The sequence below is a fragment of the Vibrio sp. T9 genome (genome assembly GCF_003123985.1).
Lineage (GTDB): Bacteria > Pseudomonadota > Gammaproteobacteria > Enterobacterales > Vibrionaceae > Vibrio > Vibrio diabolicus.
The window spans coordinates 1-100,108 of the sequence record NZ_NIGY01000013.1 but is presented as its reverse complement, the minus strand read 5'-3'; the positions used below and the strand labels follow the sequence as shown (position 1 = coordinate 100,108).

The 100,108-nt window shown below is 45.2% G+C and carries 86 protein-coding genes, 2 tRNA genes, 2 rRNA genes and 1 riboswitch; of the genes, 34 read left to right on the top strand and 56 right to left on the bottom strand.

The features are described from left to right. From CBX98_RS22125 to CBX98_RS22085, 8 genes are all read right to left on the bottom strand, one after another. Positions 1 to 93: ribosomal RNA gene (locus CBX98_RS22125) — 16S ribosomal RNA — on the bottom strand; the annotation flags it as partial. A gap of 486 nt (positions 94 to 579) precedes the next feature. Then, a complete protein-coding gene (locus tag CBX98_RS22115) occupies positions 580 to 1,833 on the bottom strand; it encodes an HD-GYP domain-containing protein (RefSeq protein ID WP_012841389.1) in 1,254 nt (417 codons plus the stop codon). Positions 1,834 to 1,961: 128 nt separating this feature from the next. After that, complete coding sequence (locus CBX98_RS22110) at positions 1,962 to 2,960, bottom strand: LacI family DNA-binding transcriptional regulator (RefSeq protein WP_109170280.1); 999 nt, start codon at positions 2,958 to 2,960, stop codon at positions 1,962 to 1,964. Positions 2,961 to 3,065: 105 nt separating this feature from the next. After that, entirely contained in the window at positions 3,066 to 3,821 is a 756-nt protein-coding gene (gene chbG, locus CBX98_RS22105; protein WP_006742368.1) for a chitin disaccharide deacetylase, read from the bottom strand. Between the two features lie 18 nt (positions 3,822 to 3,839). After that, positions 3,840 to 5,162 carry a 6-phospho-beta-glucosidase gene (locus CBX98_RS22100; protein ID WP_005397437.1) on the bottom strand — a complete coding sequence of 441 codons (1,323 nt, stop codon included), beginning with the start codon at positions 5,160 to 5,162 and terminating at the stop codon, positions 3,840 to 3,842. A gap of 10 nt (positions 5,163 to 5,172) precedes the next feature. Further along, positions 5,173 to 5,484 carry a PTS lactose/cellobiose transporter subunit IIA gene (locus CBX98_RS22095; protein ID WP_031780628.1) on the bottom strand — a complete coding sequence of 104 codons (312 nt, stop codon included), beginning with the start codon at positions 5,482 to 5,484 and terminating at the stop codon, positions 5,173 to 5,175. A gap of 51 nt (positions 5,485 to 5,535) precedes the next feature. Continuing rightward, positions 5,536 to 6,870 carry a PTS sugar transporter subunit IIC gene (locus CBX98_RS22090; protein ID WP_005397441.1) on the bottom strand — a complete coding sequence of 445 codons (1,335 nt, stop codon included), beginning with the start codon at positions 6,868 to 6,870 and terminating at the stop codon, positions 5,536 to 5,538. Positions 6,871 to 6,958: 88 nt separating this feature from the next. Then, positions 6,959 to 7,264 (bottom strand): PTS sugar transporter subunit IIB, encoded by a 306-nt coding sequence (locus CBX98_RS22085; RefSeq protein ID WP_025767645.1) that lies wholly within the window; start codon positions 7,262 to 7,264, stop codon positions 6,959 to 6,961. A 247-nt stretch (positions 7,265 to 7,511) separates the two neighbouring features. Between CBX98_RS22085 and CBX98_RS22080 the strand changes: the two genes are divergently transcribed. Then, a complete protein-coding gene (locus tag CBX98_RS22080; protein WP_109170279.1) occupies positions 7,512 to 8,795 on the top strand; it encodes a carbohydrate-binding protein in 1,284 nt (427 codons plus the stop codon). Between the two features lie 199 nt (positions 8,796 to 8,994). Here CBX98_RS22080 and CBX98_RS22075 read toward each other — a convergent pair. Both CBX98_RS22075 and CBX98_RS22070 read right to left on the bottom strand, forming a co-directional pair. Then, positions 8,995 to 9,079: transfer RNA gene (locus CBX98_RS22075), tRNA-Leu, on the bottom strand. A 190-nt stretch (positions 9,080 to 9,269) separates the two neighbouring features. After that, complete coding sequence (locus CBX98_RS22070; protein WP_109170278.1) at positions 9,270 to 9,935, bottom strand: SDR family NAD(P)-dependent oxidoreductase; 666 nt, start codon at positions 9,933 to 9,935, stop codon at positions 9,270 to 9,272. A gap of 227 nt (positions 9,936 to 10,162) precedes the next feature. On the opposite strand from CBX98_RS22070, the gene CBX98_RS22065 reads away from it, so the two are divergent. Both CBX98_RS22065 and CBX98_RS22060 read left to right on the top strand, forming a co-directional pair. Continuing rightward, complete coding sequence (locus CBX98_RS22065; RefSeq protein WP_109170277.1) at positions 10,163 to 11,431, top strand: DUF2254 domain-containing protein; 1,269 nt, start codon at positions 10,163 to 10,165, stop codon at positions 11,429 to 11,431. 184 nt (positions 11,432 to 11,615) lie between these two features. Beyond that, complete coding sequence (locus CBX98_RS22060; RefSeq protein WP_005397453.1) at positions 11,616 to 12,095, top strand: RDD family protein; 480 nt, start codon at positions 11,616 to 11,618, stop codon at positions 12,093 to 12,095. A gap of 87 nt (positions 12,096 to 12,182) precedes the next feature. On the opposite strand, the gene lptG is transcribed toward CBX98_RS22060, so the two are convergent. Further along, a complete protein-coding gene (lptG, locus tag CBX98_RS22055) occupies positions 12,183 to 13,253 on the bottom strand; it encodes an LPS export ABC transporter permease LptG (RefSeq protein WP_109170276.1) in 1,071 nt (356 codons plus the stop codon). Between the two features lie 3 nt (positions 13,254 to 13,256). Continuing rightward, entirely contained in the window at positions 13,257 to 14,357 is a 1,101-nt protein-coding gene (lptF, locus tag CBX98_RS22050) for an LPS export ABC transporter permease LptF (protein WP_006742363.1), read from the bottom strand. 200 nt (positions 14,358 to 14,557) lie between these two features. On the opposite strand from lptF, the gene pepA reads away from it, so the two are divergent. The 5 genes from pepA to CBX98_RS22025 all read left to right on the top strand — a co-directional run bounded on the left by pepA (position 14,558) and on the right by CBX98_RS22025 (position 21,214). After that, complete coding sequence (pepA, locus tag CBX98_RS22045) at positions 14,558 to 16,066, top strand: leucyl aminopeptidase (protein WP_005397459.1); 1,509 nt, start codon at positions 14,558 to 14,560, stop codon at positions 16,064 to 16,066. A 115-nt stretch (positions 16,067 to 16,181) separates the two neighbouring features. Next, complete coding sequence (locus CBX98_RS22040; RefSeq protein WP_046873623.1) at positions 16,182 to 16,631, top strand: DNA polymerase III subunit chi; 450 nt, start codon at positions 16,182 to 16,184, stop codon at positions 16,629 to 16,631. Between the two features lie 96 nt (positions 16,632 to 16,727). Next, positions 16,728 to 19,586: a valine--tRNA ligase gene (locus tag CBX98_RS22035; protein WP_109170275.1), complete on the top strand. Its 2,859-nt coding sequence runs from the start codon at positions 16,728 to 16,730 to the stop codon at positions 19,584 to 19,586. A 202-nt stretch (positions 19,587 to 19,788) separates the two neighbouring features. Continuing rightward, positions 19,789 to 20,193: a DUF2061 domain-containing protein gene (locus CBX98_RS22030; protein WP_005397464.1), complete on the top strand. Its 405-nt coding sequence runs from the start codon at positions 19,789 to 19,791 to the stop codon at positions 20,191 to 20,193. Between the two features lie 115 nt (positions 20,194 to 20,308). Next, positions 20,309 to 21,214 (top strand): bifunctional helix-turn-helix transcriptional regulator/GNAT family N-acetyltransferase, encoded by a 906-nt coding sequence (locus tag CBX98_RS22025; protein ID WP_104969824.1) that lies wholly within the window; start codon positions 20,309 to 20,311, stop codon positions 21,212 to 21,214. 19 nt (positions 21,215 to 21,233) lie between these two features. Here the strand turns inward: CBX98_RS22025 and CBX98_RS22020 are convergent, their stop codons facing one another. Further along, entirely contained in the window at positions 21,234 to 22,034 is an 801-nt protein-coding gene (locus CBX98_RS22020) for a hypothetical protein (RefSeq protein WP_006742360.1), read from the bottom strand. Positions 22,035 to 22,200: 166 nt separating this feature from the next. Beyond that, positions 22,201 to 22,614, bottom strand: a complete 414-nt coding sequence (gene rraB / locus CBX98_RS22015; protein WP_005381081.1) for a ribonuclease E inhibitor RraB — start codon at positions 22,612 to 22,614, stop codon at positions 22,201 to 22,203. A gap of 583 nt (positions 22,615 to 23,197) precedes the next feature. On the opposite strand from rraB, the gene arcA reads away from it, so the two are divergent. The 6 genes from arcA to CBX98_RS21985 all read left to right on the top strand — a co-directional run bounded on the left by arcA (position 23,198) and on the right by CBX98_RS21985 (position 27,788). Continuing rightward, positions 23,198 to 24,418: an arginine deiminase gene (gene arcA, locus CBX98_RS22010; RefSeq protein WP_006742359.1), complete on the top strand. Its 1,221-nt coding sequence runs from the start codon at positions 23,198 to 23,200 to the stop codon at positions 24,416 to 24,418. A 156-nt stretch (positions 24,419 to 24,574) separates the two neighbouring features. Beyond that, complete coding sequence (locus tag CBX98_RS22005) at positions 24,575 to 25,579, top strand: ornithine carbamoyltransferase (protein ID WP_012841385.1); 1,005 nt, start codon at positions 24,575 to 24,577, stop codon at positions 25,577 to 25,579. Positions 25,580 to 25,678: 99 nt separating this feature from the next. Beyond that, positions 25,679 to 25,774, top strand: a complete 96-nt coding sequence (locus CBX98_RS22000) for a hypothetical protein (protein WP_031780631.1) — start codon at positions 25,679 to 25,681, stop codon at positions 25,772 to 25,774. Positions 25,775 to 25,861: 87 nt separating this feature from the next. Further along, entirely contained in the window at positions 25,862 to 26,791 is a 930-nt protein-coding gene (pyrB, locus tag CBX98_RS21995; RefSeq protein WP_005397473.1) for an aspartate carbamoyltransferase, read from the top strand. A 15-nt stretch (positions 26,792 to 26,806) separates the two neighbouring features. Further along, a complete protein-coding gene (gene pyrI, locus CBX98_RS21990) occupies positions 26,807 to 27,268 on the top strand; it encodes an aspartate carbamoyltransferase regulatory subunit (RefSeq protein ID WP_005381086.1) in 462 nt (153 codons plus the stop codon). A gap of 130 nt (positions 27,269 to 27,398) precedes the next feature. Further along, the gene (locus CBX98_RS21985; protein ID WP_005381087.1) at positions 27,399 to 27,788 is read left to right on the top strand and encodes a RidA family protein; all 390 of its coding nucleotides are present in this window, start codon (positions 27,399 to 27,401) and stop codon (positions 27,786 to 27,788) included. Between the two features lie 85 nt (positions 27,789 to 27,873). On the opposite strand, the gene CBX98_RS21980 is transcribed toward CBX98_RS21985, so the two are convergent. The 8 genes from CBX98_RS21980 to mlaF form a co-directional block, all read right to left on the bottom strand. Beyond that, positions 27,874 to 28,599 carry a 1-acylglycerol-3-phosphate O-acyltransferase gene (locus CBX98_RS21980; RefSeq protein ID WP_005381088.1) on the bottom strand — a complete coding sequence of 242 codons (726 nt, stop codon included), beginning with the start codon at positions 28,597 to 28,599 and terminating at the stop codon, positions 27,874 to 27,876. Between the two features lie 146 nt (positions 28,600 to 28,745). Continuing rightward, positions 28,746 to 30,011 (bottom strand): UDP-N-acetylglucosamine 1-carboxyvinyltransferase, encoded by a 1,266-nt coding sequence (murA, locus tag CBX98_RS21975; protein WP_074191856.1) that lies wholly within the window; start codon positions 30,009 to 30,011, stop codon positions 28,746 to 28,748. A 9-nt stretch (positions 30,012 to 30,020) separates the two neighbouring features. Beyond that, on the bottom strand, positions 30,021 to 30,275 hold the full coding sequence (gene ibaG, locus CBX98_RS21970; protein WP_005396230.1) for a BolA family iron metabolism protein IbaG: 255 nt from the start codon (positions 30,273 to 30,275) through the stop codon (positions 30,021 to 30,023). A 3-nt stretch (positions 30,276 to 30,278) separates the two neighbouring features. Then, positions 30,279 to 30,599, bottom strand: coding sequence for a lipid asymmetry maintenance protein MlaB (locus CBX98_RS21965; RefSeq protein WP_005396231.1), 321 nt, complete (start codon positions 30,597 to 30,599; stop codon positions 30,279 to 30,281). Then, positions 30,599 to 31,237, bottom strand: a complete 639-nt coding sequence (gene mlaC / locus CBX98_RS21960; protein ID WP_046873609.1) for a phospholipid-binding protein MlaC — start codon at positions 31,235 to 31,237, stop codon at positions 30,599 to 30,601. The genes CBX98_RS21965 and mlaC overlap by 1 nt, the downstream gene beginning before the upstream one ends. A 2-nt stretch (positions 31,238 to 31,239) precedes the next feature. Beyond that, entirely contained in the window at positions 31,240 to 31,728 is a 489-nt protein-coding gene (gene mlaD, locus CBX98_RS21955) for an outer membrane lipid asymmetry maintenance protein MlaD (RefSeq protein WP_012841383.1), read from the bottom strand. A gap of 2 nt (positions 31,729 to 31,730) precedes the next feature. Then, positions 31,731 to 32,522: a lipid asymmetry maintenance ABC transporter permease subunit MlaE gene (gene mlaE / locus CBX98_RS21950; protein ID WP_005396234.1), complete on the bottom strand. Its 792-nt coding sequence runs from the start codon at positions 32,520 to 32,522 to the stop codon at positions 31,731 to 31,733. Further along, the gene (mlaF, locus tag CBX98_RS21945) at positions 32,512 to 33,315 is read right to left on the bottom strand and encodes a phospholipid ABC transporter ATP-binding protein MlaF (protein ID WP_005396235.1); all 804 of its coding nucleotides are present in this window, start codon (positions 33,313 to 33,315) and stop codon (positions 32,512 to 32,514) included. Before mlaF ends, mlaE begins: the two co-directional genes overlap by 11 nt. 374 nt (positions 33,316 to 33,689) lie before the next feature. Here mlaF and CBX98_RS21940 point away from each other — a divergent pair, with 374 nt between their 5' ends. The 11 genes from CBX98_RS21940 (at position 33,690) to mgtE (ending at position 42,452) form a co-directional block, all read left to right on the top strand. Further along, complete coding sequence (locus tag CBX98_RS21940) at positions 33,690 to 34,655, top strand: calcium/sodium antiporter (protein WP_005396236.1); 966 nt, start codon at positions 33,690 to 33,692, stop codon at positions 34,653 to 34,655. Positions 34,656 to 34,684: 29 nt separating this feature from the next. Further along, entirely contained in the window at positions 34,685 to 35,656 is a 972-nt protein-coding gene (gene kdsD, locus CBX98_RS21935; protein ID WP_005396237.1) for an arabinose-5-phosphate isomerase KdsD, read from the top strand. Between the two features lie 86 nt (positions 35,657 to 35,742). Beyond that, positions 35,743 to 36,306: an LPS export ABC transporter periplasmic protein LptC gene (gene lptC / locus CBX98_RS21930; RefSeq protein ID WP_005396238.1), complete on the top strand. Its 564-nt coding sequence runs from the start codon at positions 35,743 to 35,745 to the stop codon at positions 36,304 to 36,306. Then, positions 36,287 to 36,781: a lipopolysaccharide transport periplasmic protein LptA gene (gene lptA / locus CBX98_RS21925; RefSeq protein WP_005396239.1), complete on the top strand. Its 495-nt coding sequence runs from the start codon at positions 36,287 to 36,289 to the stop codon at positions 36,779 to 36,781. The genes lptC and lptA overlap by 20 nt, the downstream gene beginning before the upstream one ends. 1 nt (position 36,782) lies before the next feature. Next, a complete protein-coding gene (lptB, locus tag CBX98_RS21920; RefSeq protein WP_005396240.1) occupies positions 36,783 to 37,508 on the top strand; it encodes an LPS export ABC transporter ATP-binding protein in 726 nt (241 codons plus the stop codon). A 50-nt stretch (positions 37,509 to 37,558) separates the two neighbouring features. Next, a complete protein-coding gene (locus CBX98_RS21915) occupies positions 37,559 to 39,028 on the top strand; it encodes an RNA polymerase factor sigma-54 (RefSeq protein ID WP_005396241.1) in 1,470 nt (489 codons plus the stop codon). 24 nt (positions 39,029 to 39,052) lie between these two features. Next, a complete protein-coding gene (gene hpf, locus CBX98_RS21910; protein WP_005381114.1) occupies positions 39,053 to 39,340 on the top strand; it encodes a ribosome hibernation promoting factor in 288 nt (95 codons plus the stop codon). Between the two features lie 2 nt (positions 39,341 to 39,342). Continuing rightward, on the top strand, positions 39,343 to 39,789 hold the full coding sequence (gene ptsN, locus CBX98_RS21905; RefSeq protein ID WP_005381116.1) for a PTS IIA-like nitrogen regulatory protein PtsN: 447 nt from the start codon (positions 39,343 to 39,345) through the stop codon (positions 39,787 to 39,789). 14 nt (positions 39,790 to 39,803) lie between these two features. Further along, the gene (gene rapZ, locus CBX98_RS21900) at positions 39,804 to 40,667 is read left to right on the top strand and encodes an RNase adapter RapZ (protein WP_109170274.1); all 864 of its coding nucleotides are present in this window, start codon (positions 39,804 to 39,806) and stop codon (positions 40,665 to 40,667) included. Positions 40,668 to 40,669: 2 nt separating this feature from the next. Further along, on the top strand, positions 40,670 to 40,945 hold the full coding sequence (locus CBX98_RS21895; protein ID WP_005396244.1) for an HPr family phosphocarrier protein: 276 nt from the start codon (positions 40,670 to 40,672) through the stop codon (positions 40,943 to 40,945). 148 nt (positions 40,946 to 41,093) lie between these two features. Then, the gene (gene mgtE, locus CBX98_RS21890; RefSeq protein WP_006742352.1) at positions 41,094 to 42,452 is read left to right on the top strand and encodes a magnesium transporter; all 1,359 of its coding nucleotides are present in this window, start codon (positions 41,094 to 41,096) and stop codon (positions 42,450 to 42,452) included. Positions 42,453 to 42,513: 61 nt separating this feature from the next. On the opposite strand, the gene pmbA is transcribed toward mgtE, so the two are convergent. Next, a complete protein-coding gene (gene pmbA / locus CBX98_RS21885) occupies positions 42,514 to 43,857 on the bottom strand; it encodes a metalloprotease PmbA (RefSeq protein ID WP_006742351.1) in 1,344 nt (447 codons plus the stop codon). A gap of 110 nt (positions 43,858 to 43,967) precedes the next feature. On the opposite strand from pmbA, the gene yjgA reads away from it, so the two are divergent. Then, a complete protein-coding gene (yjgA, locus tag CBX98_RS21880) occupies positions 43,968 to 44,495 on the top strand; it encodes a ribosome biogenesis factor YjgA (RefSeq protein WP_005396253.1) in 528 nt (175 codons plus the stop codon). A gap of 87 nt (positions 44,496 to 44,582) precedes the next feature. Here the strand turns inward: yjgA and CBX98_RS21875 are convergent, their stop codons facing one another. Then, positions 44,583 to 45,545: a D-2-hydroxyacid dehydrogenase gene (locus tag CBX98_RS21875; protein ID WP_109170273.1), complete on the bottom strand. Its 963-nt coding sequence runs from the start codon at positions 45,543 to 45,545 to the stop codon at positions 44,583 to 44,585. A gap of 93 nt (positions 45,546 to 45,638) precedes the next feature. After that, the gene (locus tag CBX98_RS21870) at positions 45,639 to 46,391 is read right to left on the bottom strand and encodes a pseudouridine synthase (protein ID WP_104969831.1); all 753 of its coding nucleotides are present in this window, start codon (positions 46,389 to 46,391) and stop codon (positions 45,639 to 45,641) included. Positions 46,392 to 46,733: 342 nt separating this feature from the next. Between CBX98_RS21870 and CBX98_RS21865 the strand changes: the two genes are divergently transcribed. Beyond that, entirely contained in the window at positions 46,734 to 47,999 is a 1,266-nt protein-coding gene (locus CBX98_RS21865; RefSeq protein ID WP_109170272.1) for a divalent metal cation transporter, read from the top strand. 109 nt (positions 48,000 to 48,108) lie between these two features. Here the strand turns inward: CBX98_RS21865 and rapA are convergent, their stop codons facing one another. Next, entirely contained in the window at positions 48,109 to 51,018 is a 2,910-nt protein-coding gene (gene rapA / locus CBX98_RS21860) for an RNA polymerase-associated protein RapA (RefSeq protein ID WP_109170271.1), read from the bottom strand. A gap of 560 nt (positions 51,019 to 51,578) precedes the next feature. Between rapA and CBX98_RS21855 the strand changes: the two genes are divergently transcribed. Then, complete coding sequence (locus CBX98_RS21855; protein ID WP_109170270.1) at positions 51,579 to 52,955, top strand: PhoH family protein; 1,377 nt, start codon at positions 51,579 to 51,581, stop codon at positions 52,953 to 52,955. A gap of 67 nt (positions 52,956 to 53,022) precedes the next feature. Here CBX98_RS21855 and tldD read toward each other — a convergent pair whose 3' ends face one another. From tldD to CBX98_RS21725, 26 genes are all read right to left on the bottom strand, one after another. Further along, positions 53,023 to 54,468: a metalloprotease TldD gene (gene tldD / locus CBX98_RS21850; RefSeq protein WP_047009150.1), complete on the bottom strand. Its 1,446-nt coding sequence runs from the start codon at positions 54,466 to 54,468 to the stop codon at positions 53,023 to 53,025. A gap of 11 nt (positions 54,469 to 54,479) precedes the next feature. Then, a complete protein-coding gene (locus CBX98_RS21845; protein WP_104969835.1) occupies positions 54,480 to 55,301 on the bottom strand; it encodes a carbon-nitrogen hydrolase family protein in 822 nt (273 codons plus the stop codon). A 33-nt stretch (positions 55,302 to 55,334) separates the two neighbouring features. Further along, the gene (locus CBX98_RS21840) at positions 55,335 to 59,216 is read right to left on the bottom strand and encodes a YhdP family protein (RefSeq protein WP_109170269.1); all 3,882 of its coding nucleotides are present in this window, start codon (positions 59,214 to 59,216) and stop codon (positions 55,335 to 55,337) included. Between the two features lie 12 nt (positions 59,217 to 59,228). Continuing rightward, positions 59,229 to 60,698 (bottom strand): ribonuclease G, encoded by a 1,470-nt coding sequence (rng, locus tag CBX98_RS21835; protein ID WP_005381138.1) that lies wholly within the window; start codon positions 60,696 to 60,698, stop codon positions 59,229 to 59,231. Positions 60,699 to 60,716: 18 nt separating this feature from the next. Beyond that, on the bottom strand, positions 60,717 to 61,286 hold the full coding sequence (locus CBX98_RS21830) for a Maf family protein (RefSeq protein WP_109170268.1): 570 nt from the start codon (positions 61,284 to 61,286) through the stop codon (positions 60,717 to 60,719). Positions 61,287 to 61,290: 4 nt separating this feature from the next. Next, a complete protein-coding gene (mreD, locus tag CBX98_RS21825; protein WP_109170267.1) occupies positions 61,291 to 61,779 on the bottom strand; it encodes a rod shape-determining protein MreD in 489 nt (162 codons plus the stop codon). Next, the gene (mreC, locus tag CBX98_RS21820) at positions 61,769 to 62,668 is read right to left on the bottom strand and encodes a rod shape-determining protein MreC (protein ID WP_053809360.1); all 900 of its coding nucleotides are present in this window, start codon (positions 62,666 to 62,668) and stop codon (positions 61,769 to 61,771) included. The genes mreD and mreC overlap by 11 nt, the downstream gene beginning before the upstream one ends. A 150-nt stretch (positions 62,669 to 62,818) precedes the next feature. Continuing rightward, positions 62,819 to 63,862 carry a rod shape-determining protein gene (locus CBX98_RS21815; RefSeq protein ID WP_005381144.1) on the bottom strand — a complete coding sequence of 348 codons (1,044 nt, stop codon included), beginning with the start codon at positions 63,860 to 63,862 and terminating at the stop codon, positions 62,819 to 62,821. Positions 63,863 to 64,013: 151 nt separating this feature from the next. Further along, a complete protein-coding gene (locus tag CBX98_RS21810) occupies positions 64,014 to 68,342 on the bottom strand; it encodes a DUF6701 domain-containing protein (protein WP_109170266.1) in 4,329 nt (1,442 codons plus the stop codon). A 6-nt stretch (positions 68,343 to 68,348) separates the two neighbouring features. After that, on the bottom strand, positions 68,349 to 68,783 hold the full coding sequence (locus CBX98_RS21805; RefSeq protein ID WP_053809344.1) for a hypothetical protein: 435 nt from the start codon (positions 68,781 to 68,783) through the stop codon (positions 68,349 to 68,351). Then, entirely contained in the window at positions 68,773 to 69,486 is a 714-nt protein-coding gene (locus CBX98_RS21800) for a prepilin-type N-terminal cleavage/methylation domain-containing protein (RefSeq protein WP_109170265.1), read from the bottom strand. The genes CBX98_RS21805 and CBX98_RS21800 overlap by 11 nt, the downstream gene beginning before the upstream one ends. Then, positions 69,486 to 70,052, bottom strand: coding sequence for a type II secretion system protein (locus CBX98_RS21795; protein ID WP_053809346.1), 567 nt, complete (start codon positions 70,050 to 70,052; stop codon positions 69,486 to 69,488). The genes CBX98_RS21800 and CBX98_RS21795 overlap by 1 nt, the downstream gene beginning before the upstream one ends. Further along, the gene (locus CBX98_RS21790) at positions 70,049 to 70,534 is read right to left on the bottom strand and encodes a type II secretion system protein (protein WP_109170264.1); all 486 of its coding nucleotides are present in this window, start codon (positions 70,532 to 70,534) and stop codon (positions 70,049 to 70,051) included. The genes CBX98_RS21795 and CBX98_RS21790 overlap by 4 nt, the downstream gene beginning before the upstream one ends. A gap of 115 nt (positions 70,535 to 70,649) precedes the next feature. Then, the gene (locus CBX98_RS21785; RefSeq protein WP_172606015.1) at positions 70,650 to 70,883 is read right to left on the bottom strand and encodes an MSHA biogenesis protein MshA; all 234 of its coding nucleotides are present in this window, start codon (positions 70,881 to 70,883) and stop codon (positions 70,650 to 70,652) included. 67 nt (positions 70,884 to 70,950) lie between these two features. Beyond that, on the bottom strand, positions 70,951 to 71,442 hold the full coding sequence (locus tag CBX98_RS21780) for a type II secretion system protein (RefSeq protein ID WP_109170263.1): 492 nt from the start codon (positions 71,440 to 71,442) through the stop codon (positions 70,951 to 70,953). Between the two features lie 291 nt (positions 71,443 to 71,733). Further along, complete coding sequence (locus CBX98_RS21775) at positions 71,734 to 72,195, bottom strand: MSHA biogenesis protein MshF (protein WP_109170262.1); 462 nt, start codon at positions 72,193 to 72,195, stop codon at positions 71,734 to 71,736. A gap of 3 nt (positions 72,196 to 72,198) precedes the next feature. Then, positions 72,199 to 73,422 (bottom strand): type II secretion system F family protein, encoded by a 1,224-nt coding sequence (locus tag CBX98_RS21770; protein WP_109170261.1) that lies wholly within the window; start codon positions 73,420 to 73,422, stop codon positions 72,199 to 72,201. Positions 73,423 to 73,430: 8 nt separating this feature from the next. Continuing rightward, entirely contained in the window at positions 73,431 to 75,155 is a 1,725-nt protein-coding gene (locus CBX98_RS21765; protein WP_109170260.1) for a GspE/PulE family protein, read from the bottom strand. Continuing rightward, a complete protein-coding gene (locus tag CBX98_RS21760) occupies positions 75,152 to 76,249 on the bottom strand; it encodes a tetratricopeptide repeat protein (RefSeq protein ID WP_172606014.1) in 1,098 nt (365 codons plus the stop codon). The genes CBX98_RS21765 and CBX98_RS21760 overlap by 4 nt, the downstream gene beginning before the upstream one ends. Further along, positions 76,246 to 77,091: an AAA family ATPase gene (locus tag CBX98_RS21755; RefSeq protein ID WP_046873590.1), complete on the bottom strand. Its 846-nt coding sequence runs from the start codon at positions 77,089 to 77,091 to the stop codon at positions 76,246 to 76,248. The genes CBX98_RS21760 and CBX98_RS21755 overlap by 4 nt, the downstream gene beginning before the upstream one ends. Positions 77,092 to 77,135: 44 nt before the next feature. After that, a complete protein-coding gene (mshL, locus tag CBX98_RS21750; protein ID WP_109170258.1) occupies positions 77,136 to 78,779 on the bottom strand; it encodes a pilus (MSHA type) biogenesis protein MshL in 1,644 nt (547 codons plus the stop codon). Positions 78,780 to 78,799: 20 nt separating this feature from the next. Then, positions 78,800 to 79,132 carry a hypothetical protein gene (locus tag CBX98_RS21745; protein ID WP_046873588.1) on the bottom strand — a complete coding sequence of 111 codons (333 nt, stop codon included), beginning with the start codon at positions 79,130 to 79,132 and terminating at the stop codon, positions 78,800 to 78,802. Further along, positions 79,125 to 79,775 (bottom strand): type II secretion system protein GspM, encoded by a 651-nt coding sequence (gene gspM / locus CBX98_RS21740; RefSeq protein WP_047009166.1) that lies wholly within the window; start codon positions 79,773 to 79,775, stop codon positions 79,125 to 79,127. Before gspM ends, CBX98_RS21745 begins: the two co-directional genes overlap by 8 nt. Further along, positions 79,772 to 81,217, bottom strand: coding sequence for an MSHA biogenesis protein MshI (locus CBX98_RS21735; protein ID WP_109170257.1), 1,446 nt, complete (start codon positions 81,215 to 81,217; stop codon positions 79,772 to 79,774). The genes gspM and CBX98_RS21735 overlap by 4 nt, the downstream gene beginning before the upstream one ends. A gap of 11 nt (positions 81,218 to 81,228) precedes the next feature. Next, a complete protein-coding gene (gene csrD, locus CBX98_RS21730) occupies positions 81,229 to 83,238 on the bottom strand; it encodes an RNase E specificity factor CsrD (RefSeq protein ID WP_109170256.1) in 2,010 nt (669 codons plus the stop codon). Positions 83,239 to 83,480: 242 nt separating this feature from the next. After that, positions 83,481 to 84,029: a single-stranded DNA-binding protein gene (locus tag CBX98_RS21725; protein WP_109170255.1), complete on the bottom strand. Its 549-nt coding sequence runs from the start codon at positions 84,027 to 84,029 to the stop codon at positions 83,481 to 83,483. A gap of 277 nt (positions 84,030 to 84,306) precedes the next feature. Between CBX98_RS21725 and CBX98_RS21720 the strand changes: the two genes are divergently transcribed. From CBX98_RS21720 to CBX98_RS21705, 4 genes are all read left to right on the top strand, one after another. After that, positions 84,307 to 84,951 (top strand): LuxR C-terminal-related transcriptional regulator, encoded by a 645-nt coding sequence (locus CBX98_RS21720; protein WP_109170254.1) that lies wholly within the window; start codon positions 84,307 to 84,309, stop codon positions 84,949 to 84,951. 158 nt (positions 84,952 to 85,109) lie between these two features. Further along, the gene (galU, locus tag CBX98_RS21715; protein ID WP_005397418.1) at positions 85,110 to 85,982 is read left to right on the top strand and encodes a UTP--glucose-1-phosphate uridylyltransferase GalU; all 873 of its coding nucleotides are present in this window, start codon (positions 85,110 to 85,112) and stop codon (positions 85,980 to 85,982) included. 149 nt (positions 85,983 to 86,131) lie between these two features. Then, on the top strand, positions 86,132 to 88,954 hold the full coding sequence (gene uvrA / locus CBX98_RS21710) for an excinuclease ABC subunit UvrA (protein ID WP_109170253.1): 2,823 nt from the start codon (positions 86,132 to 86,134) through the stop codon (positions 88,952 to 88,954). Between the two features lie 67 nt (positions 88,955 to 89,021). After that, the gene (locus CBX98_RS21705) at positions 89,022 to 90,803 is read left to right on the top strand and encodes a PglL family O-oligosaccharyltransferase (protein ID WP_046873582.1); all 1,782 of its coding nucleotides are present in this window, start codon (positions 89,022 to 89,024) and stop codon (positions 90,801 to 90,803) included. A 59-nt stretch (positions 90,804 to 90,862) separates the two neighbouring features. Here the strand turns inward: CBX98_RS21705 and CBX98_RS21700 are convergent, their stop codons facing one another. Continuing rightward, complete coding sequence (locus CBX98_RS21700) at positions 90,863 to 91,984, bottom strand: alanine--glyoxylate aminotransferase family protein (protein ID WP_047009173.1); 1,122 nt, start codon at positions 91,982 to 91,984, stop codon at positions 90,863 to 90,865. A 220-nt stretch (positions 91,985 to 92,204) separates the two neighbouring features. Beyond that, a riboswitch (Lysine riboswitch) is annotated at positions 92,205 to 92,383 on the top strand. A gap of 101 nt (positions 92,384 to 92,484) precedes the next feature. Here CBX98_RS21700 and lysC point away from each other — a divergent pair. Beyond that, positions 92,485 to 93,837 (top strand): lysine-sensitive aspartokinase 3, encoded by a 1,353-nt coding sequence (gene lysC, locus CBX98_RS21690; RefSeq protein WP_109170252.1) that lies wholly within the window; start codon positions 92,485 to 92,487, stop codon positions 93,835 to 93,837. 86 nt (positions 93,838 to 93,923) lie between these two features. Here the strand turns inward: lysC and metH are convergent, their stop codons facing one another. Continuing rightward, positions 93,924 to 97,604, bottom strand: a complete 3,681-nt coding sequence (metH, locus tag CBX98_RS21685; protein ID WP_109170251.1) for a methionine synthase — start codon at positions 97,602 to 97,604, stop codon at positions 93,924 to 93,926. A gap of 191 nt (positions 97,605 to 97,795) precedes the next feature. Between metH and CBX98_RS21680 the strand changes: the two genes are divergently transcribed. Beyond that, entirely contained in the window at positions 97,796 to 99,127 is a 1,332-nt protein-coding gene (locus CBX98_RS21680; RefSeq protein ID WP_047009176.1) for a sodium:proton antiporter, read from the top strand. Between the two features lie 737 nt (positions 99,128 to 99,864). Here CBX98_RS21680 and CBX98_RS21675 read toward each other — a convergent pair. Both CBX98_RS21675 and rrf read right to left on the bottom strand, forming a co-directional pair. Continuing rightward, positions 99,865 to 99,941: transfer RNA gene (locus CBX98_RS21675), tRNA-Asp, on the bottom strand. A 46-nt stretch (positions 99,942 to 99,987) separates the two neighbouring features. After that, positions 99,988 to 100,104 (bottom strand): 5S ribosomal RNA (gene rrf, locus CBX98_RS21670). Between the last annotated feature and the right edge of the window lie 4 nt (positions 100,105 to 100,108).

Here is a 100,108-nt window from a genome sequence, read left to right as displayed (position 1 = left end):
CCCGAAGGTTCAGATAACTCGTTTCCGCTCGACTTGCATGTGTTAGGCCTGCCGCCAGCGTTCAATCTGAGCCATGATCAAACTCTTCAATTTAAGATTTTGTTCGGCTCAATGAATACTGAACATTACATAAAGTAATGTTTGAATTGACTGTGCTGAATCCGAAGATTCAATGGTCACTTCGTTTCATTGAAACCTAATTTGATACCGAGGTATCGAATTGGATTATCATCAACGAGTGCCCACACAGATTGATAGGTCTATATTGTTAAAGAGCTTGCTTTGCGAGAAGTTTTCTCTCAAAGCGGAGGTGCATTCTAGCGATTTGGTTGTTAGTGTCAAACACTTTTTTCAACTAATTTTTCGTAGAAGCTTTTTACCTCTCCGACCCTGCTGAAGCCTTGTGGCGTCTGCCGTGTCGATGGATGCGCATTATAGGGAGAAGATTTTCTTTGGCAAGACTAAAAATACATTTTTTCTAAAAAAGCATGCCAAGTGGATACTTTCCATCCAACCTCAAAATTACCCCGAAATAACACTCAAGATTTCTACAGCTTACCCACAAAAATCTGTGGATAACTACTCATCACTATCGAAGAAGTAAGAAATGCGTGAACGCGGATTAAGATACTCTTTGATTTTCTCCGGCAATTTAGACGGATGAATCGCGTTAACTATCTTTATATCCTTTGATGCAAGATCAATGATTGGCGCCTGCGTCCTTGGCACTGATGGGTCGTAAACCAATACATTTGGGAATAATAGATGCGATGCATTCACTGAGATAACCAAGCCCACCATATTATTGGAAAGCTGAACCACAGTTCCTGGAGGAAACACGCCCATAAACTTAATCAGGATATTCAGGTTTTCTTCTTTATATAGGTGTTTACAGTTCTTATATAAATGAGAGAGTGCGGTATAAGGAATTTTTTGCTCTGAGACTATAGGTGTATGACACAAGTTATCAAATGCGTTAGCTACAGCAATAATTTGAGCAAACTCGTTGATCTCATCTCCTTTCAGACCTTTGGGATAGCCAGACCCATCTCTTAGTTCATGGTGCTGTGCAATCACAACTCTTGCAACTTCGGGAAAACCTTCTATTTGGCTCGCAAGGTCTACTCCATATTTGGTGTGCAACTTTAAGTAGTTAGTTTCTGGTTCCGTCAGCGGTGCTTGCTTTCTTAATATTGCGGTAGGAATTTTTATTTTCCCGATATCGTGGAATAGCGCTGAGAATGAAAGCTCTTTCAACTGCGCAGCTGAGTACCCCTTAGCACGGCCAATCATCATGGCGATAACAGCAACGTTCAACGAATGGAAATAAATATCTTCAAACTCATTTTTACCGTTCATCAGGTGTAGAGTGACATTATCATCACACATTAACTTCTCGACGATATCTTCAATAAGAAGCTTCGCTTCATCAACGGCAGCTGTTGGACGATTACGAATTTTCGTCATGACCGAGCGCATACGCGCAAGAGAGCGCTCAAACTCTTTTTCGCACTGGATAACGCGTCGACGATACGCACTTAACTTTTCTATGCGGTTTTGTTTTTCTTGCCAAAGTTTTTGAGTTTCATGATCTAGCGACGCTTCATTCGTTACTCTATCAGCTTGTATCTGGTCGACTGGAAGTGGTGCGGCATCACTTTGCTCTGGATTAAAGTAAACGAACTTTACACCGAGGTGACGGATCATCTCGACTTGTTCTTGATCTTTAATCTTAAAACTATTGAGTAGAAAAGGGTGATCGTTCCACTTTAGCGGAAGACGGATATGTAATCCGGGTTGAATACGATCGACCGTAAGTTTAATGGCTGCCACTTATTCACTACTGATTTACGTTGCCTAAGAGAGTTAGAATACTAGTAAATTTTGTGAATAAATTCATCAGTAAGTATCAAAACATCAGATGGTCATTTCTAATGACCCATTTAAAGAGCAAAAGCAAGCTACTTTAAGGTTCGATCTGCTTTGCGTATTTTAAGCTGAGCCTCGAACGTTGGCTTATCTATTATTTCTTGACCTTTGACTAATCCCATTAATGTTTGTACCGCTACACGGGCCATATCACTGATAGGAAAGTGCACTGCCGACACTGTAGGATAAAGGCTTTCACAAAGGTCGACACTGTCAAAGCTAGTTAAAGAGATTTGCTCCGGTACTGAAATATTGTGCTCGTGTAAGTACTGCATTGCACCGACCGTCATTTCCTCACTGCAAGAAAAGACTGCAGTAACTTCAGGGTGTCGTTGTAAAATTGCAGCCATTGCATCATAACCACTTTGCCGACCATAATTCCCTTCTTCACACCAGCTTTCGTCAATATCGATACCTGCGTCCTTCATCGCATCAACGAACCCAAGCTTTCTCAATAAACTATTATGACGTTGGGATGGACCGGTAATACAGGCGATTTTTCTATGACCACCAGCTAAAAGATGCTCGACGGCAATACGGCTTGCATGATGATGATTAAAAGTAACGCAACGCTCTTCTATTCCTTCAACATAGCGATCTAGAAGAACGAAAGGCGTAGGCTGTTTTGCTAATTCACGTAAATCATCATCTGACAAATAACGACTATGGAGGACATAGCCATCACAACGCAGATCATTAAAACGCTGAATGGCTTCCTTTTCACCTTCTGCAGAATGATGTCCTTGAGCGGTAATCAGAAACTTTTTATGAATATCCAGCTCAGTCTGAACCTGCTCCATCATCTCGCCAAAGAAGCCCCCCGTATAGTAAGTCACCAATAAGCCAACCATATTACTGGATGAGGTTGCGAGTGAACGAGCAATCGCACTCGGGCGATAATTCAGTTGCGCCATAGCTTGCTCTACTTTTTTTCGAGTTTCTTCGCGAAACTTCCCCTCCCCATTAATGATTCGAGAAACGGTAGAGCGATTTACACCGGCGAGTTCGGCGACATCTTTAATCCTTGCCATAATGCTATTGGGTCCAACTGCAATTGTTATTAAATATCCGTTTGTGTAGAACGGCTGCCAGCAATTCGTAAGGTGCTTATAGGGGGCGAAGCTGGCAGCCTTTAATCATACACCGACCATTTGATTGGTAGAAACAAGCTCAGAGTAATCCGTGACAGCTATACCATGTTGAGCTAACTGTTCTTTTAAAATGGGAGAGGTTAGAACTTGTAACTCTAGCTCTCGCTGAAGCGCATAACCACTCTTTAAAATCAGCGCTTGATCGGCCTCTGCCGGGTGGCACATCACCTCAACCAAATCATAGTTTGTCTTTAGACTCAATAAATGCGCCATCAAACCATCTAAACTTACTTTTTGATCGTAAAACTCGTCAGTAAAGACATACCTTGTTGTCATCGATTCTTGACACAAGCCAGTGCCCCGCAGTGGCACTCGGTATTCACTCGCTACCTCTTTAATAACGGGCAAAATTTGAGGGTGAGTATGCGCGTGATGATGGCTATCTAAGTGGCTTAGCTCTAACCCAAGCGATAAAAAATGTTCCACCTGAGCTTTTGCTTCGTCATAAATGACCTGAGTTTCGAAGTCCTGCTTACCCCACAGTTCGTCGTATTTGATAAAATGCGCTCGACCGTTGGTCAAATTAGGGTGCCCAGTTAGAGGCACTCCCGCTGTAAACCTAAGATGAACGCCAATTCTCAAGTCTGGATTATGGCGAGCCAACTCTAAAGCATGTTTCTCAGCATCCATACCGACCATCATGGTGGTTGAATGAACAACACCTTGCTGATGAGCTTTTACGATGCCGTTATTTACACCTCTCGTTAAACCAAAATCATCAGCATTAAAAATGACTTTCATTGGCGCCCTTCCTTAGTACTACAACGTCGTTAGTTTAAATTGAGGTAAATACGGAGCGTTCACCGCTAGGATATCATCCAGAATTGACTTGGCACGACCAATGTCTGGCACCAATGGGTTGTTGGTTAATGCCATGAGCGCTTTGTCATAATTACCTTCAACAGCAGCGTCTATTGTCAACTGTTCATATGCTTTGACTTGATAGAGTAATCCTTTGATATTGTTTGACAGCTCACCAACCGCAAGAGGTTTCGCGCCCCAACTACCAATAACCGCGCTACACTCAATCACAGCATCGTCGGGGAGGCCGTTAATCGCTCCGTTATTTAAGACGTTAACAACATGAATACTATTACGATTGTTATAAATTGAATCAACCAAGTTTAGTGATGCATCTGAATAATAAGCCCCACCCCGCTCTTCTAACTCTTTCGGCTTATGATCGAGATTAGGATCTTGATAGAGCTTGAATAGCGCATTTTCTGTTTCCATTACCTGCTCAGCACGAGTGCCCTTTTCACCCGCGCTTTGTTTCTCTTCAGCGAGCATAGCATCGGTTTGATAGAAATAACGATGGTAAGGACATGGTATCGCCCCCAGCGCTTTTAAAAATGCTGGATCCCACGGTTCTTCCCAGATGTTCTTCATGCTGAAGTTAGCACCATCACCGACTTTCTCTAATACCGTTTGAGTAATATCTTCTCCATTGAGCCATGCTTTGTGCACCCAAACGAGATGGTTTAATCCGGCAAACTCCAGTTGTAGCTCTTTTGGCTCGCACTCCATCATTTCTGCGATCATCATTTCCATCGAAACCGGCACATTACATAAACCAATACTCTTTACTTTGGTGTACTTACTGACGGCTTCAGAGACCAAACCCGCAGGGTTGGTGAAATTGAGCATCCATGCATTGGGTGCCAACTCTTCAATATCTTTACATATATCAAGAATAACCGGGATGGTTCGCAGTGCTTTAGCAAACCCACCAGGGCCTGTTGTTTCTTGGCCGATGACGTCGTATTTAATTGGAATTCGCTCGTCATTAGCACGAGCAGCAAGGCCACCCACACGGAACTGCGTCATCACAAAGTCCGCATCTTTTATCGCAGCACGACGATCAAAGTCTGCTTTTATCTCAATCTTTGCACCTGCTTTATCAACCATTCGCTGCGCTAGACCTTTGATAATCTCAAGCTTCTCAGCTCCTGACTCAATGTCCACAAAATGAATCTTCTTAACGGGTAAATATTCTAAGCGCTTAATAACCCCTTCAACCAGTTCAGGGGTATAACTACTACCACCGCCAATAATGGCAAGTTTGATCGCCTCTCTAGACATTTTTCTCCCCTTATTTGTTCGAGATTTTTTTGTTCAGTGCAACGATTTCTACAGCCATTTCTTGAGCCAAAATCGTGGTCATTAAGTGATCTTGAGCATGTACCATCACTAACGTCATCGGGACTTTCCCTTCCCCCTGATCTTCCTCAATCAACTGAGTCTGAATTAAGTGGGCTTTGTTAATGCACTCTCTTGCTTGAGAGAGCTTCTCCTCAGCCGCATCAAAATCTTGTTCTCTAGATAAACGCAACGCCTCATAGCTCAAACTTCTGGCTTCGCCAGCATTACAGATGATCTCCATCACAACCAATTCTTGTTCCATCATTTTCTCTCCGAAAATCGGGCCGCGGTAATTGCGGCCCATTAAGCACCGTTAAGCAGTAACACCTTCGCCTGAAGGTTGCGCCTCATCTTTAGTTTCTTTCGTCGTCGGTAGTTCTTGCTCCAACATTTGCTTCTCAAACATTTTGAAGAATGGGAAGTAGATAATTAGATCAAGAATCAATAAACCAATGACGAGCAATACTGGAGCAAAGGTCCAACCGCTACCCCACGAAGCACCTATCAGTGCTGGTGTTGTCCAAGGCGTTGTAGCGACCCCCATACCCACAAAGCCGACATGCACAGCAAAGTACGCTATAGTAGCGTTGATGACTGGAGCGAAGACGAACGGGATAAACAAGGTCGGGTTCATCACAACTGGGCTACCGAAGATCACAGGTTCATTGATTTGGAAGAAGCCAGGCACCGCACTCATTCGACCAATACTCTTAAGGTGAACAGAACGGCTAAATGACATCAGCATAACAAGAGCAAGTGTTGCACCAGAGCCACCGATAAAGATGTAAAAATCCCAGAAAGGCTGAGTAAATACGTTTGGAATCGGTTCACCTGCAACAAAGGCTTCGATGTTGGCACCAATGTTGGTCAAGAAAATTGGAGAAAGCAGCCCCACAACAATTGCAGCACCATGGATACCCGCAAACCAAAGTAGTTGGCAAAGCAATAGAGCGCCAATAATGGCAGGCAATGAGTTAGACGCACTAATTAAAGGCTTAAAGACTGCCATGACCGCATCTGGAATCAGCATGTCGTACTGGGTTTGCACGAAAAGGCTAAGTGGGTATAAGGTAATGAATATCGCTAAGACTGGTAACAGCACTTCAAATGATCGTGCAATCGCCGGTGGAACTTGCTCTGGCATGCGAATCGTAATGTTGTGCTTTTTCATAAAACGGTAGAGCTCTACCGAGAAGAATGCACACATCACTGCGGTGAAGATCCCGGTTCCTCCCATGTGTGACATAGACAACGCGCCATCTTTAGCAGGGGCCGCGATGAGTAAAAAAGACATCAGCGACAATACAGCACTCGTGATCCCATCCATCTTGTAAGCCTTAGCTAAGCTATAAGCAACGCCGAGCGAAACAAAAATGGTCATGATCCCCATCGACATGTTGTAGGGCATCATTATGGTATCAAAATGTGTGGTGGCGAAATCGAGCCAAATTCGACCAAAAGTAAAGGTCGTGTCTTCGGCAAATGGTGGGAATGCAAAAATCAAAATGAAACTACCGACAATAATAAACGGCATTGCAACTATAAAACCGTCTCTCATTGCTCGAACATGGGGCTGATTCCCCACTTTTGCTGCTATAGGGGCTATATGCTTTTCGACTGCGCCTATAATTGCGTCATAAAGCTTCATAGAATCCATCCTTATTTTAGTCAAAAGAATCCCGCATCAAATATTTATATTTGATGTACAGTTATCTTTTTTAATTTAAAACTATGGTTTAGTTAATTAATTCTAATGCTTGCTCTAGTACTTCTTCTCCCTTCATCATTCCATAATGCTGAGGAGAAATCGCATCAATGTTTTTACCATGCTCTTGCGCCGTTTTTCTTAGCTCTTCTAGCTGAAAACGTACTTGAGGCCCGAGAAGACAAACATCGTACTCTTTAATTGCATCTTCAAATGCATTCACTGACATCGCGTCAATTTTGCACTCAATTCCTTTATTTTCAGCAGCTTGCTCCATTTTTTTAACAAGCATACTGGTTGACATCCCTGCGCTACAGCATAAAAGGATCTTTTTCATAGCCTTACTCCCATTGTGTAAATTTCAACCTGCAAAAACTGTAGCAAAAATAACCAAGACAAAAAAGCGCAACCGGTTGCATTATTCGTGAACACAATCCCAATTTAGAAAATACGACCTGTTTTTTAGTAATTATTTAGGTCTAGGATAAAAGTCAGGAAATAAATTAAGACACCACATTAGGTTTCAAATTATCAATATATTACTACTGACAACGTCGTTATTAATTTCTAAAAAGGAATAGAGAATGAAATTTAATAAATTGGCTATTGCAACGCTTGTAAGTGCCGCACTATCACAATACTCATTTGCTCAAACCGACTCTAAAGGCACCATTTATCTAACGTTTGATGATGGACCAATCAATGCATCTATTGACGTTATTCAAGTACTTAACCAAGAAGATATCAAAGCGACGTTTTACTTTAATGCTTGGCACTTAGACGGAATTGGTGATGAGAATGAAGACCGTTCGCTAGAAGCCTTAAAGCTCGCATTAGACACTGGTCATATTGTCGCGAACCATAGTTACGATCATATGGTTCATAACTGCGTTGATGAGTTTGGACCTAATAGCGCAGCAGAATGTAATGCTACCGGCGACCACCAGCTTAACTCGTACCAAGATCCTGTTTACGATGCCTCAATGTTTACAGAAAACTTATCTGTTTTAGAAAAGTATCTGCCTAACATTACAAGCTACCCAAATTATAAGGCGACAGAGTTTGCAAGACTGCCCTACACCAACGGCTGGCGCGTGACTAAAGACTTCAAAGCCGATGGGTTGTGTGCAACGTCTGATGACTTTAAACCTTGGGAACCAGGCTACGTTTGTAATATCAACGACCCATCAAACAGTGTGAAAGCCTCAATTGCGGTACAAAACATTCTGGCTAATAAAGGCTATCAAACACATGGTTGGGATGTGGATTGGGCACCTGAAAACTGGGGGATAGCAATGCCAGCCAACAGTCTAACAGAGGCAGAACCTTTCCTAGGTTACGTAGATGCAGCATTGAACAACTGTGCTCCTACCACCATCAACCCTATCAATTCAAAAGCACAAGAGTTTCCATGTGGTACACCACTCCACGCAGACAAGGTCATTATTCTAACGCATGAGTTTTTGTTTGAAGACGGTAAGCGAGGAATGGGCGCAACCAAGAATTTACCTAAATTAGCGGAATTTATCCGACTAGCAAAACAAGCTGGCTATGTATTCGATACGATGGATAACTACACACCAAACTGGCAAGTTGGTCATAGCTACAACGCTGGCGACTACGTCCTACATTTAGGCACCGTTTACCAAGCAGTGACCAGCCATAACGCACAGCAGGACTGGGCACCTTCCCCAACCTCTAGCCTTTGGACCAATGCTGATCCGGCAACAAATTGGGAAGTGAATGTTTCATATAAAGAGGGAGATGTTGTGACGTACTCTGGCAAACGTTATATCGTCAACGTCCCACACGTCTCTCAAGCCGATTGGACACCTGACTCACAGAACACCTTGTTCACAGCTCTATAAGCTGTTCCCTACTATTATCATGTAGTAGCTTGCGCGAGGTAATACCTCGCGCTTTTTTATTTTTAGAAAAGTAAAAATGGAAAGCAGTAAAGAGTGGACTGACTGGGCCTGGCATTCCTGACGCCACGCTGGATTTGAATTCACAAACCCTAGATACAACAAAGCCCCGACTTACGTCGAGGCTTTATCATATGAATTATGGTACCGGTGGGCGGACTTGAACCGCCACGCCCGAAGGCAACGGATTTTGAATCCGTCGTGTATACCAATTTCACCACACCGGCATCTTTGGGCTATTGCCCTTTGATGGTTGGCATTATACGGAAGCTTTTGACCTGCGCAAGCAGAAATACCTTAAATAACTATCGTTTGCTGATAATTTCGCCACAAAGTGTGACAAAGCCGTACTGATAAGAAACGTACACTCCATTTCCTACTACTGTTCCAGGTGGAAATGAGTATACGTAACTCTTTTTAAATTCTATTCACTGTAATATCAGAAACATAACCATTCCCGATGCTCGACAAAGCCGTATGGAGCATCTCGGCAGCATCTTCCGCTTGCATGAAGTGACTCGTGTCCATCATGTTGCCGCTTGTTTTCCAGAATTCCGTATCCATTCCACCAGGATAAACCGCGATAATTTTCATTGGCTTTCCTTTTAACTCCAAACGAACCGACTCGATTAATCCTTTGACAGCCCACTTCACAGCACAATACGTAGACTCTTGCGCTTTAGGCTGTTGCGCAGCAGTAGACATAACCATGACCACTTTTATCGGTTGATCTTTGTAACGCTTTACTAACTCTCTTAATACATGAATGGCAGAATTCAGGTTATTATCAATCAGTTTTTGAATCTCTTCCGGCTCCTGCTCTTCCAGTTCGCCAAAATAACCACTTCCTGCACTATGAATGACCATTTCAGGCGGCTGTTTCATCCCATCAAATAGGTGTTTCACATCTTGATGTAATGAGAGGTTGCAAGCTTGATAGCCGACGTTATGAGAGAGTTGTTTTGCTAGTGCGGATAGTTTTTCTGTGTTTCTTCCTATGATATACGTCTCTTTGTCTTCCGCATCATAACGCTTTGCCAGCTCTGCCCCTAAACCGCTACTTGCACCTGTAATTACAATCATGGCTACCTCTTTTCAATCACATACTTCTAATGCATCTATCAATTAAGGTAACAGAATCTTGGTAATTCACACCTCAAGAACACCACTCTTTGAAGCAAGCGGCTTTCTTACTCTCATGATGCATGAAATTCCACGTAGAATGAGGAAGATTTAACCTATGCTTAAGCAAGAATAACTTTCTGAATTTTCTATCGACTTTCGAGTAAGAACCTCATAGGAGCATACGAATGACTGGGTCAAAATGGCAATGGTTACTGAAGCAAATGACGCGTAAACTGTGGGTTCGCACGTCACTTTATGCCTTACTTGCTGTCGCCACTGCCCTAATATCCATTGTTTTAAACCAGTTCATTACTCTGCCTCCTGCAATCAACGTCAGTAAGGATTTGCTTAACAACATATTAAATATCCTCGCGACTTCCATGCTTGCGGTGACCACATTCTCGCTCAATATAATGGTCGCAGCGTACAGTGCCGCTAGTGCAGGGGTAACGCCGCGAGCGACAAAACTGTTGATGGAAGACAGCACAACACAAAATGCTTTGGCGACCTTTCTTGGCTCTTTTCTATTTAGTTTGGTAGGCATTATCGCGCTAGGCATTGGCGCCTATCATCAACAAGCACAAATTTACCTATTCATCGTAACCATCGCCGTGATCGTGATGATCATACTCACCTTGCTACGTTGGATTCAGCACCTTTCCGTACTAGGAAGAGTCAGTGAAACTACCTCCTACGTGGAACAAGCTTTGTTAGATGCGATAAGAAAACGGGGCAAAGAGCGTTGGCTAGGCGCTCACCCATGGAGCCATCCAGAACATAAACCCAGAGGAAGCAAGCCTATTTTCAGCCAAGAAATTGGCTACTTACAGCATGTTGATATGCATCATCTCGATAGTATTGCTGAAGCAAACCAATGCACTATCTATCTTGAACGACAACCAGGAAGCTTTGTGTATGTGAGTCAACCATTGGCTTGGGTTTGTGGAGCGTTGCCAGACGAAAGCGAAGTAACGGCGGCCTTCACGATTCGAACGGAGCGTTCCTATGATCAAGATCCTCGTTTTGGATTAGTCGTTATGGCGGAGATCGCCTCACGAGCTCTCTCCCCCGCCGTGAATGATAACGGTACCGCGATTGATGTTCTTGGGCGTTCTGTACGAGCGCTTTCATTATGGGGAGAGTTACTCAGCGAGCCGCCTACCAAAACTCGATACCCTAGGCTATTTGTGCCCGCAATAAGCTGCCAAGATTTATTTGATGATGTCTTTTTGCCAATCGCGCACGATGGTGCGGCGCAACTCCAAATACAGATTCGCCTACAAAAAGCCTTGCTGGCTCTTTCTAGTATGCACCCCAAGTTGTTTTTATCACCTGCAACCAAGCTATCAGAAAAAGCTTTAGAGCTCTCCTTGAGCCAGCATTATACCGAAGATGAGAAACACCAACTCTCTCATCTGTCTAATCTAGTTACAGACCAAAAAGCTAATGGTTAGGCAAGTAAAATTCAGTTGAAATAGGTTACCGAAAGGCCTTGTACATCATGATATGTGTTTATAACACACAGCAGAAAAGTCACTTCGTTTATGCATAATTAAAGACTCTGTGCGTTAGGTCTCTTTTCTCTTGGTGAGGGAATCTATATTCTGACGCACAATTTTTAAGGTAAGTGATGGAATAATGACGACGTCTACAACTCTTCCACCTGCAGGTCTCTTTCGTCGACTTGCAGCGTTGATTTACGACACATTGATTATTATCGCAATTGAAATGATGGCCGCAGGTATTGTTATGGCCGTTGTATTTGCACTAAATGCAGCAGGGCTGTTGAGCTATGGCGAGTACGCAGATGCCGCTGATATGCTCGGAAAGCACCCTGTATTAAGCCCTTTGTTTACACTGTATCTTGCGGTTGTATGGATTTACTTCTTTGTCTTCTTCTGGACGCGAGCAGGGCAAACACTTGGGATGCGCGCTTGGAAACTTCGAGTTCGTAATGCCAAAGACGGTGCGCCGATTACAGTCACTCAAGCCCTGATTCGCATTGCAACATCTGGCTTTGGTTTGGCAAACCTGACTGTACCGATTGATCCCAAGAAACGTGGGTTCCACGACATTTGGGCAAAAACAGAGGTTGTTGTGTTGCCTAAGGCAAACTAACTTATCCGGGAATACAAAAAAGGAAGGCATAATGCCTTCCTTTTACATTTAGTCCGATGAAACATGGTTTATTCGGTGATACTTCAGCTACAGCTTTCTTCTCAGCAGCGCAATCGCAATCGCTAAGAACACTAGGCTCGGGGCCAATGCACCAAACACAGGGGATATGCCATACACCAAGCTTAATGGGCCAAAGAACTCACTGGATATATAAAAAGTAAACCCGGCAACCACGCCCGACAATACCCTTGCCCCCATGGTCACACTTCTGAGTGGACCGAAAACAAACGATAGCGCCATCAACATCATCACGGCAATTGAAATCGGCTGTGTCAACTTACGCCAAAACGCCAATTCATAGCGAGACGCATCTTGCTCAGATGCTTTCAGATAGGTCACGTAATCATACAAACCGCTCAGTGACAGTTCTTCAGGCTTTACCGTCACCACAGCTAGCTTATCTGGAGCCAATGACGTATGCCATTCCATCTGTTCAATGTCTTGCTTCGAAATCACGTTTTCATTTTTCATATCCGTGATTTGTACGTCGCGCATCAACCAGTTGTTATCTTGTTGATAGTCGACTTCTTCGGCGAAAATAACTTTTTGTAGATTCTTATCATCATCAAAACGCCACATATTTAAAGCATAAAGCTTGTCGTCTTCGACTTTACCTATAAAGATAAAGTCGTTTGCGTCACGAGCCCAAACTCCAGAACGAACTGAGACAATACTACCTCCCGATATCGCAAACGCACGTAAGTCACGCGCCATCTTTTGTGCTTCTGGAGCGCCCCATTGCCCTAACGTCATAACGATAAGCATAAGTGGCACTGCCGTTTTGAGCACGGATAACCCGATATCCAACTTTGAGAAACCAGCAGCTTGCATCACCACCAGCTCAGAGCTTGACGCCAACATACCCAAACCAATAAGGGCACCGAGTAATGCCGCCATTGGGAAGAACATTTCGATATCACGCGGCACACTGAGCAACACAAAGTACAATGCATGAGTGAGGTCATACACGCCTCGCCCTACTTTACGTAACTGTTCTACGTATTTGATGATGCCCGATAAGCCAACAAACGTCGCTAAAACCAAGGCAGTGGTAGAGATGATGGTTCTACCGATGTAAAGGTCTAAGATTTTGAACACAGCTTACGCGAGCCTCTTCTTACGGAATTTGTCTTTTATTCGTCGAGCAGCAACGCTGTCCATCATATTGGCCATGATTGCGACAATCAGTAACATCGCATTAATTGGCCACATGCCGATTGCCGCCGGAATGTCACCATCTTCTAATGCAGATTTTGTTGCACTAATCGCCAGGAAATACGCTAGATAAATAAGAATCGCGGGCCCCATTTTGGCAAATCGTCCCTGACGCGGATTCACCGCCGACAATGGAATAACCAACATCGTTAAGAGTGGAATACACACAAATAACGAAATGCGCCATTGCAGCTCTGCTTGCGCTTCTGGGTCTGGGTGTCCAATCAAATCGACCGTTGGGTACGCTTCCCAATCTCGCCCTTTCTTTTTGACCTCACGCTGGCCGATAACGCCTTCGTATTCATCGAATTTTGTGATCATATATTCAACGCGAGTAGGCACACCTTCATAACGCGTGCCTTCTTTCATGGTGATGACCTGACGGCCGTCCGACAGCTCTTTTACTTCACCAGAAGACGAGAACATCACACTCGGCAATACTGAATCTCTCGGGCGCATCTGCGCGACAAAAACGTTGCTCAATGTATTGTCTTTAATATCATCAATGAACACAACCGATGAACCATCTGGCGTGCCTTGGAATTGCCCTTTCTTTAGCAAGTCAACGCTGTTTTCTGCCGCCACTTGTTCATAAAGTTGCTCCACACGGTCTTGAGACCACGGCGATAACCACAATGCATTAAAAGCCGCCACAGCAGAAGTAATCAGCGCTAAGTACAAGGCCGCTTGTACCAAGAATTTGTTACCAATACCTGTCGCGTTCATCACGACAATTTCGCTCTCTGCATACAGGCGACCAAACGTGATCAATATGCCGATATACAGACTCAAAGGCAGCATTAACAACCCCATTGCTGGCATATTCAAACCAACAATCGAGAAAATCAATCCAGCAGGAATATCCCCATCAGAAGCATCAGCAAGAACACTTATGAATTTCTGGCTTACAAACACCAAAAAAAGTACGAAAAAAATCGCAAATTGGCTCTTGAGTGTTTCGCGGATCAAATATCTAACAATAATCACGCTGAAATTACCTATACAAAACTTGTTTTTTTGGTCGAATCACTATAGTTTCCCGTTGAACCATTTATTTTTTTAAAAATTATAAACTAGATGTTAGTCGCTTAATCAGCTCTGCATGTAAGCCTGGAGCTAAAATTCAACAAGTAAGCGATCATTATCTAACATTTAGAGCAATTTGTCTTCAGGATGTAGGAGTACGCATGGAGTTCAGTGTAAAAAGTGGCAGTCCAGAGAAACAACGTAGCGCATGTATCGTTGTTGGTGTGTTTGAACCACGTCGCCTTTCTCCAGTAGCCGAACAACTTGATAAAATCAGTGACGGTTACATCAGTTCACTACTTCGCCGTGGTGATCTAGAGGGTAAACCTGGTCAGATGCTGCTACTGCATCAAGTACCAGGTGTTTTGTCAGAGCGCGTTTTACTTGTCGGTTGCGGCAAAGAACGTGAACTTGGCGAGCGCCAGTACAAGGAAATCATTCAAAAGACGATCAGCACACTTAACGAGACAGGCTCAATGGAAGCGGTATGTTTCCTAACTGAACTGCATGTTAAGGGTCGCGATACATACTGGAAAGTACGCCAGGCTGTAGAAGCGACTAAAGATGGTCTATACACATTTAATCAATTCAAGAGCGTTAAACCTGAGACTCGCCGCCCACTGCGCAAGCTTGTTTTCAACGTACCAACGCGTCGTGAATTAAACTTGGGTGAAAAAGCAATCACTCATGGTCTCGCTATCGCATCTGGTGTCAAAGCCTCAAAAGACCTTGGCAACATGCCGCCAAACGTAGCTAATCCAGCTTACCTTGCTTCTCAAGCTCGTCGTCTAGCGGACGATTACGAAACCGTAACCACCAAAATCATTGGTGAGCAAGAGATGGAAAAACTGGGTATGACCTCTTACCTAGCAGTAGGCCGTGGTTCTAAAAACGAATCTATGATGTCTATCATCGAGTACAAAGGTAACCCTGACTCAGATGCAAAACCTATTGTGCTAGTAGGTAAAGGTCTAACCTTCGATTCAGGCGGTATCTCTCTAAAACCGGGCGAAGGTATGGATGAGATGAAGTACGACATGTGTGGTGCGGCATCGGTATTCGGTACAATGAAAGCGCTAGCGAAGCTGAACCTACCAATCAACGTTATTGGTGTTCTAGCAGGCTGTGAAAACATGCCTGGCAGCAACGCGTACCGTCCAGGTGACATCCTAACGACAATGTCTGGTCAAACTGTAGAAGTTCTGAACACGGATGCGGAAGGTCGTCTTGTTCTTTGTGACGCACTGACTTATGTAGAGCGTTTCGAACCAGACTGTGTTGTTGACGTTGCAACGCTAACCGGCGCTTGTGTTATCGCACTAGGTCACCACATCAGTGGCGTTATCTCTAACCATAACCCTCTTTCTCATGAGCTAGTGAATGCTTCTGAGCAAGCAAGTGACCGTGCATGGCGTCTACCAATGGCAGATGAGTACCACGAGCAGTTGAAGAGCCCGTTTGCGGATATGGCAAACATTGGTGGCCGTCCTGCTGGTACTATCACTGCGGGTTGCTTCTTGTCTAAGTTTGCTAAAAAGTACAACTGGGCTCACGTCGATATCGCAGGTACCGCGTGGAAATCAGGCGCAGCGAAAGGCTCAACGGGCCGTCCTGTCTCAATGCTTGTCCAATTCCTTTTGAACCGCAGCGGCCAAGAGACAGAAGAGTAATTTCTGAACAACATCTAAAAGGGCCGCAAGGCCCTTTTTTATTATCCTAATTTTCTAAAATGAAAGTGGGACTTAAGATGGTCTTAGGAAGAGACCCAAGGCAAGTGAGAGAATGATGCAAACTGCAACCTTCTACATCATTAACGAAGAGAGCCCGCAAGCAACGGTGGCTGGCTTTGAAGAGTACATTGTGTTTTTGGCGCAGCACTTTGCCCGCCAAGGCGCTAAAGTGTATTTAAACTGCCAAGACAAACCACACGCCGAGCAGCTCGCTGAAGCCTTTTGGCAAGTTGATGCAGACAAGTTCATGGCACATAACCTCGTAGGCGAAGGACCGAAATACGCCACCAATATTGAGATCGGCCATAACGGTGTAAAGCCGTCTTGGAATCGTCAATTGGTAATTAATTTGGCGGAAAATGAGACAACCTTTGCGAACAAGTTTGCTCAAGTGGTAGACTTCGTGCCCTGCGAAGAAAAAGCTAAACAACTCGCAAGAGAAAGATATAAAATTTACCGTCAAGCAGGTTACCAGCTGCAAACGATCGAAATTCAATATCCTTAACGGTCAATCCTTATAGTTAAGGCGATCTTGTTAAGATCCCTCACTTATAAAGATTGACTAAGATTCAACCATCAACGTATCCATTAAAAGAGCGCTATGGAAAAGACATACAACCCAACTTCAATCGAACAAGCTCTGTATCAGACTTGGGAAGAGAAAGGCTACTTTAAGCCACACGGTGACACTACTAAAGAATCATACAGCATCATGATCCCGCCACCGAACGTCACTGGTAGCCTACACATGGGCCACGCGTTCCAAGATACGATCATGGATACGCTTATCCGTTGTGAACGTATGAAGGGTAAAAACACCCTTTGGCAAGTAGGTACTGACCACGCTGGTATCGCAACTCAGATGGTTGTTGAGCGTAAGATCGCTGCAGAAGAAGGCAAAACAAAACACGATTACGGTCGTGAAGCTTTCATCGACAAAATCTGGGAATGGAAAGGCGAATCTGGTGGCACTATCACTAAACAGCTTCGTCGTCTTGGTGCATCAGTAGACTGGGACCGTGAGCGCTTTACGATGGACGATGGTCTATCTAACGCCGTTCAAGAAGTGTTCGTACGTCTATACGAAGACGATCTAATCTACCGCGGTAAGCGTCTAGTTAACTGGGATCCAAAGCTACACACAGCGATTTCAGATCTAGAAGTAGAGAACAAAGATACTAAAGGCAACATGTGGCACTTCCGCTACCCATTAGCAGATGGCGCTAAAACAGCGGATGGCAAAGACTACATCGTTGTTGCAACGACTCGTCCAGAGACCATGCTAGGCGATACGGGTGTTGCAGTTAACCCAGAAGATCCACGTTACAAAGATCTTATCGGTAAAGAAATCATCCTTCCTATCGTTGATCGTCGCATCCCAATCGTGGGCGATGAGCACGCAGATATGGAAAAAGGTACTGGCTGTGTGAAAATCACACCTGCGCACGACTTCAACGACTACGAAGTTGGTAAGCGCCACCAGCTACCAATGATCAACATTCTGACTTTCGACGCGAACATCCGCGACGCAGCAGAAGTATTCAACACTAACGGCGAAGCAAGCGACGCTTACAGCACTGAGCTACCAGCTAAATACCACGGTATGGAGCGTTTTGCCGCTCGTAAAGCTATCGTTGCTGAATTCGACGAGCTAGGTCTACTTGAAGAAGTGAAAGATCACGATCTACAAGTTCCTTACGGCGACCGTGGTGGCGTGGTTATCGAACCAATGCTAACTGACCAATGGTACGTACGTACTGCGCCTCTAGCGAAAACAGCAGTTGAAGCAGTAGAAAACGGCGACATCCAATTCGTTCCTAAGCAATACGAAAACATGTACTTCTCTTGGATGCGTGACGTTCAAGACTGGTGTATCTCTCGTCAGCTATGGTGGGGTCACCGCATCCCAGCGTGGTACGACAACCAAGGTAATGTTTACGTAGGTCGCACTGAAGAAGAAGTTCGCAAGAACAACAACCTAGAGTCAGTAATTGAGCTGCACCAAGACGAAGACGTACTGGATACATGGTTCTCTTCTGCGCTATGGACGTTCGGTACTCAAGGTTGGCCAGAGCAAACTGACGATCTGAAAGTATTCCACCCTTCAGACGTTCTAGTAACTGGTTTCGACATCATCTTCTTCTGGGTTGCGCGCATGATCATGATGACCATGCACTTCGTGAAAGACGAAAATGGCAAACCACAAGTACCATTTAAGACAGTTTACGTTACCGGCCTAATCCGTGACGAAAACGGCGACAAGATGTCTAAGTCGAAAGGTAACGTACTTGACCCAATCGACATGATCGATGGTATCGACCTAGAGTCTCTAGTAGAGAAGCGTTGTGGCAACATGATGCAGCCTCAGCTAGCGAAGAAGATCGAGAAGAACACGCGTAAGACGTTTGAAAACGGTATCGAAGCATACGGTACAGACGCACTGCGTTTCACTCTTGCAGCAATGGCATCAACAGGTCGCGATATCAACTGGGATATGAAGCGTCTTGAAGGTTACCGTAACTTCTGTAACAAACTATGGAACGCAAGCCGTTACGTAATGATGAACACAGAAGAGCAAGATTGTGGTTTTGGTGAAGGTGAGATCGAGTACTCACTAGCAGACAAGTGGATCGAGTCTCAGTTTGAACTCGCAGCGAAAGCGTTCAACAACCATATCGACAACTTCCGTCTAGATATGGCTGCAAACACACTTTACGAATTCATCTGGAACCAATTCTGTGACTGGTACCTAGAGCTAACTAAACCCGTTCTATGGAAAGGTACTGAAGCGCAACAGCGTGGTACTCGCCGTACACTAATCACGGTACTTGAGAAGACGCTACGTCTGGCTCACCCAGTGATTCCTTACATCACAGAAACTATCTGGCAAAGCATCAAGCCACTAGTTGACGGTGTTGAGGGCGAGACAATCATGCTACAAACGCTGCCTCAATTCGACGAAGCGAACTTCCACCAAGAAGCGCTAGACGACATCGAATGGGTGAAAGCGTTCATCACTAGCATCCGCAACCTACGTGCAGAGTACGACATCAACCCTGGCAAGCCTCTAGACGTTATGCTGAAAGCAGCGAATGAGAAAGACGCCTCTCGTCTAGAAGCAAGCAAACAAGTATTGATGTCTCTAGCGAAGCTAGAAGCAGTACGCGTGCTTGAAGCCGGCGAAGAGACCCCTGCGTGTGCAACGGCACTGGTTGGCAAGTCTGAGCTGATGATCCCAATGGCGGGTTTGATCGACAAAGATGCAGAGCTTGCTCGTCTAGATGGCGAAATCAAGAAGACGCACGGCGAAATCAAGCGTATCGAAGGCAAACTGGGCAACGAAGGCTTTGTAGCGAAAGCACCTGAAGCGGTTGTTGCTAAAGAGCGTGAGAAGCTTGAAGGCTACAAAGAGACACTAGCTAAGCTAGAAGAGCAGAAGACAACGATCGCTGCACTTTAAGCCTCAGTGAAAGAGAAGAACTAACACTTCTCACTTTGAATCCAAAGGTTGGCCATCATGGTCAACCTTTTTTGTATATCTTTCACCAAAAACCATCATCAATAGCTTTCCCCTATCGCAACAATACTCATCATTCATTAGCATTAATGAGAATTATTATCGATAATAAACTCATCGAAACAAACACGATTGAGTAATTATCATGAAAAAGACACTAACTTTCGCAGCACTGCATTTTACTATCGCATTTAGTGTCGCTTACGTACTCACAGGCGACATTTTAATTGGTAGTTTAATTGCCATGATTGAGCCTTCAGTGAACACCGTAGCCTTCTACTTTCATGAAAAGGCATGGGCAAAAGTCCCAGCACTTAAAGCTCGTCAGTGGATGACCAAATTAAAAACCGCAAGCTTTGCGACCGTGCACTTCAGCGTCGCTTTTACCGTGGTTTACTTACTAACAGGTGATGCATTTGTCGGCGGCGTAATGGCGATGCTAGAGCCGAGTTTGAATACGGTGGCTTACTACTTCCACGAGAAAGTATGGATGCGTAAATCATCAGCAAAAACTCCAGCACCGCAGTTTTGTTTACATCACCACGCTTAAACATGGAGGCTCACTACGTCTCCTAACGAGCCAAATGACATTTATCATTGACAAAGTTGCGCACCGCAATTAATTTAATTGCGGTGCGCAAGTTTATTTTTAGAGGTAAGTGGTAATGAACGCTCGTCAACTCCGACACTACTCCCGTCAGGCCGTCCGATTGCTTGGTATGCTCGATAAACAATGCGGCGATGTCGCTCTTACCCCGGTACAAGCGCACGCATTAGGTGAAATCCAATTGCAGCCATTGACCATCAACCAATTGGCGCAGCAGCTTAGTGTCGACAAGTCCAATGCAAGCCGCACCATTACTGGTTTGATTAAATTAGGTTTGGTTGAGAGCATCGAAAACCCGAAAGATAAACGAAGCCAACTCGTAGTGCTCACAATTCAAGGACAGCAGGCGTTATCGCAACTAGACCAACAGCAAAACAGCTTTTTTGAGCAGTTGCTTACACAACTTGATGACTGTGAGCAAGAACAACTCAAACTTGGTCTAGAGACTTACCTAAAAGGGCTGATAAAAGTATGTCAGGCAGAGGAATACGTTCTTCGACCTCTTACAAAAGCAGACAACCCGCAAGTGGCAGACGTAATTCGTAAAGTCTCTGCTGAATACGGCTTAACCGCAGACAAAGGTTATGGTGTGGCCGATCCAACGCTTGATGATATGTATTCGGTTTACAATCAATGCGGCGCCGCCTATTGGGTCATTGAACATCGCGGAGAGATCGTTGGTGGCGGTGGCTTTGCCCCTTTAGCTGGTGAGCCAAATGTGTGTGAGCTGCAAAAGATGTACTTCTTACCTCAAACACGAGGACACGGTTTAGCCAAACGCATCGTCGCATTGAGCTTACAACTGGCGAAACAGTTTGGGTATCAGCAGTGCTATTTAGAAACGACCGAATGTCTAAGAGAGGCGGTAGGCTTGTATGAAAAGCTAGGCTTTGAGCATCTCGATGCCCCGCTTGGACAAACAGGGCATGATGCATGTGAAGTCGTAATGCTTAAGGTACTGTAATAAAAAATATTATCAGACGTTAAAGCACAACATGGGTAACGCAAAGCTCCTGGCTCAATGCAACAGTGAAGTTTTGGCGTTGCCCATCCAATTCAACAGACAACTGATAGAGATCATTTGGATCAGGGTCATTAAGATCAGCATACTTTGGCGCTTCAATCTGAAAGAGTGCGCTGGCGTGATCTGCACGAACGTCAATTGGGATATGGTAAGTCATGCCATTAAACTTTACCGCTGCTGACACTAGCCCTGGTGCAAATGTCTGGTAATACAAATCGACCTTAAATTCACACCCGCCACCATGGTGCCAAATCTGCTCGGTTGCCACGCGATCTAAACGCACGTTGCGAATAAACTGCAAGTACGGTTCTTGCCACACGCCCAGTCGCTCATCACTTTTCTTATATTGATGTTCAGAAAGCGGGCACAGTTCTGGCTTATCCTCATCGAATAAAAGATCTTCTTCTTCCTCTAGGAACAATATCTCAAAGCGATTACGCCCCATTTGCATGTATGGGCGAATGTCTTTCTTATACACACTTTGCGAGCCATCACAATCAAACACAGCCACGCCGTTCAAACGTACCTCCGCATGGTAATCAACACCACCCATTACCATTTCCACTGCAGGAAATGCCATCATCGCCTCATCCACTTCAATGTCATGCATCAGGTGCCATTCTTGTTGACGGATCGCTTCCTCCGTCAATTCATCAGGCAGGACTAGACTTAAAGGGGCGGGAAAAGTGATGTCATCCTGTGGAATCGAGAGGTCCGTCAGTGGAGAGACTTGCCATAAACCGGCGAGTGAGAGTTGCATATACACCTTGCGCTAGATCAATTTTCACGCATTATAGGGAGAAATCCCCTATAAACTCAATGTGAATTATTTATCACCTCCACATTCATCTGTTGTTGGATGCTATTTTCAAGGTATAAAAAAACCAGCGTTAAACGCTGGTTTCTCTAAAAGAGGTGAGCTTTGATTACTCGTCGTCTTCATCTTCTTCAGGGTAAAGCGCATCTTCGCCTTCGTAGTACGTACCCCAACCGTCATAGATGATGTCGTATTTTTCTGCCAAGTGAATCAGTTTTTCAACTTGCGCATCAATGGCTTCTGCGTCTAATGCTGATTCCATGGTTGCGTCACAGCAAAGCAACTTGTTGCCATCTTCATCTTCAGTTTCTTCCGCTTCAAGCACTTCAAAACCCATCTTGAATGCTTCAACTACCGCTTTTTCTAGCGTGTCAAAATCTTCTGCAAACAGGTGGTGCTCGATTTCGTATAGCGAATCTGGATCGCTGCCATCTTCTAGCAATGCTGCAATGATATCGCGAGTCTCTTCCTTTTGAATCTCAATTAATTCTTCTACTGATAGATATTCATCTTCGTGAGACATGTTTTGGCTCCAGATTAGTTACTTGATAGAAACACTATACCCGATACTGAGTATGCTGATCCGGTGAAATATGGCATGGATTGCGATGAAAAGCCACAAACAAACATCATACCACCGCGATTCTTATCGGTTATTTGAATATAAATATTAAACCGACCACGCAAAGAAACAAAAAATTAACAAAAAATGGCATTTTTTAATATTCAGAACATCCTAACTGACACTTAATGCGGTTATTTTCTCTTTCTGTGCGTGTTTATGGCGCTTTCTTGAATACACTCACGTGTAAAACGAAGAAGCATAACGAATAAATTCACTTTAATAATGCATAATTTAGAATAAAAATGCACGTTTTATGCACTATGCATGTATTCTTTCTCAACAGGAAAATTAGAATAAAAACGCACGCTCTCCACATTTCACAAAATAGAATTTAAACCCAAACTAAGACTTCATAAGAAAAATATCCAAAACTAAAATCTAAAAAACAATAAAAACTCAGAATATAGACAAAGTGTAGTGATTTGCATCTTTCTAGGAAGCTTGTCATAACTAACGGCTGGAAAATTTGTAAGGATACAAAATGAGCAAGCTGTACGTTGGATCAGAAGTTGGTCAACTTCGACGAGTTCTATTAAATCGCCCAGAGCGCGCCCTAACCCACTTAACTCCATCAAACTGTCATGAATTACTGTTTGATGATGTTCTTGCTGTAGAAGCAGCAGGTGAAGAGCACGATGCGTTCGCACGCACGCTACGCGATCAAGATGTAGAAGTGCTTCTCCTCCACGATTTACTGGTCGAAACCCTCGCCGTTCCAGAAGCAAAACAGTGGCTGCTAGATACTCAGATTTCTGACTTTCGTTACGGGCCAACTTTTGCGCGAGACCTACGCCAATATTTTTCAGAAATGGATGATGAACACCTTGCCAGCATCTTTTTAGGTGGCTTAGCTTACTCAGAGCTACCGATCACCTCATCTTCTATGCTGCCAAAAATGAAGCGTCCGCTGGATTTTGTTATTGAGCCGCTACCTAACCACCTATTTACGCGTGATACCTCATGCTGGGTTTATGGTGGTGTATCGCTCAACCCAATGATGATGCCAGCACGCCAACGTGAAACAAACCACTTACGTGCGATTTATCGTTGGCACCCAATTTTTGCTGGCCAAGACTTTATCAAATACTTCGGTGATGATGATCTGCATTATGATAATGCGAATGTCGAAGGCGGTGATGTGTTGGTTATTGGTAAAGGTGCAGTTCTGATCGGTATGTCTGAGCGTACGACCGCGCAAGGCGTAGAGAACCTTGCAGCGAGCCTGTTTAAGGCAGGACAAGCGACCGAAGTGATTGCGATTGATCTGCCTAAACACCGTTCATGCATGCATTTAGACACCGTTATGACCCATATGGATGTAGATACTTTCTCTGTTTACCCAGAGATCATGCGCAAAGATCTCGACACATGGCGCTTAACACCAAAAGGCAATGGTGAAATGCATGTTGAAGCATCTCATAACTACCTACATGCGATTGAATCTGCTCTTGGCTTAGATCAGCTGAAAATCATCACCACGGGTGGTGACAGTTATGAAGCTGAGCGCGAACAATGGAATGACGCCAATAACGTTCTTACCGTAAAACCGGGCGTTGTGATTGGTTACGAACGCAATGTATACACCAACGAAAAATACGACAAAGCTGGTATCAAAGTACTGACAGTCCCAGGTAACGAGCTTGGCCGTGGCCGTGGTGGCGCCCGCTGCATGAGTTGTCCGATAGAACGAGACGATATATAACCAATTCGTCCTTTTACATTAAATGAATAAAAACTAAGGTTGATGTGAATGCATCAACCTTTTTTAGTTTTACATAAAAATAATTATTCACAAATAAAGCATTTATATGTTTTAATACATTCTATTAATTCAATCACACGTACTAAGGGACGAGCTATGGCTTTCAATTTACGTAACCGCAACTTTTTGAAGCTATTGGATTTCTCAACCAAAGAAATCCAGTTCTTGCTCGAACTGTCTGCAGAGCTAAAAAAAGCAAAATATGCAGGAACAGAGCAGAAGACACTTCAAGGTAAAAACATTGCACTCATCTTTGAGAAATCTTCGACTCGTACCCGATGTGCGTTTGAAGTCGCAGCTTTTGATCAAGGCGCTCAAGTCTCTTACATCGGCCCTTCTGGTTCTCAGATTGGCCATAAAGAATCAATGAAAGACACCGCACGCGTCTTAGGTCGCATGTATGACGGCATCGAATATCGCGGCTTTGGCCAATCCATTGTTGAAGAGCTTGGCACTTATGCTGGTGTTCCAGTGTGGAATGGTTTGACTGATGAGTTCCACCCAACCCAAATCCTTGCCGATTTCCTTACCATGCAAGAGCACGGACGCGGTAAGCAGCTGCATGAAATGACCTTCGCTTACCTAGGCGATGCACGCAACAATATGGGCAACTCGCTCATGGTGGGTGCCGCTAAAATGGGCATGGATATTCGCCTTGTCGCGCCAAAAGCGTTCTGGCCTGAAGAAGATTTGGTGGCAACTTGCCAAACTATCGCGCAGCAAACTGGTGCAAAAATCACATTAACTGAAAGCGTGGAGGAAGGCGTGAAGGGTTGTGACTTCCTTTACACCGATGTTTGGGTATCTATGGGTGAATCCGCTGAGGCATGGGATGAACGTGTGGCTTTAATGACACCATATCAAATCAATATGGACGTGATTAAGCAAACGGGTAATCCACATGTGAAATTCATGCACTGTCTTCCGGCTTTCCACAATGATGAGACCACCGTCGGCAAAGAAGTCGCTGAAAAATACGGCATGAAAGGCCTTGAAGTAACAGAAGAGGTATTTGAGTCAGAATACTCCATCGTATTCGACGAAGCTGAAAACCGTATGCACACTATCAAAGCCGTGATGGTAGCAACATTAGGAAGCTAAACTAGCAAGCCAAAACAGCCGCTAAAAACCATGATGTAATCGCTTGCGCTCACGAAAGTTAAGCGTATAATGCTCGGCAATTTGTCTGAGGATTAAGAAATGACCAAGCTAATTGCCGACATGAAAACGCGATTTGCTCTAGCTAAGCGACTACGCTTACGTGGTGTTATTTTCGTTAATTCTATTGAATTTTAAAACCTCCCCATTTGGGGAGGTTTTTTTATGTCCAAAATTCCTTTAGGCAATTTGGATGTAGTCATCAATGTTATAGGGAAGAAGATCATGGCGAACTCGCTTTACCAGAAGCACATCATCTCTATTCCAGAGCTTTCACGCGAAGAACTGGAACTTATCGTAGAAACAGCAGGTAGCCTTAAAAAAGCACCTCGACCAGAACTGATTAAAAACAAAGTCGTTGCCAGTTGTTTCTTTGAACCATCAACACGTACACGTTTATCGTTTGAAACAGCGATTCAACGCATTGGTGGTGACGTGATTGGCTTTGATAATGATGGTAATACCTCTCTGGCGAAAAAAGGCGAAACACTCGCAGATTCAGTACAAGTCATCTCTTCTTACGTCGATGCCTTTGTGATGCGTCATCCACAAGAAGGCGCCGCTCGCTTGGCCTCTGAATTTTCAAATGGCGTGCCAGTGATCAACGCGGGCGACGGTGCAAACCAACACCCAACTCAAACGCTACTCGACCTATACACCATCGCGGAAACACAAGGGCGTCTAGACAACCTGAACGTCGCATTCGTCGGTGACCTAAAATATGGCCGCACAGTGCACTCATTGACTCAAGCCTTAGCAAAGTTTAACAACATCCGCTTCTTCTTTGTTGCACCAGAAGCATTGGCAATGCCAGATTACATCTGCGAAGAGCTAGACGAAGCTGGCATTCAATATAGCCTACACACAGACATGGAAAGTGTGATTCCTGAACTGGATATTCTGTACATGACACGCGTACAGAAAGAACGTTTTGACGAATCGGAATACGCACATATTAAGTCGGCTTACATCCTAACGGCGGCACTACTAGAAGGCGCGCGTGAGAACTTGAAAGTACTGCACCCACTACCACGTGTGGATGAAATCACAACCGATGTTGATAAAACGCCTCATGCTTACTTCTTCCAGCAAGCTCAAAATGGCGTATACGCTCGCCAAGCACTGTTGGCGCTTGTTCTAAACGAAACACTGTAATCGAGGAGAAAACCCATGGCTAAAGAAACTCAATTGCAGGTAGAAGCAATCAAAAATGGTACGGTCATCGACCACATCCCTGCGCAAATCGGCATCAAAGTATTAAGACTGTTCGATATGCACAATTCATCACAACGCGTAACAATTGGACTGAACTTGCCTTCATCGGCACTCGGTCATAAAGATCTACTCAAAATCGAAAATGTGTTTATCAATGAAGAGCAAGCGAGCAAGCTAGCGTTGTATGCTCCTCACGCGACCGTGAATCAAATCGAGAATTATGAAGTGGTGAAAAAGCTCGCGTTAGAGCTTCCTGAGCGCATCAATGATGTCTTCGAATGCCCAAATTCAAACTGTATTTCTCACAATGAGCCAGTAGAAAGCAGCTTTAGCGTGTTCGAGAAGAAACAAGAAATCCGCCTAAAGTGTAAATACTGCGAGAAAGTGTTCTCACGCGAGATCGTAACCGAGCGATAAACACGCCGTACGACTAGGCTGTGATACGTTTAAAATACCCTGCAATGTCGGGGTATTTTGCTCTTTACCTACCACAGGTTTAGAGGCAAACTGAGCATCTTTATTCCCTACAACTGATGGAAAAAATCAAATGACGAAAGTACTTCACACTGAATCTGCACCAGCAGCAATCGGTCCTTACGTTCAAGGCGTAGATCTAGGTAACATGGTTCTTACTTCAGGCCAAATCCCAGTAAACCCAGCGACAGGTGAAGTGTCTGCTGATATCGCAGAGCAAGCTCGTCAGTCTCTAGAAAACGTAAAGGCTGTGGTTGAATCTTCAGGCCTTAAAGTGTCAGATATCGTGAAGCTAACGGTTTTTGTTAAAGACCTAAACGACTTTGGCACGGTGAACGAAGTTTACGGCAAGTTCTTTGATGAGCACGGCGTAGCAAACTACCCTGCACGTTCTTGTGTAGAAGTCGCTCGCCTACCGAAAGATGTTGGTATCGAGATTGAAGCAATCGCGGTTCGCAAATAATTGCACTTGCTGACAAACATAAAAAAACGGGTAGCTCAGGCTACCCGTTTTTTATTGTCTTTTCGTGATGATATCGCAGTAAAACTTAAGCAGCGTTGCGCTGTTTGACTTCTTCATCTAACGATTCAAGTTTCTCTTTCATCTGTTCACGACAGATATTTGCTAGCTCGCGAATGCCCTCTTTACCATAGCCTTCAGTACTGATTGGAGGTAGCATTTCAACAATCACATGACCATTGTTCCAACGGTTCAGCTTAATTTTATTCGTCGAGCTACATACGATAGGAATTATTGGCACGCCTGCTCCAATTGCTGCATGAAAAGCACCTGTTTTGAATGGCAGCAGACCACGCCCACGAGAACGCGTGCCTTCAGGGAACATCCACACCGAAACATCACTTTCTTTCATGCTGCTCACTACCTGATCGATAGTACCTTTTGCTTTCGAGCGATTCGCTCGGTCAATCAGAATGTTACCCGTAAGCCAGTAAAGCTGACCAAACAGTGGCATCCAAGCCAAGCTTTTTTTACCTACTGTCACAACTTTCGGAGTCACAGCAGCAGAAACAGTAAACATGTCCCAGTTGTTCTGGTGGTTAGCAATGTAAACATGTTGGCCGCGTGAATACGCATCTTCAGGGATACGCAGCTCTAACTTAATCCCAAATACACGAGACATCTTGGCAAACAAGCGGCCAAAAGTGAAAACGTGCTTAGGGTTTCGGGGGCTTAATAGGCAGTAACCACAACCACCAATAAACATAACAATCGCAAAGATAGCGACAGCAAATACACGTAACAGTGCAATCATTCTTGTTCTCCAGGAACCGGCTTTTGCCAGATACAGCTATTAATTTATCTCTTTCCATAAAGGATAACTATGGTCATGAGAGTGATATAAAAAAGCCGAAACTCAGGTTTCGGCTCTCTTGATATCCAAGTTACCTGCGGTGCAGTTTAACTTGCCTCGCTCACTCGCTCAATATTTGCGCCAAGTGCAGCCAGTTTATTTTCGATTTTGTCGTAACCGCGGTCGATATGGTAAATACGATCAACGATGGTTTCGCCTTTAGCAATACAGCCCGCAATTACCAAACTAGCCGAAGCTCGCAGGTCGGTTGCCATGACTTGCGCACCACTTAATGACTCAACATCACCACAGATAACGGTGTTGCCTTCAATCTCGGCTTTCGCGCCCATACGCATCAATTCTGGTACGTGCATAAAGCGGTTTTCAAAGATAGTCTCAGTGATTACGCCGCCGCCTTTCGCCATCATGTTTAGTAGCGTAAATTGCGCTTGCATATCGGTCGGGAAGCCTGGATGCGGCGCTGTACGTACACTCACTGCTTTCAGCTCGCGATCGGTCATATCAACTGAAATCCAATCTTCACCCGTTTCGACAAGCGCGCCAGCTTCTTCTAGCTTGGCTAAAACCGCTTCAAGCAAATGAGCGTTAGTATTACGACATACTACTTTACCGCCAGATACCGCAGCAGCGACAAGGAATGTTCCCGTCTCAATACGGTCGGCAACCACGTTGTGTTTACAACCACCTAGGTGCTCAACACCTTCAATCGTGATCGTATCTGTGCCTGCACCAGAAATTTTTGCACCAAGCTTATTTAGGAAATCCGCTGTATCTACAATTTCAGGTTCACGCGCCGCGTTGTCTAGCGTTGTAGTGCCTTCAGCAAGTGCTGCAGCACACATGATGGTGATCGTCGCGCCTACGCTGACTTTATCCATCACGATGTGCGCACCTTTTAGACGACCATCAACCTCAGCTTTAACGTAACCATCTTCAAGCGTAATCGTTGCGCCAAGCTGCTCTAGGCCAGAAATATGCAGATCAACAGGACGAGCACCGATAGCACAACCGCCAGGTAGAGAAACCTGACCTTGACCAAATCGCGCTACGAGCGGACCCAAAGCCCAAATAGAAGCACGCATGGTTTTCACCAAATCATACGGTGCGCAGTATTCAGTAATGCTACTTGGATCGACGTGAACAGAACCATTACGGCTTACTTTCGCGCCTAAACGCTTAAGCAGTTCCATGGTTGTATCGATATCACGAAGGTGTGGCACGTTTGCCACTTCTACAGGCTCTTCCGCCAAGATAGACGCAAATAAAATCGGCAGTGCTGCGTTTTTTGCACCGGAAATGGTCACTTCACCAACAAGTGGTTTATCTGACCCAATAACTCGAAACTTTTCCATCAATAAACCTTAAAGCGACATCAGTTTCTTATCACGAGCCCACTCTTCTGGTGTGAACGCTTTAATTGATAATGCGTGAATGTCGTTACGCTGGATGTATTCCATCAGAGGACCATAAATTAACTGCTGCTTCTTAACGCGGCTCATTCCATCGAAACAAGCATCAACAGCAACCACCTCATAGTGGCTACCTTCACCTTTTACATGCACTTCTTGAAGGTTTAGTGCTTCTTCTAATAACTGTTGTACTTTTGCGCTATCCACAATTTACCCCTGATAATTCTGTATGTGTTTGGCCACTAAAGATTCAACATTGCTCAGTTGAAACAAAGTGCGCAGTTGCGCCGGCACGAAACTGAGCATTATATGACAGTTTTGCTTTTTTGCATGCTCTAATAAGTGGATTAACATCACCATTCCTGCAGAGTCGACGCGCTCTATCTCTTTTAACGAGCATTCCAGCTCAGCTTGAGCTGGTTGCCATTGCTGAGCATACGCCCACAATGAGGGCACTGTATCTCTATCAAGTGCCCCTGTTAGCTTAAGAATGTTTTGATCTAATTGCCACTGAGCGGGAGTCTGGGCCATTATTTCTTCGCCTCAAAGCGAATCGGTTCCGCAGCTAATTTTTCTAGATCTTTCGCGACAGATAGAATGCCTTCTTGACGAATTTTGCTATTCCATTCCGACTGTTTGCTAGAGAGTAAACTAATGCCTTCCGCAATCATATCGAACGCTTCCCACTCACCAGATTTGTTGTCTTTACGCAATTTGAACTCAAGCTTGATGTTTGGACGCGGCGTATCGATGATATCAACTTTAATGCTGGTGATACGCTTAGAGTCATCAATGCTAGGCTCAGGACCAAATTCAATTTGTTGGTCACTGTATTGCGTTAGCACCTGTGCATATGAAGCAATTAAATACGCGCGAAATGCATCGATAAACTCAAGTACATCCTCACGTTTCGCTCCTTTTAGGTTTGGACCTAGGAGCTTTAGCCCAGCATAGCGGTAGTTGACGTAAGGCATTAGCTCTTCTTCAACAATCACCTTAAGTAAATCTGGGTCTTGTTTGATTTTCGGCTGCTCGGCTTTTAATCTTTCGAAAGTGACTTCAGCCACTTGCTTCATCATCTTATAAGGTTCAGTTTTATCCACTTCTGCTGCACTTGTACCAAACGCGCTAAACACAGCACAAACTGAAAGTAATAATCTCGCTAACATAGTTATTCCTTACTTGAATCGTCTGAACCACCTACGCTGTAAAGCACTTGACCAATTAAGTCTTCAAGCACGAGCGCTGATTTGGTGTCTTCGATGGTATCGCCATCGACCAGCATGACTTCATCGTCAAAAACAAAGCCTGGTACTAAACCAATGTATTGCTCACCAATCAAGCCAGACGTCAAAATTTGTACGCTCGACGTTTCTGGGAATTGATTGTATTTGCTATTGATCGATAGAGTTACAACAGGTAATAAGTTATCTGGGTTAAGCGAAATATTGCTTACCCGGCCAATCACAACCCCACCCACTTTTACTGGCGAGCGAACTTTTAAACTACCAATATTATCGAACTCAGCTTTGAGGGTGTAAGTATCACCAGAGCCAATGCTTTTTACGTCAGCAACTTGAAAAATCATCACAAGAATCGCGCAAATTCCCGCTAATACAAAGCTGCCAACCCATAATTCAGTTTTACGTGTTTGTTGCATGATTAATTCCCAAACATCAATGCGGTCAGTACAAAGTCTAGTCCTAGTACTGCTAAAGAAGAATGCACAACAGTGCGCGTAGTTGCTCGGCTGATCCCTTCCGAAGTTGGAATAGCATCATACCCGTTAAATAGAGCGACCCAAGTAACCGTAATTGCAAACGCAAAGCACTTGATCATACTGTTACCAATATCCTGTCCTAGTTCAACTGAGGACTGCATCGCTGACCAAAAACTGCCATGGTCAACACCTTTCCAGTCAACACCAACAAGCTGGGCGCCCCAAATACCCACCGCCATGAAAATCATAGCCAGTAATGGCATTGAAATAGCACCAGCCCAAAAACGTGGCGCGATCACTCTTTTCAAAGGATCTACCGCCATCATTTCAAGGCTAGAGAGTTGCTCCGTCGCTTTCATCAAACCTATCTCTGCAGTTAACGCAGAGCCTGCACGACCAGCAAACAGAAGTGCAGTGACAACGGGCCCTAATTCACGTAGCAATGAGAGCGCCACCATTTGACCCAAACTGCCCTCTGCGCCGTAATCCACCAGCACAACATAACCTTGTAGGCTCAAAACCATACCAATAAACAACCCAGATACGACGATAATCGCCAGAGACTGGACGCCTACGGAATAAAGTTGTTTAACGAGCAAAGGAAAGCTTTTAAGCGGTTGTGGCTTAGTAAACAGTGCCCCAATCAGCATGAAAGTCGCACGACCAAATGCTCCGCAGATGGAGAGCGTTCGTCTACCTAGTGAGGCGACAAAATGCATAAAGTTATCGACCATCAAATAAGTCCTTTTCGATACTTTGAGAAGGGAAGCGAAACGGTACAGGACCATCTGCATCACCTTGTAAGAACTGCTGAACGCGAGGGTCAGGATTCTGATTAAGCTCTTCTGGTGTGCCAAAAGCGATAATTTTGCCATCGGCCATCAGATAAACCCAATCGGCAATACTCATCACTTCAGGCACGTCGTGAGAAACGACTATAGAAGTTAAACCTAACGCTTGATTTAGATTACTAATGAGCTCAACCAAGACACCCATGGTGATTGGGTCTTGTCCGACAAATGGTTCATCATACATGATTAAATCAGGATCCAGGGCGATCGCACGCGCCAACGCAGCGCGTCTAGCCATGCCACCCGATAGCTCGCTCGGCATCAATTGTGCTGCGCCGCGTAGACCGACGGCTTCAAGCTTAAGCAACACCATGGTACGAATCAGCTCTTCAGATAAATTCGTATGCTCTCGCAATGGGAAGGCGACGTTATCAAAGACATTCAAATCAGTGAATAAAGCTCCTGATTGAAACAACATGCTCATTTTCTTGCGAGCATGGTAGAGTTTTTTACGCGAGAGAGAGGGAATATTGTCGCCATCAAACCAGATCTCTCCTTGCTCGGGATACAACTGACCACCAATTAAACGCAGCAGTGTAGTTTTACCTATTCCCGATGGTCCCATAATGGCCGTCACTTTGCCCTCAGGAACATGCAGATCAATACCATCAAAGATCTTGCGCTCTCCCCGTGAAAAAGTGAGGTTGTTCACGGTGACTAAATCGTTGTTCGACATATCATCTCTTCTACTGTCGGAGCGTTGCAACTCACGGCATCATCAACCAGACACACAACGGAGTTGAATTTCACGTTTAATAAAGTAACGTCGGTACATTTATTAGGCTGCAATCATAAGCACATTGGCTTTGAATTTAAAGCACTGTTCAATTAAATAAAGTCGAGTATATACCTGCAATTTTTTGTGGATTACGATCAAATCAGCGCAAAGTGTTTAAATCCTAGACAAGAATTGCTGATTTAAATGAACGACATTTGCATACATTTTCGTTACTAACCTTTAATTTATTCGTCGTTTATCTTCCATTTTAGGCCGCAAAAGGTCAAAATTAGCGGTTATTCATTTTACTTATTTAATACTTAGGAATTCTCATGCTCGAAGCCGTAGCGTTGCTTATAGTCGGTCTTGTTTTGCTCGTATGGAGTGCAGATAAACTTGTTTTTGGTTCTGCAGCGATAGCCCGCAACGTCGGTATTTCACCTCTTGTCATCGGCATGACAATCCTTGCGATGGGCTCTTCTGCGCCAGAGATGATGGTTTCTGCAACCGCAGCCTGGGACGGAAAAACCGATACTGCAGTGGGTAACGTTTTAGGCTCAAACATCGCGAACATCGCGTTAATCCTAGGTATTACAGCACTCATCAAGCCTCTGTCGATTAGTTCCGCGGTCATCCGCCGGGAACTGCCATTAATGATTGCAGTAACAGTACTCGCCGGTATTCTGCTTTGGAATAGCCATCTCGGTTTTTATGAAGGTGTCTTATTGTTTGTACTCTTTGGGGCATTTTTATTTGCTATGTTGCAGATCAGCCGCAAAGAACAAAAATCAGGTGATGTTTTTCTTGATGACCAAGAGTCAGAGATCCCAGAAGGCGTCAGCAACCCTAAAGCGATCATGTGGGTGGTTATTGGCCTGATACTGCTTCCTTTGGCAGCAAGCATGCTAGTGGATAACGCAGTGATTATTGCGAAGTATTTTGGCATGAGCGATCTTGTCATCGGTCTGACTATCATTGCCATCGGCACTAGTCTACCTGAGCTCGCAGCATCGCTTGCTGGTGTTTTAAAAGGTGAAGACGACATGGCCGTCGGTAACATTATTGGCTCGAATGTGTTTAATATTCTGGCCGTAATGGGCATTCCTGGCATCATTAATCCATCGGTGCTGAGTGAGTACGCGATGGGACGTGACTTCTGGGTCATGTTAGGCGTTTCACTGTTACTTGTCGCGATGTGTTTGGGTAAATCACGCAGTATTAACCGTATTGAAGGTGCAATCTTGTTTGCATGCTTTCTAGGTTATCAAGTGTACTTATTCGCAAACATGGCCGCTTAATTACCACGATAAATAAGTAGAGAACTGATATGTCCAATCAATTTGATTTTCGCGCTGCTGCTAAACAAGTTCTTGATATCGAAGTTGCTGCTCTGCAAGAGCTGGATACCTACTTTGATGATCAATTTGAGAAAGCGTGCGAACTGATCCTTTCCAACAGCGGCAAAGTAGTCGTTATGGGTATTGGCAAGTCAGGCCACATTGGTAACAAGATTGCTGCGACTCTGGCAAGCACGGGGACTTCTGCGTTTTTCGTTCACCCTGGCGAAGCAGCACATGGCGACTTGGGCATGATCAGCCCTGGAGATATTGTGCTCGCAATTTCTAACTCTGGTGAGTCAAACGAAATTCTGTCTCTATTTCCGGTATTAAAACGCCTGAACATCAAGATAATTAGTATGACAGGCAAGCCAGAATCCAATATGGCAAAACTGTCTGACTTGCACCTACAAATTACGGTACCTCAAGAAGCTTGCCCACTAGGGTTGGCACCGACCAGCAGTACCACGGCCACATTAGTAATGGGAGACGCATTAGCCGTAGCCCTACTCCAAGCGCGTGGTTTTTCTGCCGAAGATTTTGCTCTATCTCATCCAGGTGGCGCGTTAGGGAGAAAACTGCTGCTTAAGTTGTCTGATATTATGCACTTTGGAGAAGCGTTACCTAAAGTTTCTCCAAACGCATTGATTCGCGATGCCCTGCTTGAAATTTCAGAAAAAGGGCTAGGCATGACCGCTATCGTCGATGAACACGATGCTATGCTTGGTATATTCACCGATGGTGATTTACGTCGCACCTTAGACAAACGCATTGATATTCATACGACCGCGATTGGCGAAGTCATGACGACAAATCCAACCACAGCGCACCCTGATATGCTAGCGGTTGAAGGTTTGAACTTGATGCAGAATAAAAATATTAACGCTCTGATTTTATGTAAAGACGAAAAAATTGTGGGTGCACTGAACATGCACGATTTACTAAAAGCTGGCGTGATGTAATATCAGCACAAACATTTAAATCATTTATTACACAAATAAAGGCAATGGTCAGGGAAGTACTGAGCTAAACGATAGGCCTTCATTATATGAGTTTTACTCGCCTTATTTATTTGCTCTTGATCTTCGTTGTCGCATGGTGCGGTTATTACCTACTGACCCCAAAAGGCAACGACGCAATTCAAGTAGCACCAGATTCTGAACTGCCCATGTTCAGTGGTACTGGACTGGAAAACATCACCTATGGTGAAGATGGTGTCCGCAGTTACATCATCCGCTCCACGAACTTAGACCATTATGCTAAGAGTGGAGATACCATTTTTAATAACCCGACTTTGATGGTTTACCGTGAAGGTAGCGTCATTGAATGGAAGGTGACGGCCACAAGAGCCGTGTTAGATGAAGACCAAGTCTTAACGTTATATGACAAAGTCTTAATGCAAAATCTTCTGCCGGGTGCGAGTTTTGATACCATGGCAACAGACAAGTTAGTCATTAATCTAACCAATCGTGATTTTAAAGCTGATCAACAGGTCATGTTGGTTGGGCCACAATTTGAAACTACTGGAGGCGCAATGCAAGGCAACTTAAAGCAGCATACCGCAACTCTGACAGACGAAGTTCAAGGTCGATATGAAACCGTTACACCTTAGCCTACTGGCACTGGTATTGGCGGCGCCTCAAGCGCTGGCACTTAAGTCGGATACTCAACAACCGGTTTACATTAACTCTGACACCCAACAAGTGGATATGAAGAGTAACCAGGTTATTTTTAAAGGCGATGTATCTCTTAAGCAAGGTAGCATCAATATCGATGCTGATAGAATCGTGGTAACGCGCGATCCTAAAACCGAAGCCATCAAACAGATTCAAGCATTTGGTAAACCTGCCAAGTTTTCTCAGCTGATGGACGATGGTAAAACACTGAGTGGTCAAGCTGTGGAGCTGGATTACCGTATTTCTACAGACGAACTGACCATGAAAGGTCAAGCGCAACTGGCACAAGACAACAACACCATTAAAGGTTCTTCGATTCGTTACCAAATTGGTAAACAAAAGCTAGTCGCTGATAGCTCTAAGGAAGAGCGCGTTACGACCATTTTGCAACCCAATCAGATAGAGAACTAATATGGCAGTACTGAGTGCGAAAAACTTGGCGAAAAGCTACAAAAAGCGCAAAGTCGTAACCGATGTTAGCTTGGAAGTTGAATCTGGTCAGATTGTTGGGCTGCTAGGCCCAAACGGCGCAGGTAAAACCACCTCGTTTTATATGATTGTCGGCTTGGTGCCACGAGATGAAGGCACCATTACCATTGATGATAAAGACATCAGTATTCTGCCGATGCACAGTCGTTCGCGTCTCGGGATTGGCTACCTTCCGCAAGAAGCGTCGATTTTCCGTAAGCTGTCGGTGGAAGATAACATCATGGCCGTACTCGAAACTCGTCAAGAAATGACACGTGAAGAGCGCCAAGATAAGCTGGAAGATTTGTTGGAAGAATTCCACATTCAGCACATCAGAACCAGTGCGGGTATGGCACTATCGGGGGGTGAGCGACGCAGAGTGGAAATCGCTCGCGCTTTAGCAGCCAACCCTCAATTCATTTTGTTGGATGAACCTTTCGCTGGTGTTGACCCAATCTCGGTTAATGACATCAAGAAAATCATCGAGCATCTACGCGATCGCGGCCTCGGAGTGTTAATCACTGACCATAACGTGCGTGAAACACTGGACGTATGCGAAAAAGCCTATATCGTAAGCCAAGGGCACCTAATTGCATCGGGAACTCCGGCAGAAGTTCTCAATAATGAACAGGTGAAACAAGTTTATCTCGGCGAACAATTCCGTCTATGATTATATTAGGAACGGTAAGATTCTGAGCATTACAAGGTAAGTAACACTGAATGAAACCTTCATTACAACTCAAGCTAGGTCAACAGTTAGCCATGACGCCACAGTTGCAACAAGCGATTCGCTTACTGCAACTGTCGACACTCGATCTTCAACAGGAAATCCAAGAAGCCTTGGATTCAAACCCATTATTGGAAGTTGAAGAAGGCCAAGATGAGCCTCTAGCAAACGGTGAAGATAAATCAGCGGTCGAGGCTGCTGATAGCAACAGTGCTAACGAACCAGCAGACATTGACGTTCCAGACAGTTCAGACGTAATTGAGAAGTCAGAGATCAGCTCTGAACTTGAAATCGATACCACTTGGGATGACGTCTACAGCGCGAATACTGGTAGCACTGGCTTAGCTCTTGACGATGATATGCCCGTCTACCAAGGCGAAACCACGGAATCATTGCATGACTACCTAATGTGGCAGCTTGACCTGACACCATTCAGTGAAACCGATCGTACGATTGCATTAGCGATTATTGACGCTGTTGACGACTACGGTTACCTAACCCTATCTCCTGAAGAAATTCATGAGAGCTTCGATAACGAAGAGATTGAGTTAGACGAAGTAGAAGCCGTTCGTAAACGTATTCAGCAGTTCGATCCGCTCGGTGTGGCATCACGCAACTTACAAGAGTGCCTACTGCTACAGCTAGCGACTTTCCCAGAAGACACACCGTGGCTTGCTGAAGCCAAAATGATTCTTGCGGATCATATTGATCACCTGGGGAACCGTGATTACAAGCTCGTCATCAAAGAGACTAAGCTGAAAGAAGCCGATCTCCGTGAAGTCCTCAAACTTATCCAGCAGTTAGATCCTCGTCCCGGTAGTCGTATCACACCGGATGATACCGAGTACGTAATTCCAGATGTGTCCGTTTTTAAAGACAACGGCAAATGGACCGTTTCTATCAACCCAGATAGCGTTCCAAAATTAAAAGTAAATCAACAATATGCTCAATTAGGCAAAGGCAATAGCGCGGATAGCCAGTACATCCGCAGCAATTTGCAAGAGGCAAAATGGTTAATTAAGAGCTTAGAGAGTAGAAACGAGACGCTACTCAAAGTTGCAAGATGTATTGTTGAACATCAACAAGATTTCTTCGAGTATGGTGAGGAAGCCATGAAGCCAATGGTACTAAATGATGTAGCCTTGGCAGTGGACATGCATGAATCCACGATTTCTCGTGTAACAACACAAAAATTTATGCATACACCACGTGGCATTTTTGAATTGAAGTACTTCTTCTCTAGCCATGTTAGTACTGACAACGGCGGAGAATGTTCGTCAACAGCAATTCGCGCACTCATTAAAAAACTGGTCGCAGCAGAGAATACTGCTAAACCACTGAGTGATAGCAAGATTGCTGCTCTTCTGGCTGACCAAGGGATTCAGGTCGCGAGACGTACGATAGCCAAATATCGAGAATCCTTGGGAATTGCCCCTTCAAGTCAGCGTAAACGCCTATTATAAGGCACTAACTGAAAAGGAAAGTCTATGCAAATCAATATTCAAGGCCATCACGTTGATCTTACCGATTCAATGCAAGACTATGTAAATTCTAAGTTTCAGAAGCTCGAAAGGTTCTTCGACCATATCAATCAAGTACATGTTGTACTAAAAGTTGAAAAAATCACTCAAATCGCGGAAGCTACGCTTCATATAAATCAAGGCGAAATCCACGCATCAGCTGATGACGAAAATATGTATGCCGCGATCGATTCGCTGGTAGATAAATTGGTTCGCCAACTCAATAAGCACAAAGAAAAACTAAACAGTCATTAATCATGCAACTGAGCGAAATACTGTCATTGGACTGCACCAAGAGTGCGGTCCACTGCACGAGTAAAAAACGCGCCCTTGAAATGATCAGCCGCATCGTGGCTGATCAAACGGGCCAAGATTCTACCGAACTGTTCGAGTGCATGCTCAACAGAGAGAAAATGGGCAGTACTGGTATCGGAAACGGTATTGCGATCCCACACGCTAGAATGCAATCGAGCGACAAGGCTATTGCTGTCTTGCTGCAATGTGATGAAGCAATTGAATTCGATGCGATTGATAATCGACCTGTCGACCTTCTTTTTGCGCTCCTTGTACCAGAAGAACAGTGCAAAGAGCACCTCAAGACTCTATCCTCTATGGCAGAACGTCTGAGCGATAAGCAAGTATTGAAACTACTGCGCAATGCTCAGAGTGATGAAGAACTTTACGACATCATGATTCACCAATAAGCAGGACGGACATCATGCGACTAATCGTGGTTAGCGGGCACTCAGGTGCCGGTAAGAGTATTGCGCTGCGCGTACTGGAAGACTTAGGTTATTACTGTGTTGATAACCTCCCAGTGAATTTGCTGGACGCATTTGTTCACTCTGTTGCTGACAGCAAGCAGAATGTTGCGGTAAGCATTGATATTCGCAATATCCCTAAAAAGCTAAAAGAACTGACTGGTACACTGGAGCAGTTGAAAACAGAGCTTGATGTGACCGTGCTTTTCTTGGACGCCAATAAGGAAACGCTACTCAAACGCTACAGCGAAACACGCCGAATCCACCCTTTATCTTTAGGTGGCACCTCTCTCTCCCTTGACCAAGCCATCGAGCGTGAGAAAGAAATTTTAACGCCACTTAAAGCGCATGCCGATCTTGTACTGAACAGCAGTGGACAATCTTTGCATGAGTTGAGTGAAACCGTGCGTATGCGTGTTGAAGGCAGAGATCGCAAAGGGCTTGTTATGGTATTTGAGTCTTTTGGCTTCAAATATGGCCTGCCTTCCGATGCCGATTACGTATTCGACGTTCGCTTCTTGCCCAACCCACATTGGGAACCAGCGTTGCGCCCACTTACGGGTTTGGATGCCTCTATCGCCGCATTTTTGGAGCAGCACCAATCGGTGTTAAGTTTGAAATACCAAATTGAAAACTTTATAGAGAATTGGTTACCTCTGCTCGAGAAAAACAATCGCAGCTATTTGACCGTTGCAATAGGTTGTACCGGTGGTAAACACCGTTCGGTGTACTTAACTCAGCAAATCGGTGAGTACTTCGCCAATAAAGGACACCAAGTGCAAATTCGCCATACCTCACTAGAGAAAAACACTAAGGAGTAGCTGTGGAGTTAAGTCGTAAAGTATTGATTCAAAATCGCCTTGGCTTACATGCTCGCGCAGCCGTCAAACTGGTCGAACTGGCCCAGAGCTTTGAAGCGGTCATCACTATCGACAATGAAGAAGACAAAACCGCCACAGCAGACAGCGTAATGGGTTTATTAATGCTTGAGTCTGCTCAAGGACAGTACGTCACAATCCACGCTGCGGGTGAGCAAGCAGAAGAAGCACTGGATGCCGTTTGCCACTTAATCGAAGATAAATTTGATGAAGGCGAGTAATTTACTCGCTTTTTTATTACCTCTCACTCTCCTTCCCCTCACTGCTCCAAGAAATAAATTTGCTTAGTATCATAAGTTGTTATTAAAAGGCGCCTAGAATTAAGTTATTATTCAACGCATTGTAAATATCAGGAATTGGGAGGAATGAATGGCAGAGCAAATTGAATTCGACCAAGCTCACCAAGCCCTCCAAGAAGTCACAGAAGCGCTAGAAAATGGCCGCTTCGTCCATGTTCGTCGTCAGTTACAGGACATGGAACCTGAGGATATCGCTCACCTTTTAGAAGCCTCTCCACGCAAAAGCCGTGAAGTTCTCTGGCAACTCACCGACCCTGAAGACTACGGTGAAATCCTCGACGAACTGAACGAAGACGTCAAAGATAGTCTCGTATCCAAAATGGCACCAGAAGCGCTTGCAGAAGCGACAGAAGGCATGGATACCGATGACGTGGCTTATGTACTGCGTAGCTTGCCAGACAACCTGTCACGCGAAGTCCTGTCGCAAATGGACTCCTCTGACCGTCTGCGTGTCGAAACCGCCCTGTCCTACCCAGAAGACACTGCAGGTGGACTGATGAACACCGACGTTATCACGATTCGTGGTGACGTAGATGTGGACGTGGTTTTACGTTATCTGCGTATGAAAGGTGAACTACCAGAAGCAACGGATGCACTTTATGTCATTGATGAAGAAAGCAAACTGATTGGTGAACTACCCATTACTCTGCTGATCACGACCCAGCCTGATGTCAAAATTGTCGACATCATGGAAGATGCTGACGAAGCGATCACTGTCGATACCAGTGATTCAGATGTTGCTAGTCTGTTCGAACGTCGTAACTGGGTCTCTGCTCCTGTCGTAGACGAGAATCAGCATCTCGTTGGCCGTATCACTATCGATGACGTAGTTGACGTTATCCGTGAAGATGCCGAACACTCGATGATGAGTATGGCAGGTATGGATGATGATGAAGATACCTTCGCACCCGTTGTAAAATCAGCTCGCAAACGCAGTATCTGGCTTGGGGCTAACGTGTTGGCCGCACTCGCCGCCGCTTCTGTTTCTAACATGTTTGAAGCCACGCTAGACCAGATGGCTGCCATTGCCGTATTGATGACGATTGTTCCTTCCATGGGTGGTGTCGCTGGTAACCAAACCGTCGCACTAGTGATTCGTGGTCTTGCTCTTGGTCATATCGGTGACTCGAACAAACGAGAACTGTTGATGAAAGAAGCCTCGATCGGTTTACTCAACGGCATCATGTGGGCGCTGATTATTGGCGGCATTGTTGTCGCTTGGAAAGGAAACTGGATGCTAGGGGGAATCATTTCCGCCGCGATGCTGACTAACTTATTGGTCGCTGGGGTTGCCGGAGTAACGATTCCAATCCTCTTAAAGAAAATGAACATCGACCCAGCTTTAGCTGGTGGTATGGCGTTAACGACCGTAACGGATGTAATTGGTTTATCAGTATTCTTAGGGCTTGCCACAATACTGATTACCTAACTGAAAAAACTAAAAAGCCTGATGAACACATCAGGCTTTTTTAATTCTGAATTAGGAAAGCTTACTCACCCGCCACTTTCATCGCATCCAGTAAGATTGAACCCGTTTGAATTTGCGAGCGCGTTTCAACGTCGCTACCTACGGCAACAATCTTATTGAACATGTCTTTTAGATTACCAGCAATGGTAATTTCCGATACTGGGTATTGGATTTCGCCGTTCTCAACCCAAAAGCCTGCAGCACCGCGAGAGTAATCACCTGTTACCACGTTCACGCCTTGCCCCATCACTTCTGTCACTAGCAAACCAGTGCCGAGCTCTTTGAGCATTTGTTCGAAGTTTTGACCAGTCGATTTCACGTACCAGTTATGGATGCCACCAGCGTGACCTGTCGGCGCCATCTTCATTTTACGTGCGGCATAACTGGTTAACAGGTAAGTCGCTAGCACACCGTCAGTGATGATCTCACGATCTTGAGTGTACACGCCTTCGCTATCGAAGGGGCTTGACGCCAAACCACGTAATACATGTGGACGCTCCGAGATATTGAACCACTCAGGAAGCACTTGCTTACCAAGGTGATCAAGTAGAAAAGAAGATTTACGGTACAGGTTACCACCGCTGATCGCCATAACAAGGTGACCAATCAAGCCAGTTGCAACATCAGCAGCAAACATGATTGGGTATTTACCTGTCTTTAGGCGCTGCGCATCTAAGCGGTTAATCGTATTCTCTGCCGCCTTACGACCCACTGTTTCTGGTGTCCATAAGTCATCGCGATGACGTGCCACTGTGTAGCTGTAATCACGCTCCATTTCGCCATTTTGACCAACGCCAATCACACAACAGCTGGTACTGTGGCGGCTAGACGCATAGCTTGCTAATAAGCCATGGCTGTTACCATACACTTTTACACCGTAGTGGCTATCATAACTCGCGCCATCACTTTGCTTGATTGCACTGTTATAACTTAACGCTTCTTTTTCAGCGGCGATCGCCACATCGGCAGCATAATCGGGATCAGGGGCGTCTGGGTGGAAAAGATCAAGCTCAGGGATCTCTTGAACCATGTATTCTTTGGCTGCGGGCCCTGCAAATGGATCTTCAGATGTGTAATGCGCAATATCCAGCGCCGCAATAACGGTTTGCTCGATAGCAGCTTCACTTAAATCAGACGTGGAAGCACTGCCTTTGCGTTGACCTCGGTAAACGGTAATGCCCAGCGCACCATCGCTGTTGAACTCGACATTCTCTACCTCGCCCATGCGAGTAGATACACTTAAACCAGTGCTTTTGGTAATTGCGACTTCGGCGGCGTCAGATTTTGCCGATGCAAGCTTTAAGGCTCTTGCGACGGCTTGCTCTAGCTCGGTACGTTGCTCAGCAACCTGCTGTTTAATATCCATTGTCTTTCACATCTTGTCTTTGATGAACAATAGGATAACAAGAATTTCGCTTTCTCCCCACGATTCTTGTTAAAATAGTCATAATATTAATCAAAACACAGGCAACTGAAATGGCACGTAAGAATCAAAAAGCGCCATGGGAACCAGAAGAAGAGATCATCTGGGTAAGCAAATCCGAGATGAAGCGAGACATGGAAGAACTGCAAAAGCTAGGTGAGGAGCTTGTCGGCCTCAAACCTGCAGTTCTCGAAAAGTTTCCATTGAGCGAAGACCTGCGAGAAGCAATTGCAGACGCACAACGCTTTAAAAACGAAGCACGTCGTCGCCAATTACAACGTATTGGTAAGTTGATGCGTTATGAAGATCCAGAGCCAATCCAAGCGGCGTTGGATAAGATTCGTAACAAGCACTCTCAATTAACGGCGGTATTCCACAAGCTTGAAGCGTTGCGTGATCGCGTGGTGGAAGAAGGCGACAAAGCCATTGATGACGTAATGGAAATGTACCCAGAAGCGGATCGTCAGCGTCTACGCCAATTGGCTCGCCAAGCAGCGAAAGAGAAAAAGGCTGGGAAACCAGCAAAAGCGTACCGCGAAATCTTCCAGATCCTAAAAGGTCTGAACGAAGAAGAGTTTTAATTCGACGGTTCGATGCCAACGAGCATTCAATTAACGAAAAAAGCAGACATGATGTCTGCTTTTTTATCTTTTACTTAAATGTCAGCGTTACACCAAGCGATTAATACGCTCTCCGCGCTCGAAAGCGTTAATGTTCTCAATCAAGATTTCCACTAAACGTTGAATCGATGAGTCGCTGCCCCATGCAACATGCGGTGTAAGTAACAAATTAGGTAAACCCATATTGGCAATCAGCGGATTGCTCTCATCAGCTGGTTCTTGGGTAAAGACATCAAAGCCAGCCGCAGCGATTTCTCCCTGCTTTAGGGCATCCACCAGCGCTTGCTCATTCACCAAGCCTCCACGCCCCGTATTAATTAGAATGGCGTTGGACTTCATTTGTTGCAACTCTGCTTGACCAATTAAATTCTGAGTATGCTCGTTGAGCGGACAGTGCAAAGTCAACGCATCAGAGCGTTTCAATACTTCCTCAAACGGCACATAACCAGGTCGGCATTCTGATGCACCTTTACGCTCAGCAAAGATCACCTGCATGCCTAGCGCATTAGCTAACTGTGCTGTCGCTTGCCCTAAAGCGCCGCTGCCAATAACACCTAGCGTGCTACCACCTATATCCCCGATTGGGTGCGTAAAAAAGCAAAACTGCTTATTACGCTGCCATTCGCCAGCGGCAATATCTTGATGGTAACCAAATAAATTTCGGCGTAAAGCAAACAGCATCGCAATCACGTGCTCAGGTACCGAACGCGTCGCGTAACCACGTACATTGGCAGCCGCAATATCATGCTTAGCACAGTAGTCCACATCGACGTTGTTAAAACCAGTCGCGGCAACCGCGATCATCCGCAATTGTGGTAGTTGCTCTAATATATTTTGGTCAAGCAGGACTTTATTGCTAATCACGATATCTGCACCTGCTAACCTTTCTATTACCTGCTCTGGCGCGGTTAAGTCGTACTCACGCCAGTAGTGCTGAAAGCTAGGTCGTGGGATCTCAATATGTTCTGGGATGGTCGCACGGTCCAAAAATACGATGGTCGGCAAAGACATAACAACTCCTTGTTCACGGCTGAAAGACAGGATACATCAACCACAGTAACGAAATAGCGAACTAGAAAGAACCGTTGTTGACTGCGGTTGGCATTAAGGGTGTGGCAACGTTTTATAATCAGGCAATGTACGTTCTGGCGAAAAATAGTTAAAGATCGCCGCCTCGGCTTCAGGATAAAAGTCACAGGGTACAAAAATACTGCTCAGCTGATCCGTGGCTGGGTGATAAAAACTTAGCTCCGCAGCGTGCAACTCTAAACGTTCTGAAAACTGATACGCCTCTTCGCTTGCATAAAACTCATCACCCACAATCGCATGACCAATCGCCATCAAATGCACGCGTAACTGATGCGATCGACCAGTAATGGGCAGTAGTCGCACAACGGTCGTATGGGTGCCATCTGGATGCACTTCACGCTTCACCACTTGGAATAAAGTTTGAGATGGCTTGCCGTCGTCGAAGCATACTTTTTGTCGCGGACGATTTGGCCAATCACAAATTAATGGAAGATCAATATTCCCTTCTTGCGGCTCAACATGCCCCCAAACACGTGCGTAATACACCTTGTGGGTGAGACGATATTGGAACTGCTTTTTTAATGCTCGCTCCGAAGGTTTGTTTTTCGCCAGCAGCATCAACCCTGATGTCGACATATCCAAGCGATGCACTACTTGGATTTCTGGATGCACTTCCTTGAGGCGGCTCCACATGCTGTCGTAATGCTCTGCAAGTCGACCAGGAACAGACAGTAACCCAGATGGCTTATTCACTGCCAGAATGTCGTCATCCTCAAAAACGATATCGACCCAAGGATCGGTGGGAGGGGTATATTCAAGCATTGCCATGGGAGATCTCTACAAAATAAAAACGCCGCGATTATATACCCAAATAGCACCCAGATGCAGGGTTCTGAAGAAAAGTTCAAACCAATAAAACAAAGTCAATCCTTTAGCATAAAAACTAAAAATAGCACGTTGTAAATTTAGTTTGACAACAAGACGCATAACTGAATAGAGTGCTAGATGCACACAGCATGATATTCGCAAAGAATACTTAAAATAAATACATCAAAACACAGCATTTAAAAGACATTACCGTTGCGCAGTATAGGGCGAGCGCTCAGCTTGTCATGTACTGCGGTATGTATCTCTTTAGAAAGATACATAAGATAAAAAGGACAATAAGCAATGGACTCCGCCGTTATAGATAAACCCCAATCCAAACTTTCCTTATTTTTTCGTTCGCTAGGCCCCGGCATATTAATGGCATCTGCTGCGGTCGGTGGCTCTCACCTCGTCGCATCAACCAAAGCTGGTGCGATTTATGGTTGGCAATTGGCTGCACTGATTCTGCTCGTAAACCTGTTTAAATACCCTTTTTTCCGAGCGGGCGTACAGTACACCATGGGGACAGGGCTCACCTTGGTTGAGGGCTACGCGAAATTAGGTCGGCCTTACCTATGGCTATTTCTATTTCTGAGCGTGGTCTCAGCCGTAATCAATACCGCCGCTTTGTTGATGTTTAGCGCTAGCTTGCTGGGCTACTTCATTCCGTTTTCACTATCAATGGCATCACTCAGTATCATTGTGATTGTCACCTGCCTGATCATATTATTTGCTGGCCATTACAAAGCGCTCGATACGTTATCTAAGGTGATCATGTCGGTGTTAACCATCGCGACTTTACTTGCCGTTTCTATCGCCTTTGGTAACCCTGTTGAGCAAGTGGCCAACTTCGAGCCACCGTCACCTTGGTCGATTGCGGCAATTGGCTTTATCGTCGTAACAATGGGGTGGATGCCAGCACCGATAGAGATCTCCTGTTTAACCTCTGCGTGGTTAAAACGCCAATCAAGCCAGCAAGAAGTAACATACCGCTCTGCTCTATTTGACTTTAATGTCGGTTATATTGGCACGGCTTTTCTTGCCATTATCTTTGTATCATTAGGTTCTTTGATGCTTTATGGCTCTGGCGTTGCGCTTGAAAGCTCTGGCGTTGGCTTCTCCCACCAATTGGTTGGCTTATATGCGGCAACAATTGGCGAATGGTCTCGTTACTTAATCGCGGTAATTGCGTTTTTCTGTATCTTTGGCAGCACGATTACCGTTATTGATGGCTACTCACGCGTTATTTCTGACTCTCAACGTCTACTGCGCTCACAACCAGACACTAACCCTAAAGCCACGTCAGCGATCATGCTGGTAGTCTCCTTACTTGCATTAGGTATTGTGGTTTTCTGGGCTTCTGCGTTATTGCCTATGCTGAACTTTGCGATGATCCTCGCCTTTATGACCACGCCATTCTTTGCTCTGCTAAATTACACATTAGTGAGCAAAACCGAGTTACCTGAACCTTTGGCTGTTGGACCTAAATTGAAGTGGTTGTCGATTGCCGGTTTGATTTACTTGTTTGGCTTCTTGGCTGTATTTATCTGGTGGAAGTGGTTGATGTAAATTACTTAGCTATCAGTGATTAATGCATTCCGCATAAAGAAACTAAACCGCAAATAAAGAAAAAGGTCTTCAACTGAAGACCTTTTTTTAATGAACAATAAATGCTTACTTAGTTGTGGCTTACCACAATCAAACGTAGCGAGTCGAGCTGCACTTGAGCTTGGTTGATGTAACCAGTGAGCTCCTTAATTTGTGCATCAATGGCTTCAATTTCTTCGTCACGAATATTTGGGTTTACCGCTTTCAGTGCTTGCAAACGCTCAAGTTCTGCATTCAAGCTATGCTGCATATCTTGATGAGCTTGCTTGCGTACTTCCTCAACCTTCTCTTCGATAAGATTGTCCCCCGCTTCGATCAAGCGGTGTACGTCTTTCTGTACCGACGTGACCAACTTGCTGCCTAAGTGACGGTTTACAGGGCTGAGCTGGCGGTTAAAGCTTTCAAATTCCACTTGAGCAGACAAGTCATTGCCACGCGAGTCCATCATCAAACGGATTGGCGTTTTCGGTAAGAAGCGCGCGATGCCACTGCGTTTTGGTGCTTGCGCATCTACCGCGTAAATCAACTCAAGAAGAATGGTCCCAACTGGTAACGCTTTGTTTTTCAGTAGAGATACCGCAGACGTCCCCACCCCTTCACTCATCAGAAGATCGATACCACCCTGGATCATTGGGTGCTCCCAACTGATAAAGTGCATATCTTCACGAGATAAAGCCGTATCACGATCAAAAGTGATCGTCGCCCCTTCGTATGGCAGGCCTGGATAGCTTGGTACCATCATGTGCTCAGATGGGGTCACAATCAGTGCGTTTTCACCTTTGTCGTCTTGATTCAAGCCAATCGTATCAAAAAGAGAAAGTGCGAAGGTGACCAGATTGGTATCGCCGTCGGTTGATTCAATTTTCTCAACGATTTGTTGTGCTTTTTCCCCGCCATTTGAATGCATTTCTAACAGGCGGTCACGGCCTTGCTCCAATTGGGATTTCAGCTCTTTATTCATTTTTGCTGACGCTTCAATGATCTCACCCAGCGTGGTGGTGTCACCAGAAGCAAGGATTTCAATCAAGTCATCAGAGTACTTATCGTAAACGGCACGGCCTGTTGGGCAGGTTTCTGCAAAAGCGTTTAAACCTTCATCAAACCAGCGAGCAAGAATGGCTTGCGAGGTACCTTTCAGGTAAGGAATATGAATGTCGATGTCGCGGTTTTGGCCGATACGGTCCAAACGACCGATACGTTGCTCAAGCAAATCTGGGTTGAATGGCAAGTCGAACATGACAAGTTGGTTGGCAAACTGGAAGTTACGACCTTCAGAGCCGATTTCACTACAGATAAGAACCTGTGCACCACCTTCTTCTTGCGCAAAGTAAGCGGCTGCTTTGTCACGCTCAAGGATCGACATACCTTCATGGAAGACGGTCGCACGAATACCTTCACGCTCACGCAGTGCTTGCTCCAATTGCAGAGCCGTACTTGCACGAGAGGCAATCACCAGAATTTTCTCGCTGCGCTTCTCTTTTACCTTTTCAAGTAACCAATTCACGCGCGAGTCAAACTGCCACCAGCTTGCGTCATCGCCTTCAAATTCTTGGAAAATTTCTTCCGGGTAAAGGTTCTTCATCGCACGTGCTTCCGAACTCATCTTACCGCCGATCATCCCAGCAACACGCATTGACGTGGTGTATTGCGGTGGAATATCCATTGGCATCAGGTGCACGTTACGCGCAGGGAACCCTTTGATAGCCGCACGTGTGTTACGGAACAGAACTCGTCCCGTACCGTGACGATCCATCAAGTTGTCGATCAACTCTTGGCGCGCTGACGCTTTCGCTTCTTCGTCCGCTTCACTTTCGATAATGCGGAAAAGTGGTTCTACGTCTTGTTCAGACAACAACTCAGTAATCTGGTTTTTCGCTTCATCAGGCAGTTTTTCACCAGAGAAAAGTGAAGTAATCGCATCCGCTACAGGTGCGTATTGCTCTTCTTCCTCGACAAACGCTTCATAATCGTAGAAACGGTCAGGATCCAGCAAACGCAGACGAGCAAAGTGGCTTTCACGACCAAGCTGTTCTGGCGTTGCCGTCAGTAGCAGTACGCCCGGAGTGCGTTCAGCCAAGCCTTCCACTACTTGGTATTCACGGCTCGGTTTATCTTGGCTCCACTCAAGGTGATGCGCTTCATCGACAACCAGTAGGTCCCACTCACCTTCCAGTGCTTGTTCAAAACGCTTGCGGCTCTTGCGTAGGAAGTCCAAAGAACACAGCACGTATTGCTGGGTATCAAATGGGTTTTCTGCATCCGCGAATGCTTCGATACAACGCTCTTCGTCAAAGATAGAGAAATGCAGGTTGAAACGACGCATCATCTCAACCAGCCATTGATGTTGCAGTGTTTCAGGTACCACAATCAAAATACGTTCTGCACGGCCAGACAGCACTTGCTGGTGGATGATCATGCCCGCTTCGATGGTTTTACCCAAACCAACTTCATCCGCCAGTAATACGCGTGGCGCGTGGCGACGGCCAACTTCGTGCGCGATGTAAAGCTGATGAGGGATCAAACCTGCACGCATACCACATAGGCCACGCATTGGGCTCTTATGCTGCTCAAACTGGTTGGTTAGCGCACGGTAACGCAGAACAAAGTTGTCCATGCGATCGATTTGACCGGCGTACAACTTATCTTGAGGTTTATTAAAACGAATTTGGTTGCTCAGAAAAATCTCACGCAGAACAACGGCGGTTTCTTGCGTGTCTTCACGAGTACCGAAATAGGTGTATAGACCTTCATCTTCCAGTACTTCTTCAACTTTTAGAGACCAACCTTCTTGGCAGTCGATGACATCACCAACGTTAAAGGTGACTCGGGTAACAGGTGCATCGTTACGTGCGTAAACTCGGTTTTCCTCTGACGCTGCAAACATCAATGTCACAGTACGAGCATCCATTGCTACAACGGTACCTAAACCTAAATCGCTTTCCGTATCGCTAATCCAGCGCTGCCCCAAAGCAAATGTCATGAATTGACTACCTCGTTATTAGTTCTTGATTCGTGTTTCTTGTTGGTCTACTCATGCCCGTAGGCATGGATAATAGTTTAGATCTGATTCTGGCTTCTGCTATGCCAATAGCATTCGTCATTCCAGTATGAACTGAGTATTTTTAAGCCAGCTCAACATGATAAATCGGACGTAGCCTATACGCAGAAAAAGGTCGCTAATCTTACTTGAAGCTGTGATTTAGGTCACGCCGAAACCGCATCAAGCGGAAACTTTTTTTCCCAAACTATAAATGCAATCAAATTGTAAAATACTCATGCCAATTATTAAGTTGTAGAACGTAAATATTACGTATACTTCTAGTGAGGGGCGTTTAAAACCATTGCATATGATTTAAGCGCGTTAGTACACGATTAGGATCAACACGGGTTTGCAGTAAGTTGTCTTGCTACTCGGTTGCACACTAACCGACATCAGCCCGACAACCTCTATTGCAAGCAATCAGAGTTAGGCCGCTTCACACCTATTTGAGAACGACCTAACCACTCGCATGCAGAGCCGTATTACGGCAAGGAGACGCTATGGGCGATACCGATCGGAAACTGTTTGTACTTGATACCAACATTCTTCTTCATGAACCCTTTGCCATCTTCTCTTTCCAAGAACACGATGTCGTTATCCCCATGACCGTGTTGGAAGAACTCGACCGAATCAAAGACAGCAAACGCGATGTCGCAAGAGACGCTCGCGTGGCTATTCGCGCTTTGGAAGATTTGTTTAAAGAAGCAACGCCCGATGAAATTTCTGAAGGTATTCCTGTTTCTAAAGACAGCCCCGACCAAGGCACCATTTCCATTTTGGCGGATTTTGAACTGCAGGAAACCGTCAAAGCCTTCGCCGACAAAGCCGGTGACAACCGCATACTCAATGCGGTGCTTTATCTGCAAAACAAACGAGCACCACGTGAAGTGGTACTGATCACGAAAGACATTAACATGCGTCTGCGCGCTAAAGGTGCTGGCGTACGTTTTGTTGAAGACTACCGAACCGATCAACTGATTGACGACATTCAATACCTCACCAAAGGCTTTCAACTGCGTGAGGGGGACTTCTGGAGTGATATTGAGGAAGTGGAAAGTTATGCGCTGGGCGGAAAAACCTATCACAAGCTCAGTCGTGAACCTTTTGAACCAACCTTTATTAACCAATATGTGATTGATGAAGACAGCGACTTTGCTGGCCGCGTGGAAACCATCAATGAAGACAAATTAACGCTACTCGACCTGAGCCGTGAACGCATGATGCACCGTAAGGCTTGGGACATCACACCAAAAAACATCTACCAAGGAATGGCGTTGGATGCCTTACTTGACCCGGATATTGACCTGGTGATTTTAACCGGTGCCGCTGGTAGTGGTAAAACGCTATTAGCCATGGCAGCAGCACTGGAGCAAACCATTGAAGAAGGCATGTTCGATAAAATTATCGTGACGCGTAACACGCCAGACATCGGTGAATCCATCGGCTTCCTACCCGGCTCAGAAGAGGAGAAAATGATGCCGTGGTTAGCGGCGGTGACCGATACCTTGGAAGCGCTACATAAACACGATCACTGCACTGAAGGCTCATTGAAGTACATCTGCGATAAAGCCAATATTCAGTTTAAATCGATCAACTTTATGCGTGGCCGTTCGATTCAAAATGCGTTTGTGCTGCTTGATGAGTGTCAAAACCTCACCGCTTCACAAATCAAAACCATCATCACCCGCTGCGGCGAAGGAACCAAAATCGTCTGCTCCGGTAACTTGGCGCAGATTGACTCCCATTACCTCACCCCTGTGACCTCTGGTTTGACCTACATGGTTGAACGCTTCAAGAACTTTGAAGGCAGCGCGAATATTCACCTTAACGGCGTGGTTCGTAGCCGCTTGGCAGAGTTTGCCGAAGAGAACCTCTAGTCGACATCGACTCACAAAAACAAAAGAGCGCTCTAATGAGCGCTCTTTTTATAACGATTCGAATGAGTTACTCAGTACCACCCACCGTCAGTGAATCCAATTTCAAGGTCGGCTGACCAACGCCAACTGGCACACTTTGTCCAGCTTTACCACATACGCCAACGCCCTTGTCGATACTTAAGTCGTTACCAACCATCGACACTTGTTGCATGGCTTCAATACCAGAGCCAATCAACGTCGCACCTTTAACAGGGCGCGTAATTTTGCCGTTTTCAATTAAGTACGCTTCCGATGCGGAGAACACAAACTTACCCGAAGTAATGTCCACCTGACCGCCACCAAAGTTTGGCGCATACAACCCTTTTTCTACCGTCGAGATGATTTCTTCTGGCGTATGCTCACCTGGAAGCATGTAGGTGTTGGTCATACGCGGCATCGGCAAATGTGCATACGACTCACGACGACCGTTACCTGTTGGGTTCACACCCATTAACCGCGCGTTTAGCTTGTCTTGCATGTAACCTTTCAGCACACCATTTTCGATAAGCGTGTTGTACTGGCCATTCACCCCTTCATCATCCACATTGAGTGAACCACGAAGGTCTTTTAATGTACCGTCATCAACAATGGTACACAGTGAAGACGTCACTTGTTGACCCATTTTGCCAGAGAAAACCGAAGATTCCTTACGGTTAAAGTCACCTTCTAAGCCATGACCTACCGCCTCATGTAGCAATACGCCTGGCCAACCTGAGCCCAATACCACTGGCATCATGCCTGCTGGCGCGGCTTCTGCTTCAAGGTTAACCAACGCCATGCGAATCGCTTCGTCTGCATAATGGAAAGCTTGTTTCACACCATTGCTTTCCGTTAAAAAGAAATCGTAACCAAAACGGCCACCGCCACCAGCGCTACCTCGTTCACGTCGTTCACCTTTTTGAGCGAGCACGCTAATAGACAAACGTACCAAAGGACGAATATCGCCTGCATAAGTACCGTCTGTTGCCGCAACAAGCATCTGCTCATGCACACCGCTGATGCTGATCGAGACTTCTTTAATCAATGGTTCTTTAGTGCGGATGTAAGCATCTAGAGACTTAAGTAATTCTGTTTTTTGCTGCTTTTCCCATTCAGCTAGTGGATTCACAGCCGCGTAGTACGCTTGGTTCTCCGTACGTTTAAACGCATGAACTTTGCCATTTTGCCCTTGCTGAGCAATACCGCGCGCCGCCATTGCACTCTGCTTCAGGCCTTCAGGCTGGATTTGATCAGAGTAGGCAAAGCCTGTTTTTTCGCCAGTTACGGCGCGGACACCAACACCACAATCAATGTTAAAAGAGCCATCTTTGATGATGCTGTCTTCTAGAACCAGAGACTCATGCCAGCTGGACTGAAAGTAAATGTCCGCATAATCGATCTGGCGCGTCGCAATGCTGGCAAGCGTGTCAGCAATGTCTTGTTCTGTCAGACCATTTGGGGCAAGGAGTGCCTGTTCTATTTGGTTTGTGCTCATAGTTAGCTCTTTTATTTCCGTCTCAATTCATTTTGAAAGCGACTGTGTTGAGTCAGCGGCATATTCTGCCTTACTTGTTGGCTTTGTGACAAATCTATCTCTGTCACTAACAAGCCTACTTCATCCTGAAGCTGCTTATGGATACGTCCCCAAGGGTCAACGACCATCGAGTGTCCCCATGTTTTTCGTCCACATGGATGCGTTCCAGTTTGTCCGCTTGCCAAAATCCAACATTGTGTCTCAATCGCTCTAGCTCGCAATAATACTTCCCAGTGAGCTTGCCCCGTCACAGCGGTAAACGCAGCAGGCACCACAATGATATCCGCGCCTTCTTGGCGTAATACTTTATAAAGCTCAGGGAAACGAAGATCGTAACAGATGCTCAATCCAACGCTGCCGATATCGGTTTCCGCCACTACAATTTGATTACCCGCCATAAACGTATCCGACTCACGATAACTACCATAACCATCTGCTACGTCGACATCAAACATATGCAGTTTGTCATAGTGAGCAATGCATTTACCGTGCGGCGGCAATACAAGTGTTGTGGTCGTGACACCTTTTGCGGTTTGAATGGGCATGCTTCCGACAATCAGTGTTAACTGGTTCTTTCTTGCGATTTCAGAGAGCCGCTGTTGTATCATGCCACTCCCAAGTGGCTCTGCATGCTGATGGTACGCTTCGCGGTTGGCAAACAGCACCGTATTTTCAGGGGTAAGGACAAGCTTGGCACCTTGCTTACTCGCCAAAGCACACTGTTTTTCAATAAAGTCCAGATTCGCAGTGATATCTGGACCCGATGTCATTTGAATAATGCCAACACGTTCCATGTGTTTCCTCCCTATTCCATTTTAGTCGGTGAGTTATTTCGCCTGTTCACGCAGCTTTTCTGGTAGTTTGTATTCACCTTTACTTCGAGAAATTTCTTTTACCGTTGGAGAGTCTAGTGGGCCTTTCACTTCATAATTGACTTGAGTGAAGACCTCAACCACCGGAGAAATCACTGTTGAGATGGCTAAAACATACAACGCGGTTTGTGGTGCTACTGCAAACGCGGTCAGCATTGGTAGGCCTGATGTGATGTCTGGGGTGAACTTCACTTCCGCATCGACCATTCTGCTGTTCATATTGGCGATGCCGCGGATCTGCATTTCCCCTGCTAACGCATCCATCACGATATCGTTGGTGATAAATACGCCATCTTGGATTTTGCCCGTGCCTGTGATCGAGTTAAACGCCATGCCTTTGTCGAATACGTCGGTAAAGTCGAGCTGCATCTTCCGGATGATAGAATCCAAACTGAACAAGCCTAACAAGCGTGCCGCACCACTGACTTCACTGATCACGCCTTTACCAAATTCCGTTGAGACATTCCCTTGCAAGGTTTGTGTCTTCATCGACCAAGGCGCGCCGTCCCATTCCATATTGGCATTGATCTCAAATGGTGCCTGCTGAATACCTGATGTGATACCAAAGCGCTCCATAAGGTCAGTGTTGTTATCACCTTTCATTTTCATGGTTAAGTTGGAATGGCTATTCTCTTTTGTCAGGTCCCACCAACCGCTCATATCAATACGGTTTTTGCCGCTGCTAAAGGTGATATTTTTCCACTCCAAACGGTTCTCGCGACGCTGTAAATCAACATTCACCTTCCCCACTTTGTAACCTTGCAACCAGAAATCATCGATGTTCAAAGTTAAGTTTGGCATCTCAGCGTGAAACTGGCGGTCAAAATTGGTAATCAAAGGTGCGTTTTGATCCTCACTGGCAAAGAGCGAGCTACGCTCTTTGGTCATCTCTTCAAACCCTGGAATATACAGGTGCAAGTGCTCCAAAGAGACCGATAAGTCATACGGTTTCAGATAGTTAGCCTTACCTTTAACCTCTTGACTGTCCACATCGAGTTGCCAGCTCAAATTCTTTTTGCTTGCGGAGAAGTCCACATCATGAAACTCAATCCCACCAAGCTGCAAGTTTGGCGTTTCAACATCAATCCGTGTCGGCAATGGAATACTCGGCGTCTTCATGCTTGCCAGAACAGATGAGGATTGCTTACCTTCCGAGCCCTGAACCAGCTCTGCCCACTGGTCTAAATTAAGCTCAGCGACACGCACTGATGCATCGTGTCCGACAATAGGGCTGATCCTGAAACCACCTTTGCCGACCATTAAATGAGTCGCCGTCAGAACAGGTACGTCGCCAGTTATATCTATCTCGGTTTGATACTTAGCATTTGGTATCTGTAGTCTTGCTGAAATACTTTCTTGGTTGCCGGATGCCTGTAGTTTTGCTTGCCCGGACTCGCCAACTTGTTTCGCTAGCGGATAGGGATATTGACTCGCTAAACGATTTAGCTGCGCCAACACATCAAGTTGATAGGTGAAGCCTACATCATTAAGTTGTAAGTCAATGTCCATTTGCCACGGCGCATGCCCAGAAACAAGCTTTAACCAACGCTCACCAACATAAGGTTTGAGAGGCTCAACGTCCCAATCCCCTAATGTATTAATCGTCACATTGTAGCCCTGTTCCGCACTCTCACCACGAAAATCGAGGGAGATAGGCTGGGTAAGCAACTCTGCAGACAAACCCGATGTGGTGACCACATCATTATCGAAGTGGATACGCCCTGTGGCTTTCTCCAGCGTCATTGGCGGCGCTTCAATATCGACACGGTTTTCTGTTAAATCGGCATAACCCCAAGCACGGGACTCTTTTTCAAAATCAAACGGAATGTTGAGCTGGAACTCAGAGTAAACCGGACCACTCACTTGCAGCGCCGTCAACGCTGCCCCGACCGAGTCCACCAATGGCGTCGCCATCATGTAGTCACGAACTTCATTACCCGGCGCGCTCGCTTTGGCTTCAATCTCAATGTGTCCACCCTCCGCCAACTCAGGGATTCGCCCAGTAATACGCTTGGCATGAACACCATTTAGCGTGGCGGACTTTGAATCTAAATACATGGCATCATTTTCAAACAGCAAGTCCAGCTGCAGATCAGTGATGGTTGGCCACGCCGTATCAAAGCTAAATTTCGCGTCTTTTAAACCGACCCACGCCTGAAACATGCCATTATGATCTTTGTAAGGAAAATCCCCTAACTCGCCATACCACAGCAGCTTAGCCGTATTCACTTTACCGCCTTGAATCGCAGTCGATAGGTAATCCGTTAAGTCTTGTCCAAGTGCCAGAGTCGGCAGGTAACGCCATGTTTCACCTGCGTTATAGAGATCTGCTTCAGCATAAAACGATAAAAATGGGCTTTGTTCTTTTGGAAAATCAAGACGGAATGCTCCTAGTACTTGAAGATCCGGTGTCGCTGCCGTCACTTTATCAGACCACAAGCGCCAGCCACTCTCATCTTGTTGCCAGATAATATCGACTTCACCTTGTTTGATATTCAGCGGAGCTTGAAATACATCACCGTACGGAAATACATCATCAATGACGGTTACTTTCGCTTTTGCCTGATCTAAATCACCAGATACACTGCCCTGCACATGATGGAATCCTGGTAGCAGTTCCCATTGCGTCATCGCAAGTTCATCCAGTTCCGCGGAGTAGCGTAACGTGTCTAAACCACCGTTCATGGACAAGCGAACATCTTCAACTCGGCCTTTCGGTGCCAATTTGTTGATAAGGTCACTGGTCGATTCTGACTCTGGAGCCAATTTGATGAGCGGAATAAGTGCTTCGATATCGAGTTGAGAAAGGTTGAGCGTCCAACCATTCGGTTGCCAATCAAACGCTGCGTCTAATTCCGGCCAAGGGGTGTTGTCGGTTCGGATCCGAAGTGAGTGACCATTTACTTTCCAACCTTGTTTATCTGGTCGAAGATTGAAAATACCTGACTCGATAAACAGCTCATGACGACCGTTTTCATTCCACACCAGCTCAGAAGGCAACAGTTCAACATACGCATCATTCGGTTGGCTGTGTTTCAGCGTCAGCCAAGTGTTTAAGCTGACCTTACCCGACTCAGCCCCCGACTCTTCTTGCATGTAAGTGGTTAACCAAGGCGTCACTGAGACATTTTGGGCACTTACGTAAAACTCACCAGACACATCACGCAGCGAACCATGGTCTTTAAAGTTAGCGCTCACTAACAATGAATTCAGACGAACATCGGCAATGTTCACGGTGCCTTCTGCTAAGTGGTGCTTGCCTTGGTTGCTCCAACGGAGCTGCTCGATATCTAAACGGCGAGTCTCACCAGATACCGATTTATACCAAATCCGTGAGTCGGTAATGGTGAAGTCTTCAAACTGACGTAAAAGAAGTGAGTCGAGTTGGTCGATGAGCTTCACTTCGCTCTTATCCACACTCGGCTCCTGCTCTTGACGACTAGAGGTCGGCAGAATGTCTACGGTGTGAATATCCAGAGCGAGGTTATGAATGGTGAGGTCAGCGACCACCGGTTTGAGTTGCAAAAGAGATTGAATGAGATCGAATTCAATTTGGATTTCTTCAACGGCAAAGCGTGCATCCTGAATATTCGGCAGATTCGCTTCTAAACCGAGTAGCGCGATCGAGGGGTGATTATTGCGCCACGTCCCTGCGACGTTGGCGATAGAAAAGTCAAAACCTGTGTCCTGCTTGACCCAGGTTTTGATCTCATCTTGGAAGTGGTTAAGTTGTGGCAATGTGACGCGCAGTGTGGTTACTAATATGGCCAATAACACCAGTACAGTAACTAAACTCCACGCACAAAAACGCCCAAAACGGTTAACACCAGAATTCACAAATGTTCCAAATTACATCATTACGACGTCAAACTGTTCCTGAATGTACAGGGGCTCAGCCTGAACTCGCACTTGCTTGCCAATAAATACTTCGAGCTCAGCCAATGCATGAGACTCATCACCCAACAGCGCTTCAGCAACAAACGGCGATGCATATACAACAAAATTATCGGCGTCGTAAGCACGGTTTACACGAGTAATCTCGCGTAATATCTCAAAGCACACGGTTTCAACCGTTTTCACGCTACCACGGCCCTCACAAGTAGGACAGCCAGAACACAAGATATGTTCAATACTTTCTCGTGTGCGCTTACGCGTCATCTCGACTAAGCCGAGCTGAGTAAAGCCGTTGATGTTGGTTTTTACTCGGTCTTTAGCCAGTGCGGTTTCCAACGAGGTAAGCACTCGCTGACGGTGCTCTTCAGACGCCATATCGATAAAGTCGATGATGATGATGCCGCCGAGATTGCGCAAACGCAGCTGACGAGCAATAGCCTGAGTTGCCTCAATGTTGGTATTAAAGATGGTCTCTTCAAGATTACGACGACCAACAAATGCACCAGTGTTGATGTCGATAGTTGTCATGGCTTCAGTTTGATCGATGATCAAGTAGCCACCCGACTTTAACTCTACCTTGCGCTCTAAAGAACGCTGAATTTCATTCTCGGTGTCGTACATATCAAAGATTGGCTTGTCACCTTCGTAAAGCTCAAGCTTGTCTGTTAACTCAGGTACATACTCAGAAGTGAATTCTTTCAGGTTTTCATATTCGAGGCGGGAGTCGACCATGATTTTATCGAGCTCTGTGCCGACAAAATCACGCAGAATGCGCTGGGCTAAACCAAGTTCACCGTAAAGCGTTGAACGCGTTTTGTATTTTGAACGACGCTCCATGACTTTTAGCCACAAACGCTTTAGAAATGCCGCGTCTTGAGAAAGCTCTTTTTCATCTGCGCCTTCCGCTGCGGTACGAATGATAAAACCACCGTGCTCATCACAGTAATGATTCACCACTTTTTTCAGACGCTCGCGCTCTTTCTCACTCTCAATACGCTGCGAAACACCGACATGACTGGCCCCCGGCATAAAAACAAGATAACGCGAAGGTAAGGTGATATCCGTCGTTAAACGCGCGCCTTTCGTACCGAGCGGATCTTTGACCACTTGTACAACAATGTCTTGCCCCTGACGTACCAGCTCAGAGATATCACGGACTTGAAACTGCTGTTTTTCGTTCTCTGCCACACATTCGGTATGCGGGACAATATCTGACGCATGTAAAAACGCCGCTTTATCTAAACCGATATCGACGAAAGCCGCTTGCATACCTGGCAGTACTCGGCTGACTTTGCCTTTGTATATATTGCCCACAATGCCGCGACGCGATTCGCGCTCGATATGTATTTCTTGTAGTACTCCACCTTCAATCATGGCCACACGAGTTTCACTCGGGGTCACGTTAAGCAGCAATTCTGCACTCATGTGCACACCTCAAAACAATTATAAAAATTCTTGAATTAGCTGATCGGTTTCGAACAAAGGTAAGCCTACTACAGCGTGATAACTGCCTTCGATTCGGGTGACAAATCGCCCTCCGAGTCCCTGAATACCATAACTTCCAGCTTTATCGCATGGCTCTCCTGACTGCCAATATTGTTCGATTTCTTCGTGAGTCAGTTGTTTGAACCACACGTCAGTGGTGACGACCACTGAATGTTGTTGTTCCGATGATACGACGCTCACCGCAGTCATCACTTGATGACGACGACCGGATAAGTCAGTAAGCATACGCTTTGAATCTTCAAAACTTTTGGGTTTTTCTAGCACACGTTCATCGCATACTACGACCGTATCAGAGCCCAATACAACGGAATCAGGCTTAGCTAATGCTAAGCCTGCCTGAGCTTTTTCCAAAGAAAGACGCAGCACGTACTCTCGTGCCTGCTCATGAGCCTGTTTAGCTTCCTCAATATCAGGCAATACGAGCTCAAAATCATAACCTAGTTGAGCAAGCAGCTCTTTTCTTCTCGGAGAACCCGAAGCGAGAACGAGAGATAAGCTTTTCTTCACCGCTTTACCTTACGTGCCATGCACGACGAACTCGTCGCATTAATAAAAACATCCATGGCCAAAGTATACAGTTTATTGCCGCCGTCCACAGAGATAATGGATTAAATACTACGTCCTGGTTCAAATATTCCCCACAGAATATCAAAACTTCCAATAACGCAGTAAAAAAGGCAATTAAAATCGACTGTTGCCACAATGCCATGTTACGAATCAACAGGAAATTCAACGCCACCAGATAGATGACAATCGACATCATCATGCCGCGAATTCCAAGCGTTGAACCGATCAAGATATCCCATAATAAGCCCAGTACTAGCGCGGCTCCAACGTTCACTCGGTGCGGCAGTGCCAACACCCAATAACACGTGACAAGGAACAACCATGATGGACGTAAAACATCTAACACACCTGGCCACGGAATGGTTTGCAACACCAGCGCAACGAAGAAACTGACACCAATCACCATTCGGCTACTCACTACATTATTGGCCATCAGTTACCTCTTGTTCTTCTTGCTCTAACCCTTCTTCCACATTGGATCGCAGCACTTTGTGTTGACGATCTTCATTCGGCCAAATCAGCAGTAGGTAACGTAAACGATCAAACTCTACAACTGGCTCAGCCTTGATTGCCGCAAATTCTTGGCGCGTATCGTGATCCACATTGGTAACCGTCGCGACTGGGTACCCTTCTGGGTAAATCCCACCTAGGCCGGATGTCACCAGTAGATCGCCAACCTGAATATCAGTACTGGTTGGAATGTGCTCCAGTTGGATTTCATCCATTTCACCATTGCCCGACGCGATCACTCGAATATCGTTACGGATCACCTGGACAGGAATCGCATTTTTCGCATCCGTTAGCAACAGAACACGTGCGTTGTGCGCTGCGACAAACGTGACCTGACCAACAATGCCTTTTTCGTTGATCACTGGCTGCCCGACGTACACACCGTCTATTTGTCCTTTATCAATCACCACTTGATGACGATAAGGTGAAGTATCAACCGCCATCACTTCAGTTACGACTTTCTTTTCATCCCTGACAAATGAAGAGCCTAACAATTTGCGTAGACGTTGGTTTTCTTCTTTATATTGATCGAGCAAGATCAGCTCGCTTTTCAGGCGTAGCACTTCTCGCTTTAAGTTGCGATTGCCTTCAACTAATGCCTGACGAGTATTAAAACGTTCAAATACGCCATCGAACATGCTGCGAGGCAAATTGGCTGCGTATTGAATCGGTGCAACCATACTGTTCAATAAGTATCGGACGTTGGAAAACGTATCTAGACGACTATCAGCCAGCATTAAGCTCGCCGACACGATGACAGCAAAAAACAGACGTAATTGCAGAGACGGACCTCTGCCAAAAATCGGTTTCATCTTGTTTTTGACCTGATTGCTTCCATGATTATTGAGCCTTACTTGGCAACCTAAAAATACTTAAATAAATACTTTTAGGTATGGAGCATGTTTGAATTACAGAGAGAGCAGAAATGAAGGTGAAGCCCGACATGAGCTTCACCTAAACCTTTATTCTTCAGAGAACAGATCGCCACCGTGCATGTCGATCATTTCTAGTGCTTTACCGCCACCACGCGCAACACACGTTAGTGGATCTTCCGCGATAACCACAGGGATACCGGTTTCTTCCATTAATAGACGATCGAGATCTTTCAGTAGCGCGCCACCACCAGTCAGAACCATGCCGTTTTCAGAAATGTCTGAAGCAAGCTCTGGTGGACACTGCTCTAGTGCAACCATGACTGCTGAGACGATGCCAGATAGCGGCTCTTGAAGCGCTTCTAGGATCTCGTTTGAGTTCAGGCTAAAGCTGCGTGGCACACCCTCTGCAAGGTTACGACCGCGAACTTCAATCTCTTGAACTTCATCGCCAGGGTAAGCAGAACCGATTTCGTGTTTGATCTTTTCAGCCGTTGCTTCACCAATCAAGCTGCCGTAGTTACGACGTACGTAGTTGATCACGGCTTCATCAAAGCGATCACCACCGATACGTACTGACGATGAGTAAACCACACCGTTTAGAGAGATAACGGCAACTTCAGTTGTACCACCACCGATATCGACCACCATTGAACCTGTCGGCTCAGACACGCGCAGGCCTGCACCAATTGCTGCCGCCATTGGCTCGTCGATTAGGTAAACTTCACGCGCGCCAGCACCGAGAGCTGATTCACGAATTGCGCGACGCTCAACTTGGGTAGAACCACAAGGAACACAAACAAGAACACGTGGGCTTGGCTTTAGGATGCTGTTGTCATGCACTTGTTTGATAAAGTGCTGAAGCATTTTTTCGGTTACGTAGAAATCAGCGATTACGCCGTCTTTCATTGGGCGGATAGCGGAAATGTTGCCAGGTGTACGACCAAGCATCTGTTTTGCTGCGTGACCGACTGCAGCAACGCTTTTTGCAGAACCTACACGATCTTGACGAATAGCAACTACAGAAGGTTCATCAAGGACAATTCCTTGCCCTTTTACGTAAATTAGAGTGTTGGCTGTACCTAAATCGATAGATAGATCGTTAGAAAACATGCCACGAAGTTTCTTAAACATACTCTTCGCTCATCCTGCAAAAATATAGAAGACAAAAATTGCTCTAAATGTACCAATGCCTCGCTGTCACAGCAAGGTATTGGTACACAAACATGAGCAGAAAGCCTCAATTTCTTGCAGTTTCCTAACTTAAGGGCAAAAACCTAAGTTGTTACTGTCCGGTTAACCCTGGCTCACCACGGTAAATCACACGGTCATTACCACGGTGAATACCGAAGGTAACAACCGAGGAAGGGTTTTCTTCTCCCGCTTTGTCATTATCCCAGTTGTACTTGAGCCAAGGTAAACCATTTTTTGAATCATCAAGATCTAACCAAACGCGCGTTTGCTGACGGTATGGTTCAGCTTGAGTTGCAGTAACAGAGCGAGAAGAACCAGAAGACACTTCACCACCAGCTCCTAGTGTAACCGCTTTAGGATCAGCATCAGTACCTGTTGGCCAAATATGCCTTTCAGCGGCAGTGACACCTTTCACATCGGTTTGATTGTCATTAGGGTTGGCGATAAAGCGGCTACCATTCCAGTATTCAACTCGAAGTGGCACATGTAATGTCGAACCTTGGTTACCACCAACATCATCTAGGTCGACACGACCGAAGCGGATGTCGGGTTGCGGAGCCAAAACTGAATCACTCTCGATTACCGTCACAGGATCCTTACTAGCACTTGAGCCTGTGATTGAAATTAATGTGTCCTTACCTTGCTCAAACAAGTTAAAAGGCCCATCAGGGTAATGGGCTCCATTTCCCTTCGCTACAAACAAACCATCACTACTTGAGCCCGTATAAATACCTACACTTCTAGAATCCGCGAGCGACTTACCAGAGCTTTCCTTCCATGTTCCGCTGTACGTCTTCACAGAAGAGAAACGAGACGTGTATGCCCCATTCTCATATAGGTTGAACTTAGCCAACAAAGAATCATCAAAATATGTGTAGTTAGTTAAAGCACCTTTACCCGCATTTAGAGCCTCAACATAAAACTTACTCACTCCAAACGGCTGATTCATATAAGCAAAGCTCTGCGCGTTGGGATAATCCCAGTCCACACTTTCATCTGGGTAAACTTTAAAGTATTTAGGGTAGAATCGACCAATGACGCCTTTCGCGGGCTCAATCACAAATGCTTTACTACCCAAGTAGGCTTCTGGTGGCGTTACTGTAAACTCAAACGCCCCAACCTCGGAGACACTTTGCTCAATTGAATCTTTTGCATTTGTTGGCGTGTCATGATTATACACATCCTTACCTAAAACCCCGGTTGACAAAGCGCCAGCCGTTGGATAAGTCACTTTATGAGCGACAGATAGCCCTTCTTGCTGATAGTTTTTCGCCAATGCTCCGCCAAATTGATGAGCTGTTACGAACATATTGAAAGGTTCACCAGCAGCAACAAAACCTTGAGAACAAGAACCTGAGCTACATTGTCCCCCATCGGTTGACAACGTCAGATATGCAGGGAAACTAACAAAGCTATTCTGGCCCAAGGAGTCACTTTCATCTTTAATTCTTGCCTTCAGCGCAACCTTGCCAGCTTCAGGGTATCTCAGGTTAAAGTATGCTTTACCTTGGTTATTAAAATAAACATCTGCGATATCAACATCAGTTGTTCCAACACTAACTTCATCACTGAACTTACCATCTCGTTTTTTGAAAGAAACGTAAGCTGGTACTGATACTGCGTTACTTGTCGGCTCTATTCTTTCGATAGACAGCTGAACATCTCGATTTTCGCCGTTACCACCTTGCTGACTTGGCAAGCTACAAAACTCTAAATATGGTGAGCTTTGGTTGCTATATAATGCATCTCCGTCATTGTTAAAGAATGGCTTACCTGCGACTTTATCCGGCACAGTGACCCCTAATGCAGCAGAGTTAAACAAGATATTACAGTTTTGTTCAGATAGCGGACCACCAGCGATACGACACTTCGCACCGTCAAAACCAAACTGCGGAACCGAGCTACTTGCAATCCCAAGTTTTGCGGAGCCTGATTGGAATGCTTGTAACTTCAATGACACTGAGTCAGAGAACGTAACATGATCGCCACCTTCCCATGCTACAAGAGAATCAGATTGAGGTAATAAGGAGACCGTCACTGGATCAACAACAGCTCCTGGATTCGCATTCAATATTGAAGAAGGATAAGTTTTTGAACAAGATTCATCCATGCAGGCACGAAGCGTAACTTCAGATGCCTGACAAATACTTCCTGTCCCTGCGTAATCAAACTCAAAGTGATGAATACCGTCCGTAATTTTTTGGTATTTATCAGCACAAACTTGGAAGTTATCCATGTCGTGAGTATTAGTATAATCACCAGTAGAGGCTGTAACCGAGATACGGAAATTTTCCGGAGTATAATTAAAACCTCCCTCAGTTAAGACATCAAAGTCGCGAATAACCATACTCCACTGCCCATTCTTGATTTTTCGTTGAACAGAAAGTGTAATAACGCCAGATTTTCGTGAATTTAAAATAACTTTATAGCGATGGCGCTTATTTTTACGATTATCTAAATCACCATTAAATTGCTGACCTTTAATGTATTTATATCCGCGTAACCATTTCCCATCACTATCTTTTAAACCAGCGCCCCGAATACCAACATTGTTAGGAATACCATTGCGAGCTAGATTTTCTCCACCTTCTCGATAAAAGTTACCGTACTCATCGATACCAATACCCAACCAACCACCAGCAAAGCCCTCAACATCTTGTGAGACTTCGTGTGAGTGGTTTTTTCTCAATTTCATACCGTAGCCTAGTGGACCACCAAACGCTCCTGTTTGGGGAGGAACATTAGCATCAGAAATCACGAGAGCCACACCGTCGGCACCATTACGAGAGCTACCATACGCATAGTGATCAAACTCTATTTCTAGATAATTCTCTTTGGATGGGAACAAGTAATTGTATGCCGAAGCCGTAGCTTGACGAGCACGATTATCATTTAACCTGAAGCGCCCATTAATTACTTGTGGCTTAACACTGCTGCCATAACCAATAACAGACCAGTTATCTACATTAGATGAGCTAAACGTTTCCATAGGTAATAGATTACACTGTTGGACTGGAGGCTGAACTGGACAAGAGTAATCTGGCTTCTTAATAACTACACCGTTTTTCATGGTTAGATGTCGAGACGTCACAGAGCCATGAACAGTTATTGGGTTCTCAAAACTAATGCGATTTGCTAATACAAAGCCATAAAAATCAGGGTTGCGAGTTTTGAAAATTATGTTCGCATCAGGAGCATAAATCGTTACATAGTAATGAGTAGTTATCGCAATAGGGTTATTGAAGATTACAGAATCCCCACTGACATTGATTTTCGACTGGTTGAAAAAAGTGTACTTACCATGCCCAGTATGACTCCATTGCCCGAGAGTTACCTCTGCATCTTCGGGAATCACTAGGCGCACATCATCATTTGTCCCGACCTCCATAACTAATTTCTTGATATTAGTTTGATTTGGAAGAATGACTTTCACTTGATCATAAGGTGAGTTGTATTGATTTACATCTAGCGTATCTAAATTCGATGTGACTTGAATTTCGATCCCTGTTTTTCCATCAACTGAATACGTATTAGCTCGACAAAGACTATTGTTAGAACAAATCTGTCCTATATTTTCAGCAGTAATACGTAATGAACCATCGCCAAAGTTGGTAGCCACGCCCAGTGGTTCATTCGCTTTTCGGCTTTCTAGGTAGCCATCTTTATTACCCACATCACAGCCAGCATCTGAGTCACACATTGGCTCCATATATAAGCGATCTTGAGCATCCAATTGACTCACCGTATCAAAGCCCGCCAGAATAAATTTTGATTGTCTCGGAGTTGGCATTGAGCTTGAGTAGCGAAATAGATCTTGTTTATCTGTAACGGTATAGTAAGTCTTGTAGTCTTCTGACCAACCTAACGCACGCGCAGATTTGTTTGGCACAACAAGAGTGTTATTTGTAACGCCTTTCATACCTTGAATCGGTTCTGGGAAATACTGACAGACATTATCAGGTATTTCAGGCTCAACAGGGTTAGGTTCGTCACCACCACCACAATCTACGTTGCTTGGGCTGCCAGAATGAACAAGGGAAAGTTTACCATTTTTCAAATCAACGCCAGATTGGGTTTCAATAAGTAGCCAGTGACTCTCACTAGCAAACTTGCGGTAATACTTCAGGGTCGCAGATGATACAGAGTAGTCAATACGAATATTATAACGCTGACCTTCTAACAAGTTTGGTTCATAAAAGTAATGATTTGAATTGGAAAGACGGTCCGTTGTGTACCAAAGAACTTCATCAGGGTGATTACCATTGTGTTCAAGAAGCACATAACTATTATGCGCAGGACCTACAACATCAAAAGTAACTTCAAAGCTTTTATTCCCCCAAAACTCACACGTCCCAGCGAAAGCAGGAAATACAAGTAAGCAAGCAATGGTAGCCACTACCAAATTAACCAGTTTTTTCATTATTATTTACTCCCTAACCCAAATCTCTTGTTGTCGCTGTACTTGTGCAACCCCGGAACCACAAATTGCTGTGGCTTGCACTCTAAATAGAGATTCAGCTTCAGAGGTACCTGCATTAAAGGTACCAATGTTTGAACATGTCATAGCACGTAATTGACAACTAGTGCCTTGTGTAACATTTGGTGTAGCGCCACTTACCGTATTGGCACAAAAATCGGCCACATCTGGAGTAGTGTCGTTTAAAGGATAGAGCTGGGTTAGTGCCCACTCATTGGCAGATTGCGCAATAAACCAAGCTTTCGTTCCTAAGAATTCTCTGGTTAACGTACTTTGGTTTGACCAACTCACCTTCATTAAAGATGCGGCTAGATAGCCCATCACAATGATGACGAACAATACGACGATCAGGACATTACCTTGCAGAGCTTTTTTACGGAACATTGAGCACCTGTACGTCTTGTTGGTAAACACTACGCTCCCCATTTTGAGTGAACTCTAAATTGATATGCACGATACCGCCACGTTGAAGTGTTGGCTCGAGGTAATGCATATCGCTAACGGAAGTATCTACACTGTCCGCGACCGTAATATCATTCCGTGTGATTCGACCATAGTCGAAGCAGTAACGTACTTCAGAGTTATCTTGATAGATATAATGACGGCTCGAAATGGAAGACCCGCCAATCGTACTAGCTGCACCACTGACAATAAAAACATCACCAGTTTTCGCTAGATTGCCAACCGCCAAACTCTGAGGAGAGGCAGATTGCAAATCTTCATAGCGACTTGGATTGATCACCATCCAACGATCCGCTGGAATAGGATTCAATGTAGAGTCATTGCCTAACAGAAACTCTAAATTGTTATTCGTCAGCGTGTAAAAACCAGAATATTCAATCGGCATAAACTCCAAGCAATTGGTAGTTCCGGTAGGGACATGAAAGCTGTTTGGGACTGCGTGACGAATTTCTCGCGACATTTTCTCTAGCACAAACTGCGCTTGCGTTTGCATTCGTTGGCGATCAATCGTGTCTGCGTATCCCTTCATACCTAGCTGTACGTAACCCGCAATACCAAGCATGATGAAGCTGCCGATTACGATGGTGACGATCATTTCCATTAAGGTGAAACCACGAACTTTCATCAGTAGTTACCTCTTATTGCAGTCAGTGTCAGGGGTTGAGTGTTACTAGCAAAAATCGTAATCGTGACTTTTTTATAGTTAGTGATTCCTGTCGGTGGTGTAGCAGTCAGATTGTCATATACCACACCGACTTCAACTCGGAAGTTTCGGTATTTATTCTCGCTGCTTCCCCCCAAAACATCTGAGATATTACCCCGGCTGGTCCCTTGGCATTGAGCAACTGTCGTTGGTGTACTCCAACAACCGATGTAATCATCAACATCGTCAAAGTTTTCGGGAATAGACTCACCAGAGTCAGGACCAAGATTGGCCGGTAGGGTGCAGGAAGTCGAGTTCTCCCCACAACGTAATAGGCCGCCATCAAAGTCGCTGTTCTCATCAAAACCACGCGCCAAAATTTGCGACATAAAACTTTGCCCGAGCGCGGTTGCTCGGGTTTGGTAATGTGGCATTGCAGAGTCGCGAATTTGAGGTACAAGAAAGGAGGTAAACGCAACCATCGCAATGCCCATTAGGACAATAGCGATGATCATTTCAGCTAAGGTCATACCGAGTTGCTTTCTCATGAACACGATCCCTCAGAGACATAGCCTTGAGAGTTAATCAGCACTCGACATTGGCTTTGACCGTTTACATCACGGATAAGAATAGACACGCCACCAGAAGCGACATTCAACGGATTCCCCAGTAAATCAAAGCTAATTGGGCTTGTTGCGCCAGTTAGACTAATCGTTGCAGCGGAATCTTCAACCAAGTCACTACGAGCGTCCTTCGCGTTACCACTCAGCGAACAAGCCGCAACTGAGCCGATACAACTAGAGGAGACTTGTAATTGGAAGTTGGTATCCGTGGTTGAGGTGTTTGATTGCATGCGATTCACCTGTACTTGGCGAATCACTGAAATAGCTTGCTCTTGAAGCGCAAATGCAGAAACACTGCCCTTGCCCATAAAGCGGCTAGCAGCATAGAGAGAAAGAATGGAAAGGAGGACGACCACTAGGATCAGCTCCATTAATGTAAACCCTAATGTAGAGCTGCGAATTTTCATAACCCAACCTTAGGCTTAGAACAAGCGAGATAAGTATACGATGAAATTATGAGAATAATGATAGATTTATAATTTTTCGATTCGAAGTGTGAACAGATAAACAAATAACCAATGTCTAGTTATTTTGCCCCTTTGAACGACCAATTTCTTCTTCAATTCGATCGTAAGTTTCTTTATTGCTCAATGTTTCAGAAACGTGCTCAGCGGTCTGCTTGGTTTGCTCCCACTTTGCTTCGTAAGTGTCTGGTTCAAAACTGATAAATCTTGGTAATACCACATAACCGGTCACACCTAAGATAATCAGCACAACTACAAACTCTATTGCACTAAGACCCGATGATTTACGCATATGAACTATTCCGAGGTTAATCAAAATAAAGAGATAAAGGCCAGACTAGCTGGCCTTTTAAATTAATTTAACAACCACTGTTTTCAACAGATGTTGTTGCAACAGCACCAGAAGTTGCTTGTGTGTATGTTACGTAACAATTACCAGCAGCCACATTGGTATTGGTTTGACCTGTAGCAAAGCCGGCTTTCAAGTCACCGCTAACAAATGTTGCAACTAAAGAGGTTGAACCTGATGTAGCTAGCGCCCAATCTGCAGAAAGACCATTAACAGCCTTATCTAAGCCACCAGCTGCTGCAGTTGGGTAGCCGTAACCTACTAATACGTCTTCAACCTTAACAGAATCGCCAGGAGCTTTAGTTTCAATTCCATCAATAGCTGCTTTACCAAATACGATCCCAGATGCACCATCAATCGCACCTTTTAGACCTTGCAGTGCAGATTCACGAGCATCAGATTGCAGGTTCAAAAAACGTGGTGCTGCAGTTACCGCTAGAATACCTAGGATTACAATTACCACTACCAATTCGATAAGGGTGAAACCACCTTGTCTTTTCATTGTTTACTCTCTCTATGTAAGCATGCAGTACAACTGCAAAGTTTCGTTTAGGTCACGCGACCATTTTGGATATTGTCAAAACGGTTTGGGGCAGCAACGTTCACTAAAACTGACCGTGAAGTGGATACTGTATCTACCGCTTGAGCAGAATGACGATTCGCCATTATTCAGTTCATGCTGCAATGAGAAAAACACATTATTGTTTACCCTCTATTACAGCGTCTTACTTATGGTAATGATTGCATTATACCGACTTTGATTACCAATTATAGTGATTAGGTGTCAAAAAATTCACTCCGCCGACATTTCGACGTCTATTTTCAGTTGATTAGCTGTTGAAATAACTACAATCGACTGACCATTTTCATAAGTATAGTGACAGACATAACGATCAGTTTTGATGGCTCCACTGATATCTATTAACTTATTGGTCATTATTTTACGTTGTGGATAATGCACTGCTAACCAATAACCACAATCTAAAACACCTTGCTGAGTAAAGGGAGATACTAGCCCGCCCTCAGTCATGGTGAGGTTAAAACCATCCATCAATATATGTTTGGGCTCGCCCTGTACTAGCCAAGCTTGACGATAACGCTGAACACTATCTTGCATCCAAACTCTCGCCAACTTCGCTCCGGTCACTTGCGCCTGCTCGGTAACAGGACGTAATTTGACCGCCAAGCCAACAGCAATGATGGTAGCAATTACCCCAAAAACGATTAGCGTCGCTCGACTTTGATTTTCAACCACCTATTAGCCGCCTTTGATGATGTCTAGCATTCCCCACATTGGCAGGAAGATACCCAGTGCTAGCACCATGACCATGCCGGCGACAATCACCAAAAGTAGCGGTTCTATTCTTGCGGTTAGTGTTTTTAGATCGTAATCGACTTCTCGATCGTAAAAATCCGACACTTCTAGCAGCAGCTCATCAATACGACCGGTTTCTTCCCCTACTGCAATCATCTGAATTACCAAAGGGGTAAAGATTTTACTGTTGATGGCAGTCACTGAGATGGTGCTACCCGCTTCAATCGCGGATTTCATCTCAAGAATTCGATTTTCTAAAAAGCGGTTCCCCAGGGCTTCCCCGGCTAAAGCTAAAGACTGGTTAAGTGGAACGCCTGATTTCAGCATCAACGAGAAGGTTCTAGCAAAACGGGAAAGCTGCGCGCGATTAACGATATCGCCCACAATTGGAAGCCGAAGCCGAAACTTATCGAACTTTTCCCGACCATCAACCGTCGCCACCCAGGCTCTGAAAACCGCAAACGCGCCAATCATTGCCACAATCAACAACACCCAATAATTAACAAAGAAATTAGAAGTAGCGATCAAAATACGCGTCGGCAGTGGTAACTCAACACCAAAGCGCGTAAACATCGATGCAAACTCAGGGATCACCAAGATATTCAATATAAACATGGCGATGGTAATAAAGATAATCACAAACGTCGGATAACGCATCGCCGCTTTGATGCGTTTGCGAGTCTCGAGTTCCTGCTCGTAGTAATTTGCCAGTTGCAATAGCGCTTGGTCGAGTCGACCCGTATTCTCACCGACATTGATCATAGAAACGAACAGTGGGCTGAATACTTTGCTGTGTTGCTGCATCGCAGAAGACAAACCTCGGCCATTACTCAGTTCAGAAACGACATCTTCCAGTGCCTCTTTGAGCTGTTTGTTTTCACAATTTTGCAGCAGGCCACGCATAGAACGCAGCAACGGTACGCCCGCTTTAGTTAAGCTAAACAACTGGCGAGAGAAAAGAATGATCACTTCCAATGGAATGGCTGGCACAAATAGCTTAGACAAGCTCACTTGGCTTTTTGCCGACTCTTTCTCTAACCGCACATTGAGCGGGATGATCCCTTTGTTCATCAATGCTTCCGCCGCAGCCTCTGAGTTCACTGCTTCGATTTTGCCGTTAGTGGATGAGCCGTCTAGCGTGCGGCCTTGATAACGAAAAGTTGGCATTCACTTACCTATATGAAAATGGGATCAGTCTTACCAGAAGCGTCACCCTCACCTAGGGTCATCACTTCATCCAAACTGACGGTGCCTTGTAGCGCCAGTTCCATTGCAGAAGCAAGCAGTGGCTTATAGTTTTCTGAGCGACGCGCGGCTTGGGCAAAACCGACCGCATCGTTGGCGCGCAGTTTATCCATCATTTCTTGCTCCAGTTCGAGCATTTCAAACACACCGATTCGGCCTCGATAGCCAGTCAAGTTACAGTTTTGACAGCCTGCACCTTTATAAAAAGTGGTGCCCACTTGGTTTGGAAAACGCCCAGATAACCACTGTTGGCGTGACTCGTCTAGATGGTCTTCTGTTTTGCAATCTGGACAAACACGGCGAACAAGACGCTGCGCCACTACGGCTCTGACCGCACTGGCAACCAAGTAACCCGGCGCGCCCATATCGATCATGCGTAAGGCACTGTCAACCGCGTCGTTAGTGTGAAGAGTGCTCAATACTAAGTGACCCGTTAGTGCAGATCGTAGACCAATTTCTACCGTTTCTTGGTCACGCATCTCACCGACGAGAATAATGTCTGGGTCTTGACGTAAAAAGGTTCGAAGCACACGCGAGAAGGTCAGATCGATCTTACTGTTTACCTGTACCTGAGTGATGCGAGGCAGACGGTATTCGACCGGATCTTCTGCTGTAATGATCTTTTTCCCTGGCTCGTTGAGCTCACTTAATGCGCCGTAAAGCGTGGTGGTTTTACCTGAACCTGTCGGCCCCGTCACCAAGATCATGCCGTGCGGACGAGCCAACTGTCGACGTAAACGAGCAAGCAAATCTGGCGGCAAACCTGACTCTTCTAATGGACGCAAACCAGCAGACTGGTTAAGCAGACGCATTACTACGGACTCCCCGTATTGCGTTGGTAGCGTCGACATACGAATATCGATTGATTGACCACGCACTTTGATATTGAATCGGCCATCTTGTGGCAAGCGCTTCTCAGAGATGTCTAGGTGCGCCATCAACTTCAATCGAAGAACCAAAGCCGATGCGATATTCACTTCATTCAGGATGGTTTCATGCAGTACACCATCAATACGCTGACGTAAGCGCAAAATCTGATCGTCTGGTTCAATATGAATATCCGATGCTCCGACTTGTACCGCATCTTCAAACATGGAATTAACCAGCTTTACAACGGTAACTTCCTCACTGTCGGTTCCATCAATACCGTAATCGAAGCTTTGCTCATCTTTATGCTCTTCATGCAACTGTTCCGCGAAAGAAGCGATCTCTTTAGTGCGGCGATAATAGCGGTCAAAGCTTGAAATGAGTTGGCGCTCTGAAGCCACAATGAACTCAAGGTTGTATTCACCTAGCAAATTCATCAGTGACTCTTGGATGAACAAATCCGCAGGGTCACTCATGGCAACGCGCAACGTGTCCCCATTTCGAGCAACGACCATCGCACGTAAGCGACGTGCGTGTACCTCAGGTAGAATCTGTACCGCTTCCGCATCCACAGGGGCGCGACCAAGATCGATCAATGGCAAACCAAGTTGTTGGGACAAGAAGTCCAACATTTGCTTCTCAGTAATAAAGCCGAGATCAATTAACGCATCACCCAGCTTCTGCCCGGTACTACGTTGTGCGTTTAGTGCTTGCTGGATTTGCTCTTCAGAGACGATGCCTTCTTCAACCAGAAGATCGCCTAAGCGTTTTCTCAACTGAATTTTCATTGTGCATTCTCCAGCTGTTTCAAGATGCTCAAACGGTCACGAATAAATGCTTGCGATTGATTCGAAATGCCAACTTTACCCAGAGCTTGGTTGTAAGAGTTGATCGCGGCGGTAAACGTCAGCGCGCGCTCTTGTTGAATCGCTAAACCTAGCCACCAGCGCGCATTTTCCGGCTCACGCTGAGTAAGGAGTTGATAACTCTCAAGCGCAATATCATTCTGCTTGTGTTTTTGTGCTAATGCCGCACGCATCGCCAAGTAATCTCGACTTGGTATTGGAGGCAAATGCACAAGCGGACTCAGCGCCGCTTCAGGTTGATTAGCTTTCACTAACAACTTAGACAAGGCCAAACGAAGTACTTGGTTGTTCGTGTCAAGGTTGATGCCTTCTTGGATAATCTCATACGCTTTACGCGTGTCGCCTTTGCCAAAGTACAACGCCGATAATTTTTGACGCGTGTCTGCATTCATTGGCTCATAACGTAGCGCCTCAGCATAAGCCGACAACGCCGTTTGCATATCGTTAGCATCCAGTGCTTTTTCCGCTCGGCTAACCGCTTTAAGAGATAATTGGCGGTGAGTAAGCTCAACCTGCTCAATGCGCATTGAACTGTTGTCTGCTGTTGCGCGGGTTACGTGATTAGATTGCTCATCGCTTGGCATCGTTGCCACTTGCGCGAGTAGCACTGCATCTTCAGAGACCGTATTTACCTCCGCTCTGGGCGTGAACCTATCAGTCTCTGGCATATGAAGCTGTTGTTGCGCAGCTGGTTGTGTCACTGGCTTCGTGTAAACCACATGGGCTGTTTCGGGAGTCATTTTACTCGTTGGCGAGTGAGTGCGATCCGATGAAACAACTGGTGAGACATTCGCAGACGACAATGGCATAGCGTCGGTTTGAAATTGTGATAGCTCGCCTGAAGGGACAGGATCGCGAGAGACCGCCCAGCTGCCCACCGCCAGGCTTAACGAAAAACCGGCTACAAGCCAAAGCCAAGGTTTACTGCGTGAGACACTTGGAATCTCCGCACGAGTAAGCTCTGACGGCGATGTTTTTTCAGCAAGTTCTGATAATGCTTTATTGATGGCACTCAAGGTTGACTCCATCCCCAAAATACGGGTGTTTTAAACTTAGGTTTACGGGCATCAAACGTATCGTGCATAGCTGCGTAAACGTGATGATTTTTTAATAGTGTGCAACGATCATTAAATGCCGCAAGCAACGACTTGTGGCTAATTTGGTTGATCAAACGTGGAATCCCCATGGATGAACGCCAAATCGCTTTTTTCTGCTCAATAGAAAAAATGTGCGCTCCATTGCCTGCCTTGTCTAAACGATTATTGATGTAAGCCACGCCTTCATCGATAGAAAGAGGACGCAGCTGACAACTAAACGTAATACGTTGACGAAACTGCCTTAGCTCGTGGCTGGCTAACCGCTCATCCAACTCAGGTTGTCCGAATAACACCAGTTGAATGAGTTTATCTTGTTCCGTTTCTAGGTTACCGAACAGACGCAATGTTTCTAAAGCTTGTGGAGAAAGAGCTTGCGCTTCATCGACGATCAAGACGGTTTTCTTTCCCGCAGAATGCACTTGAATCAGGTGTTCTTGAATGAGAGAAACAATACGTAGCGGGTCATCGTTCTCGATGCCTAACTCTCTGGCGACAGCAAACTGCAACTGCTCTCCATTCAAAACTGGATTAGGTAAGTAAATCAGCTCGACTTCAGATTCAATCTGCTCAATTAACTTACGACACACCATGGTTTTTCCGGTGCCGACTTCTCCCGTCACCTTAATCACCCCTTCTCCCATTTGCACAGCGGCTAAAATGGTTTGGATCGCCTCATAGTGAGGGACTAACCCCAAGAACATTTCTGTGTTTGGGGTTAACGAAAAAGGCTGAACTCGAAATCCAAAATGTGACAAGTACATACTCGAATCACAAACTCATTGAAAAACGGAACCTTTCCCCGCGCTTATTGCGCATCTGGGAACCACTCTTGCAGCAGATCACGAGAGCGCTCTAGCTCTTTCTGCCAAGAGTTCACACCAACTACGGTCGGTTTTAGCAAGATGACCAATTCTGTTTTCTCAGTCACGTTATTTACGTTGCGGAACAAATGCCCCAATGCGGGCACATCGCCCAAGAACGGGACTTTAGAAACAAGCTCACGATTTTGCTGTTTCATCAAACCGCCGATAACCACAACATCGCCATCTTTAGCACGAATAACCGAGTCTGATTCACGAATAGAGCTTTTTGCCAATGGCAATTGGATGTTTTGGAACTCACCGCCCAAGTTCAATTTCTTCACTTCTTCCGAGACTTCAATAACCGCAGGGTGAACATGCAGGAACACATTGCCTTTGTTATCAATTTGCGGAGTCACATCGAGAGAGATACCTGAGAAGAATGGTGTTAATTCCACTTCTGGAACGGCATTTGAATTTTCACCGTTGCCTGCATTGCTCGATAGCTCGGTAACAAAGTACTCATCGGTACCCACTTTGATGACCGACTTTTGGTTGTTGGCAGCGGTAATACGAGGGCTCGAAAGAACGTTCAAGTCACCTTGTGTAGACATAAAACTCAACACAGCATTGAAGTTGCCATCAGAGATAGTCACGTTGGTTTGGCCGCCCAATAGCGTGCCAATCGCATCCAACGGTGGTAATGCCGACGCAGGGCGGTTCACTACGACACTACCCGAGTTACCAATTGACGCCGATAAGTTCGACCAGTTGATGCCTTGTTGGTAGCCATCATTCAACGTCACTTCTAGAATTTTAGCTTCAAGAATGACCTGACGCTGCATGCGCTCCTGCGATACACCTAAGAACTCACGGACTTCTCGAATATCATCTGGAAACGCTCGAACCGTAATCACTCCTGCTTGTGGTGTTACGACAACACTTTGTCCTTTGCCTGAACCAATTAGATTCGCAACGGCTTGCTGCAGCATCGGCCAGAAGTCACTTTCAGTGATGGTTTCGATGCGCGTACCGCCCGTAGAAGTCGTCGAGCTATCGCCGCTGTTACTTCCATTGTCAGAGTCTGATGAGTCAGAACTGTCTGAGCTACCGCCAGAATTAGACGTACCAGCCGAGGTCACTGAGCCCGTGACAATGCTCGTCAATGATCGACCAGAGCGTTTGAACTGGAGGTAATCAACAGGAATGGTTACCGTACGCATACCAGCAGGGTAGATTTGAATAACTTTGCCAGACTTCACCACATCATAGCCATACATGTTCTGTACAACGCTCAGGACTTCATCCAACGTAACATCTGACAAGTTGACGGTGATATTACCTTGTACCGCTGGATGAATCGCCACGCTGTACTCAGTGCCTTTGACTAGAGAGGCAAAAAAGCTTCGTGCATCGACCGCATTCGCTTGAATACGGAAACGCTTCGAGATGCCTTGCTCTGAAGCAACATTCGAGTCTAAGTTAGGCATCAGGTCCGCTTCGACAGAAGAAGGAATTTCTTCTAACGTGCGGCTGTTCGCTTGATTGATAGATTCATTGAGCGCTTCTTTGACTTCCACTGGGTCACGGTGACCCATTGAACATCCCATTAAAGAAGCAATCGTTATTCCTACAACTAATTTGCGCATATCTGATCAGGCTCTGGTTATTATTTTTTTACGTTTAAACCAAAAAGCTCTAGGTCCCACTGACGGTTACCACGCTTTAAAGTTACAAATTCACTATTAATGCTCGCGACGCGATAACCCTTAAATAGCTCGCCTTTTTCAACAAGCTTGTTATCCATAATCGCGACACAAGCAGTACTTGGCTTACACACAATACTGTTGAGCGTAGGCAGTCGGTACTGTTTTGCTTTTGGTTTCGCTGACGTTTCAACCGCAGGCTTTTCCCAGCCAAGTGGTGCCGTTGGATCTTGGTTCGCCCAAGCGGTTCCTGCCGCAGCCATGACAAGTAATGAGATGATGAGTTTTTTAACCACCAATAAACTCCTCTCGAGATCCTAGTGTGTAGACTTCCAACACAAGCTTCGCTTTCGGGTACTCTTCGACTTTGTAACTAAAGCTGCGCCAATAATAACTGGCAGGAAGGCTCTCCAACTTATTTAGGTAATTGGCAATAGAAAAGTAGTCGCCAGTCAGCTCCATACGTACAGGGTGTACGTAGTAACCAGAGTATTGCGATGCTTCTTTATCTTCCGTAATTGGCTCAGATGGCAAAGTTTGCAAAGACAAAAGGTGAATGCCACTTTGCTGCTCTAATACATTTTCCAGCAGCTCAGCCATTTGCGAAGGTGTAATAAGGTGTTCGATGATCTCCGCTAGCTGCATCGAAAGGTGCTGACTTTCTGTTAGCAGGTTAGATATCGAGCGATCAATCTCAGCGTTTGGATCTTTCTTCAGCTGCGCTTGAATACGCAGCGTGTCGATTTCAATCTTTTGATTGGCTTGCTTTAAATTGCTTAGTTGCCTCTCATTACTGATGATCTCGTTAAGCTTTGGTTCCAGTACCAGCGTAAAAAGCAACATGATCACGACAACTAAACCACACAGCGCGATAAGCAATTTTTCACGCGCGCTCATTTCGCCAAAGCGCTCTTCTAATGAGAGCCAGAATTCGTTCATTTCTCTTTATCCTCGCGCGTTTTTAGCTCAAACGTCACAATATCCTTATCATTTCGGCCAATTTTGACGTCGTCAAATGTCCGGCCAACCAAGCTAATCTCAGTTTTAAATTGGTTAACCCAACTTGGTACTGAGCTCGGCTTTTTCGCCAGTCCCTTCAGATCTAAGGTATGGTTATTGATTCGAATTTCGGACAAAGAAATTTCTTGGTTTCCTAGCTTAGCTAATGATTGCATCACGCCAGAGTAACCCGTGCGCTGCGAGTCATCGTATTTCCCGACGGCTTTAAGCGAGTCTCGCTTCGCCTTGACTTCACGCTCTAAGCGGGCTTTAGCTGCCAGTTTATTATTGTCGGGTTGATGCTTACGTAGCTTGACTTGATAGCGTTCAAGCTCTGACTTCATGATATCGCCTTTGCTTTTTACAATAGCAATTTCATCTTCTAAACCACTGCTCTGCCAAGTCACATAGCCGTAAGAGAGTAGAATGGCCGCAGCCGCGACACCCCAAGATAACGCGATATTTCTTAGTGTCAGGAGCTCTTTTTTCGGCTTTAAGTAATCAGGGTATAAGTTAACGCGTCGAGTATTAGAAGCCGCAGCAGCATCTGCTAAAACGTGTCCTGATAACTCATGTTCTGGTGGTAATAACGGAGAAACTTTAGTGCTTAAACGGTAGTTCAGAGACTGAACAAGCTCACTCTCATCCTCCTCATCACAACACACTTTCAATTGATGCAACTGCACATGGCGCAACTGAGAAGAAAGATAATCAATCGAACGTTGCAGTTCTAACGAGAGGCTATCCATCTGTAACTCGCTAGACGGAACACCCGTTAACGGTGGCGTCACACTGCGAATCGAACGATGGAACGCGATAGTATTTTCGACAAAAGCGCTAATACGGAAGTGACCACGCACACTGCGTTGTAATAATAGGAAGTTACCTAGTTCACCTGCGGTCTCTCCCCAAATGTCGTCTTCAGGAAGAATAGCTTCTAATGGCAACTGGGCGCGACTGACCAGTAACACGATCTTATCCAACATTTTTCGTGATAAGACGTAAGCTTGCACTTTGGTTGAATTGGGTAACTCTACCGCATCTGCAATGATGTCAACGGCACGCTCAGAGATCAGTTCTTTCAACAAAAACGGTAATGCTGCAGGCCATTCTTGGCGCGGCATGACAGGTTTGTCAATTTGATACATCTGATAATAGTTATGAGAAAGGACAACCGTCAGAGAATCATACGCACTCGCAGCAACGCTCAATGCTTGCTCTACGGCTTTCTCCCAATTGGATTCAGAAATATCAAATTGGTATGGGCGGCCACTTTTTATTGAAGATGATAAATAAACGGCGTCTGGCTGAATAACCAAAAAGCAGGAACGACCACCACCAGATGATCGTTTGAGCTTGTCGAGTAGTGCTTTGAAATCCATGATTATTATCTTTATTTTTTACGCCAGCGATTTCGTCTTCCCAATTTCACTTGGGATTCTGATTGAGAACTTGGCAATGCTTGTGGACGAGGAAGAAACTGCTGCTCTGCAGAAAAGTAGCGCCCTTGCCCACCATAAACCCCGAGCTCAATTAACGTGTTGAGCTCGTTTTGATTCTCAATTCCCACTGCTATGATTTTAGTTTTACTGTTTGCCGCGGCACCTAGCATGCTGCGGACAAATAGCTGGTTCTCATGTCGCTGGTCGATTTTTGCTACTAAACTGCGATGAAGTTTAAGGTAACGAATATCCACTTCTTTTAAATAGTGAGTGCTGACGATGGTTCGTCCAGCCTGCCCAACCATTAAGTGGCACCCTAGACCGGCCAGCATTTTAGCGACTGGTCGCATAAAGTCTAAGTGTCTTACAAATTGTGCTTCAACAAACTCAAAACTGAGACACTTTCTCTGTTCACGTGACAACTGTAAGAGTTCATCACGAAACCATTTAAAGTACTCTCGGTTAGAAAAAGGCGTTACATTCAAATTGAGCGCATACTCTCTCGAGTTATCAAAATTATCCTTAAATTCTCTTAAGAATTTATTAATAACTGACTTATCCATTTGCGCTTCATAACCAACCTGTCTGATCGCAGAAATAAACCGAGACGCTTTAACAATGCCATTCTCAGGATCGCGAATCCGACATGTTAACTCTTCATATAATGATTTTTTATGCGTCGCATCACTTATTGGGTGCACAGATTGTGCGTAGAGTATCACATTTTCTGGTGTAAGTGCTGTGTCAAATAACGTTCTCCACCTCACACTTCCGCGAGCTTCTTCATCGTGGTTCCATTTTTTGAAGCGACTCCAATTATTGTTATTTTGTAGTTGCGCACTACGCAAAGCTGTCTCTGCCTCATCGATGATTTGGCTGTGTCGCTCACCCTCTTTATAAGTAGTGATGCCTATATGGCACCAGTTGTCTGGGTCGAGTGGCTCTGGCGGCATTAATTTTTCTAACTGGCGAATGCATTGTGATGCCAAATTAGCCACATCTTTAGCACTTTGATGCGGCAGAAATAACGCAAAATCAGCATCGTAATAACGAGAAAATACAACATCAGGGTATCGCTGAACTAAGTTGGATAATAAACTCCCAACTTCAACAATAAACTCATCCGTAATTTGCTTATCTTGCTCTTCTTCAACCAGTTTCCAGTCTTGAATACGTACTAGCAACACGGCGCCGCGAGCCCCACTTTCTAGTAACGCCGATTCCAGTTTGCTATCAAACAGCACTCGATTGGCGGTACCTGTTAACTTATCAAGGAAGGTTTGAGTTCGAATAAAGGTATCAAATCGGCTTCGCTCTTGACGCGCATCTTGTAACTCTTCAATTAATACATCGAGCGCTTCACTGGCAGTATAAGGCCATTCTTTTTTGTCACCTTTTGCATACTGCTCTACCCGACCAGCAAGGATCATCCTGCCTCGCTCTTCGAGCATTTCAGAGCCTTCTAATTGCTCCTTAAGCCACGCAACGCCGCGCATTAAACAGAAGATGATCAAGATAACGGCAAGCGTGATCGACCAAAGCGCCTGCATTGAGTAGCTGTAACCTAAGTAAGGCGGGATCGCTTTAAAATGAATCGTGTAATCTTGATTGTGAGTCAGTTGGTATTCTGTCTCAAACAAGACTGACGCTTCCATTTGATGAGAAGTATCTTTGAAGCGATAAACAACCGCATTGTTGGTCGACAATGTCATTTCGACAATATTGGAAGCCTGCAGCATTTTCGGCATCCAGCGCTGCATAGAATAAGCAGCGTCAGGATCTTCCATCTCCTTGTCGACCACCTCTACGATCCCTTCTAAATAATGGGTGAGATATTCCTGCCCAAGACGTTTAAAAGAGAGGGTGCCACCGACAAACAAGATAAACATGGCGCAGATGACGATCATGGTGACAAAAGCCACCAGCCGTGTGCTTAACTTAAGAGTTGGGGTATACCTCATGAATACCAAATTCCTTTTTTATTCATCATATACCTTATTGAAATATTTATACTTGATAAGAGTTCATCAAACAATCGGATTCGTCTGATAGTGAGAGGCTGGAGCATAAAGAACATCACACTCATTGATAAGTTTTATTGTTACGCCTAACCTTGCTGAGATAAGCCTTTGAGATCATTAGATAGCGACAATAAAAAAGACCGCGATATTCGCGGCCTTTTCGATTCAAGCATAAGCAGAATTTAGAACGGGATATCGTCGTCAAAATCCATTGGTGGCTCATTGTACTGCTGCTGTGGTTGCTGCGGAGCCTGCTGTTGTTGCTGTTGCTGTTGCTGTTGCTGAGGCGCATTGTACTGCTGCTGAGCTGGTTGTTGAGGCTGACCCCATCCACCTTGCTGCTGCTGTTGACCGCCCATTGGTGCGCCGCCACCTTGACCACGACCGCCAAGCATTTGCATCACGCCGTTGAAGCCTTGAACAACGACTTCAGTTGAGTAGCGATCTTGACCGCTTTGGTCTTGCCATTTACGAGTTTGCAGTTGGCCTTCAATGTATACTTGAGAACCTTTACGCAAGTACTCACCTGCTACTTCCGCAAGTTTGCCGAACAACACAACACGGTGCCATTCCGTTTTTTCGCGCTGTTCGCCAGTCGCTTTATCACGCCATGAATCAGAAGTCGCAATAGTAATGTTAGCTACTGCACCGCCGTTCGGCATGTAACGAATTTCAGGGTCGTTACCTAGATTCCCCACCAAAATAACTTTGTTAATTCCACGGCTGGCCATGATGTGCTCCGTTTCACTCTGGATATATAAAATTTTAGCGCATTAGAATAGCACGCTTTAATGTTTTGATTAAAGTCTAATACCATTGTGATCTAATGAGTCACCTACTAGAACCCAAATCGCATTTCAACTTACGCATGTAGCATTTTTGATTCGCTTTGCAGACATCGTTTCGTGAAGCTTTGAATTCGAACGCATTTATTCAGTAAAGCTATGGTTATAACCTCTCTTTAATGCCAACTTATGGCCTTTATTGAACACTGGGAGATTTGAACACGTGAGAAAGTCGGCTTACGCAAGAAAGCTATTTCTGATCAGTATGGAAGATAATGCGGAAAAAAAGGTGGCAGCACTCGAAAAGTACATTGATATGAGCATCCCGGTGATTTCGACCGAAGCACTCATGGAAGCTAAGCCACAGCATCGTAACAAAATCCTACTGATCGACTTCAGTGAACATAAATCACTCGTTCAATCGATCAAAAACTTACCGCTTGTATGGAAGAACTTTGAAACCGTTGTGTTCAATGTCCCTAAAAGGCTGACCACGGATGAGCTTCTTTCATTTGGTCAATTAAAGGGGCTGTTCTATTCCGAAGATACGCTAGAGCAAATTGGAGAGGGATTAAAAGGCATTGTTAACGGTCAAAACTGGCTGCCGCGTAATGTAACCAGTCAACTTTTACACTATTACCGTAACGTCATTAATACTCATACTGCCCCAGCCACGGTAGACCTAACCATTCGCGAGCTGCAAGTACTGCGTTGCTTGCAAGCTGGTGCCTCGAACGGCCAAATGGCCGAGGAATTATTTGTCAGTGAATTCACCATCAAATCGCACTTGTATCAGATATTCAAAAAGCTATCAGTGAAGAATCGCGTTCAAGCAATCGCGTGGGCAGATCAAAACTTAATATCATGATGCGATGCCGCGACTCTAATGACTGAAATGACGAGTCGCTCATCTTTTTTCCGCACTGAGTCTCACACTTTTTCCTACTTTATTCATGATTCATTGACGACTCTCGTGTTAAAGTTATGCACAGATTCTTGATAATAACGAGATAGGATATTCCCCCAATGATTAAAAAATGTCTGTTCCCTGCTGCAGGCTATGGCACTCGCTTCTTACCGGCAACGAAATCTATGCCAAAAGAGATGATGCCAGTCGTGAATAAACCGCTTATTGAATACGGCGTTGAAGAAGCAATTCAAGCTGGTATGAACGGCATGTGTATTGTGACGGGTCGTGGCAAACACTCTATCATGGACCACTTTGATAAGAACTACGAACTGGAACACCAGATTAGCGGTACCAATAAAGAAGAGCTATTGGTAGATATCCGTGAAATCATTGAATCTGCAAACTTCACTTACATCCGTCAACGCGAGATGAAAGGCTTAGGCCACGCGATTCTGACCGGGCGTGAACTGGTGGGTGACGAACCATTTGCCGTCGTTCTTGCTGATGACCTTTGTGTCAACGAAGAAGAAGGCGTGCTAGCTCAAATGGTGGCGCTATTTAAACAGTTCCGTTGCTCTATCGTTGCCGTACAAGAAGTCCCAGAAGATGAGACTCACAAATACGGCGTTATCTCTGGTGAAATGATCAAAGATGACATCTACCGCGTAGACGACATGGTAGAAAAACCTGAGAAAGGCACGGCACCAAGCAACCTTGCGATCATTGGTCGCTACATTCTGACCCCTGATATTTTCGAACTGATTGAAAATACAGAGCCAGGTAAAGGTGGTGAAATTCAAATCACTGACGCGCTACTTAAACAAGCAAAAGCGGGCTGTGTCTTGGCTTACAAATTCAAAGGCAAACGCTTTGACTGTGGTAGTGTTGAAGGTTACATCGAAGCAACCAACTACTGTTTTGAAAACCTTTATCTAAAAGATGAAAAAGCTTCAGAGTTAGGTAAACACGCAACACAAAAAGCGGTATAAAGCATCGTCGTAGTACGAAATTATTGTTTCTAAAGCCCAGCATTATGTTGGGCTTTTATTTTTACTGTTTTTTTATCCAGTAATTTTCTTTGCACATTTCTCACACTATGTAATACTTGCCCCACTTGGTTATACATAGAGCAAAAACGATGGATAAAATAGAAGTTCGCGGTGCCCGAACCCATAACCTCAAAGACATTAATCTTACAATCCCTCGCGATAAACTGATTGTCATTACTGGACTAAGTGGCTCCGGTAAATCATCTCTCGCTTTCGATACATTGTATGCAGAAGGCCAACGACGCTACGTAGAGTCTCTCTCTGCCTACGCTCGTCAGTTTTTGTCTCTGATGGAAAAACCCGATGTCGACCATATTGAAGGGTTATCACCCGCGATTTCTATTGAACAGAAGTCTACTTCTCATAATCCGCGTTCAACCGTAGGTACAATTACCGAAGTCTACGACTACTTACGTCTGTTGTATGCTCGTGTAGGCGAACCACGCTGTCCAACGCACCATGCCCCTCTTGCCGCACAAACCATCAGTCAAATGGTGGACAAAGTTCTGGAGATGCCAGAAGGCAGCAAAATGATGCTGTTGGCACCCATTGTCAAAGAGCGTAAAGGTGAGCATGTTAAAACGCTTGAGAACCTGGCAGCTCAGGGCTTTATTCGTGCGCGTATTGATGGAGAGACATGCGATCTTTCAGATCCTCCAACCCTTGAGCTACATAAAAAGCACACCATTGAAGTCGTGGTCGACCGCTTTAAAGTTCGTCCAGACCTGCAACAGCGCTTAGCGGAATCTTTCGAGACCACGCTCGAATTATCAGGCGGAATTGCGATTGTCGCGCCAATGGATGGCGACGGTGAAGAGATTATTTTCTCCGCCAACTTCGCTTGTCCACAATGTGGTTACAGCATGCAAGAGTTGGAGCCGAGACTTTTCTCATTCAACAACCCTGCTGGTGCGTGTGGCACTTGTGATGGTTTGGGTGTGCAGCAATACTTCGATCCAAGCCGAGTAATTCAAGATGATTCATTAAGCTTGGCACAAGGTGCGATTCGCGGTTGGGATCAAAAGAACTATTACTACTTCCAAATGCTCACCTCATTGGCGGATCATTATGGTTTTGATCTCCATGCCCCTTTTAATTCTCTGCCAAAAAAAACGCAAGATGTCATTCTAAAGGGCTCAGGTCGTACTGAGATTGAGTTTAAATACATCAACGATCGTGGCGATATTCGCGTTAAGCGCCATCCATTCGAAGGTATTCTGAATACCCTAGAACGTCGCTATCGTGATACAGAATCCAACTCTGTCCGTGAAGAACTTGCGAAATACATCTCCACTAAATCTTGTTCAAGCTGTGGCGGTACTCGTTTACGCCTTGAAGCTCGTAACGTGTTTATTGCTGATACGACACTGCCTGAGATTGTTGAACTCAGCATTGCTGATGCATTGGAATTCTTCCATTCCTTGAAACTGGAGGGTCAACGCGCCCAAATCGCTGAAAAAGTGATGAAGGAAATCAACGATCGCCTGCAGTTCTTGGTTAACGTTGGTTTGAACTATCTGAACCTGTCTCGCAGCGCCGAAACGCTCTCTGGTGGTGAAGCTCAACGTATTCGCTTAGCCAGCCAAATTGGTGCGGGTCTTGTTGGTGTGATGTATGTTCTGGACGAACCGTCGATTGGTCTCCACCAGCGTGATAATGAACGCTTATTAAAAACGCTCACTCATTTGCGCGATTTGGGGAATACCGTGCTCGTGGTAGAACACGATGAAGATGCTATTCGCTGTGCGGATCATGTCATAGATATCGGTCCTGGCGCTGGCGTACACGGTGGTAATGTTGTCGCGGAAGGCACCATGGAAGAGATAATCGCAAATCCGAATTCTCTGACAGGTCAGTACTTAAGTGGCGTTAAAGAAATCGCAGTACCGAAAGATCGCACGCCGCGTGATCCGAAAAAAACGGTTGAGCTTTTAGGCGCAACAGGTAATAACCTTAAGAACGTTAATCTCTCTATTCCTGTTGGGTTATTCAGCTGTATTACAGGGGTATCTGGCTCAGGTAAATCAACGCTGATTAATGATACTTTCTTTAAAATTGCTCACACCCAACTCAACGGAGCAACAACGGCTCAACCTTCACCTTATAAGTCGATTAAAGGTTTAGAGCACTTCGATAAAGTTATCGATATCGATCAAAGCCCAATTGGTCGTACACCTCGCTCTAACCCAGCGACCTATACGGGAATCTTTACCCCAATCCGTGAACTGTTTGCAGGCACACAAGAGTCGCGTTCTCGCGGTTACAAGCCTGGACGTTTTAGCTTTAACGTACGCGGTGGTCGTTGTGAGGCCTGTCAGGGTGATGGTGTCATTAAAGTTGAAATGCATTTCCTACCAGACGTTTATGTGCCATGTGATGTATGTAAAGGTAAGCGCTACAACCGTGAAACACTTGAAGTACGTTACAAAGGCAAAACCATTGATGAAGTGCTAGAAATGACGGTCGAAGACGCCCGAACGTTCTTTGAACCCGTACCTGCTATAGCACGTAAGCTACAGACTCTAATGGATGTTGGCTTGTCTTACATTCGCCTAGGTCAAGCGGCAACGACACTCTCCGGTGGTGAAGCTCAGCGTGTGAAACTAGCGAGAGAGCTATCCAAGCGTGATACAGGAAAAACCTTGTACATTTTGGATGAACCAACAACCGGCCTGCACTTCCATGATATCCAGCAGTTGCTCACTGTATTGCACAGACTTCGCGACCACGGAAATACTGTCGTGGTGATCGAGCATAACCTAGATGTCATTAAGACTGCGGACTGGATTATCGATCTAGGACCTGAAGGGGGACAGGGTGGAGGCGAGATAATCGCTCAAGGCACACCGGAAGATGTGTCGCAAATCGAGGGTTCGCACACAGCTCACTTCCTTAAGCCTATGTTGAAGTAGAAAAAACAGGTAAAGTACCGAGACCAGCAAGTGCTGGTCTTTTTTCATTCAAAACAACGCAATAACTATGGCTACTATACATGTAAGTGGAACAAAGCTTTCTCCCGAAAAAGTACAGGTTCCCCTCAATCGCAAGTTTCTCATTGCCTTGGCAACACTATTTGTGTTGGCAATGCACTTTTTCATGCCCAACCCCGGCGGTTCGGGGCTTTCGCTTTCGTTCAATGCGACAACTTGGATTGCTTTTAGCTTTGCATTAGGCATTGGGTGCTACCAACTCGCGAATAATCGAGCGCTACGTTACTCTAAATTAACCATCGGCTTGTTCATTAGTGCTCTTATCATGACGGTGCCCATTCTGTACCCAAATGCGAATAGCAGTTTGGCAGCCAACAAGCTCATTGGTCTGTGGTGTGGCGTCCTGTTTTTTATTGTCTTACAACAATTTCATTTCAGTAATAAACATCGCCAACGCCTGTTATGGTTCATTGTCCTTGCGGTTGTTATCGAAGCCATTTTTGGTCTGACACAATATCTGTATCTCAAACCAGGCAATCCGTTTGGCTACGACACGATGGCCAATCGTCCTTATGGTATTTTCCAACAGCCTAATGTAATGGCCAGTTTTCTTGCGACAGGATTGGTGATTGCCAGCTATTTACTTGCACGTCAGCCCTACAAATACGACCGTAAGTTAAGCGATGTTTATCTTCTCTATGCCGTGCCAGTTTTAACCTTACCACTAATTGTGGCGTTGGCTTCACGCACTGGTTGGTTAGCCTCGGTCATCGCCGTTTTGTTGGTCATCCCATACATGTATCGCTTTGCGACCAAAGGGCGCTTTATCCGCTGGGTTACGTCGCTTGTCACTGGGCTCTTACTCTCAGTGGTTGTCATGCATCTTGCCTTTCCTGATGGAGGTGGGTTAGCCGCAGAAAAAGTAAACATGGAGTCTCCTCGAGCGTATACTTTTCCGCAAACATTAGACATGGTGATTGAAAAGCCTTTTACTGGCTATGGATATGGCAAGTTTGAATCTGAGTACATGCTGTATACGGCTCGTCAACATGCCCTAAATGAGAATTACCCAGCTGGTTTGCCAGCCATGGATCATCCGCATAACGAGCTACTTTACTGGGGAGTAGAAGGTGGTTTGCTGCCAATACTCGGCATCTTCTTAGCGATGGCACTGGTACTGTATCGAATCTATCAAGCCAAACGCGGAACTCGTCTTGCGTTGCTGGCCTTGTTTATACCTATCGTATTGCACTCACAACTGGAATACCCTTTCTACCACTCTCTCGTACATTGGTTGATCTTCGTTATCCTGCTGTACTGGGTCGATCAGCGCGTCTCTCGTTATCGACAAGTCGGCTTTAGTAATGTGACCAAAAGCTTGCTGCGAGTCTTTAGTTTGGTACTTCCCGTTACGTTTACGTTTTACATGGTAAGCGCATTGCATACGAACTATGTATTGACGAAGTTTGAGACCACTAGGCCAACTAACCCTGATATTCTGAATCAAGTCAGTAACCCTGTAGTTTGGAAAGACAGGTTTGATTGGGATGTCTATAGCACGTTTTTAAACATTGGGCTGTACCAACAAGACGCAACCTTGATTCAGCCTTATATCGATTGGTCGCTAAAAATCATCAAAGATAAGCCTCGCCCTGCATTTTATAATAATTTGATTTTGGCCTACCAAGGCTTAGATGACTCAAGTAAAGCGGAGCAAATCAGAGCTGAAGCGCAGTTTTTGTTCCCGAAGATTGATTTCAGTGACGTCAATTACCGACCACCTTCTCAAGCAATCTCTGCCTCACCAGCACCCACTTCAGGTGCAGAGTAATAAGTACAAAAAAGCGAAGGGATGACCTTCGCTTTTCTTTATCTCATTGCGGTATAGTTTTATTCAGTGAGTGACTCTTCTAATGCTTTTAAGCACAGTGCAACGTTTTCAGGTCGAGCGCCGTAACCCATTAAGCCAATACGCCACGCTTTACCGGCTAATGCCCCGAGGCCTGCACCAATTTCTAGGTTATAGGTTTCTAGCAAGTGAGCACGAACTTTTGCTTCATCAATTCCTTCAGGCACGTAAATCGCATTTAATTGCGGCAAACGATGGGCTTCGTCCACAACAAATTCAAAACCTAGCTTTTGTAGGCCATTTTTGAGTTTTTCATGCATCAGTTGATGACGAGCCCAAGCGTTTTCTAATCCTTCATTTTTCAGTATCAATAAAGCTTCATGAAGCGCATACAAGCTATTAACTGGCGCCGTATGATGGTAACTACGCTTACCTTCTCCACTCCAATACCCCAATACTAAACTCTGATCGAGGAACCAACTCTGTACTGGTGTTGTTCTTGCTTGAATCTTTTCAATCGCGGCAGGAGAAAACGTCACTGGTGAGAGCCCTGGTACACATGACAAACATTTTTGACTGCCAGAGTAAACCGCATCCAGTTGCCATTCATCCACTTTTAACGGCACACCACCAAGTGACGTCACCGCATCAACAATAGATAATGCATTATGCTGTTTCGCCAGCTTACCCAATGCTTGAGCATCACTGACTGCACCAGTTGAGGTTTCCGCATGCACAAAAGCAAGAATTTTTGTATCTGGGTGCTGTTCGAGTGCTTGCTCGACTTTATCAATGGAAACAGGCGTCCCCCATTCATCATCGACGATAACAACTTCACCACCAGCACGGACGACATTTTCGCGCATGCGTTCACCAAATACACCGTTACGGCAGACGATCACTTTATCGCCTTCCTCGATTAAGTTTACAAAGCAGGTTTCCATCCCTGCACTGCCTGGCGCTGAAACTGCAATAGTGAATTCATTGTCAGTTTGAAAGGCATACTTCAATAGCTGCTTGAGCTCATCCATCATACCGATAAACAGAGGATCAAGGTGACCTACGGTAGGACGGCTTAGCGCTTGTAACACTTGAGGATAAATATCAGAAGGACCAGGTCCCATTAAAATACGGTGAGGCGGAATAAAGCTTTGGATCGACATGTCAGCTCCTTGATTATCTTTTATCCTGAGCATTCTAAAAGTTCTATTCAATAACATGGCTCAGGTGTAGGGTTCTTCACCCTAATAGATTTTTCCTCTATCAGCAATTAGCCGTAAGTATGGAGGTCAAACCAGTGTCACAAAATCGTTAATAAAAAACACCATAAAGGTTGAAATATTGATTGACATTAAGGCCTCAAAACCGTTCAATGTTTGAGCTTTATGTAGAAGAGGAGCGCTACCCAGGTAGATGATTTGTGGAACCGCAATTCCAACACCAATCATTGAGGGGGAGTAGTGCCGAGGTAAGTCAAAGTTGCAGGATTTGACTTGTCGGTTGAATTGGGCTGAATCCCATCAACTGTCATCAGCGCAGTCTGATGAAGGGCTTCTGAGGGTAAATTTTTCAAACAGCATTCTAAATACCTCTCTTTTTGCTCTGTTCCTTTTCTCACTAAACATTGGATGTACAATTTTTTAGGAAGTCGTGGGAGAACGCAGTGAGCGCATTTAACGTAGCTAAATTCGGTGGAACCAGTGTTGCCAACTTTGAGGCAATGAGTCGTTGTGCCACCATTATCGAAAACAATCCAACTACTAGCCTGGTCGTGAGCAGCGCTTGTTCTGGCGTCACCAACCTATTGGTGGAACTCGCCAATGGTGTACAGGATCAAACGCACCGTACTGAGCTGCTGCAAAATCTGGCCAACATTCATGACGCCATTTTAACTCAGCTCGAAGACAGCACAAAAACTGCTGCCGAGGTGTATGCCATATTAGATACCGTAACCAGCCTTGCCGAGGCTGCATCTATCCAAGCTAGTGCGAAGTTAACCGATCATTTAGTCGCATGTGGTGAGCTCATGTCGACGCACATTCTAGCTCAGTTAATGTGTGAGCGAGGCATTCAAGCAGTGCGCTTTGATATCCGCGATGTGCTGCGTACTGATGACAACTTTGGTCGCGCGGAGCCAAACATTGAAGCAATTTCGACGCTTGCGCAAGATAAACTCGTACCACTTTGCCAACAATCCGTTGTTGTTACTCAAGGCTTCATAGGATCTGACGAAGCAGGTAATACAACAACACTAGGTCGAGGAGGCAGCGATTACAGCGCCGCCTTAATTGCTGAGAGCGTCAAAGCGGCAGGGTTAGAAATCTGGACTGATGTACCGGGCATCTACACAACAGACCCGCGAATTGCGCCAAAAGCCTCACCAATTCCCGAGATCAGCTTTAGTGAAGCTTCAGAAATGGCTAACTTTGGCGCTAAAATCCTTCACCCTTCTACGCTAGTACCCGCATTGCGCCACGACATTCCGGTATTTGTAGGGTCATCGAAAGAGCCAGAAAAAGGGGGCACTTGGATTCGTCACCAAGTCGAAAGCTCACCGTTGTTCCGTGCGCTAGCTTTGCGTTGTAACCAAACCATGGTAACGCTACGCAGCGCCAATATGTTCCACGCATACGGCTTCTTAGCAAAGGTCTTTGAGATCCTTGCAAAGCATAAGATCTCTGTCGATTTGATCACGACATCTGAAATCAGTGTATCGTTAACACTTGATCAAACTGATACCTCTGGCGGAGCACCACAGCTGCCGCAAGCTGTACGAGAAGAGTTAGGAGAGTTATGTAAGGTAGAAGTTGAACATGACCTATGCCTCGTTGCTCTCATTGGTAACAACATGAGTGAGAGTAAAGGCTACGCGAAACAGGTTTTTGGCACGCTAGAAGACTTTAACCTACGCATGATTTGTTATGGCGCTAGCCCTCACAACTTATGCTTCTTGCTCCATGAATCGGTATCGAAACAAGCCATACAAAAACTCCACACCGAGTTGTTTGAGAAGTAAGTTCAACTCAATAAAACAAAGGGCTGCGTATCTGCAGCCCTTTGTTGTTTCAATAGTTGTTACATTTGAACGAGGTAAACATCAATTTAACCGTTAATGTTTGGCCCTAACCATTTTTCAGCCTCGATCCTATCCCACCCTTTGCGATCGGCGTAGCTCTCTAGCTGATCTTCTTGGATCTGTGCGATCGCAAAGTAACGTGAGTCAGGATGAGAGAAATACCAACCAGAGACTGACGCGCCCGGATACATTGCATAGCTGGAGGTTAGAGTCATGCCAATATTCTCTTCCACATTAAGTAGCTCCCAAAGCGGTCCTTTTTCAGTATGCTCAGGGCACGCTGGATAACCCGGCGCAGGGCGAATACCTTGGTATTTTTCACGAATGAGATCATTGTTAGATAAATCTTCATCCGCAGCATAACCCCAAATTTCTTTACGGACACGCTCATGCAAATACTCAGCAAACGCTTCGGCTAGGCGATCCGCCACCGCTTGAATCATAATTGCGTTGTAATCATCTCCCTGTGCTTTGTATTCATCAGCAAGCTCTCGTTCACCAATACCACCAGTGACAGCAAATGCCCCTATCCAATCATGTTTACCCGACTCTTTAGGTGCGATGTAGTCAGACAAACAATAGTTGAACCCTTTTGGTTTCTCAGTCTGTTGACGCAAGTTACGCAGTACTTTCACAACGTCGGTACGAGTTTCATCAGCATAAACTTCAATGTCGTCCCCCACGCTCGCAGCAGGGAATAAGCCACACATTCCACGCGCTTTTAACAGGCCTTCTCGCTCAACTCGGTCAAGTAACTCGTTGGCATCTTCGAATAAACGTTTTGCTTCTTCACCAACTTCTTCATGTTGGAAAATTGTTGGATACTTACCCACAAGTGACCAAGTCATAAAGAATGGTGTCCAATCGATGTATTGACGTAATATAGCCACATCAAAATCATCGAAGATATGAATGCCAGGCTTAACAGGCACTGGAGGAGTATAAGCTTCCCAATCGATCGCAACTTTATTCGCTCGAGCCGCTTCTAATGTCACTGGTTTGGTTCTCGGTTTCTTTCGATTATGTTGATCACGTACTCGTTCGTAATCAGCTTCAAGTTTTTCAACAAATTCAGGGCGACGTTCATCTGACAATAGAGAAGTACATACGCCCACTGCACGTGAGGCGTTGTTCACGTAAACCACTGGATGCTTGTAATTTTGCTCAATCTTAACTGCTGTATGGGCTTTTGACGTTGTTGCGCCACCGATGAGAAGAGGTAAGTTAAAGTCGAGACGCTCCATCTCTTTTGCAACATGCACCATTTCGTCTAATGAAGGCGTGATCAACCCTGATAAACCAATAATATCGACGTTTTCTTCTTGCGCTACTTTTAAGATCTTTTCGCAAGGAACCATGACACCAAGATCGATAATTTCGTAGTTATTGCACTGCAATACAACGCCAACGATATTTTTCCCGATATCATGTACATCACCTTTGACCGTCGCTAGCAAAATCTTACCGTTTGTTTGTCCCACCTGCTTTTCTGCATTGATGTAGGGCTCCAGATGCGCGACTGCTTGCTTCATCACTCGTGCAGATTTTACGACCTGAGGAAGGAACATTTTACCTTCACCAAACAAGTCTCCGACGACGTTCATCCCATCCATTAGTGGGCCTTCAATCACCTCTAATGGCTTTGAAGCATTGACACGTGCCTCTTCGGTATCATCAACGATAAACTCGGTTATTCCTTTCACTAACGCGTGTTCTAAACGCTTTTCAACAGGCCAAGTTCTCCACTCAAGTGCAGAGGCATCCTCCTCTTTACCTACCCCTTTGCCTGCGTATTCCGCCGCGATATCTAACAACCTCTCAGTGGCATCATCGCGACGGTTAAGAACGACATCTTCCACAGCCTCACGCAGCGTTTCAGGCACGTTATCGTAGATTTCTAACTGACCCGCATTCACGATCCCCATATCCATACCATTTTTAAAACAGTGATAGAGGAACACCGCGTGAATCGCTTCACGCACATAGTTATTCCCTCGAAAAGAGAACGAGACGTTAGAAACCCCACCCGAGATCATCGCGTGCGGTAAATCACGTTTGATATCGCCAACAGCTTCAATGAAATCCACCGCGTAGTTATTATGCTCCTCGATCCCCGTAGCAATGGCAAAAATGTTTGGGTCAAAGATGATGTCTTCTGGTGGAAAGCCCACTTCATCAACGAGAATTCGGTAAGCGTTGGTACAAATTTCTACTTTGCGCTCACGTGTATCTGCTTGCCCAATCTCATCAAACGCCATCACAATCACAGCCGCACCGTAACGGCGGATCAACTTAGCTTGTTCAACGAATTTCTCTTTGCCTTCTTTGAGAGAGATCGAGTTAACAATGCCTTTGCCTTGGATGCACTTAAGACCGGCTTCAATAACCTCCCACTTGGAAGAGTCGACCATGATTGGTACTTTTGAGATTTCAGGTTCTGACGCACAAAGGTTTAAAAATCGAACCATACAAGCTTGTGCATCCAACATGCCTTCATCCATGTTGATATCGATAATTTGAGCGCCATTTTCAACTTGTTGACGAGCCACATCGAGCGCTTCATCGTACAGCTCTTCTTTAATCAAGCGCTTAAAACGCGCAGAACCGGTTACATTAGTACGCTCACCGACATTGATAAATAAAGAGTCTTTATCAATCGCGAGCGGCTCTAGGCCAGACAAGCGACAAGCGACGGGAAGGTCAGGTAATTGACGAGGGGCGATATTTTCAACCGCGAGTGCCATTTGGCGAATGTGCTCAGGAGTTGTACCACAGCACCCACCAATCAAGTTTAAAAAGCCACTTTGAGCCCACTCTTGAACATGTTTAGCCATATCTTCTGGCGATAAATCGTATTCGCCGAATGCATTCGGAAGCCCGGCATTTGGGTGAGCGGAAACAAAAGATTCTGATATACGCGAAAGCTCTTCAACATAAGGACGAAGCTCATCTGGGCCCAGCGCACAGTTCAAACCAAACGAAATCGGTTTAACATGACGTAATGAGTTATAAAACGCTTCTGTGGTTTGACCTGATAATGTTCTACCGGAAGCATCAGTAATAGTCCCCGAGATCATCACAGGTAACTCAATACCCATCTCTTCAAACACACTTTCAACAGCAAATGAACAAGCCTTAGCGTTAAGAGTATCGAAGATTGTCTCGATAAGAATAAGGTCAGAACCACCTTTAATCAGCGCTCGAGTCGATTCAGAGTAAGCCTCAACTAACTCGTCGAAAGAAACATTTCGATATCCGGGGTCATTTACATCAGGAGAAATAGAACAAGTGCGGTTCGTCGGCCCTAAAACCCCTGCGACATAACGCGGTTTATCGGGTGTTTTTGCGGTCCATTCGTCTGCAACTTCACGTGCAAGCTTGGCAGCTGCAAAGTTAATTTCTTCACTTAGGCTTTCCATCTCGTAGTCAGCCATCGCAATGGTTGTTGCGTTAAACGTGTTGGTTTCGAGAATATCTGCACCCGCTCCTAAATATGCAGCGTGAATTTCCTTGATAAGTTGAGGCTGACTTAGAACCAACAGGTCGTTGTTACCTTTTAGATCACAATGCCAATCCGCAAAGCGCGTTCCTCGATAGTCTTGCTCTTCAAGTTTGTATCCCTGAATCATGGTTCCCATACCACCATCAATCAAAAGAATACGTTGCTTCAATTGAGCTTCAATCTGTTGTCTTACATTACTTCCCACAGTACAACCTCATTCCTTTAGTTATCATTCCATCCTATCACACAAACTTCAGGAGTCTAGACGTCTAAACGTGGAATTAATGATTATTTTATCTCCTTCTTAACTTACAAAATAATCGCGAAAAAATGTTTGCTATTTAAGCAGCATCAGTCGAGAATCCCATTCATAAAATGTTACAAATAGAGAGCTCTATGTCGGTCTATCATACTTTATGTTTTCTATCCGCAGCTGCAATGCTAATTGCTTTTGTAAACAGCAAGATAGGAAAGATGCAAACCACCATTGCGATTACCGCAGGTTCAATGGTGCTTTCACTTCTAATCTTAATTGCAGGTCAAAACAACTGGTTCCATCTCACCGAAATTGCGACAGAAACGGTCACAAGGATCAACTTCGAAGATTTCTTGCTCAAAGGCATTCTTGGCTTCTTACTATTTGCGGGTGGATTAGGCATCAAACTCCCGAACCTTAAGGATCAAAAATGGGAAATTACCATTTTGGCTCTCGGAGCCACCCTGTTTTCCACTTTCTTTATCGGGTTTGCGCTCTACGGATTCTGTCAGTTAATTGGCATCCAATTTGATTTAGTCTACTGCTTACTTTTCGGTGCACTTATATCGCCAACTGACCCAATCGCTGTATTGGCTATAGTTAAAAAGCTCGATGCTCCCAAACGTATCTCCACCCAGATTGAAGGAGAGTCGCTCTTCAATGACGGCTTCGGTTTGGTTATCTTTGTCACTCTATTTACGATTGCATTTGGTACTGAGGCACCAACTGTAGGTAGTGTCACCTTACTCTTCATCCAAGAAGCTATCGGTGGTATCACTTATGGTTTCGTACTCGGTTTGCTATTCCACTACTTAATCAGTGCCACCGATGATCACTCAATGGAGTTATTACTTACCATTGGTGTCCCAACGGCAGGTTACGCATTTGCTGAATACATCCATGTATCAGGACCATTAGCGATGGTTGTATCTGGTATTATGATTGGCAACTGGACACGTTTTATTGGCTTTTCGAAAGAGAGTGAAGACCACCTTGACCACTTTTGGGAGCTCGTCGATGAGTTCTTGAATGGCGTGTTATTCCTACTGATCGGTATGTCGATGCTGCTATTTGAATTCCACAAAGAAGACTGGATCATGATGGCTATATCTGTCCCTCTTGTACTAGCAGCTCGCTATCTAAGCGTATTTCTCTCGTACATTGGCTTTAAGCGTTACAGAAAATATAACCCGTGGTCAGTACGTATTTTGACATGGGGCGGCTTACGCGGGGGCCTTGCATTAGCAATGGCACTTTCCATTCCATCTGGTATTTGGGTGATTCAAGATAAGTTAATCGATGTAAAAGAGATTATTCTTGTAATGACCTACTCCGTCGTTGTTTTCTCTATCCTCATTCAAGGCTCAACAATCACCCCAATGATTGAAAAAGCAAAAGATGAAGAGAAGAAAATGGAAGAGAACAACCAAGCAATAACCACTCCAGAGCATACGGAGCCAGTGGACTCTTAAAGGCACGTAACTTAATAGATGAAAAAGCAGCTATCTAGCTGCTTTTTCATATCTAATCTTCGGACTCCCCTTCAAGAACAAAACGCTTGTTACTCTTTGATATACAGTTAAATATCCGAATAATCGTCACGCTACGGTTTCATAGATACTAACTATTGCCGATAGATAGCATCCATAGAGGGAGTCTTTTAGTTTAAGCATTTTCATCATCACTTCTCTTCCCTTAGCAATATAGGCTCCCTGTAAACACCACAGCTAAACTTCCACAACACTTAGCAATGAGCGAGTTTGTATTTTTATAGAGAAAGAAGCATTGAGGATGATTGCGAGGTCACTCCCCCAAACGGGCTTGAAATCCCACCAAACTAAGGTCTGAGCTAGCACTCAAGCCCTTAGCAGAAGTTTAGAGTCCTCATACTTGATCTCAGCGATACTGAACTTATATTCAAAGTTGTTCTGTTTTCGAGATAGAAACAAAGCGACACCTCGAACGACTAAGTTCTATCACATAGCTAGATATTTCTAATATGTTATAGTGGAATCTTTGGTAAGCACGTGCTGGTACTCAAAACGAGAGCTCGAGACTGGCATCAACTCGTTCATGACAGAACTTAGAAAGCATAGCGAGAGAGGAGCCTGCCTCTCGATGCAAGGTTTCAATATGGAAATGAGGTTAAGGGAAGTTGGGTAACCAAAACGAAAAAAGCCCCAGTCTTTCGACTGAGGCTTAATATAAGTGGCGGAGTGGACGGGACTCGAACCCGCGACCCCCGGCGTGACAGGCCGGTATTCTAACCAACTGAACTACCACTCCGCAGTGGTATCACTCGCTTGTAATCAGCAAGTGTCCAAAATTTAAAGCCTGGCGATGTCCTACTCTCACATGGGGAAGCCCCACACTACCATCGGCGCTATTTCGTTTCACTTCTGAGTTCGGCATGGAAATCAGGTGGGTCCAAAACGCTATGGTCGCCAAGCAAA

What these genes read in the sequence shown, in the direction of transcription:
- CBX98_RS21680 (WP_047009176.1), top strand. Translation starts at nt 97,796, where the DNA reads ATGTCGGTCTATCATACTTTATGTTTTCTATCCGCAGCTGCAATGCTA.
- CBX98_RS21795 (WP_053809346.1), bottom strand. Translation starts at nt 70,052, where the DNA reads ATGAGAAAGCAACTCGGTATGACCTTAGCTGAAATGATCATCGCTATT.
- pyrB (WP_005397473.1), top strand. Translation starts at nt 25,862, where the DNA reads ATGGCGAACTCGCTTTACCAGAAGCACATCATCTCTATTCCAGAGCTT.
- CBX98_RS21980 (WP_005381088.1), bottom strand. Translation starts at nt 28,599, where the DNA reads ATGATTGCACTGTTACGTGTATTTGCTGTCGCTATCTTTGCGATTGTT.
- CBX98_RS21800 (WP_109170265.1), bottom strand. Translation starts at nt 69,486, where the DNA reads ATGAAAGTTCGTGGTTTCACCTTAATGGAAATGATCGTCACCATCGTA.
- mgtE (WP_006742352.1), top strand. Translation starts at nt 41,094, where the DNA reads ATGGCAGAGCAAATTGAATTCGACCAAGCTCACCAAGCCCTCCAAGAA.
- CBX98_RS21865 (WP_109170272.1), top strand. Translation starts at nt 46,734, where the DNA reads ATGGACTCCGCCGTTATAGATAAACCCCAATCCAAACTTTCCTTATTT.
- CBX98_RS22060 (WP_005397453.1), top strand. Translation starts at nt 11,616, where the DNA reads ATGACGACGTCTACAACTCTTCCACCTGCAGGTCTCTTTCGTCGACTT.
- ptsN (WP_005381116.1), top strand. Translation starts at nt 39,343, where the DNA reads ATGCAACTGAGCGAAATACTGTCATTGGACTGCACCAAGAGTGCGGTC.
- CBX98_RS21815 (WP_005381144.1), bottom strand. Translation starts at nt 63,862, where the DNA reads ATGTTTAAGAAACTTCGTGGCATGTTTTCTAACGATCTATCTATCGAT.
- CBX98_RS21735 (WP_109170257.1), bottom strand. Translation starts at nt 81,217, where the DNA reads ATGGATTTCAAAGCACTACTCGACAAGCTCAAACGATCATCTGGTGGT.
- CBX98_RS21765 (WP_109170260.1), bottom strand. Translation starts at nt 75,155, where the DNA reads ATGAAAATTCAGTTGAGAAAACGCTTAGGCGATCTTCTGGTTGAAGAA.
- CBX98_RS21915 (WP_005396241.1), top strand. Translation starts at nt 37,559, where the DNA reads ATGAAACCTTCATTACAACTCAAGCTAGGTCAACAGTTAGCCATGACG.
- CBX98_RS21755 (WP_046873590.1), bottom strand. Translation starts at nt 77,091, where the DNA reads ATGTACTTGTCACATTTTGGATTTCGAGTTCAGCCTTTTTCGTTAACC.
- CBX98_RS22095 (WP_031780628.1), bottom strand. Translation starts at nt 5,484, where the DNA reads ATGGAACAAGAATTGGTTGTGATGGAGATCATCTGTAATGCTGGCGAA.
- CBX98_RS21785 (WP_172606015.1), bottom strand. Translation starts at nt 70,883, where the DNA reads ATGCGTAAATCATCGGGTCTTAGTGCAATAGAGTTTGTAGTTGTGCTG.
- CBX98_RS21805 (WP_053809344.1), bottom strand. Translation starts at nt 68,783, where the DNA reads ATGTTCCGTAAAAAAGCTCTGCAAGGTAATGTCCTGATCGTCGTATTG.
- mshL (WP_109170258.1), bottom strand. Translation starts at nt 78,779, where the DNA reads ATGCGCAAATTAGTTGTAGGAATAACGATTGCTTCTTTAATGGGATGT.
- yjgA (WP_005396253.1), top strand. Translation starts at nt 43,968, where the DNA reads ATGGCACGTAAGAATCAAAAAGCGCCATGGGAACCAGAAGAAGAGATC.
- CBX98_RS22035 (WP_109170275.1), top strand. Translation starts at nt 16,728, where the DNA reads ATGGAAAAGACATACAACCCAACTTCAATCGAACAAGCTCTGTATCAG.
- CBX98_RS21855 (WP_109170270.1), top strand. Translation starts at nt 51,579, where the DNA reads ATGGGCGATACCGATCGGAAACTGTTTGTACTTGATACCAACATTCTT.
- gspM (WP_047009166.1), bottom strand. Translation starts at nt 79,775, where the DNA reads ATGAACGAATTCTGGCTCTCATTAGAAGAGCGCTTTGGCGAAATGAGC.
- tldD (WP_047009150.1), bottom strand. Translation starts at nt 54,468, where the DNA reads ATGAGCACAAACCAAATAGAACAGGCACTCCTTGCCCCAAATGGTCTG.
- CBX98_RS21705 (WP_046873582.1), top strand. Translation starts at nt 89,022, where the DNA reads ATGGCTACTATACATGTAAGTGGAACAAAGCTTTCTCCCGAAAAAGTA.
- murA (WP_074191856.1), bottom strand. Translation starts at nt 30,011, where the DNA reads ATGGAAAAGTTTCGAGTTATTGGGTCAGATAAACCACTTGTTGGTGAA.
- arcA (WP_006742359.1), top strand. Translation starts at nt 23,198, where the DNA reads ATGAGCAAGCTGTACGTTGGATCAGAAGTTGGTCAACTTCGACGAGTT.
- galU (WP_005397418.1), top strand. Translation starts at nt 85,110, where the DNA reads ATGATTAAAAAATGTCTGTTCCCTGCTGCAGGCTATGGCACTCGCTTC.
- mlaC (WP_046873609.1), bottom strand. Translation starts at nt 31,237, where the DNA reads ATGTTAGCGAGATTATTACTTTCAGTTTGTGCTGTGTTTAGCGCGTTT.
- CBX98_RS21845 (WP_104969835.1), bottom strand. Translation starts at nt 55,301, where the DNA reads ATGGAACGTGTTGGCATTATTCAAATGACATCGGGTCCAGATATCACT.
- chbG (WP_006742368.1), bottom strand. Translation starts at nt 3,821, where the DNA reads ATGAAAGTCATTTTTAATGCTGATGATTTTGGTTTAACGAGAGGTGTA.
- CBX98_RS22000 (WP_031780631.1), top strand. Translation starts at nt 25,679, where the DNA reads ATGACCAAGCTAATTGCCGACATGAAAACGCGATTTGCTCTAGCTAAG.
- CBX98_RS21810 (WP_109170266.1), bottom strand. Translation starts at nt 68,342, where the DNA reads ATGAAAAAACTGGTTAATTTGGTAGTGGCTACCATTGCTTGCTTACTT.
- CBX98_RS21985 (WP_005381087.1), top strand. Translation starts at nt 27,399, where the DNA reads ATGACGAAAGTACTTCACACTGAATCTGCACCAGCAGCAATCGGTCCT.
- lptB (WP_005396240.1), top strand. Translation starts at nt 36,783, where the DNA reads ATGGCAGTACTGAGTGCGAAAAACTTGGCGAAAAGCTACAAAAAGCGC.
- rapA (WP_109170271.1), bottom strand. Translation starts at nt 51,018, where the DNA reads ATGACATTTGCTTTGGGGCAGCGCTGGATTAGCGATACGGAAAGCGAT.
- lptC (WP_005396238.1), top strand. Translation starts at nt 35,743, where the DNA reads ATGAGTTTTACTCGCCTTATTTATTTGCTCTTGATCTTCGTTGTCGCA.
- CBX98_RS21870 (WP_104969831.1), bottom strand. Translation starts at nt 46,391, where the DNA reads ATGGCAATGCTTGAATATACCCCTCCCACCGATCCTTGGGTCGATATC.
- CBX98_RS22005 (WP_012841385.1), top strand. Translation starts at nt 24,575, where the DNA reads ATGGCTTTCAATTTACGTAACCGCAACTTTTTGAAGCTATTGGATTTC.
- CBX98_RS22065 (WP_109170277.1), top strand. Translation starts at nt 10,163, where the DNA reads ATGACTGGGTCAAAATGGCAATGGTTACTGAAGCAAATGACGCGTAAA.
- hpf (WP_005381114.1), top strand. Translation starts at nt 39,053, where the DNA reads ATGCAAATCAATATTCAAGGCCATCACGTTGATCTTACCGATTCAATG.
- uvrA (WP_109170253.1), top strand. Translation starts at nt 86,132, where the DNA reads ATGGATAAAATAGAAGTTCGCGGTGCCCGAACCCATAACCTCAAAGAC.
- rraB (WP_005381081.1), bottom strand. Translation starts at nt 22,614, where the DNA reads ATGTCTCACGAAGATGAATATCTATCAGTAGAAGAATTAATTGAGATT.
- CBX98_RS21965 (WP_005396231.1), bottom strand. Translation starts at nt 30,599, where the DNA reads ATGGCCCAGACTCCCGCTCAGTGGCAATTAGATCAAAACATTCTTAAG.
- CBX98_RS22020 (WP_006742360.1), bottom strand. Translation starts at nt 22,034, where the DNA reads ATGCAACTCTCACTCGCCGGTTTATGGCAAGTCTCTCCACTGACGGAC.
- CBX98_RS22080 (WP_109170279.1), top strand. Translation starts at nt 7,512, where the DNA reads ATGAAATTTAATAAATTGGCTATTGCAACGCTTGTAAGTGCCGCACTA.
- CBX98_RS21940 (WP_005396236.1), top strand. Translation starts at nt 33,690, where the DNA reads ATGCTCGAAGCCGTAGCGTTGCTTATAGTCGGTCTTGTTTTGCTCGTA.
- CBX98_RS22030 (WP_005397464.1), top strand. Translation starts at nt 19,789, where the DNA reads ATGAAAAAGACACTAACTTTCGCAGCACTGCATTTTACTATCGCATTT.
- csrD (WP_109170256.1), bottom strand. Translation starts at nt 83,238, where the DNA reads ATGAGGTATACCCCAACTCTTAAGTTAAGCACACGGCTGGTGGCTTTT.
- CBX98_RS22085 (WP_025767645.1), bottom strand. Translation starts at nt 7,264, where the DNA reads ATGAAAAAGATCCTTTTATGCTGTAGCGCAGGGATGTCAACCAGTATG.
- CBX98_RS22110 (WP_109170280.1), bottom strand. Translation starts at nt 2,960, where the DNA reads ATGGCAAGGATTAAAGATGTCGCCGAACTCGCCGGTGTAAATCGCTCT.
- mreD (WP_109170267.1), bottom strand. Translation starts at nt 61,779, where the DNA reads ATGGCCAATAATGTAGTGAGTAGCCGAATGGTGATTGGTGTCAGTTTC.
- mreC (WP_053809360.1), bottom strand. Translation starts at nt 62,668, where the DNA reads ATGAAACCGATTTTTGGCAGAGGTCCGTCTCTGCAATTACGTCTGTTT.
- mlaE (WP_005396234.1), bottom strand. Translation starts at nt 32,522, where the DNA reads ATGGTCGATAACTTTATGCATTTTGTCGCCTCACTAGGTAGACGAACG.
- rng (WP_005381138.1), bottom strand. Translation starts at nt 60,698, where the DNA reads ATGAGTGCAGAATTGCTGCTTAACGTGACCCCGAGTGAAACTCGTGTG.
- mlaD (WP_012841383.1), bottom strand. Translation starts at nt 31,728, where the DNA reads ATGCAACAAACACGTAAAACTGAATTATGGGTTGGCAGCTTTGTATTA.
- lptA (WP_005396239.1), top strand. Translation starts at nt 36,287, where the DNA reads ATGAAACCGTTACACCTTAGCCTACTGGCACTGGTATTGGCGGCGCCT.
- CBX98_RS22100 (WP_005397437.1), bottom strand. Translation starts at nt 5,162, where the DNA reads ATGTCTAGAGAGGCGATCAAACTTGCCATTATTGGCGGTGGTAGTAGT.
- pyrI (WP_005381086.1), top strand. Translation starts at nt 26,807, where the DNA reads ATGGCTAAAGAAACTCAATTGCAGGTAGAAGCAATCAAAAATGGTACG.
- CBX98_RS21780 (WP_109170263.1), bottom strand. Translation starts at nt 71,442, where the DNA reads ATGAAAAGACAAGGTGGTTTCACCCTTATCGAATTGGTAGTGGTAATT.
- pepA (WP_005397459.1), top strand. Translation starts at nt 14,558, where the DNA reads ATGGAGTTCAGTGTAAAAAGTGGCAGTCCAGAGAAACAACGTAGCGCA.
- CBX98_RS22025 (WP_104969824.1), top strand. Translation starts at nt 20,309, where the DNA reads ATGAACGCTCGTCAACTCCGACACTACTCCCGTCAGGCCGTCCGATTG.
- CBX98_RS21700 (WP_047009173.1), bottom strand. Translation starts at nt 91,984, where the DNA reads ATGTCGATCCAAAGCTTTATTCCGCCTCACCGTATTTTAATGGGACCT.
- kdsD (WP_005396237.1), top strand. Translation starts at nt 34,685, where the DNA reads ATGTCCAATCAATTTGATTTTCGCGCTGCTGCTAAACAAGTTCTTGAT.
- CBX98_RS22070 (WP_109170278.1), bottom strand. Translation starts at nt 9,935, where the DNA reads ATGATTGTAATTACAGGTGCAAGTAGCGGTTTAGGGGCAGAGCTGGCA.
- CBX98_RS22090 (WP_005397441.1), bottom strand. Translation starts at nt 6,870, where the DNA reads ATGAAGCTTTATGACGCAATTATAGGCGCAGTCGAAAAGCATATAGCC.
- CBX98_RS21725 (WP_109170255.1), bottom strand. Translation starts at nt 84,029, where the DNA reads ATGGCCAGCCGTGGAATTAACAAAGTTATTTTGGTGGGGAATCTAGGT.
- rapZ (WP_109170274.1), top strand. Translation starts at nt 39,804, where the DNA reads ATGCGACTAATCGTGGTTAGCGGGCACTCAGGTGCCGGTAAGAGTATT.
- mlaF (WP_005396235.1), bottom strand. Translation starts at nt 33,315, where the DNA reads ATGTCGAACAACGATTTAGTCACCGTGAACAACCTCACTTTTTCACGG.
- CBX98_RS21790 (WP_109170264.1), bottom strand. Translation starts at nt 70,534, where the DNA reads ATGAAAATTCGCAGCTCTACATTAGGGTTTACATTAATGGAGCTGATC.
- pmbA (WP_006742351.1), bottom strand. Translation starts at nt 43,857, where the DNA reads ATGGATATTAAACAGCAGGTTGCTGAGCAACGTACCGAGCTAGAGCAA.
- CBX98_RS21875 (WP_109170273.1), bottom strand. Translation starts at nt 45,545, where the DNA reads ATGTCTTTGCCGACCATCGTATTTTTGGACCGTGCGACCATCCCAGAA.
- CBX98_RS22040 (WP_046873623.1), top strand. Translation starts at nt 16,182, where the DNA reads ATGCAAACTGCAACCTTCTACATCATTAACGAAGAGAGCCCGCAAGCA.
- CBX98_RS21770 (WP_109170261.1), bottom strand. Translation starts at nt 73,422, where the DNA reads ATGCCAACTTTTCGTTATCAAGGCCGCACGCTAGACGGCTCATCCACT.